At 45.7% G+C, this 115,343-nt stretch carries 88 protein-coding genes and 3 tRNA genes (2 of these 91 running past the window's edge); 42 read left to right on the top strand and 49 right to left on the bottom strand.

The features are described from left to right. Positions 1 to 469: the 3' portion of a PepSY-like domain-containing protein gene (locus JUB15_RS00980; RefSeq protein ID WP_207510371.1), read on the top strand. It extends 11 nt beyond the left edge of the window; 469 of the gene's 480 nt are visible here — the last part of the coding sequence; the start codon falls outside the window, past its left edge; its stop codon occupies positions 467 to 469. A gap of 78 nt (positions 470 to 547) precedes the next feature. On the opposite strand, the gene JUB15_RS00975 is transcribed toward JUB15_RS00980, so the two are convergent. The 7 genes from JUB15_RS00975 to JUB15_RS00945 form a co-directional block, all read right to left on the bottom strand. Beyond that, complete coding sequence (locus JUB15_RS00975; RefSeq protein WP_207510370.1) at positions 548 to 760, bottom strand: KTSC domain-containing protein; 213 nt, start codon at positions 758 to 760, stop codon at positions 548 to 550. Between the two features lie 5 nt (positions 761 to 765). Next, positions 766 to 2,676 carry an ATP-binding protein gene (locus tag JUB15_RS00970; protein ID WP_207510369.1) on the bottom strand — a complete coding sequence of 637 codons (1,911 nt, stop codon included), beginning with the start codon at positions 2,674 to 2,676 and terminating at the stop codon, positions 766 to 768. Continuing rightward, on the bottom strand, positions 2,660 to 3,907 hold the full coding sequence (locus JUB15_RS00965) for an SIR2 family NAD-dependent protein deacylase (protein ID WP_207510368.1): 1,248 nt from the start codon (positions 3,905 to 3,907) through the stop codon (positions 2,660 to 2,662). Before JUB15_RS00965 ends, JUB15_RS00970 begins: the two co-directional genes overlap by 17 nt. An 862-nt stretch (positions 3,908 to 4,769) precedes the next feature. Next, a tRNA-Leu gene (locus tag JUB15_RS00960) sits at positions 4,770 to 4,855 on the bottom strand. Between the two features lie 96 nt (positions 4,856 to 4,951). Next, positions 4,952 to 5,024, bottom strand: a tRNA-Gly gene (locus tag JUB15_RS00955). A gap of 424 nt (positions 5,025 to 5,448) precedes the next feature. After that, positions 5,449 to 5,652, bottom strand: coding sequence for a hypothetical protein (locus JUB15_RS00950; RefSeq protein ID WP_207510367.1), 204 nt, complete (start codon positions 5,650 to 5,652; stop codon positions 5,449 to 5,451). 45 nt (positions 5,653 to 5,697) lie between these two features. Further along, a complete protein-coding gene (locus JUB15_RS00945; RefSeq protein ID WP_207510366.1) occupies positions 5,698 to 6,726 on the bottom strand; it encodes a glycosyltransferase family 2 protein in 1,029 nt (342 codons plus the stop codon). Between the two features lie 64 nt (positions 6,727 to 6,790). Between JUB15_RS00945 and JUB15_RS00940 the strand changes: the two genes are divergently transcribed. Beyond that, positions 6,791 to 7,939, top strand: coding sequence for a sensor histidine kinase (locus JUB15_RS00940; RefSeq protein WP_207510365.1), 1,149 nt, complete (start codon positions 6,791 to 6,793; stop codon positions 7,937 to 7,939). Positions 7,940 to 8,335: 396 nt separating this feature from the next. Continuing rightward, positions 8,336 to 8,419, top strand: a tRNA-Leu gene (locus tag JUB15_RS00935). A gap of 128 nt (positions 8,420 to 8,547) precedes the next feature. Here the strand turns inward: JUB15_RS00935 and JUB15_RS00930 are convergent. The 4 genes from JUB15_RS00930 to JUB15_RS00915 form a co-directional block, all read right to left on the bottom strand. After that, the gene (locus JUB15_RS00930) at positions 8,548 to 9,198 is read right to left on the bottom strand and encodes an NAD(P)-dependent oxidoreductase (protein ID WP_207510364.1); all 651 of its coding nucleotides are present in this window, start codon (positions 9,196 to 9,198) and stop codon (positions 8,548 to 8,550) included. Positions 9,199 to 9,261: 63 nt separating this feature from the next. Then, on the bottom strand, positions 9,262 to 9,669 hold the full coding sequence (locus JUB15_RS00925) for an RrF2 family transcriptional regulator (RefSeq protein ID WP_207510363.1): 408 nt from the start codon (positions 9,667 to 9,669) through the stop codon (positions 9,262 to 9,264). A gap of 170 nt (positions 9,670 to 9,839) precedes the next feature. Continuing rightward, entirely contained in the window at positions 9,840 to 10,487 is a 648-nt protein-coding gene (locus JUB15_RS00920; RefSeq protein ID WP_207510362.1) for a hypothetical protein, read from the bottom strand. 105 nt (positions 10,488 to 10,592) lie between these two features. Beyond that, positions 10,593 to 11,408, bottom strand: coding sequence for a helix-turn-helix domain-containing protein (locus JUB15_RS00915; RefSeq protein ID WP_207510361.1), 816 nt, complete (start codon positions 11,406 to 11,408; stop codon positions 10,593 to 10,595). Between the two features lie 233 nt (positions 11,409 to 11,641). On the opposite strand from JUB15_RS00915, the gene JUB15_RS00910 reads away from it, so the two are divergent. Then, positions 11,642 to 12,160 carry a hypothetical protein gene (locus JUB15_RS00910; RefSeq protein ID WP_207510360.1) on the top strand — a complete coding sequence of 173 codons (519 nt, stop codon included), beginning with the start codon at positions 11,642 to 11,644 and terminating at the stop codon, positions 12,158 to 12,160. Positions 12,161 to 12,284: 124 nt separating this feature from the next. On the opposite strand, the gene JUB15_RS00905 is transcribed toward JUB15_RS00910, so the two are convergent. Both JUB15_RS00905 and JUB15_RS00900 read right to left on the bottom strand, forming a co-directional pair. Then, entirely contained in the window at positions 12,285 to 13,001 is a 717-nt protein-coding gene (locus JUB15_RS00905) for a Crp/Fnr family transcriptional regulator (protein ID WP_207510359.1), read from the bottom strand. Positions 13,002 to 13,349: 348 nt separating this feature from the next. Continuing rightward, a complete protein-coding gene (locus JUB15_RS00900) occupies positions 13,350 to 13,646 on the bottom strand; it encodes a hypothetical protein (protein WP_207510358.1) in 297 nt (98 codons plus the stop codon). A gap of 773 nt (positions 13,647 to 14,419) precedes the next feature. Here JUB15_RS00900 and JUB15_RS00895 point away from each other — a divergent pair. Next, positions 14,420 to 16,768 (top strand): YCF48-related protein, encoded by a 2,349-nt coding sequence (locus JUB15_RS00895; protein ID WP_207510357.1) that lies wholly within the window; start codon positions 14,420 to 14,422, stop codon positions 16,766 to 16,768. Between the two features lie 296 nt (positions 16,769 to 17,064). On the opposite strand, the gene JUB15_RS00890 is transcribed toward JUB15_RS00895, so the two are convergent. Both JUB15_RS00890 and JUB15_RS00885 read right to left on the bottom strand, forming a co-directional pair. Next, complete coding sequence (locus tag JUB15_RS00890) at positions 17,065 to 17,553, bottom strand: CAP domain-containing protein (protein WP_207510356.1); 489 nt, start codon at positions 17,551 to 17,553, stop codon at positions 17,065 to 17,067. Positions 17,554 to 17,572: 19 nt separating this feature from the next. Further along, complete coding sequence (locus JUB15_RS00885) at positions 17,573 to 18,337, bottom strand: GH12 family glycosyl hydrolase domain-containing protein (RefSeq protein ID WP_207510355.1); 765 nt, start codon at positions 18,335 to 18,337, stop codon at positions 17,573 to 17,575. Positions 18,338 to 18,679: 342 nt separating this feature from the next. Between JUB15_RS00885 and JUB15_RS00880 the strand changes: the two genes are divergently transcribed. Next, positions 18,680 to 19,432, top strand: coding sequence for a sulfite exporter TauE/SafE family protein (locus JUB15_RS00880; RefSeq protein WP_207510354.1), 753 nt, complete (start codon positions 18,680 to 18,682; stop codon positions 19,430 to 19,432). A 6-nt stretch (positions 19,433 to 19,438) separates the two neighbouring features. On the opposite strand, the gene JUB15_RS00875 is transcribed toward JUB15_RS00880, so the two are convergent. Then, entirely contained in the window at positions 19,439 to 19,822 is a 384-nt protein-coding gene (locus JUB15_RS00875; protein WP_207510353.1) for a response regulator, read from the bottom strand. Positions 19,823 to 20,345: 523 nt separating this feature from the next. After that, complete coding sequence (locus JUB15_RS00870) at positions 20,346 to 21,821, bottom strand: aminotransferase-like domain-containing protein (RefSeq protein WP_207510352.1); 1,476 nt, start codon at positions 21,819 to 21,821, stop codon at positions 20,346 to 20,348. 86 nt (positions 21,822 to 21,907) lie between these two features. Between JUB15_RS00870 and JUB15_RS00865 the strand changes: the two genes are divergently transcribed. Next, complete coding sequence (locus JUB15_RS00865) at positions 21,908 to 22,597, top strand: pyridoxamine 5'-phosphate oxidase family protein (protein WP_207510351.1); 690 nt, start codon at positions 21,908 to 21,910, stop codon at positions 22,595 to 22,597. 23 nt (positions 22,598 to 22,620) lie between these two features. On the opposite strand, the gene JUB15_RS00860 is transcribed toward JUB15_RS00865, so the two are convergent. The 11 genes from JUB15_RS00860 to JUB15_RS00810 form a co-directional block, all read right to left on the bottom strand. Beyond that, positions 22,621 to 25,032 carry an FtsX-like permease family protein gene (locus tag JUB15_RS00860; RefSeq protein ID WP_207510350.1) on the bottom strand — a complete coding sequence of 804 codons (2,412 nt, stop codon included), beginning with the start codon at positions 25,030 to 25,032 and terminating at the stop codon, positions 22,621 to 22,623. 164 nt (positions 25,033 to 25,196) lie between these two features. Continuing rightward, positions 25,197 to 26,267: a hypothetical protein gene (locus JUB15_RS00855; RefSeq protein WP_207510349.1), complete on the bottom strand. Its 1,071-nt coding sequence runs from the start codon at positions 26,265 to 26,267 to the stop codon at positions 25,197 to 25,199. Positions 26,268 to 26,429: 162 nt separating this feature from the next. After that, on the bottom strand, positions 26,430 to 27,815 hold the full coding sequence (locus tag JUB15_RS00850) for a T9SS type A sorting domain-containing protein (RefSeq protein ID WP_207510348.1): 1,386 nt from the start codon (positions 27,813 to 27,815) through the stop codon (positions 26,430 to 26,432). A gap of 25 nt (positions 27,816 to 27,840) precedes the next feature. Continuing rightward, positions 27,841 to 29,232, bottom strand: coding sequence for a T9SS type A sorting domain-containing protein (locus JUB15_RS00845; RefSeq protein ID WP_207510347.1), 1,392 nt, complete (start codon positions 29,230 to 29,232; stop codon positions 27,841 to 27,843). Positions 29,233 to 29,702: 470 nt separating this feature from the next. After that, complete coding sequence (preA, locus tag JUB15_RS00840) at positions 29,703 to 30,971, bottom strand: NAD-dependent dihydropyrimidine dehydrogenase subunit PreA (RefSeq protein ID WP_207510346.1); 1,269 nt, start codon at positions 30,969 to 30,971, stop codon at positions 29,703 to 29,705. Between the two features lie 144 nt (positions 30,972 to 31,115). Continuing rightward, entirely contained in the window at positions 31,116 to 32,456 is a 1,341-nt protein-coding gene (locus JUB15_RS00835; RefSeq protein ID WP_207510345.1) for an NAD(P)-dependent oxidoreductase, read from the bottom strand. 27 nt (positions 32,457 to 32,483) lie between these two features. Beyond that, positions 32,484 to 33,350, bottom strand: coding sequence for a nitrilase-related carbon-nitrogen hydrolase (locus tag JUB15_RS00830; protein ID WP_207510344.1), 867 nt, complete (start codon positions 33,348 to 33,350; stop codon positions 32,484 to 32,486). A gap of 91 nt (positions 33,351 to 33,441) precedes the next feature. Further along, the gene (hydA, locus tag JUB15_RS00825; protein ID WP_207510343.1) at positions 33,442 to 34,824 is read right to left on the bottom strand and encodes a dihydropyrimidinase; all 1,383 of its coding nucleotides are present in this window, start codon (positions 34,822 to 34,824) and stop codon (positions 33,442 to 33,444) included. Next, on the bottom strand, positions 34,808 to 36,292 hold the full coding sequence (locus JUB15_RS00820) for an NCS1 family nucleobase:cation symporter-1 (RefSeq protein WP_207510342.1): 1,485 nt from the start codon (positions 36,290 to 36,292) through the stop codon (positions 34,808 to 34,810). The genes hydA and JUB15_RS00820 overlap by 17 nt, the downstream gene beginning before the upstream one ends. Before the next feature lie 90 nt (positions 36,293 to 36,382). Then, entirely contained in the window at positions 36,383 to 37,735 is a 1,353-nt protein-coding gene (locus JUB15_RS00815; RefSeq protein ID WP_207510341.1) for an aminotransferase class III-fold pyridoxal phosphate-dependent enzyme, read from the bottom strand. A 175-nt stretch (positions 37,736 to 37,910) separates the two neighbouring features. Further along, entirely contained in the window at positions 37,911 to 39,368 is a 1,458-nt protein-coding gene (locus JUB15_RS00810) for a CoA-acylating methylmalonate-semialdehyde dehydrogenase (protein ID WP_207510340.1), read from the bottom strand. Between the two features lie 115 nt (positions 39,369 to 39,483). Between JUB15_RS00810 and JUB15_RS00805 the strand changes: the two genes are divergently transcribed. The 4 genes from JUB15_RS00805 to JUB15_RS00790 all read left to right on the top strand — a co-directional run bounded on the left by JUB15_RS00805 (position 39,484) and on the right by JUB15_RS00790 (position 45,065). After that, a complete protein-coding gene (locus JUB15_RS00805; protein ID WP_207510339.1) occupies positions 39,484 to 39,954 on the top strand; it encodes an Lrp/AsnC family transcriptional regulator in 471 nt (156 codons plus the stop codon). 189 nt (positions 39,955 to 40,143) lie between these two features. Further along, positions 40,144 to 41,538, top strand: a complete 1,395-nt coding sequence (locus JUB15_RS00800; RefSeq protein ID WP_207510338.1) for an FAD binding domain-containing protein — start codon at positions 40,144 to 40,146, stop codon at positions 41,536 to 41,538. 247 nt (positions 41,539 to 41,785) lie between these two features. Next, positions 41,786 to 44,095 carry a xanthine dehydrogenase molybdopterin binding subunit gene (locus JUB15_RS00795; protein ID WP_207510337.1) on the top strand — a complete coding sequence of 770 codons (2,310 nt, stop codon included), beginning with the start codon at positions 41,786 to 41,788 and terminating at the stop codon, positions 44,093 to 44,095. Next, positions 44,058 to 45,065 carry an XdhC family protein gene (locus tag JUB15_RS00790; protein ID WP_207510336.1) on the top strand — a complete coding sequence of 336 codons (1,008 nt, stop codon included), beginning with the start codon at positions 44,058 to 44,060 and terminating at the stop codon, positions 45,063 to 45,065. The genes JUB15_RS00795 and JUB15_RS00790 overlap by 38 nt, the downstream gene beginning before the upstream one ends. Positions 45,066 to 45,120: 55 nt before the next feature. Here the strand turns inward: JUB15_RS00790 and pucL are convergent, their stop codons facing one another. Next, positions 45,121 to 45,969 (bottom strand): factor-independent urate hydroxylase, encoded by an 849-nt coding sequence (gene pucL, locus JUB15_RS00785; protein ID WP_207510335.1) that lies wholly within the window; start codon positions 45,967 to 45,969, stop codon positions 45,121 to 45,123. 81 nt (positions 45,970 to 46,050) lie between these two features. Between pucL and allB the strand changes: the two genes are divergently transcribed. Genes allB through JUB15_RS00755 form a run of 6 tightly spaced genes read left to right on the top strand, consistent with a single transcriptional unit; the run spans position 46,051 to position 51,757 of the window. Further along, positions 46,051 to 47,388, top strand: a complete 1,338-nt coding sequence (gene allB / locus JUB15_RS00780) for an allantoinase AllB (protein ID WP_207510334.1) — start codon at positions 46,051 to 46,053, stop codon at positions 47,386 to 47,388. Beyond that, positions 47,385 to 48,638 (top strand): allantoate amidohydrolase, encoded by a 1,254-nt coding sequence (locus JUB15_RS00775; protein WP_207510333.1) that lies wholly within the window; start codon positions 47,385 to 47,387, stop codon positions 48,636 to 48,638. The genes allB and JUB15_RS00775 overlap by 4 nt, the downstream gene beginning before the upstream one ends. Before the next feature lies 1 nt (position 48,639). Beyond that, on the top strand, positions 48,640 to 49,386 hold the full coding sequence (allE, locus tag JUB15_RS00770) for a (S)-ureidoglycine aminohydrolase (protein ID WP_207510332.1): 747 nt from the start codon (positions 48,640 to 48,642) through the stop codon (positions 49,384 to 49,386). 10 nt (positions 49,387 to 49,396) lie between these two features. Continuing rightward, on the top strand, positions 49,397 to 49,918 hold the full coding sequence (gene uraD / locus JUB15_RS00765) for a 2-oxo-4-hydroxy-4-carboxy-5-ureidoimidazoline decarboxylase (protein WP_242696151.1): 522 nt from the start codon (positions 49,397 to 49,399) through the stop codon (positions 49,916 to 49,918). Positions 49,919 to 49,929: 11 nt separating this feature from the next. Then, positions 49,930 to 50,268, top strand: a complete 339-nt coding sequence (gene uraH / locus JUB15_RS00760) for a hydroxyisourate hydrolase (RefSeq protein ID WP_207510331.1) — start codon at positions 49,930 to 49,932, stop codon at positions 50,266 to 50,268. Positions 50,269 to 50,320: 52 nt separating this feature from the next. Beyond that, positions 50,321 to 51,757 (top strand): DUF6986 family protein, encoded by a 1,437-nt coding sequence (locus tag JUB15_RS00755; protein ID WP_207510330.1) that lies wholly within the window; start codon positions 50,321 to 50,323, stop codon positions 51,755 to 51,757. A gap of 28 nt (positions 51,758 to 51,785) precedes the next feature. Here JUB15_RS00755 and JUB15_RS00750 read toward each other — a convergent pair whose 3' ends face one another. Further along, on the bottom strand, positions 51,786 to 52,355 hold the full coding sequence (locus JUB15_RS00750; RefSeq protein ID WP_207510329.1) for an RNA polymerase sigma factor: 570 nt from the start codon (positions 52,353 to 52,355) through the stop codon (positions 51,786 to 51,788). A gap of 1,088 nt (positions 52,356 to 53,443) precedes the next feature. On the opposite strand from JUB15_RS00750, the gene JUB15_RS00745 reads away from it, so the two are divergent. Continuing rightward, on the top strand, positions 53,444 to 53,767 hold the full coding sequence (locus tag JUB15_RS00745) for a hypothetical protein (RefSeq protein WP_207510328.1): 324 nt from the start codon (positions 53,444 to 53,446) through the stop codon (positions 53,765 to 53,767). Between the two features lie 112 nt (positions 53,768 to 53,879). Here the strand turns inward: JUB15_RS00745 and JUB15_RS00740 are convergent, their stop codons facing one another. The 3 genes from JUB15_RS00740 to JUB15_RS00730 all read right to left on the bottom strand — a co-directional run bounded on the left by JUB15_RS00740 (position 53,880) and on the right by JUB15_RS00730 (position 59,958). Beyond that, positions 53,880 to 55,262, bottom strand: a complete 1,383-nt coding sequence (locus JUB15_RS00740) for a RagB/SusD family nutrient uptake outer membrane protein (protein ID WP_207510327.1) — start codon at positions 55,260 to 55,262, stop codon at positions 53,880 to 53,882. Positions 55,263 to 55,272: 10 nt separating this feature from the next. Continuing rightward, positions 55,273 to 58,542, bottom strand: coding sequence for a SusC/RagA family TonB-linked outer membrane protein (locus JUB15_RS00735; RefSeq protein WP_207510326.1), 3,270 nt, complete (start codon positions 58,540 to 58,542; stop codon positions 55,273 to 55,275). A gap of 132 nt (positions 58,543 to 58,674) precedes the next feature. Next, on the bottom strand, positions 58,675 to 59,958 hold the full coding sequence (locus JUB15_RS00730; RefSeq protein ID WP_207510325.1) for a FecR family protein: 1,284 nt from the start codon (positions 59,956 to 59,958) through the stop codon (positions 58,675 to 58,677). 628 nt (positions 59,959 to 60,586) lie between these two features. Between JUB15_RS00730 and JUB15_RS00725 the strand changes: the two genes are divergently transcribed. Next, a complete protein-coding gene (locus JUB15_RS00725; protein WP_207510324.1) occupies positions 60,587 to 61,840 on the top strand; it encodes a DUF2130 domain-containing protein in 1,254 nt (417 codons plus the stop codon). 105 nt (positions 61,841 to 61,945) lie between these two features. Here JUB15_RS00725 and JUB15_RS00720 read toward each other — a convergent pair whose 3' ends face one another. Continuing rightward, positions 61,946 to 62,590: a 4'-phosphopantetheinyl transferase family protein gene (locus tag JUB15_RS00720; RefSeq protein ID WP_207510323.1), complete on the bottom strand. Its 645-nt coding sequence runs from the start codon at positions 62,588 to 62,590 to the stop codon at positions 61,946 to 61,948. Positions 62,591 to 62,678: 88 nt separating this feature from the next. Here JUB15_RS00720 and dcd point away from each other — a divergent pair, with 88 nt between their 5' ends. After that, the gene (gene dcd, locus JUB15_RS00715) at positions 62,679 to 63,215 is read left to right on the top strand and encodes a dCTP deaminase (protein WP_207510322.1); all 537 of its coding nucleotides are present in this window, start codon (positions 62,679 to 62,681) and stop codon (positions 63,213 to 63,215) included. Positions 63,216 to 63,386: 171 nt separating this feature from the next. Here dcd and JUB15_RS00710 read toward each other — a convergent pair whose 3' ends face one another. Continuing rightward, entirely contained in the window at positions 63,387 to 64,466 is a 1,080-nt protein-coding gene (locus JUB15_RS00710) for a DUF3810 domain-containing protein (protein ID WP_207510321.1), read from the bottom strand. A gap of 180 nt (positions 64,467 to 64,646) precedes the next feature. Here JUB15_RS00710 and JUB15_RS00705 point away from each other — a divergent pair, with 180 nt between their 5' ends. From JUB15_RS00705 to JUB15_RS00685, 5 genes are all read left to right on the top strand, one after another. Beyond that, complete coding sequence (locus JUB15_RS00705) at positions 64,647 to 65,279, top strand: hypothetical protein (protein ID WP_207510320.1); 633 nt, start codon at positions 64,647 to 64,649, stop codon at positions 65,277 to 65,279. Continuing rightward, the gene (locus tag JUB15_RS00700; RefSeq protein WP_207510319.1) at positions 65,276 to 65,941 is read left to right on the top strand and encodes a catechol O-methyltransferase; all 666 of its coding nucleotides are present in this window, start codon (positions 65,276 to 65,278) and stop codon (positions 65,939 to 65,941) included. Before JUB15_RS00705 ends, JUB15_RS00700 begins: the two co-directional genes overlap by 4 nt. Positions 65,942 to 66,048: 107 nt before the next feature. Further along, positions 66,049 to 67,677 (top strand): acyl-CoA carboxylase subunit beta, encoded by a 1,629-nt coding sequence (locus tag JUB15_RS00695; protein WP_207510318.1) that lies wholly within the window; start codon positions 66,049 to 66,051, stop codon positions 67,675 to 67,677. A gap of 36 nt (positions 67,678 to 67,713) precedes the next feature. Next, on the top strand, positions 67,714 to 68,187 hold the full coding sequence (rnhA, locus tag JUB15_RS00690; RefSeq protein ID WP_207510317.1) for a ribonuclease HI: 474 nt from the start codon (positions 67,714 to 67,716) through the stop codon (positions 68,185 to 68,187). Between the two features lie 43 nt (positions 68,188 to 68,230). Continuing rightward, positions 68,231 to 71,128: a DEAD/DEAH box helicase gene (locus tag JUB15_RS00685; protein WP_207510316.1), complete on the top strand. Its 2,898-nt coding sequence runs from the start codon at positions 68,231 to 68,233 to the stop codon at positions 71,126 to 71,128. A gap of 169 nt (positions 71,129 to 71,297) precedes the next feature. On the opposite strand, the gene manA is transcribed toward JUB15_RS00685, so the two are convergent. Further along, the gene (gene manA / locus JUB15_RS00680) at positions 71,298 to 72,518 is read right to left on the bottom strand and encodes a mannose-6-phosphate isomerase, class I (protein WP_207510315.1); all 1,221 of its coding nucleotides are present in this window, start codon (positions 72,516 to 72,518) and stop codon (positions 71,298 to 71,300) included. Between the two features lie 35 nt (positions 72,519 to 72,553). Between manA and JUB15_RS00675 the strand changes: the two genes are divergently transcribed. Continuing rightward, a complete protein-coding gene (locus JUB15_RS00675) occupies positions 72,554 to 72,913 on the top strand; it encodes a YraN family protein (RefSeq protein WP_207510314.1) in 360 nt (119 codons plus the stop codon). On the opposite strand, the gene JUB15_RS00670 is transcribed toward JUB15_RS00675, so the two are convergent. After that, positions 72,904 to 73,461: a YkgJ family cysteine cluster protein gene (locus JUB15_RS00670; RefSeq protein WP_207510313.1), complete on the bottom strand. Its 558-nt coding sequence runs from the start codon at positions 73,459 to 73,461 to the stop codon at positions 72,904 to 72,906. The two genes, JUB15_RS00675 and JUB15_RS00670, sit on opposite strands and share 10 nt — an antisense overlap. Before the next feature lie 121 nt (positions 73,462 to 73,582). Here JUB15_RS00670 and xerD point away from each other — a divergent pair, with 121 nt between their 5' ends. After that, positions 73,583 to 74,485, top strand: coding sequence for a site-specific tyrosine recombinase XerD (gene xerD / locus JUB15_RS00665; protein WP_207510312.1), 903 nt, complete (start codon positions 73,583 to 73,585; stop codon positions 74,483 to 74,485). Positions 74,486 to 74,811: 326 nt separating this feature from the next. On the opposite strand, the gene JUB15_RS00660 is transcribed toward xerD, so the two are convergent. Together JUB15_RS00660 and JUB15_RS00655 are read right to left on the bottom strand one after the other, a co-directional pair. Beyond that, positions 74,812 to 75,063 (bottom strand): T9SS type A sorting domain-containing protein, encoded by a 252-nt coding sequence (locus JUB15_RS00660; protein WP_369411487.1) that lies wholly within the window; start codon positions 75,061 to 75,063, stop codon positions 74,812 to 74,814. Between the two features lie 17 nt (positions 75,064 to 75,080). Then, a complete protein-coding gene (locus JUB15_RS00655; RefSeq protein ID WP_207510311.1) occupies positions 75,081 to 75,869 on the bottom strand; it encodes a carboxypeptidase-like regulatory domain-containing protein in 789 nt (262 codons plus the stop codon). A 211-nt stretch (positions 75,870 to 76,080) separates the two neighbouring features. On the opposite strand from JUB15_RS00655, the gene JUB15_RS00650 reads away from it, so the two are divergent. The 4 genes from JUB15_RS00650 (at position 76,081) to JUB15_RS00635 (ending at position 80,533) form a co-directional block, all read left to right on the top strand. Then, positions 76,081 to 76,674 carry an RNA polymerase sigma factor gene (locus JUB15_RS00650; protein ID WP_207510310.1) on the top strand — a complete coding sequence of 198 codons (594 nt, stop codon included), beginning with the start codon at positions 76,081 to 76,083 and terminating at the stop codon, positions 76,672 to 76,674. Then, positions 76,661 to 78,100, top strand: coding sequence for a carboxypeptidase-like regulatory domain-containing protein (locus JUB15_RS00645; RefSeq protein ID WP_207510309.1), 1,440 nt, complete (start codon positions 76,661 to 76,663; stop codon positions 78,098 to 78,100). Before JUB15_RS00650 ends, JUB15_RS00645 begins: the two co-directional genes overlap by 14 nt. 69 nt (positions 78,101 to 78,169) lie before the next feature. Next, a complete protein-coding gene (locus tag JUB15_RS00640; protein ID WP_207510308.1) occupies positions 78,170 to 79,009 on the top strand; it encodes a DUF2911 domain-containing protein in 840 nt (279 codons plus the stop codon). 573 nt (positions 79,010 to 79,582) lie between these two features. After that, positions 79,583 to 80,533 (top strand): bifunctional helix-turn-helix transcriptional regulator/GNAT family N-acetyltransferase, encoded by a 951-nt coding sequence (locus JUB15_RS00635; protein ID WP_207510307.1) that lies wholly within the window; start codon positions 79,583 to 79,585, stop codon positions 80,531 to 80,533. Between the two features lie 41 nt (positions 80,534 to 80,574). Here JUB15_RS00635 and JUB15_RS00630 read toward each other — a convergent pair whose 3' ends face one another. The 4 genes from JUB15_RS00630 to JUB15_RS00615 form a co-directional block, all read right to left on the bottom strand. Then, positions 80,575 to 82,314, bottom strand: coding sequence for a sodium:solute symporter family protein (locus tag JUB15_RS00630; RefSeq protein ID WP_207510306.1), 1,740 nt, complete (start codon positions 82,312 to 82,314; stop codon positions 80,575 to 80,577). A gap of 140 nt (positions 82,315 to 82,454) precedes the next feature. Further along, positions 82,455 to 82,610 carry a hypothetical protein gene (locus tag JUB15_RS00625; protein ID WP_207510305.1) on the bottom strand — a complete coding sequence of 52 codons (156 nt, stop codon included), beginning with the start codon at positions 82,608 to 82,610 and terminating at the stop codon, positions 82,455 to 82,457. Beyond that, positions 82,611 to 85,127 carry a PIG-L family deacetylase gene (locus JUB15_RS00620; RefSeq protein WP_207510304.1) on the bottom strand — a complete coding sequence of 839 codons (2,517 nt, stop codon included), beginning with the start codon at positions 85,125 to 85,127 and terminating at the stop codon, positions 82,611 to 82,613. Between the two features lie 464 nt (positions 85,128 to 85,591). Beyond that, entirely contained in the window at positions 85,592 to 88,138 is a 2,547-nt protein-coding gene (locus JUB15_RS00615; protein ID WP_207510303.1) for a M14 metallopeptidase family protein, read from the bottom strand. 455 nt (positions 88,139 to 88,593) lie between these two features. Between JUB15_RS00615 and ggt the strand changes: the two genes are divergently transcribed. The 3 genes from ggt (at position 88,594) to JUB15_RS00600 (ending at position 96,290) form a co-directional block, all read left to right on the top strand. Next, entirely contained in the window at positions 88,594 to 90,306 is a 1,713-nt protein-coding gene (gene ggt / locus JUB15_RS00610; RefSeq protein ID WP_207510302.1) for a gamma-glutamyltransferase, read from the top strand. A 31-nt stretch (positions 90,307 to 90,337) separates the two neighbouring features. After that, entirely contained in the window at positions 90,338 to 90,889 is a 552-nt protein-coding gene (locus tag JUB15_RS00605) for a DUF1572 family protein (RefSeq protein ID WP_207510301.1), read from the top strand. A 619-nt stretch (positions 90,890 to 91,508) separates the two neighbouring features. Next, positions 91,509 to 96,290, top strand: coding sequence for a translocation/assembly module TamB domain-containing protein (locus JUB15_RS00600; RefSeq protein ID WP_207510300.1), 4,782 nt, complete (start codon positions 91,509 to 91,511; stop codon positions 96,288 to 96,290). A 208-nt stretch (positions 96,291 to 96,498) separates the two neighbouring features. On the opposite strand, the gene JUB15_RS00595 is transcribed toward JUB15_RS00600, so the two are convergent. After that, positions 96,499 to 97,701, bottom strand: a complete 1,203-nt coding sequence (locus tag JUB15_RS00595; protein WP_207510299.1) for a bifunctional 3,4-dihydroxy-2-butanone-4-phosphate synthase/GTP cyclohydrolase II — start codon at positions 97,699 to 97,701, stop codon at positions 96,499 to 96,501. Between the two features lie 650 nt (positions 97,702 to 98,351). Between JUB15_RS00595 and JUB15_RS00590 the strand changes: the two genes are divergently transcribed. Then, positions 98,352 to 101,612, top strand: coding sequence for a TonB-dependent receptor (locus JUB15_RS00590; protein ID WP_207510298.1), 3,261 nt, complete (start codon positions 98,352 to 98,354; stop codon positions 101,610 to 101,612). Between the two features lie 72 nt (positions 101,613 to 101,684). On the opposite strand, the gene JUB15_RS00585 is transcribed toward JUB15_RS00590, so the two are convergent. Next, positions 101,685 to 102,521, bottom strand: a complete 837-nt coding sequence (locus tag JUB15_RS00585) for an alpha/beta hydrolase (RefSeq protein ID WP_207510297.1) — start codon at positions 102,519 to 102,521, stop codon at positions 101,685 to 101,687. Between the two features lie 111 nt (positions 102,522 to 102,632). Between JUB15_RS00585 and JUB15_RS00580 the strand changes: the two genes are divergently transcribed. The 3 genes from JUB15_RS00580 to JUB15_RS00570 all read left to right on the top strand — a co-directional run bounded on the left by JUB15_RS00580 (position 102,633) and on the right by JUB15_RS00570 (position 105,590). Then, positions 102,633 to 103,619 (top strand): ATP-grasp domain-containing protein, encoded by a 987-nt coding sequence (locus JUB15_RS00580; RefSeq protein WP_207510296.1) that lies wholly within the window; start codon positions 102,633 to 102,635, stop codon positions 103,617 to 103,619. A 112-nt stretch (positions 103,620 to 103,731) separates the two neighbouring features. After that, the gene (locus tag JUB15_RS00575) at positions 103,732 to 104,844 is read left to right on the top strand and encodes a carboxylate-amine ligase (RefSeq protein ID WP_207510295.1); all 1,113 of its coding nucleotides are present in this window, start codon (positions 103,732 to 103,734) and stop codon (positions 104,842 to 104,844) included. 215 nt (positions 104,845 to 105,059) lie between these two features. After that, complete coding sequence (locus JUB15_RS00570) at positions 105,060 to 105,590, top strand: hypothetical protein (protein WP_207510294.1); 531 nt, start codon at positions 105,060 to 105,062, stop codon at positions 105,588 to 105,590. Positions 105,591 to 105,741: 151 nt separating this feature from the next. Here JUB15_RS00570 and JUB15_RS00565 read toward each other — a convergent pair whose 3' ends face one another. Together JUB15_RS00565 and eutB are read right to left on the bottom strand one after the other, a co-directional pair. Next, entirely contained in the window at positions 105,742 to 106,122 is a 381-nt protein-coding gene (locus JUB15_RS00565; protein ID WP_242696150.1) for an ethanolamine ammonia-lyase light chain EutC, read from the bottom strand. Further along, the gene (gene eutB / locus JUB15_RS00560; RefSeq protein WP_242696149.1) at positions 106,065 to 106,238 is read right to left on the bottom strand and encodes an ethanolamine ammonia-lyase subunit EutB; all 174 of its coding nucleotides are present in this window, start codon (positions 106,236 to 106,238) and stop codon (positions 106,065 to 106,067) included. The genes JUB15_RS00565 and eutB overlap by 58 nt, the downstream gene beginning before the upstream one ends. Positions 106,239 to 106,555: 317 nt before the next feature. On the opposite strand from eutB, the gene JUB15_RS00555 reads away from it, so the two are divergent. The 4 genes from JUB15_RS00555 to JUB15_RS00540 all read left to right on the top strand — a co-directional run bounded on the left by JUB15_RS00555 (position 106,556) and on the right by JUB15_RS00540 (position 109,792). Beyond that, entirely contained in the window at positions 106,556 to 107,227 is a 672-nt protein-coding gene (locus JUB15_RS00555) for an SGNH/GDSL hydrolase family protein (RefSeq protein WP_207510292.1), read from the top strand. A 124-nt stretch (positions 107,228 to 107,351) separates the two neighbouring features. Further along, on the top strand, positions 107,352 to 108,188 hold the full coding sequence (locus JUB15_RS00550; RefSeq protein WP_207510291.1) for a type 1 glutamine amidotransferase: 837 nt from the start codon (positions 107,352 to 107,354) through the stop codon (positions 108,186 to 108,188). Between the two features lie 63 nt (positions 108,189 to 108,251). Beyond that, positions 108,252 to 109,445 (top strand): hypothetical protein, encoded by a 1,194-nt coding sequence (locus JUB15_RS00545; RefSeq protein ID WP_207510290.1) that lies wholly within the window; start codon positions 108,252 to 108,254, stop codon positions 109,443 to 109,445. A 26-nt stretch (positions 109,446 to 109,471) separates the two neighbouring features. Beyond that, positions 109,472 to 109,792, top strand: coding sequence for a cupin domain-containing protein (locus JUB15_RS00540; RefSeq protein WP_207510289.1), 321 nt, complete (start codon positions 109,472 to 109,474; stop codon positions 109,790 to 109,792). A gap of 112 nt (positions 109,793 to 109,904) precedes the next feature. On the opposite strand, the gene JUB15_RS00535 is transcribed toward JUB15_RS00540, so the two are convergent. Both JUB15_RS00535 and JUB15_RS00530 read right to left on the bottom strand, forming a co-directional pair. Continuing rightward, the gene (locus tag JUB15_RS00535; RefSeq protein ID WP_207510288.1) at positions 109,905 to 111,044 is read right to left on the bottom strand and encodes an efflux RND transporter periplasmic adaptor subunit; all 1,140 of its coding nucleotides are present in this window, start codon (positions 111,042 to 111,044) and stop codon (positions 109,905 to 109,907) included. Positions 111,045 to 111,051: 7 nt separating this feature from the next. Further along, positions 111,052 to 115,343: the 3' portion of a CusA/CzcA family heavy metal efflux RND transporter gene (locus tag JUB15_RS00530; protein WP_207510287.1), read on the bottom strand. It continues 79 nt past the right edge of the window; 4,292 of the gene's 4,371 nt are visible here — the last part of the coding sequence; its start codon lies beyond the right edge, outside the window — the gene reads right to left on this strand; the stop codon is at positions 111,052 to 111,054.

Genomic DNA, 115,343 nt, shown 5'->3' with positions numbered 1-115,343 from the left:
ATTTTTTGCAACCCTGTTTGCGGCAGGCTTCGTGTTGGGTGCATCGGCACAGACAGAAACACAGACCCAACCGCAGTCGAAGGACATGCAGGAAGTAAAAGAAAGTGATGTGCCCGCTACAGTTAAAACCAGTTTTAAATCGGCATTCCCGAACGCCAAAGATGTGGAGTGGAAAATGAAGGAAGGCAAATACAAAGTAGAGTTTGAAGTAAATGGTACCGACCATATGGCATCATTTGGAACGGATGGCCGGTTGATGTCAAAGGGCATGAAGATCAGAACCTCCGAACTTCCGTCGGCAGTGTCAAATGCAGTTAAAGGTGCCTATGCCGACAGGAGTATTGATGAAGTTTACAGAGTGGATAAGGAAGGTACTGCTTATTATCTGGTAAAATTGAGTGGTGATCCGGAAACAAAGGTCAAGTATACAGCAGATGGACAGTTGGTGAAAGAGAAGAAGGATCAGTAAAGAAATAAGAAGCCATAAAAAAGCCGAAGGCCGCTCCGCTCCTGGAGCGGCTTTCATTTTTGTAAGGCACGGGTCCTGTTACACCCGGGAATACCTGAACTGCCCCTTAATAATGTCGTTTAAAAACTGACCTTTCGATGAAGAAGCTTTAAAGGCTTCCCAGATCTGTTCAGGAACATCGAAATACTGATACACAGTGCCATTATGAAATTCAACTTCAAGCGAAGCGTTTGAACGCTCATAGCCAATTTTCGCAACGGTTGCTGAGGTGAAATTTGCAAAATATTCCATACTACCTACTTCTTTTGGATGTGGGGTAAGGTAGGATTTTGTTGCCTCCATACCAGCATAAGCTCATCATAGTTGGGGTTGGGCTCCATGCCAATATTCCATCCGCCGGGATGCATTGATAACTCTCCTGTAACTTCGTCGCAAACTATTGGGTCCTGGCTATCGGGCCGTTTATTTTTAGGAGGTGGTTCAATGATTGTTCGCATCGGCAGTTTAACGGCTTCTCCAAGAATAAGCGCCTCCCCTGTTCTTAATACCGGCAGCATGCTGGTTAAACTTTCCAAATTATCCGAGATGACACCGGTTATGTGTGACCGATCGCTGTGGTTGCATAACCTTAGCGCGAAAAATGTTCCACATTGCGAAAGAATCGTGGAATTTATCTCAGCCGGCCTCTGGCTGACGATCATTGCGCCAATGCCATACTTACGTCCTTCTTTTACTATCCTTTGCACAATCGAAGATGCCCGGCCTTCAGCGTTATTGTTCAAATAACTGTGCGCTTCTTCCATCACTACTAACAATGGCCGTTCCTTACCTCCCTGTGATAATTTCCTGGCCCAAAACAACGCATCATAAAGGATCCTTAACAAAATGCCAATAATATCATTCATTATTGGCAGGGGTATGCCTGACAGATCAAGAATGGTTATACGCTTTTCTGAACCTATCCATGATCTCATAAGCGTTGAGAGATCTTCACGCGTATTTCCATCAAGGTCAGGCGTCCAGCTGCCGGGTTTAAAAAGGAAATCATATCGGGGATCTTTTAATTTGGCCGCCAGGCCCTCTAATGGTCTTCTTATGTTTAAATTGATAGCGCTGAGATAGATCTGTTTATCTTTTTGCACCTGGTAAACCGGTGGAATAATGTTTTCTGCATCTCCTGTCTGGAATGGAAGGTTAGTAGCTTCATTTATTAAAAAAGCCTCGGTGGTATTCGCTACATTGAAATCGTCTGTAATGTTGCAAAACTTTTGGCCTGTTCCAGGCACCGGATGCGTAGCATGTATAAGCCGATGTAAGTACAGCCATAACCTGCGAATACTAAAAGGAATAGGAGTATCTACAGTTAGATTTTGTTCTGAAATTCCGCTGAATTGATTTTTGCGAAATGTTTTCCGCTTCAGTTCCGTTATTTTTTCAAGAATAAAACCTTTATTCGTTTCATCAATATCACCAAATGTTATTGATAATAATTCATCAAAGCTCATTGCCCAAAATGGAATATGAAGATGCCGCTCGCTTTTGTTACGTGGGTCTGGATTTATTTTAAATATGTTTGCCTTATCCTTCAATGCATTTCCATATTCCCCGTGTACGTCTAATATTAACATCCTTGAAGAGGGAAAGCGCGTTTCATCAGACAATGAGGATAGTAAACCAGCCACCGTAGTTGATTTTCCTGAGCCAGTTGATCCTACGATCGCTGAATGCCGGGTTACCAGTTTATTGATATCAACAAGCGCGTCTATAGACTCAGCACCTGCAATATGTCCTATTCTGACCAAATGGTGCTGTTTTTGTTGTTCACCGTAGATGCCAGCCAAATCTTCTTCTGAAACTAAATGAACTTCATCATCAATGGTTGGATACTGGGAGATCCCTCTTTGAAAACTACCTTTTTTATAACTCTCGCCTATCAATTGAATGGTAAGCCACCGGTAGCCATACGGTTCTTTATCAGCAATGTTCTCTGGTACCGCACTTGCTCCTACCTGACTGATGATCCCGAACAGATCTAGATAGCCGATAGGTATCTTAACAAAACTTCCTACCTGTCCTACCCTGTACCCTTCACCCTCGACAAAAGTGAGTCCGGTTAACTGGTTATTGTTCAGCGTAACACTAACGGATGTGCCCTTAACATCCTGAACAGTGCCTAAAAGCGTGGGTCTGTTAAACAGGTTTTTCATTTTCTTCTGTATTTGTGACACTTAATTCCCGCAGCAAGGCGCCAAACCTGGCAAAATCCCCTAATCGTAAGTGAACTATTTTTACGTCTTCCTCCATTCCATTGCTATCTGTCTTCTGTTTAAAAAGAACAGCTGCGTTCCCGGGTATATCGTTGATCAACTCTTCATACTTTATGCTCCAAACACCTTCATTCCGTGCAATGATAGCTTTATCAAAAGCCATCAGGCTTAAATTGGGAACAGACTTCGCACAGTGCCTGGCTTTTTCATATTTCGGATCATCGAGCTCACCAAATAAAAAAGCAAATACCATGGCGGTTGGATTTGCTTTCAGGCTCTGCAGCATTACATCATTGATATGAAAATCATTAAATGAAAAACCCGTTACAAACAAGGCACAGGAAGGTGTTAACAAAAATTCCTTTAGCCTGTCTAACATGGCTAAATAAGGCATCTTTCTGCTTTGATCGTATTTCAGGTGGGAAGGATAGATGAGGTAACCTTTTTTATCGTCTCTTTTATCGCTTCTGATCACGTTGTTCTCCTTATTCAATTTCCAATTTATTGAACCATGTATTTTCCATAACCTTGTCCATCTTGCATCAAGTAATTGTTGATTTTCAACTGCCCCTAAATCAAAAAAAGCTTTTCTGGAACCTATAAAACCGTCGAAGTATGGACAACCTTCTTCTTCAAAAGCCTGTTCAATTAACAGATCGTAATTGGTTGTAAAAATGTGAACCGGCTTTTCCCGTTCAATTGATCTGGCCCAAATGGCAACGTCGTGATAGGGAGTATCAAGGTCGGGCAATTCCTTGTCAACTTTTTCTGAAATGATCTGGCAAATGGCGTTATCAAGTTCTACAAGATCCTGCGCTACGAAACCCCTCACCGTTCCTTTTCCTGCAACTTGTTTCAGGGAACGGATCCGGCTAAGCATATCTTCTACGTTTGGACTGGCGAATCCATCTTCAACCATTTGCTTTACCAGTTTATCGCAATTGCTGGGATTGTCGTTTGATCCGGCTAGTTGATGTATAATTATATCGGTCAGGCCCGCAACATCGGGAATCAAGGGGTCGGAAATCTTTTTTCCTTTTTCTTCTCTTTCGTTTACTCTTATGGAGAGCGGACAGCCGGCGGCAATAAAAACGCCTATGGCTTTTTTGTTTTGGGCAAGTACCTGTTGGATAAAACCAACTTGTTTGTATATATCGTGGGTTCGAACCATGTTGAATAGCAGGTTGCTATAAATTATAACAAACAAGGTGGCCAAATGAACTAATAATCCAATAGGTTTTTTTGTTATATATTTTGAAAAAAAGACCAGGATGGCGGACAGTTTACAGACAGTAAACCCGAAATAAAAAGCCCGGGCGTCCCCGGGTCAATGCGATTAATAGTAAATCCTGAGGAGTACTCTTAACCTTTTTCCAATAAGACTGATTCTTATTCTCATGATCATATAGCAATGCTCGCTGTTTCAATATGAGGTAGCGAGGTCTCTAACCTCTGTACAAATTGTATGTACAGTTTCTTTAAAACCCGGCAGCCGTCGCCACCGGGTTAATCGATTCTTTGCTATCGTTCGATTAACGGAAAAGGCAATTGTAAACCTGAGAATCGATTGAGACCTATATGGTCATGAGATCGGTAAGATAATTGAATTGCATATTGTTCAATGGCATTCATGATAAGCAGGTTAACTTCTTGACCATTTTCAAGAAATCGAATAATCAAGAACATGAAAAGATTATACACCTAGTCTTACTATTGATATCAACGGTCCGCTTCGGCCAATGTAACCAGGCAATGCCTGCGTATTTTAGGCGATAAAAACTGAGTTGAATGTTGCTGATGTGTAGATAGTGAAAGCTATCAGACCTTTTACTTACGCGGAGAATTGAATAAGTTGAACCTTCTGAAACACGGCCAGTTCAGAGAGTGGATGTTCCAGAGCTCTCTTAGCTATGAACGACGTCTATTGAACACTGTACCTGCACCGGTCTTTCGGGCATAACAGACTGCAATAAAAGAAAAGGGCTACCTGTTATAGTAGCCCCTGTCAAAAATCTGGGAGAAACTCCCCTTCGTACCCGGGACGGGAGTTGAACCCGTACAGCCATTGCTGGCCACAGGATTTTAAGTCCTGCGTGTCTACCAGTTCCACCACCCGGGTAAACCGTATCTTGAATCTACACCAAATACCTGATCCCGGCACAACACCTTAGGATCTTTGTGAAACAAAAAATTCCACCTTGTGGATGGAATTTAGAGCGGAAGACGAGGCTCGAACCCGCGACCTCAACCTTGGCAAGGTTGCGCTCTACCAACTGAGCTACTTCCGCATGTGACCGAAGTTAATCTGGTCTATTTTTAAAAGAACTTTATTTTTTATTTTTTATCAGCCACGACCTCAATCCGTCGGCTGGCGGATTGCGCTCTACCAACTGAGCTACTTCCGCATGTGACCGAAGTTAATCCGGTCTATTTTTAAAAGAACTTTATTTTTTATTTTTTGTCAACCGCGACCTCAATCCGCCGGCTGGCGGATTGCGCTCTACCAACTGAGCTACTTCCGCATGTGACCGAAGTTAATCCGGTCTATTTTTAAAAGAACTTTGATCTCCTATTTTATTTATCAACCTCGCCGGTTGAAAAATTTTCCCTTTTTGCTGCAACTTATCTCTTCGTGATTCGTTGCTTTCGTTATTGGGAGTGCAAAAATAGGAATTATTTAATACTCACCAAATTTTTCTCGCTAAAAATCATTTATTTATACTCGGGAGTGTATTTGGTATTAGCAGGCACTTCCACCTTGGGCTTACCTTTATACCGATGCGTGTACAGGCTGTAGCAGCCGCCCAGTACAAAAGCCAGAATACAAAATACTTGCAGGTAAAACAGGAATACGGATGAATTTACCCAACTTCTTTTAAAGTCTTTATCGCGTGGATCTTTTTCCAGATGTTCCATAACTCATTTGATTGCAGTGCAAAAATAATAGTTCAATCTAAAAATTCACCTTTTATTATCAACAATTTCTGTAAAAGTCTTTTTGCCTCGTATAAAATAACTCCATACAACACTTTTATGCAGGTAACCACACAGCTCTCCTTTCTTCTTTGGCGGAAATAATCCTTTCCGCCGCGTTACAAACAACCACTTCAAAAATGCGCCATGCGCTCTCATCACCGACCGGTAATAGGTCTTCTGTCCCGAAAGCAATGATTTAAAAGCAGAAATATAATCCAGCCAAAAACGATAACTTATCTTCCATATTGCCTCCCACCGGTGCAGATTCTTGGCCATCATCACCAGATTGTTCCTGAAATTCAAGAACACCTTGCGCGCATTACCCTTTGGCAAAGTGCCTCCACCAACATGGTACACCACCGACTGCGGACAGGCAAATACCCGGTAACCAGCCAGTTGCAACCGCCAGCAGAAGTCAATTTCTTCCTGATGGGCAAAAAAGTATTCGTCCAGTCCGCCCAGGGCATGATATAAATTAGCGCGCACGAACATGGCTGCTCCGCTGGCCCAGAAAATGGGTTCCGCCGTATCGTATTGTCCCTCATCTTTTTCACACACATCAAAGATCCGTCCGCGGGCAAACGGATAGCCCAGGTGATCGAGCCAGCCACCGGCAGCGCCGGCATATTCAAACAAACTTTTGTCAGCGTATTGCAGCAGCTTCGGCTGGCAGGCGCCAATGGTTCTGTCATTTTCAAGCAAGGCCACCATCGCATCGAGCCAGTTTGGCGTCACCTCTACATCAGAATTCAACAGCACATAATAATCTGCCTGCACCTGCTTCAACCCTTCATTATACCCTTGCGCAAAACCATAATTGGCTTTGTTTTGAACAATGCGCACCGTAGGCCAGTGTTGTCGTAAATAGGAAATGGAATCATCAGTAGATGCATTGTCTACCACCACCACTTCCTTATTAATATAGGTAGTCGCCAGCACCGACGGCAGGAACTGTTGCAGAAAGTTACGTCCGTTCCAGTTCAGGATCACTATGGACACGAGAGGTGTTGTCATGCTGGTGTAAAAATAATTCAACCAAATAAAGGATGCAAAGGAACGGTTTTTATAAATTAGTTACATGATTCAACCGCTTTTTAACTGGAGAACCGGATTAGCCCTCATTGCCATAGCAATTGTAAGCGGTACTATCTTTTACTCCCAATATCTGGCCCGCAAAATTGCCCGTGAAGAACGTCAAAAAGTAGAAGAATGGGTAGAAGCCACCAAATTGTTGTTGTACGACACTACTGGTTTGAGCGATAAACTGGTGAGCGTCATCATTGCCGAAAATAATACAGTACCCATCATTGTTACTGACGAAAAAGGCCATATCCTCGATCATGTGAACCTCGACTCTGTCAGCGTGGCGAATGACAGCAATTATGTACGAAAGCAATTAAATGAGTTCCGGTCGCAGAACCCCACCATTGAATGGGTTGATCCGCTGAACCCCGCAGAAAAAAACCTGTATTATTATGGTCATAGTTCTTTGTTAAACCAGGTGCGTTATTATCCGCTGGTACAGTTATTCATTGTGAGCATGTTCATTTTAATAACCATCCTGGCGCTGACCACCAGCTTCCGCTCTTCGCAGAACCAGGTTTGGGCCGGCATGGCCAAAGAAACGGCCCACCAGCTGGGAACGCCATTAACTTCGCTGCAGGGTTGGGTAGAAATGCTGAAGGAAACTTATCCCGCAGAAAAGATCGTGCATGAAATGGAAAAAGACGTGAACCGGTTAAAGCTGGTATCCGACCGCTTTGGAAAGATCGGCAGCACGCCGCACCTCGAAAAGCATAACATTGTTGCGCAGGTGGCAAGTATGGTCGAATACATTCGCAAACGGGCAACCGGCAAAGTGCAGTTTGTGCTGAACACCCGCGGTATCAATGAGATCTATTCCATGATCTCCCCGCCCCTGTTCGACTGGGTAATTGAAAATCTGCTCAAAAACGCCCTCGATGCCATGGAAGGGAAGGGCACAATCACGCTTACTATCTGGCAACAGGACAAACAAACCTATATAGATGTTACCGATACCGGCAAAGGCATTGCCAAACAGAATGTCAACAAGGTTTTCAAACCGGGGTTTACTACCAAAAAACGCGGCTGGGGGCTGGGACTGAGCCTGTCAAAGCGCATTATTGAACAATACCATAAGGGACAGCTATTTGTAAAAAGCTCCGAACCGGGTAAGGGAACCACCTTCAGGATCGTACTGAAATAGTTACCGGTTCCAACTGGTTACCGAACGGATTTTCTTTTTGCCCCATGCGCCTGCCTGCGGCAGGCAGGTTGGGCGTTCGGCGTTTAGCGGTTGTCGTACAGAATCGATGCCGGTTTCCGGCTTTCTGATCCTGTTTTTTGGGGACCAGCTTTTTGCTACTATCGCCACCTGTTGTGTCACTCACTTGTACGTTCGGTTCCTTATTCGGCAATTGGAAGCCGTTCGGGCTGTATGCGGTTCGGCCCGAATGGTCAGATTTTCAATCATATTAGCCAGTCAGCTTTCATGCTTAATCTTCTTAGGTTTCAAACAACTATTTTAGAGTTGATCTACAGTTTTTTAATTTTCTTTCCAATATATCAGTAAATCAATTAAATTTGCGACCCAATTCTAAGTGCCCAGGTGTTGAAACTGGTAGACAAGCCACTTTGAGGTGGTGGTGCTGGAAACGGCGTGCAAGTTCGAATCTTGTCCTGGGCACAAAGGCCCCGACGAAAGTCGGGGTCTTTTTATTTAGTGCGGGCCGGCACGCGAAGTGTGCAAAGGCCTCTGAGTAAGAGCAAGTAAAAAAGATCATTCAAAAATTCCTCTTAAGCACAAAGGTCTGCTTAATAAGCGACTGTAAACCGTTTGCGGATGTGCTTCGGTTGTTCTAATTCATCAACGATCGCAACCGCAACATCCTCTACAGAAATAAAGCTGCGCCCCTCTTCATTGTAAACAGGGGTGTCCAATCCGGTGCGGTACTGTCCCTTTCTTTCCCCTGAAGTTCCCCGATGCATTTCAAGGGCCGGACTTAAAAAGGTCCAATCCAATTCGGGTTCTTTTTTAACAATATTCAAATAGTCTCTAGCGGCTAAAGCACCTGCTTTCCATTCAGCCGGAAAGGCCGGCGTATCAACTTTCTGCACACCTTCGGCAACAAACAAACTACCTGCTCCACCAATCACCAATAATCTTTTCACACCAGCTTTTTTTACACCTTCCTGTATGGCTTGAGAGCCCTGCAAAAACTCATTATACAAATTCGGATTAGTCCATCCGGCATTATATGCACTGATTACGGCATCGTGTCCTTTCACAGCATCTGCCACTGCATCTGCATGTAACACGTTTACCTGTTTAGCCACTACATTGTCTTTTTGATGCATCGCCTTAAAATTACGCGCAATGGCTGTTACCCGGTGCCCTCTTTCAAGCAGTTCATTCAAAATTGCTGTACCCACAAAGCCAGTTGCTCCAATTAATGCTACTTTCATTGTTTGTGTTTTGTGTTTAAAATATACTGTAGTAATTATTGTTACAGTTTGTAACAAAAAAAATTAATTAAACTTTTTAGCGAAATCTTTTACCGTGGTCTTACCCAATTGATTTAAAAATGCTTTATCGGCTGAACTGAACAAATCATTTAAATGGCCATTAATTTGCTTACCAATTGGGCACTCAGGATTAGGGTCATTCGACCTGCCAAGCAATGGGCTTTCATTAAGGGATTTATATACTTCTGATAACCGAATGTGAGCTGCGGGTTTTCCCAGTGAATAACCACCGCCTTTGCCTTCTTTGCTTTCTATAAATCCATGTGCCCGAAGGTTACCAATCTCTTTACGAACCACAGCTGGGTTAACATTGATACTGTTTGCAATGAACTCGGAAGAAAGCAGCTCGCCCTTCTTTATTTCAAGAAGAGTAAGAATATGCAGTGCTGTAGCGAAACGTCCGTTGTTCATACTGTAACAATTCTTATTACAGTACAAAAGTATAATTTCTTTCCATGCCTTTTTCCGAAAAAACAATTTTTTAACAATAGTGAGGAATTGACTGTGAGCAAAAGGGAAAAAATCTTAAAAATCCACTGTGAACGTAATTCGTTTGTCTAAGGTAGCGCACGGCTATGAATTCAGGGAAACAAGCTCAAATCATCGCGGTAAACCAGCGTTTCCGAGGTCATGGAATGGATCGCTTTTGTTTTCATAGCCTGTTCTATTGAAGATAGGTCTTCCGCTAAGTTCGCAAACCGGCTAAATGCGGCAAAGCTGTTTAATCCGATCAACAGACAAAACTGGTTACAATCACCTCCGTCAATCAGCTTAAAAGTCATAAAGGATCCTATGCCGGCCGACTGATACATGGTCTTTAATTTTTCAAGCACCTTTTTGCCGGCTAACACATCTATACAACTTATCGTTATCAGGCGAATAAATTTTGATCGCAAGCTGTTGCTATCGGCAATACTCAGCGCTGGTAAATGTATCATTTTACGAGCCGCCATAAAATCGCCAAACGGGTATGTGTGCAGTCGGTTGTCCGCTGCATCGGCTGCCGGTTTTACCGGTGTATCAAAATCGCTCCAGGCATGATTAAAAGTAGCATCAACAAATTGACCACTCCTTTCGCCGGATATTATATACCAGCCATACCAGGCCCATGGATCTTTATTGTCTTTATGCCACTGCAGATGCTGCTTGTACCCATTTTCAAAATTCTTTTCCAGTCCGGCCCTCGGTTTCCAGAATGAAAAATGGGCCACCTGGTTTTCTTGCGCCATTAGATTAGCTGACGCCATGAACAGAACTACCATCAAGGCTTTCATGCTTTTTTTCAGCGAAGCTATTCAGCGCGGGCAGGAAAAAAATGTAAAAAAATGAACTGGTCACATTTCCGTGAAATAATCATTTATATGATTATAATTCTTAAAATACTCCTTTGGCAATTTTCCGGTAACCGATTTGAACAATTTTATAAAATGCGACTGGTCGAAGAAATTGGATTCATAACAGCATTCCGTGAGCTTTTTGTGCGGGTATTTATTTTTATAACTGATAAAGCTGTTAAGCTTTACAATATTACAAAATGATTTGGGATTGATCCCTACAGACTCTCTGAATACAGTGTCAAAATACCGTTGTGATATACCTGTTCTGTTAAGTAAATGACTGATCGAAATATCACCTTTGCTTTTTATTATTTCCTGCACTGCATAATCTATGTAATGAAACCTGTTAACTGACAGATCGGCCTTTTTACATAGTTGCAGCAATACCATTTCCAGCTTGCTGCAGGTTTCCTCAAAATGTTCGCTAATACAATTTTTCAATATATAAGCCGCAGGAATATCATGAAGCGGTAGCATATTGTTGGTTAATAAGTCGGCGGGAAACCCAAATAAAAAATGTAAGGTGTGCGGATGAAACCGGATCCCATACAGCAGGGAGTTGTTTTCCAGTTCCAGCGAGTAACTGCGCAGTGTTTGCCCCGCAAAAAACGCATCAGGTTCTTTGATCCAGCGGGCGCTCTCTGTGGTCCTTTTCGCATTTTCGCCTGTGACATGAAAGATGATCTCATGATGGCCATCCGGCAGGATATCTTCCCTGTAGGAAGCATCGTTCAGCCCAGTGACTTTGAGCTGCCAGAAAGATTTTACCAACCCTGTTAACGCTGATGGAATATATGTCTGAAGTGCTATCATGACGTTTGCGACCTATTCGAAGATAAACAAAATCCCCTGCAATGCCAGTTATGCGCGCAAGTTCGCTAATTGGTGGCGCTGTGCACAGATTACCAGGTATTTTTCACAGTTAAAAATCCTTGCAGATCAGCAGATCTACGAGTTTTTTTTCGTTCTGCGCAATTTCCGGGAAAAAGAAAAAAAATATATTTTAGCGCTTTGTTTGCACCGTATCTCTGAAAAAATCCGACATTATGACAAAACCTGCTATCCGTTCAGCAATCGCGCAAGATGCGGACGATAAACGTTCCATTCGCTGGATCATTCTCATCCCATTTATAATAGTACTCGGTGTATTGGCTGCCATTGTAAGACAGGGGGAGACAACTAATTCCAAACAGCGCCTTGAGGCTGTAAAGCCAGCTCAGCACGGCGCTCTTGCCGGTAGCGATGCAAGCATTAAAAAGATGGTCAGGAATAATATCTGGCTGTACGTAAAAGCGGAGAGTAATGATTATGATAAAAAGGGACTGGGTGGAATTTCCAATCTCGAGATCAGTGTAACCAATCCAACCGATTACACGCTCGACAAAGTGCGGGTAAAAATAATGTATGTAAAAGCCAACGGTAGCATCTTCGAAACCAAATACGAGGACTTCTTCTCTGTAAAGCCCAATTCAAAAGCAACCCATAAGATTTCCGATACCAAACGCGGCACCAGCGTTAAGTATGAGATCAGTTCAATACGGTCAAAAGCGTTGGGTTTAAGCTAACCTGAGATTTTAAATAAGAGTCCTCCCGATACATCGGGAGGACTGATGTGTCAGAAGCGGCTCCGCCAGCTTCTGTATATCCCGTTTTAATCTACCTTGCACGTTATGAGAGCTGATAGCAGCTCTAATTCAACATGGTTCTCAGCTTGGCTTCATTGAGGATCGTTATGTATCCTTCGCTTATCTCAATGAGTTTTTCCTGCCTGAATTCACCCAGTGTCCTGATCAATGATTCCGTAGCTGTTCCGGCAATGGCTGCGAGGTTATCTCGGCTGATCTTGATAGCGTCTTTGTATTTCCGGCTTAACAGGATCAACGCTTCCGCCACTTTTTTGCGAAGGGAATTATAAGCCAGCCCCAACAGCAGCTGCTCTTTGTCTGTTATATCTCTCGCGAGCAGGGTTATAAACTTGCGCGCAATCTGCCAGTCGGTCTCCATCAAAAGATCAAATTCATCTTTCGAGATAACCGCCAGTTCAGCATATTCAACCGCTACCGCTATATCTTTATACACCGTTTCTTCCAGCAAGGCAACATAGCCAAGATATTCCCCCTCGCCATAAATGCCGGTTATCAGTTCCTTACCTTCGGGGTTACACTTATATGTTTTTACAATTCCTTTCTTTATATAGAACAGCTGTACCGGGTGATTGCCTTCGCTGTAAATAACCTGTTTCTTTTTATACTTATTGATATTTGTATTTTGTTGGAACAACGCGGTTAACCGGTCGGCTTGCTTAATGCGTGCATAAGCGTTAGAACCATTTTCAAATAAAGGTGTAGTAGTTTCTATCATGTTATGGTTCTGTGTATTATTTTCAATTACAAGCAGTCTTTTCATTGTGTAATAAGTTTAAATGGTCATGGCGGTGTGTACCCGTGACGAACTATAATAAAATAATTTTAGTAGCAATTCAATTGAGCAATTGTTTTCAAACAATTTCAGGGTAGCAGCAAACGACGCTGCATAATTGGCCAGGGAATATTGATTAATGAGCGTTTTTCAGGAAAATCAGAGTATGCGCAATCCAGGAAGAAAATAAGCATCATGCATTAACGTTAGTCGACTCTTCAACACTGATAAACAAATATAACAATTATTTTAAATATTCAGTATAAGCGCAAAATCTAAAAAGTATTCTAGTTGGTACATTTAATAATTCCTAAAGGTCTACCATTAGCCGGCCGGCTAATTAATTATCCTTAGCGTATCTGTCAACATTTTAAATGCAGCTTTTTCCTCTATGGACGCGTTGCCAAATTGGGCCGGACAAAGAGATATGCCGGTTGATGGGTCATACTTCAAAACAACAATGCCTGCACCAAAACAAAATTGCCAGTAGATGATATTATCCTGCTTCTCTTTATTGCAAAACGAAATGCCTATCTCATGCCGCAGCCAATCTGCTGTAGTATAGAAATACGAAGTCTCACATTGAGAAGCCAGAACTACCTCTGGATAGCCGTTCTTAGTTTGCATTGTCATATAGCGTAAATTTGCGGGTTATCTCCAAATGGTAAATTTCGCAGGATATCTGGCAGGAAGGTATTATTATAGAGTAAGTTATGTTTTTTATACATGAAAAACTATGACCATGGTCATAGTTTGTATATAACTTTAGTAAGTTCTCTTTTTATTATCTCTGCTCAAGTTTGTGATAAGTACGGCAAGTTACTGCTGCAATAAAATCAATGGAATAGAAAGCTCCTTTCAGTTTAATCTGTCAATTGACATTAATCAAAATAATTTTACAAAGCTTCTGCGCCGGTACGCTTTGCACATCTTCTTCGTATATTAGTATCAGTTCGATCGGGCGTATTGGTTTCGTTTACGTCCGATGTTATTTGGTATTTCAAGTATATTGTTCTCTCCGGTTATACCATGAGCCGGTTTGATTTTATTAAGCATCATTTGAACACAAGAAACGTTCTTATCCTCTGTAGTTTTTTGTGTTGGCGATAGATCCGGCAGTTACTGTCCGGATCTATTTTTTTGTACCTCCGCTAACCTTCCCGGTATTAACTGCTACTTCATGATGGCAACATTGGTAACAGGTACCTGCCCATAAATGCGCCACCCGAAAATGGAAAAAATCTCGGAAATGGAATATTTTTAAAACTAATATTTGCCTATAACCTTGTAAAATAGACATTTATAAAATTTAACCAGGGTATTGCCTTAGGGAATTTGCTGAAAACATTTACTTTTACCTACTGGATCCTATTAAAAGCAACCGTAATCCCTAGTTCCAAACCGTTATGAAAACAGTTCTTTGCAAAAAAACCCGGGCATTCCTGTGCCTTTACGTCACCGCGTTTGTTTCCCTGGCCGCTTCGGCCCAATGGTCTGAACAAAACAGCGGGACTAACTTTACCCTGTACAGTGTACATTTTGAAGATGCGAATACCGGCTGGGCGGTAGGCAGCTCCGGCGCTATTCGCAAAACCTCCAATGGGGGCGCTAACTGGTTTAACCAGAACAGCCCCACTAACGAACGATTGAACAGTGTTTTCTTTGTCAACACAACTACCGGCTACATCGGCGGTAACAATGGCACCGTACTAAAGACCATCAATGGCGGCGCCGATTGGAATAACCGTGACATCAATACCGGTGAAGAGGTCAACAGCATCTTCTTCATAAATGCCAATACCGGCTGGGCTGTATGCGATGGTGGTGAAATTTATAGAACCATCGACGGCGGCACCAACTGGACTGCACAAAACAGCGGCACTAACCGTGACCTTCTTCATGTAATGTTTGTTGATGCCAATACCGGCTACGCTGTAGGCACCAACGGCACTGTTCGAAAAACCACTAATGGCGGCACGAATTGGGACAATGTGAATAGCGGCAATTCCACCCTGAATGCCGTTCACTTCGTGAGCGCCACTACCGGTTGGGTAGTTGGTGACAATGGCCTCATACGTATAACCACTAACGGCGGTAATGACTGGACCACCCAAACCAGTAATACCAATGTGAAACTGAACAACATTTATTTTGTAAGCGCTACTACCGGTTTTATAGCGGGTGATAATGGCGTTGTGCTGAAAACAAATAACGGTGGCGCCTCATGGGGATTACAAACTACCAATGTCGGGGATGATCTTGAAGGTATTCACTTCATTAATAGCAATACCGGCTGGGCATGCGGCGACAATGGCACCATAATAAAAACAATCAATTCAGGTAGTTTTACCTGGACAGAAGAAAACAGCGGTACTACCCGAAGCCTCTATGATATTTTCTTTGTGAACGCTACTACCGGCTGGGTAGTAGGCGACCAGGGCCACATTCGCAAAACGACCAATGGCGGGATTACCTGGAGCTACCAGGACAGCGACTTAAACGGTGACGAAGACCTGCACAGTGTTTTTTTTATTGATGCCAACACAGGCTGGGCCGTCGGAAATGGTGGCACCATCATTAAAACTTCCAATGGCGGCACTGAATGGGACAATAGGCACAGTGGCACTAACAACACCTTGCGGAGTGTTTTTTTCGTCAATGCCACCACCGGCTGGGTAGTTGGTTCTAACGGTACCATTCGCAAAACAACCAACGGCGGTACTAACTGGTTCTACCAGGACAGCGACCTGGACGATGATGAAACCCTCTATGATGTTCAGTTTGTTAATGCCAATACCGGCTGGGCAGTAGGCGATAACGGCGTCATACTTAAAACAACCGACGGCGGTACTAACTGGAACGAACAGAACAGTAATACGAACGAAAATCTGCGCGGTGTTCATTTCCTGGATGCCAATACCGGCTACGCCGTAGGTGATGAAGGCCGTATTCGTAAAACAACCAATGGCGGTACTACCTGGACATCGCTCACCAGCGGCACTAATGAGCAATTGAATGAAGTTGTTTTCGTAAACGCTACCACCGGCTGGATCGTTGGTGATAATGGCACCATCCTTTTCACCGTTGATGGCGGCACTACCTGGGTCGATCAAACCAGCAATTCAAACCAGGATATCAACGCCGCGTATTTCATTAACGGCACCACTGGGTGGTCGGTAGGTAATGCCGGCGAAATTCAATCCTACAATATGACCCCATTGCCAGCCAGCTTCTCGTACTTTGAAGCAAGCAGCACCGATTGTAATACTGCCCGCTTGCAATGGGCAACGGCCAGCGAAAACAATAACAGCCATTTCACTATTCACTGGTCAACCAATGGCAGCAACTGGCAATCTGTAGGCACTGTTAAAAGCCAGGGCCATTCGAATAGCACGCAATCTTATTCTTTTAATTATACAGGATTGAACCACGGAGCCAATCATTTCAGATTGGTACAGGTTGACCACGACGGCCGGGCCGCTTATTCAAGAACGATCACGGTAAACAAATCCTGCGAGTTAGCCCGTACAGACGTACAGGTGTACCCCAACCCCACCCGCGCATCAGTAACAGTAAGCTTAAGCAATACATCACTCATAGGTACAACAGCCCGCCTGGTTAACCAGCAGGGACATGTACTGCGCCAGTTTACCATCACGAATGTTAAAGCACCATTGCATTTAACCGGTTTGCCTGCGGGAATATATTTTGTGATCACGGCTGATAAACGATCTGTGAGAATTGTAAAAGAATAAACGCGGAACGCTAAACGCTTAACCTGCCTGCCGGCAGGCAGGCGCCGAACGCAAAATACAAACAAAACCTGCCTGCCTGCCTTGCTTCGCCGAAGCTTCGCGAAGGCGCAGCAAGGCAGGTGCGGAACGCGGAACGGTGAACGCTGAACGCTGAACGCAAAGCGCAGAACGCGAAAAGCAAAAGAAAAGGGTGAGTTTCTCATGACGGAGGAACTCACCTTTTTTGTGAAGTGGTAAATCATAATAGCGTCCGGGCTGCACCGGCTTCAGTGAGCGTCCTGAGAACCGTCACTGGATTAATAATAGCTGCCAAACTCCTGCACCCAATAGGTATTAACCTGGGCGGCACCCATTTCGGTATGTGCTGCATCCATCACAGCCCTGCAATGGCTGTCGCTTCTCAGCCAGGCTTCCATCACACTTTGCTGCGAGCTAAAACCTTTGGCGATATTTTCCGTTACATGATTTCCGGCATATCCAACTACAACAGCCCGCTGTATGGGTGAACTGCCATTGGGGGAAATATGGCTGAAGTAGTTGTTCGCTTCCATGTCCAGGGCATGCGCCAGCGCAGCAGCAGCCAGGGTATCGTTCCAGCTTAATGGTTTCACCGGCGGCATCCAGGTATCAGCACAATTACATCCCGTGCTTCTCAACATATTCACCGCCGCAAGCATTTCCTGCTGCACCATCATCGTTACAGGCCTCTCTTTGCGGCAGGCCGGCCATGCAATAATTGCCAGGATAAACCAGCACCAGGTACATTTTGTTATAACCGAATTCATAGAACCAGCCGGATTGTAATTAATTAAAACTGACAGAATAACTGTTGGTTGTCCATTGAAGGCCGGAGCCATTATTACCAAAGCTCGAAGTGATCTCATAACCGAACTGTACATCGCCAATGGTAATATTGCCGAACCAGCCCTGGTTCCTGATCCAGTTGGCAATGGCTCTGATATCCACAGACGTGTTATTGGTTTTGGACGTGCGCAGGAACGAATACACGTTATTACCGCCATTATGCCCACGGAATACATTCCAGGTAGTGCCGCCCACCGATAAATTGGTATACACCGGCACCGGGTTGCCCGATGCATTCCAGTTGTAGGAAATGGGTTTAATGTTTCCAGACCCATTGCTATTGCTGGTATAATTCATCCACAGCATAATTTCATGCTGGTGATTATTATCCCACACATCATAACAGGCCGTCCACGCGCCCCCTGATGGTGTGGCAATACTAATGCTGCTGGTTAATGCATTCAGCGAACCAAGCGCCCGGTTAACATTCCGGGTACTGTTGGGATATGATTTTACGCCCCCGGTGTTGGGATGGTTCGCCCATATACCCCAGTTGCTATAGCTGTTGGCCCAAATGGTTTGAGAGCCGGCGCCACTACCCCAGATATTATTATACAGGGTGTAGCCGCCGTTTGACCAGGTGCCCCATTGGGCGCTGGACGACCACGCAGCTTCCACTTCCTGTTCGGGTGTGCTGGTGTTCTTTTTACAATTGGCGAGGAAAATGGCAGTACAGGCCAAAGCAATCGTTAATTTTCGATTCATGGTGATAAAATTTAAGGTTAAAAAAAGCTCAATGCTTAATGCTGAAGGCTAAAAGCTCAAAGCTGAATGCTGAATGCTAAAACCCCTACCTGCAGGGTTCCTTCCGCCTTCGCTGACGCTACGGACCGGCAAGCGTTCACCATTTTTGCGTTTGGTTGTGCGTTCCGCGTTAAGCGTTCTGCGTTCTGCGTTAAGCGTTCTGCTTTTGCGTTTTGCGTTTTGCGTTAAGCGTTAAGCGTCTTATGAATTTACCCACCATGAACCAGAATGAGGGTAGTTGAATGTTTATAAAAAGGGGAGCGAATGTTATATTTGGCTTTTTTACAATTATACTGATCGCACATGGGTTTGTTTGCTGCGTACTCTACCTCCAGCCTGTTACTGATAGCGTTGTCAGCTTTTATTATCGGACTATCCAAAGCTGGTCTCAAGGGCATTGATATGCTGAATGTTACTATAATGACCATCGTATTTGGCGGAAAAGCCTCTACAGGCATTGTATTGCCCTTATTATGTGTAGCAGATATTATGGCGGTAAAATATTACCACCGGCATGCGCAGTGGTCGCATGTAATCAAGCTGATGCCCTGGATGATCGTTGGCATTTTAGTGGGCGTTTTTGTAGGCAGGGACCTGAACGAAGCTTTATTCAGAAAAGTAATGGCCACCATCATTGTACTTACGGTGGTGATCATGCTGGTGATCGAATTTCGCAAAAGCCTGGTAATACCCAGGAACAAATTGTTTGTATCTGGTATGGGACTGGTATCGGGATTTACTACCATGCTGGGCAACCTGGCAGGTGCTTTCTCGAATATCTACTTTCTTGCCATGCGTTTGCCCAAAAATGATTTTATTGGAACCGGCGCCTGGATCTTCCTGATCATTAATTTGTTCAAACTACCTTTCCAGGTCTTTTACTGGCATAATATCACCTTCACCTCACTGCTGACCGATCTGGCGCTGGTGCCCTTTCTGATCCTTGGCTTCTGGTGCGGCATAAAACTGGTGGCCAGGATCAAAGACGATCAGTATCGCCAGGTCGTGATCGTGTTAACACTCATTGGCGCCATTTTTATCTTTCTGAAAAGATAGAGTCCTTTATTTGTTCATCAGACCTTTTAAAGCCTGGCTCAACTCTTCGAAGGAAGCATCTTTCGACAGAAACCCATCGGCTCCGAGCTGCAACGCCTTATTGATGTAGGATGTGCTGTTATGCATAGAAAAGAACAGTATCTTAATGCCGGGCCAGTCTTTTTTCAAGGCCGTGGCCACTTCAAACCCGTCCATTACAGGCATATTTATATCAAGCAGGCAAATAGCGGGCGGAGCCTGCAACTGGGATAATTTATCGAGGAACTCTTTTCCATTTTCTGCCGTAAGCACCACATTAAATCCGAGCAAATTTAACCGTAAAGTAATAGCCTGTCGCAACATCGCATGATCATCCACTACCGCAATTGAAACGGGCTGTTCGTTTTCCATAGCAATTATTCAATAATATATTTTATTCATCAATACACCTGGCACCATTTGAGCATTTCAATGGCCTGTAAATGGAATCCATCACTTTAAAGAATTAACCTACAGGAGGGATTAAAGACCGGTTCCTGCATGTATGCTGTTACCTGCAGAAAACCTGGTAAGCTATAGCTTTCGAAGGGTGCGAAGAACCAGAACTGCCAAATACCTAAGGTGATTGGGTATTTATGCAGTAATCTTAAAGGTCCATGACAAAAATAATTTTAATAATGATGAGACTAGCAAATACGGGTGGGCGTAAGTGTAAAAAACTGACAGTTTTTTCGATTGCTAAATATTTTTATTTAGTGGCCCTATAATTCGTTTGTCTAAAGTCAATGAGATTTACAAACGCTTTCTTATCCTCACGGGCCAATATTAACCCTTCGCAACGAAATAATTCATGGCAGAGCTGCTGACGGCAGTCATTTATTCGGCTGTGGCAAATGAAGGATCATCATACTGTCGGGCATTGCCCGTTGACCATTCACGTTCCCTTTAACAACTTACGCATGATCGAAATACAAACCTCCAGTTCTTCAGGCGTGGAAGATGCAAATCCAAGCCTGGTAGCGTTAAGGATGGGAGATACTTCCTCATTCCTGAAACCAGGAGAAAAGAACAGCTCATGCTGAAGGGCCTTTTGAGCCAGCGTAGTTAAATTAATAGCCGGGTCAAAATGGGTCCATACAGCCATTCCGCCTACGGGCACCTGGAATTGCACATAGTCGCTCAACTGGTTTGACATTAGATCGCAAAAGAAATCGCGCCGTTGCCGGTAGGTGCGCATGGCTTTACGCAAATAGCGTTGAATGATACCATGCTGCAAGAGTTCCGCAATGGCGTTTTCCAACATATTGTCGCCCTGGCGGTCGATGATGCGGCGCAATTGCCCCAGGTGGCGGATCACGTTCTCTGAAGCCACCAGGTAGCCTACCCGAAAAGCCGGCGAAATGGATTTGGTAAAAGAACCGCAATACAACACCATCCCCGCTTTATCGGCGCTGGCCAGCGGCAACAGCGGTTTACTGAGGTAATGAAAGTCATAATCATAATCGTCTTCAAAAATGATAAAGCCGTATTGCTCCGCCAATCGCAATAGCTCTATGCGGCGGTCAGCCCGCAAGGCAGTAGTGGTAGGATAAAAATGATGGGATGTAACATATACAATACGTACCCGTTGTTTCCGGCAAATGGCTGCCAGTGCTTCAACTACAATTCCATGTTCATCAACCGGTATCTTCAACAGCTGGCTGCCTGCCTGTAAAAAATTCATATTGGCGCCGTTGTAGTTCAACTCGCCTACCACCGCAATATCACCTGGTTGCAAAAATGCTGTACAGGAAAGATACAATCCCATGACGGTGCCCCGGGTTATCAATATGTTTTCTGGTGTCACCTTTAATCCTCTCGTATCACTCAAATAGGAAGCAAGCACCTGCCGGAGCCATAATGACCCGAGCGTATCCCCATAGCCTAATCGAACATATGGATTTCCGGTAAGAAGCTGGCTTCTGTATGCCCTGGCCAGCTCTTCCAGGGGCGCCAGCCGCGAGTCGGGAAATCCATCATCCAGGTGATATTTGTGCTTCGATAACATGGTAGGCTTATCCAGGTGCGGAGCAGCTTCAAATTCAAAACCTGCGGTATGCGCCGGGTTAAATGATCTGGCCGATCCATTCAGTAAACTGCGTGGATGTATTTCCGGTAAATGTTTCGCCACATAGGTGCCGCTGCCCGTTCGGCTTTCAAGCCAGCCCTGGGCCAGTAACTCATCATATGCCTGGATCACTGTTTTGCGATGCACCTGCAACCAGTCGGCCATCTGCCGGGTGCTGGGCAGGCGGTGCCCTGCCTGAAGATTACCTTCCTTAATAAACAACATCAATTGATTCGCAATCTGCAGATATACAGGTTGCACGCTGTCTTTATCGACTGAAATAAGGGTTGAAAGTGCCTGCATGGTAAAAGTGGACTACTGACTTTATACAAACCGGATGATTACACCGATCCAATAAAGATACAATTTTGTAAAAAATTCAACCAAGCATGGCACCACAATCACATCTTATTCCCAGCCGGTCAGCCAAAAAAGCGCATTATGACAAGGAAACGATCTATTCTATTTTGGATGAGGCGCTTTTCTGTACGATCAGTTACGTGTTCGAGAACAAACCATTTTCCATTCCAACCGCTTTTGTACGCCATGAAAATAAATTGTATATCCATGGTTCAGTAGGCAGTCATTTCATCTGGGAACTGGAAAAAGGCATTCCGGTTTGTATTTCAGTGACCCTGCTCGATGCCCTGGTGGTGGCCAAATCGGCATTCTCCCATTCAGTGAATTACCGGTCGGTGATATTGTTTGCAAAAGGCGAGAAAATTGAGGAACCAGGTTTAAAATGGAGCGCCCTCGAATGGCTGACCAATAAAATTGTACCCGACAGCTGGAATTACCTGCGGCCGATGAAAGAAAATGAAGTGCGTAAAACAACGGTTTTGGCGTTTGACATTGATGAGGCTTCCGCCAAAATACGTACGGGGATGCCGAATGATGAAGAAGAAGACAAAGCGCTGCCAATCTGGTCGGGTATCATTCCTATTGAAACCAGCCGGCGCGATCCACAACCGGATGAGCTCAGCCGCGACATTCCCCTGCCCGCGCATTTAATGCCAAGGGCCGACCGCAATGAAAAGATCGACGGGTTGATAGATGTATGGTTCAACAACAATAGTTAATTAAAAATACCGCGCCTCTTTCATCATTCTGACTTTAAACTAAGCGCCGGATTCAACAGCGCTGCTTTAATAGCCTGGTAGCTGACAGTAGCCAATGCCCCCAGTAAGGATAACACGCCTGACAGTGTAAATACCCAGCCGTCAACCGGAACGCGATAGGCAAAACTATCGAGCCAGCGGTTCATGGCCCACCAGGCCAGTGGCCAGGAAAGCACTATACCGGCCAGCACTAAGACCATAAAATCTTTTAACAACAATACAGTGAGGTTCGACACAGAAGCGCCCAGCACTTTGCGAATGCCTACTTCACGCGTTCTTAATTGGGTGTTGTATGCTGAAAGACCAAACAAACCAAGGCAGGCAATAACGATCACGAAAACAGCAAAGGCTTTGAACACGCGGCTCAATTGATCTTCGGCCGCATAAAGCCGTTTCATTTTTTCATCGATGAATGTATAGGTGAATGTACTTTCGGGCGCTAACATTTTGATCTCCGACTGCAGGAATTGCAGGATTGCCGGCATTTGCCCTGCCTGTACTTTCACCAGCAGGTAATTGGCCTGAAATGGATCATATTTTATAACCAATGGCTCTATGGGAGAATGCAGGGATGCAAAATTGAAATCTTTGATCACCCCTACTATTTCGCCGGTGTCGCGGTTATCCATAATGAATTTCGTACCTACGGCATTCGACAGGCCATACGATCTCACAGCCGTTTCGTTCAGAATAAATTCATTGTTCTTTATTTCGGGAAACTGGTTGAAGAAATTGCGCCCTTCTTTCAGCCCAATATCCAAGGTTGGCAGGAACCTTTCATCGGCGCGCAGGATGCGGCAGGAAGGTCTGTTATCCTCGCTTGCATTGGCCAGGTAAAAAGGTTGCATACTGAGCCGGTCGCCCGGCAAAGCAGAAGTAACAGCATACCGGGTAATAGCCGGTTGCTTTTTGATATCATTGATCATTGTACCAAAATGCTTCCACATAGGGCCATACATGGTAATGGCTACTACCTGCTCTTTATCGAAACCAACATCCTTATTATGGAAGAAACGCATTTGTTTGTAAATGATAATGGTACTGAAGATCATAAACACCGAAACGGCAAATTGGAAAACGATCAGTCCTTTGCGCACAAAATTCAGGGAGAACCGGACATCCTTTTTTCCCTTCATGGAATCGATGGGGTTGAAATTCGCTACAAACCACGCTGGATAAAAACCTGCGAGAAGTCCGCACACAACGATCAGCAATAACAACAGACTGAAATTAGTTACAGTGAACAGCTCTTCAAACAGGAACTGTTGTTCCGTTAAATACCTGTATAACGGGAATGCAGCTTTAACGAACAACACAGCCACCGCTGCAGACAATAACGTAATTAAAAACGACTCACCGATGAACTGCCTGATCAGTTGTAGCTTCGTAGCACCAGCCACTTTTCGCAGGCCGATCTCCTTCATGCGGTTAAATGCCAGTGCTGTAGATATATTAATAAAGTTAACTGCCGCAACCAGCAGGATAAATACCGCCACAACAGAGAAAATGTATACATATTTGATATCGCTGTTAGGATACATCTCTTTCTCCAGTTTTGAATGCAGATGTATTTCAGTAACCGGTTGCAGATGCATTTTTGCCGCCGCCAGAATATCTTCCGGCTTTTCACCCGAGGAGCCGTAAAAGTTCACCATAAAATCGGCTAGCCTCGATTCAATCGTCGCTTTAGACGTTTTTTTGTTCAACAGCACATAGGTATAAAAAGCTGACCAGCCCCTGTTGTCCAGCGATTGCTGATCTATATACCGTTGAATGGTAGGCATGGAAAGCAGGTAATCGAATTTCAAATGCGTAGGAAATGAAAAAGAGCTCATGACGCCTGTAACGGTCAACGGCACTTTGTTCAGATCATCCTGAATGACCTTACCCAACGGGTCTTCCTCACCAAAATATTTTTTTGCCAGTTCTTCAGTAAGTATAATAGTATTAGGATTACTCAATGCAGATCGTGCATTTCCGCGCCTGAAAGGAATATCGAACAGCCTGATAGCAGCGGCATCGGCAAAAAAACCGCCTTTCTCTTCAAACCTGTTTACCTGGCCCTTCGCTGATGTGTAGCTGAACACCTGGGATGGATAAGGGCGGTAAAAGCGGGCGACCGATTCTATTTGCGGAAAGAACTGCTGCATTTCGACACCAACCGGGTACGCTACGGGCGCCCAATGCCGTTCTTTTGCACCCAGATTCTCGAGGGTGACCCTGAAGAGCCGGTCTGACCCGGAAAAACCTTTATCGTAATTGATCTCATTTTTTATATGCAACATAACGAGCAGCGCGCAGGCAATGCCCATGGATAATCCGGTAATATTAATGAAGGAAAACGTTTTGTTTTTCCAGATATGACGCCAGGCGATCTTGATATAATTCAGGAGCATACAGGTAAATTAAGCCGTGATCCAATAACTCATCGCTTTACTGCTTATAAACTACGTTGCTCTAATAAAATGCCGGTTTACGAGACTGTGCAAATCAACCGGTTATACGTTTGGGGTATTTCCAGTTGTCCGGTTTTGATACAATGACTGTTCAGTATTAACGGCTACTTTACTTTGTCAGCGATCTGTTTGGCAGTTTCGGCGCCGGCGTTGGTAGTAACGGGCACATCCTTTCTTTGCCGGTACAAAAGATACCCATAAACAAACATGGAAATCGCTACGATGGCAATGAGCACACCCCATTTTTTATTGCTGTTATCCAGCGAATGTTTGCTCTCATTATAGGTATCTACCGTCAATAACTGATCGCCGTTCAGGGTAAGACTGTAGGTATAAATTGTAGCCCACTGGAAATGCTTTTCAAAATAACCCGGTACTTCGGTCTTCAGGATCTTAACGCCGTATTCATGCTTTAGAATCGACAACTCTACCGGTGTTCCCCGGCCTGCGCCCTGCAGTTGTTTTACCGGAATGGAATTATACCCTACTCCATCTATATGAAAATTGATACCGGGGTATTCGAGCAAATACAATTGAATATACCCATATGCATTTCTGCCGGAAGGCGCTTTGATCTCGGGTGGCATACTAAGATGGCCACTCAACGTGATCAGTTTGCTGCCATCGATCGAGAACTCCGGCGAAATAACCGATTTGATGGTAAACCCCAACAAAAAGGCGCCGGTGATCATCAGCACTACACCGGTTCCCCTGTTCTCGAATCGCGAATGGCGGGTGATGGGCAGATCAAATTTGCGCCTGATCTTCCATTTTTGGAGTTGTATTATCAGTTCTTCATGGTTACTGATCAGCGGCTCGGGCAATACCATATCTTCACCGGATGTTTTGATGATAATATAGTTGATCTGTTTACGGGTAGTTACGCCAAAAGCGGTGATTGCAGATTTATTGATATAACGGGAAGTAAAACGCCATTTCACTTTCAGCTGATCTTCACATATGTCAACCGCTTTAAAACCCTGCATGGTCACCAGCAGTATAAAAAAGAAGAACAGGGTGAGACTGGTAGCGGCCACCAGCACATCAACCTGTACATACCGGTACGCAAAAGCGTGTTGAAAAATATAGAACGAAATAACCGACATCATGGCAAACAGGATCAGGATCAATAGCCATTGCCGGTTGTTGAACTTGCCTTTTGAGATTACCGCCATGGTTCTAATGTACTTTATCTCCCGCGTTTTTAATAAGAAACAGATAAAAATATTGGCACACTGGGGATAAAATACCAGCCAGTGGCAAGTAGTAAATGGCTAGAGGGAAGCACATTCCGCAATTCCCTACTCGCCACTAGCCACTTGCCACTCGCTCCTTCATTATTTTACAAACTTCCTCGTGATCTGGCGTCCATTCTGTGAATAAATCAATATATATACGCCGGGTGGCAACGCATTAATATTGATCCGGTTCGTGACCAGCCTTACCGTCATTACCGGGCGACCCATAACATCGTATATACGTACAGGACCATTATCAGCAACCGGCCCCAAAAATAACTTTATCTCCTGCTGCCCGGGTATGCTGGAAACGGTCGTTTCCGGCGTTATTGACGCGCGCGCCGTAATAGCTGCCGCTACTGTACTGATCACCAGGGAAGATACCTTGTCATTCCAGCCATCATCAACCAAACAGGCATCGCTGGCCGTTTTAACCAGGGTAGCGCCGCCAAAATTATCGTCCCAATACAGCGTAACCCGGTAACCGCTTTGCACCGTCAGCGAAGAGATATCATCATTAACAATACCCCTGGTCTGAAGGCTGCTCAGTGTATAACTCCCCGCCGGCAGCCCCACTGCACTGCCCCCATAATTGCAATCTTTATAAAAGGTAGCCGCCGTTGTACCGCTGCCTCCGCTAAATGCATTGTTGATGGCAGCAGCATAGGCTTCGGTGCCGGTGGTATTATCAAAATCATCATATAACCACATAAAGCCACCGTCAATACCACAATTGTTTTTCCACGTTGTCAACTGGCTTTGCACCTGGCTGGTTGTTTTCTCCTGGTCCCACAAACCGGCGTATACTGGTATGCTGCCAAAGTTCCAGTTGCAGGGATTATTACCTGCACCACCCGCATAACATTGCAGGTCGATGCGATCAACCGTACCCGGACGTTGATTATTCGTGTTGGTAGCAACACCTGTCCAGAAGGAAGCAGCCGTATAGGGCACCAGTGACACCTTAAAACCCAAACCTCCCAGCATAACCGCAAAAGCCGTGGCTGAGTTTACATCATAAGTGCTTTCATCATCAAAGCCGATGGCATCTACTGTAGGAAAAGTATTCTTTATAACCTGGAAATTACGATACAGGATGCTTGTAGGTCCGGTTCCCTGTGCATTGATCAGGTTTCTGATATTGGCAAATGTAGACGAGCCCCAGGCGCTTAAACAAAACTCCAACCGGTTAATAGTAGTAGGCGCTGTTTTCAACGATGCAATATCACTGGCAAAATTGGGATACGCAGCGCCGCCAATATATGTACCATTTTGTACCAGGGGGAATTCTGCATTGAAATTCAGGTTACCGCTGGCATCGATGTGAATGGTCCATACCACCAAACAGGTATACCCCGAACCTTTCAATTCACTGATAGCATAATTACGGTTCTTATATACGGGACCACCCGCATAAATTCCGGAATTCCCAAACGAACTCTGGATGATACCAATAAGTAAACAGGTATATAAAAACTTTTTCATAATTGGTTTTTTAGTTCGTTACTGATCACCTCTTGACAAATTTTCTTGTAAAGCGCTTATCATTGTTGATGATCATTAAAGTGTATACACCGGCAGGCAACTTCGACACATCCATTCTGTTTGAAGTGAACCTGGTTTCCATCACTTCGCGGCCCATTACATCGAGTATCCTGACGGTGGAACCCGCCAATGACCGAGGCATATTAAATCGCAGCTCATTGATAACCGGATTAGGATATATCGTCAATGGTTTAACAGCCAGGTCATCAGTTACAGTTCTTGCTGCCACACTGGTAGGGGCCACCCGAACCGAACTGGTCCTGTCATTAAAATTATTGGCGACCAGGCAGGTATTATCTGCTGTGATGGTTACTGAAGTGCCGCCGAAATTATCATCCCAGTATAATTGTACCTGGTAACCATTGGCTACTTTGAGTGAAGAAATATCATCGTTTAAAACGCCGAGGTTTTGCAACTGGCTCAAGGTATAATTGCCTACGCCAAGCGCTGTTACATAACCGCCATAATTACAATGTTTATATACATAAGCTACACCTGTTCCGTAGGCAAAGGGAAAATCAATGCGGGCCTGGTTGAATTGGGTTTCAAAGGCGGACGTCCAGCCGAAAGCCGAAGTAGCCAGTGGTTTCAGACTTACGCCGGCGGCCCCACTCCAGAAATGAATGAATTCGCCCCAGTTCATGCTGCGGGAATAGCTGTTGCCGCTTTTGGGAAAATGCTGCGCCAGCAGTTCAAAGAACCGGTTCAGCACCTGCGTGCCGCCATAGTTATTATAAATGGGATAGAACCAATCGCGGAACCAATGAGTACCGGCAACCGGGAAGTTGTCAGTGGTATTCTGCATCTGGTTATACCAGCGCGTAGCTTCGCTCGTTTTGCCCAGTTTCAGGTAGACATCGTAGATAAAGATCTCGGCCCATTTACTATCGCCCCAGATAGGAAAAGCAGGAGAACCTTTTATGCCTTTACTGGCGCCTTCAACTATATGCGCCACCTCATGCGTGGTGATATCCAGGTCACCACCCGTGCCGCTCGTCCAGGTATAAGGACCAACATCTATAACATTACGGTGATCATGGCTGGCATCGAAATAAGTGGAAGGATGACCGCCACTGTACTTGTTAGTATGAAAGATGGCAAACAGGTGCGGATCGCTGCCAAAGTTGCCATAAACGTTTTTTACATACCGCCAAACATCGCCCATATAAGTATAGGGCCAGGTAACCGAGCCCGGGACGTCGTTGTCGTAATACACCGCTACATCATTGTCATAAAACTTTCGGCTAAGCAGCTGGTTGTGCTCAAACCAATGTTCCTGCCAGGTGGCGGGAGGGGTTTGCGCTGTTATTGATTGTACAAGAAGGCATAGGAATAAAGTGTAAATGATCTGTTTCATAGTAATGATATTTGAATATGAATGGTCAATAAGAGATCAGCAATCGGCAATGCCGACAGCAAGGGCTAACGGGCACGTCATTGAAAAACACCAAAACGTGAAAATGTCTAATTCATGGCAATAGTTGCGGGCTACAAGTAACAAGGACTCGTATTAACCTAAGTGGCTATAACTAATGATGTACAACCTGCAGGAGTGTTAACAGTTGCTGCAAAACGCGGGGCCGCCTGCGAATGCTTCGTTTAGCTTTTGCGTTTAGCATTTCTTCTAATTTACCCTGTTTAGCAAGTTCGAGCCAATAGAAAACCAGGCGGGGTGGGAAATATTTTTATTCACATGAGTGTCTTCGTATATATCAATGGGCAACAGACAATAGACAATAGGCAATGGACAACAAAACAATAGACAATAGGCAATCGGCAATGGTAACAGGCAGCTTTTAGCCTGTCAGCATTTAGCGTTCAGCGTTCTTAATGATCATTCAATGGCATACCACGCAGCTGAAATTCTTTCCAGTTCACATATTCCGGGCCTTTGCGCTGTTCCACCATGGTAATGCAATTGTCAACCGGACAGATGAGCTTACATAAATTACAACCTACACAGTCCTCTTCCCGGATCGTATAAGTATTGTAAGGCTTGCCATACTGCTGGTTGATCGATTGATGCGAACCATCTTCACACGCAATGTAACAAAGCCCGCAGTGAATGCATTTTGTTTGATCGATATTGGCAACAATATGATAATTGATATCCAGTTCTTCCCATTGCGTAAGATGGGGAACCGATTTACCAATGAAATCATTGATCGTTTTGAATCCTTTTTCATCCATCCAGTTATTCAATCCTTCACACAGATCCTCGACAATGCGGAATCCATGTTTCATTGCGGCCGTGCACACCTGAACGGTGGTAGCGCCCAATAACATAAATTCAACCGCATCTTTCCAGGTACTAACGCCGCCGATACCTGACACCGGCACTTTGGATGTTACCGGGTCCTGGCTGATAGTAGCCAGCATTTTCAGCGCAATGGGCTTTACAGCCGGACCGCAATACCCACCGAATACCGATTTACCGGCAACATTCGGATTGGGTACAAATGTATCGAGATCAATACCTGTAACCGATTGAATGGTGTTTATCAATGACAGCGCATGAGAACCTGCTTCTACCGCTGCTCTTCCGGTTGGCACAACCGAATGCACATTGGGCGTGAGTTTAGTGATCACGGGAACGGTCGCTTTTTCCATCACCCATTCTACCACCAGTCGCGCGATCTCGGGGTCCTGCCCTACCACAGCGCCCATCCCACGTTCGGTCATTCCATGGGGACAACCAAAATTCAGTTCCAGTCCGTGGGCGCCCGTGTCTTCCACCTGCGCTATGAGCTCATGCCATTTCTCGCGGGTATTATCAGCCATCAGCGAAACGATCATTGCGCGGTCAGGAAATAATTTAATGCACTCTTTTATTTCACGCAGGTTAAGCTCCAGCGGCCGGTCACTGATCAGTTCAATATTATTGAATCCCATTACTTTGGTGCCGTTGTAATTGACAGCCGAATAACGGCTCGATACGTTTTTCACCTGGCTGCCCAGGGTTTTCCATACAACACCTCCCCAACCGGCTTCAAAAGCCCGCAGCACATTGATCTTTTTATCGGTAGGCGGCGCACTCGCTAACCAAAACGGGTTGGGCGATTTGATACCTAAAAAGTTTGCAGAGATATCAGTCATGTTTTTCGTTTGTGGTTTGTCGTTTGTGGTTTGTGGTTTATGGTTTGTGGTTTATGGTTTGTGTTTATGGTTTGGGCCTCGCGATTAATTGCTAACTCAATAACTCAATAACTCAATAACTCAATAACTCAATAACTCAATAACTTAGGAACTTAGGTAATCCAGCATTGCATTAGCCGCAAGCTTTCCGGCCTGTACAGCATCCACCACTTCCTTACCTCCATTCACACAATCACCACCGGCAAATACACCGGGTATATTGGTGGCGCCGTTCTTTTGCACAGTTATCTTCCCTTGCGCATGTTGCAACTGGTTACTGGTCACCAATTCTTCAAATGGAATTTGACCGGCGGCCTTTATCACCATATCCACTTCGAGGATGAACTTCTCGCCGGTCTCCACCGATGAACGTCGACCGCTGGCATCTGCTTCGCCCAATTGCATCAGGTTACAGACCAGTTGCGTTACTTTTCCCTGTTCACCTTTTATCATAGCCGGCGCTGCCAGCCAGATAATGCGGCAACCATCCAGTTTCGCAAGATCCAGTTCCGCTTCCGTACAGGGCATTTCCGCCTGCGTTCTGCGATACACCAGGGTTACCTCTTGTGCGCCCAGTCTCTTCGCTTGTGTGGCAGCATCGATGGCTGTCATACCCATGCCGATCACGGCCACTTTATCTCCTACCGGCACCCGGTCATATGCACCAGCCCGGATATTGTAAATAAAACGGATGGCATCTACCACGCCTTCCAGCTCTTCACCCGGAATATTCAGTTGCCGTGCCAGTCCAACCCCAAACCCCAGGAACACCGCATCGTATTGCGCTTTCAGTGCTGCAAGCGAAATATGTTTACCGAGTTCCTGGCCGTACTTGATTTGAATGCCGCCAAGAGCAGTGATGTAATTCACCTCCTGTTCACAGAACTGTGGCGTTACTTTGTAAGCGGCTATACCATAGGTCATCAATCCGCCGCCTTTATTTTCCTTTTCATAAATGGTTACATCAACACCTTCACGGCTCAATATATGTGCACAGCTCAATCCGGCCGGCCCTGCTCCTACAATGGCCACTTTCTTTCCGGTAGCCGGTTTCCGGGTAAAGAGCTGCCAGTTTTTTTCCATGGCCTGCTCGGTGGCATAGCGCTGCAAGCGCGCGATGGGTATTGGCGGTTCTTCCAGTAAATTGTATACGCAGGATCCTTCGCATAATTTTTCCACAGGGCAAACCCGCGAACAGCCTGCGCCCATGATATTAGCAGCAAATATGGTATGCGCAGAACCTTTTACATTGTCTGTACTGATCTGCTTTATGAATTTGGGAATGTTGATCTCGGTTGGACAACTCTTGGTGCAGGGCGCATCATAGCAGAATAAACAACGATTGGCTTCCACCAGCGCCGATTCCCTGCTGTCGAATGGCGGGTGAATATCGCTGAAGTTCTGCTGGTATTGTTCAGCCGTTAGTCGATTGTTTTTTATAGCCATGTTATAAATTCCGTTAACATTTTCGTTTTATAGTTCCACCAACTTGCCATACGTCTCCGGTCTTCTATCCCGGTAGAACTGCCAGATGCTTCTCACTTCTTCGATCATATCCAGGTCAAAATCAGCAACCAGCAACTCATCCTTATCTTCTGAAGCAATGGCAAATATTTGTCCGCGCGGATCAACAAAATAAGAGGAGCCATAGAACTTACCCAGATTCCAGGGCTTTTCCTGCCCTACCCGGTTGATGCACCCCATGAAATACCCATTGGCTGCCGCATGCGCTGGTTGTTCCAGCTTCCACAGATATTGCGACAAACCCGCTACGGTTGCGGACGGATTATACACGATCTCGGCCCCATTCAATCCCAATACCCGGGCGCCATCCGGAAAATGGCGATCATAACAGATATATACACCTATTTTTGCATAGCGGGTCTGAAAGACCGGATAGCCCAGGTTGCCCGGTTTAAAGAAAAACTTTTCCCAAAAACCGGAAGTGTGCGGAATATGATTCTTGCGGTATTTTCCCAAATAAGTACCATCTGCATCAATAACAGCTGCTGTGTTATACAGTACGCCGGCCTGTTCTTTCTCATACACCGGTACTATCATTACCATATTGTATTTCCTTGCATAGGCAGCCATGCGTTCAATGGTTGGTCCGGGAACCGTTTCAGCTGATTCATACCAGGCACGATCCTGGCCCGGACAGAAATATGGGGTATTGAATATCTCCTGCAGGCAGAGGATCTGTACACCTTGTTCTCCCGCCTTTTCAATATATGGAAGATGCTTTTGCACCATTGCTTCCTTGATCTCTTCAATAGTACCCTCCCCTTCCGTCTTCGGCAAACTCATTTGTATTAAACCCGATTTAATGATCCTGGCCATATATGAAGTTTTAAGTTCTAACTTTTAAATTTTAAGAGACTCGCTTTTGCTTGTTACCTACTGCCTATTGCGACTTCCTATTACCAATAGATTAAATGGTTTGTTTTACTTTGTTCCGTTTAATGAACTTCCCGTAGCCTTTCTCCACCAGACATTTTCCATTATCAATGGCAAGCTGTCCACGCAGGATCACCTTTTTCACTTTGCCTGTCACCGGCCACCCTTCATACGCCGAATAATCCACATTCATATGATGGGTGGCTGCCGACAACGTATGTTGTTCAGCAGGATCAAAGATCACGATGTCGGCATCACTGCCCGGCGCCAGCGTTCCTTTACGCGGGAACATGCCAAAGATCTTCGCCGGGTTCGTACAGGCCACTTCTACATACTTGTTCAAACTGATCCTGCCCTTGTGAACGCCTTCACTGTATAATAATTCCATGCGGTTCTCGATGGCGGGATGTCCGTTCGGGATCTTTGAAAAATCTTCCCTGCCTATTAGCTTCTGCTCCCATTTAAACGGACAATGATCCGTTGCCACTACCTGCACCAGTCCCTGGTTGATGCCTGCCCATAAAGTCTCCTGGTCCTTTTGCTGGCGCAGGGGCGGACTCATCACCCACCGGGCTCCTTCAAAATCTTTTTCGTACAAAGAGGCGTCCAGGAGCAAATATTGAATGCATGTTTCCACAAATACTTTTTGGTTTCTACGGGTGGCATTGCGCACGGCATTCAAAGCGCCTTCACAGGTGAGGTGAACAATATACCCCGGACAACCCGTATAATACGTCATATCAACAAACCGTTCCGAAGCCTCCGCTTCGGTAATCTCCGGCTGTGATAAATAATGATACAGCGGAGATAATTTCTTTTCAGCCCGGTGTTTGGCCACCAGGTAATCGATCATATCACCGTTAGTGGCGTGCACATTGATGAGACCGCCATACTTCTTCACTTCTTCCATGAGGCCGATCATTTGCCGGTCATCGATCATGAGCGCTCCTTTATACGCCATAAAAGTTTTGAAGGAAACAATACCTTCGCGTTCGATCATCTTCCGGATCTCTGGTCGGGTATTGTCATTAAAATCGGTCACCGCCATATGAAAGCTGTAATCACCCACACAATTATTATCTGATCGCGACCGCCATTCATCCAGGGCCGCCTGCAAACTGTTGCCTTGTTTTTGCAAAATAAAATCGATGACCATGGTAGTGCCCCCAAACAAAGCAGCCCGGGTACCTGTTTCGTAATTGTCGCTCGAGAAAGTTCCCATAAAGGGCATATCCAGGTGCACATGCGGATCGATACCACCGGGAAATACGAGTTGATCCGTTGCATCGATCTCCCTGTCGGCCGATACACCTAAGTGTTGACCTATGGCCTGAATAGTTTCATCCACCACAAAAATATCGGCAGTATAATCCGCATCAGCAGTAATGATCCGTCCGTTTTTAATCAATAGCGACATGCAATTTTTCCTCTTTAGTGGTGATTGAATCTGATACCAGGGGTTTATAATTTCGCATCATGAGCAGATAGGCCAGCCCGGAAATAAAAAAGCCCACAAACCAGGCATAGTTGTACAAATGTGATATCCATGCTGGTATACTGCTGGCTGGAATCACTTTAATAGTAATGAGAAAGCCCGGGATATTCGGTACTACGCCGGCCAGCAAAGCAATAATAGCACCGTAATTATAGCCATTCTTAAAAGTGTACAATCCATTTGTTTTATATAGATCAGCCGTTGACAACTGCTGTTTGCGAATGAAATAATAGTCAGCGATCATGATGCCGCCTACCGGACCTAGCAAACTTGAATAAGCGATCAGCCAGGTAAAAATATAGCCCGTCGGATCGGCGATCAGCTTCCATGGAAAGATCAGAATACCGAGTATACCGGTAATATAGCCACCCTTGCGAAAAGAGATCTTTGATGGCGCCAGGTTGGCAAAATCATTGGCCGGACTAACAATATTTGCTGCAATATTTGTGGCAAGCGTAGAAATGGCTACAGCGATCATGGCAACGCTTACCAGTATCTTGTTCTCAAATTTAGCGGCCAGCACAACTGGGTCCCAAATGGTATTGCCATAGATAATAACAGTGGCAGAGGTTACCACCACGCCAATAAAAGCAAACAAGGTCATGGAAGGTGGCAATCCAATGGCCTGTCCTTTTATCTGCGCCTGCTGGCTTTTGGCATAGCGGGTAAAATCAGGAATATTGAGTGACAGTGTTGCCCAGAACCCAACCATGCCCGTTAGTGCCGGGAAAAAGAAATTAAAAAATCCGGCCGTAGAAGAAAATTTTGAAGGCTGTTGTAAAATGGGTCCCAACCCGTTCGAAGCACTGATGGCCCAGAACAGCAATGCCAGCGCTGCCACCGGCAGAAAGATAGCTTTGAACACCAGCAGTTTGCGGATACTTTCAACACCCAGGTAAACGATGAACATATTGAGTGCCCAGAATGCTAAAAAACAAATGAAAGGTATTGCCTGTGGAAATAAAGCTGCCGAATCGATCTCGGGCAGTGAGGGACTCCATGCCCTGATCATTTGATAGATAGCAGCACCGCCGATCCATGTTTGAATGCCAAACCAACCGCATGCTACAATGGCGCGCAGGATGGCTGGAATATTCGCGCCCCGGACCCCAAAGCTGGCACGGGCAAACACAGGGAATGGAATTCCATATTTCGCACCAGCATGCCCGTTGAGGATCATAGGTATCAGTACAATGGTATTACCCAGAAATATGGTCAGGATCGCCTGCCACCAGTTCATACCGCCCCCTATTAGTGAACTGGCCAGCATGTAAGTAGGAATACACAGGCTCATGCTGATCCACAAGGCTGCGTAGTTCCAGGTATTCCATTTGCGGTTGGCTACCGGAACAGGGGCAAGGTCTTCACTATATAGTGATTCATTTTTCATATATGTAAGGTGGCAAAGAGCGAAAAAATCAAGATCTGTTTCAATAATCGATCGGGCGGTGTACGGCAGGAAAATTCACCAGAACTTACTTCAATTTACAAATTCATCCGCAATTGCAATGGCCTCGCTGATCATGTTTAGTCCTTCATCTATTTCTTCTTTTGTAATACATAAGGGAGGGGCTATAAAAATGTAATTCCAGCGAACGAAAGTGTACATACCCAGCTCTTTAAGTTTGGCAGCGACCTTATTCATGATCACCATTTCTTCCGGTTTGGCATTGAAGGGCGCCATTGGTTCTTTGGTCGTGCGGCTCTTCACCAGTTCTATGCATCCCAGTAAACCGGTATTTCTGAAATCGCCAATGCTGGGATGTTTCAATTTTAACAGTTCAACCCGGGTATCCAGATAATGCCCCATTTTAGCGGCATTCTCCAAGAGTTTATCTTCTTCATAGATCTTCAAAGTTTCCAGGGCCGCTGCACAACTCACCGGGTGGGCGGAGTAAGTGAGGCCAAGCCATAATACCCGGTCGTTAAAATGGGCCGCAATGGTATCGCTGACGATCAATGCACCCAGCGGCAAATAGCCGGCTGTTAACCCTTTTGCCGTAGCGATCATATCAGGTACTACTCCATAACAATCCATACCGAACCATTTGCCGGTGCGGCCAAATCCGCTCATCACTTCATCAGCGATCAGCAGGATATTGTGTTTATCGCAAAGGGCCCGTACTTTTTGTAAATAATCGGGTGGATACTTAATACAGCCGGAAGAACCGCTTTCTCCTTCCATAATAATTGCTGCAATATTCCCTGGGCCTTCAAATTCTATGACCCGTTCCAGATGACCCACACATTCGCGGCTGCACGAACTAATTTCCTTACCCCAGGGACAGCGATAACAATACGGATCCTCTATATGTACAATATTGGGTACCTGCTGTGCATCGGAAGCCAGTTTACGCGGATCGCCACCGGCCGTCATAGCACCGTAGGAAGCCCCATGAAATGCCCGGTAGCGGGCAATGATCTTGTGCCGGCCAGTATATAACCGGGCAAGCTTGATGGCATTTTCAATCGCAGAAGCCCCGCAAACAGTGAACAGTGTTTTTGTTAGTCCGGGTGGAGTTACCGATGCCAGCTTCTTACCCAGGTCGCCGCGTATTTTAGTAACGCAGCTGGGAGTTACATAACTTACCTGCTGCATTTGTTCCATAACGGCCTTAGTTATCCGCTGGTTACCATAACCAATATTCACATTCATAAGACCGGAGGAAAAATCGAGGTATCGCTTACCGTCATAATCATATAAGTACACGCCCTGTGCGTTTTTTACCGCAATAGGCGCAATGCCTTTTTGCTTGCTCCATGAAAAGAGCGTGTAATCCATATTATCCCGAATAATTTCCTGGGTTTCAGATATGGTGCTAACAGTTGACATGATTATTTAATTATGTTTCGTGAATTGGCGAACGAAAGCCAACAATCGACAATCGTCAATCGTCAATCGACAATCAACAATCGTCAATCGACAATCGTGAAACGACAAGCGCCAGCGGCAAACGGCCATTATCACATTATCACATTAGCATATTAGCATATTAGCCAATTGTGATTCAGCTCATCCAGTTCACGCCTGCCTCCGGGTTCCACTTTACCGTTGACTTTTTCAGTTTTGTCCAGAATTCGATGGAGCTTTTTCCGGTTATGTCGCCCACCCCAAATTTGCTTTCATTCCAACCGCCAAATGAGAAAGGCTCTCGGGGTACAGGTACGCCTACATTAACGCCGATCATGCCGGCACTGGCCCGGTCGATCACATATCGCGCCAGGCCGCCATTCTGGGTAAACACCGAAGCGGCATTACCATAAGGGTTGGCATTTTCAATAGCCAGCGCTTCATCTACCGTATCGGTGCGCATGATGCTTATAACCGGACCGAAGATCTCTTCCTTTGCTACCGCCATGTCAGGTTTCACATAATCAATAACGGTAGGCCCCACATACGTTCCCTGTTCTTTACCGGCAACAGTCGCATGCCGGCCATCCACCAGCACCCGCGCGCCCTGCGCTTCCGCCTCGGTTATATAATGTTCTATTCTTTCCTTAGATTCTTTACTGATCACAGCACCCAGGTTCTGGCCGGGCACGATCTTCTTCGCTTCTTCACAGATCTTTTGGATGATATGATCTACGTTCCCAACAGCCACCATGGCCGACGCAGCCATGCAGCGTTGACCGGCACAACCACTCATAGATGCAGCAACGTTCTGTGCGGTCATGTCGGCTTTGGCGTCGGGTAACACCAACAGATGGTTTTTGGCGCCACCCAATGCAAGGCATCTTTTATAATGGTGTGTAGCACGTTGATAAACAATTTTGGCCACTTTTGTACTGCCTACGAACGATACGGCCGAAATACCCGGGTGGTCACAAATGGCATTCACTATTACACAGTCACCATTGACTACATTGAATACGCCATCCGGTAAACCCGATTCCTTTAAAAACTGCGCCAGCCGCCCAACACTCAGGGGCACTTTTTCAGAAGGTTTTATGATCATACAATTGCCGAGGGCAAGAGCATTGGGGATTGTCCAGTTAGGTACCATACTGGGAAAATTAAAGGGTACGATAGAAGCAACGACGCCCAGCGGTACATGTTCTGTCCGGCATTCCACACCTTTGCTTACTTCCAGCACTTCGCCAGTGACGAGCTGGGGCAATGAAACGGCAAACTCGGTAAGCTCGATGCACTTTTCAACTTCAGCGATCGCTTCACTCATCGTTTTACCATTCTCTTCACTAACAAGTGCTGCCAGTTCCTGCAAATGCTTTTCCAGCAAATGCCTGTAACGGAATAACACCTGTACTCTTTCTTTAATGGGTGTATGGCTCCAGGCGGGAAAAGCAAGTTTGGCCGCTCGCACCGCAGCATCGAGATCTTTGGGGGCCGACAGAGGCACCTTAGATAAAAGTGTTCCATCAAGTGGAGAAATAACGGGCAATGTTTGGTCCGATGAGGCATCCACAAACTGTCCATTAATATAGTTCTGAACAGGGGCGTACTTCATGAGCGGCTGTTTTAGATACTACAAATTTTGCAGAAACATAACTGTTAATTTAAAAATAATTTAGTTCTGTACCAAAAAATAAACAGGATTTTTATTTTTATCGCATCTTTGCTATATGGATAAAAACGGTTTTCCACTCGATGAACTCGATTTTGCTATTCTGTCGTGCCTGCAAAAAGATGGCCGTATGTCATTTACCGTTATTGCAGAAAAACTGAATGTGTCCATTGGCACCATTCGCACCCGTGTAAATAAATTAATAGAAGAAGGCACCATTAATATTATTGGCCGCGTGAATCCCGCTAAAGTAGGTTTCGGAGCTTATGCCCAGATTGCTGTGTATGTACGGCCCGCAACGTTGAAAGACAAAGTAGCCCAGAAAATAGCTAAACTGCCTGAAGTAAGCTTTTTGGCAATGACCTCCGGTGATTATGACCTGGAAGTAGATGTAATGTGCCGCGACAACGACCACTTAGTACAATTTATCAATGAGATCTCCAGAATTGACGGTGTTTATCAAACCAAAACAACGCTGTATTTCAAAGTATATAAATACGCACAGCCTGATCTGAACTTGCTGAAATAGTTACAACCTATCATCCAATCCCGAAAGTGCGTTTGCTTTGCCCTGCATAAACCTTCCCTGACTTGCCGTTCTGCATTTTTCACGGAATCTTCCAGGCTGCGAATACAGGAAATCCGGACTTCCAAAGGCTCACTTACCTCATCCTGGTTTGGCCGGATTTCGTTAACTTTAGAGAAACCGGTGTTGCCCTTGATCAAATTCATTCTCAATAATAAAGACATTGCTACCAAGCTGCCGCCCGGTATGGTGCTGCTCGATTTTGTTCGTTATCACCAGCATTTGACCGGTACTAAAGTGGGCTGTAATGAAGGGGACTGTGGCGCCTGCACCCTGTTGGTAGGAGAATTGAAAAACAACGAAATGCAATACCGGTCGCTTACGAGTTGTTTAACCCCGCTGGGCAATGTGCATGGCAAACATGTGGTAACTATTGAAGGCCTGAACATGGAAGGCTTGAATCCCATCCAGCAGGCCATGTATGATGAGTCGGCCACCCAATGTGGATTCTGCACGCCTGGTTTTGTGGTATCGCTGGCAGGGTTTTGCTTAAGCGGTAAAAATGCTTCCACCCAAAACGCCATTGCCGCTATTGACGGAAACATCTGCCGTTGCACCGGTTACAAATCTATCGAACGCGCCGCTGCCAAAGTAGCTGCATTAATGCAAGCCCGGTCATCAACAGAACCGATCGTCTTTGTTACCGAAAATAACATCTTACCAGCGTGGTTTGCTACGATCAAACAACGGCTGTATTTCTTAAGTACCGAATTGAATGGACAACTGCAACCTACAACCGCAAAAGAATGGGTAGGCGGCGGTACCGATGTGTACGTGCAAAAGCACGATGTCATGAAGGATGCATCCATCAGGTTCTTATTCGATGAGGGCGGACTGAAAGGTATTACACAACAAGGCAACCGGTGTATCATCGGCGCATCGGCCACGGTGACAGATCTTTGTGAATCGCCCATCCTGCAGTTACATTTTCCGCGGTTGGCCGATCACATGAAACTGGTTTCATCTACCCCTATCCGGAACATCGCTACCGTGGGCGGCAACCTGATCAATGCATCGCCGATCGGCGACCTTACCATTTTCCTGCTGGCGCTGGACGCGACGCTTGTTTTTCGGCATGGAGAACAACAAAGAGAAATTCCGCTAAGACAATTGTACAAAGGGTATAAAACGCTTGACAAAGATCCCAAGGAACAGTTGGTCACTATATCATTTGATTTACCAGGCGCGTTTACCCTTTTCAATTTTGAAAAAGTAAGCAAACGTACCAATCTCGATATAGCCAGTGTGAACACGGCTATTTGTTTGACCATGGCGGACGATCGTATTCAGTGGGCACGGATTGCAGCAGGCGGTGTTGCTCCCATTCCAAAACTGCTTGAACAAACAAGTGCATTTTTGGGCGGACAGGTCATTACAGAAACGACTATTCAGGAGGCCATCGCCATTGCCCAAACCGAGATATCACCCATTAGTGATGCCCGGGGAACTGCTGATTATAAACGATTGTTGTTAGGCCAGTTGATGAAGGCGCATTTCCTGGAGCTCTTTGCGAAAGCAGCACATTGAGCGCATGACATTTTGCGCGTGTCCGCCTCAGGGCCGATTGAGCACCTGCCTGTAGGCAGGTTTTGCGTTGCGCATTAAGCGTTTTGCGTTGTGCGTAAGCGTTTTGCGTTGTGCGTAAGCGTTTTGCGTTGTGCGTAAGCGTTTTGTGCTTTGTGTATTGTGTTTTGCGTTGAGCGTTCTGCGTTGAGCGTTTCGCGTTCAGCGTTGAGCGTTTTGCGTTGAGCGTTTATTCTAAGCGTTAAGTGTTATGAAAAATATCGATGCATATACACACGTGCGGGGCGAATCCATTTACCTGGATGATATTCCACTCATCCAGGGCAGTTTGTTTGGTGCATCGTTTGGTTCGCCGGTGGCGCATGGTGTCATTACGAACCTCGACCTCAGAGATGCAATTACCCATCCCGGTGTTGTACGCATTTTCACCCATAAAGACATTCCCGGCGAAAACCAGATCGGTGGCATTGTACCCGATGAACCCTTGCTGGCCGGTCACGAAGTTCATTTCTGTGGCATGCCGGTAGCCTTTGTGGTAGCCGACTCCATGGAAGCTGCCCGGGCAGCAGTCAAAAAGATAAAACTAACCATTGACCCGTTACCTGTGATCACTGATCCACGCGAAGCCCAGGCACAGGGTGAATTGATCATTCCTCCACGCACCTTTCAACTGGGTGACACAGCCAGTAGCTGGTCGCAATGCGCCCATATATTTGAAGGCCGCGCAGATACCAACGGCCAGGAACACCTTTATATCGAAACACAAGGCGCCTACGCTGTTCCCCAGGAACATAACGCTATTAAAGTATATTCGTCTACGCAAGGGCCAACAGCTGTACAGCGCGCCGTTTCCCGTGTGCTGGGTTTGCCCATGCACCTGGTGGAAGTAGAAGTAAACAGGCTCGGTGGCGGTTTCGGCGGCAAGGAAGATCAGGCGAACACCTGGGCAGCCCTGTGTGCACTGGCAGCTCATCATTTAAAAAAGCCGGTTAAATATTCGTTGCACCGGATGGAAGATATGGCGATGACAGGTAAACGTCATCCTTATTCTGCCGACTTCAAAATTGGTTTGAATGAAGCGTTGAAGATCATTGCCTATGAAGTTACTTTCTATCAAAATGCAGGAGCCGCAGCCGATCTGTCACCTGCGGTATTGGAGCGCACGCTGTTTCATTGTACGAACTCCTATTATATCCCGAATGTAAAAGCAACGGCATACAGCTGCAGAACGCATTTACCGCCTAATACGGCTTTCCGTGGTTTTGGCGGTCCGCAGGGCATGTTCATGATCGAATCGGCCATTGCAAAAGCGGCAGAAGAGTTGGGAATAAATGCTGCAATCATCCAGGAGAAGAACCTGCTGCAGACCGGTGATGAATTTCCGTACGGACAAAAAGCCCAAAGCGAAGCACCCGAATGCTGGCACAAAGCAAAAACGTTGTATGATCTGGATGCGATGCTGCAACAAGTGCAGGCATTCAATGCAACCAACACTTTGTACAAAAAAGGATTGGCCTGCATGCCCATTTGCTTTGGTATTTCTTTTACCAAAACATTGATGAACCAGGCGCGGTCGCTGGTGCATGTTTATATGGATGGCAGCGTAGGCATCACTACCGGCGCTGTTGAAATGGGCCAGGGTGTAAATACCAAGATTGCACAGGTCGCTGCCCAGGTATTTTCCATTCAACCAGAGAAGATCAAAATCCATACGACCAATACATTCAAGATCGCCAACACCTCACCTTCTGCAGCCAGCGCCACCGCCGACCTGAACGGCAAAGCCACGATGCTCGCATGTACGGCTATTGCCGACAGATTAAAAAAAATGGCAGCCGAAGAACTGGGTGTGGATGTGCGATTGGTCGCATTGCAGAACGAATACGTATATGTGAACGGACAAAGAACCGATCGGGACTGGAAATCGCTGGTAATGGCTGGACACATAAAGCGAATAGGCTTATCGGAGCATGCCCATTATGCTACGCCGGAAATATATTTTGATGCCACCAAAGAAAAAGGTCATCCGTTTGCCTACCATGTGTATGGAACAGCTTTTGTTAGTATAACGGTCGATTGCATCCGCGGCATATATACTGTTGACGCCGTCAAAGTAGTTCATGATTTTGGCGCCAGTATGAATATCGCTGTTGATATGGGACAGCTGGAAGGCGGAATTGTGCAGGGTATTGGCTGGATGACCATGGAAGAGGTGGTGTATGACACCAATGGCAAATTGCGATCCAACGCATTGTCTACTTATAAGGTGCCTGACATTTATGCGGTACCGAAAGAGATTGCCGTTGAGTTTTTACAAACGCCGCACGAAAACCTGGCCATCTTCCGGTCGAAAGCAGTAGGCGAACCACCGCTGATGTATGGGATCGGTGCTTATTTTGCCTTGCGTAATGCGATCCGCGCCTATAATGAAAACGGTCATTTCCCTTTTGCAGCGCCCATGACGCCCGAAAGAGTACTGATGGCTTTATACCCAACACAAAAGAAAGGAATTACCGAATCTCATGAAGAAACAATTAATCATTTGGCAGTTGATAAATAAAAGCCTGCAACAAGAGATACCGGTTATGTTGTTGTATGTGGTGCAGAGTGACGGAAGCAGTCCTGGCCGGCAGGGCTTTTTCATGGCCGTAAACTCGGCCGGTGAAACAGCAGGTTCCATTGGTGGTGGTATTATGGAACATAAATTCGTGGAAATGGCAAAAGACCGGTTGAATGCGGGAATAACCCTGCGCTTTTCCGATTTACACAATGCGTACACAGATGAATCCAAAACGACCATTAAAAAACAATTTCATAATAAATCAGCAGCTACCGATCAAAGCGGCATGATCTGTTCAGGCGAACAAACCATTTTGTTATACCGGGTTGCCCCCGGTGATGCCAACGCAATAAATCAGTTAATAGACAGTTTGCAACATCAGCAGAACGGCACCTTGCAATTATCACCAGCCGGTTTACAATTTACAAGAGCAGTACCTGATACGGACCATTATTTTTCAATGACCTCCGAGGTGGAATGGCTGTATCAGGAAAAGACCGGTTATAAGAATCATCTGTACATTATCGGCGCCGGCCATTGCGCGCTGGCGCTTTGCCGGATGATGCACGATATGGAATTTTATATTCATTTATACGATGACCGGTCGAACCTGAAAACCTTTCAGGAAAATGATTATGTACATGAGAAAAAGATCGTTGCTGACTTTAATGAATTAACTGAATTGATTGCAGGAGGTAACAATCAGTATGTAGTAGTGATGACGGTAGGATATCGAACTGATGATATTGTACTTAGAGCATTATGGCAAAAGCAGTTTAAATATATCGGCTTGCTTGGCAGTAAGAGCAAAGTAGAAAAGATGTTCAATGATTACCGGTCGCAAGGCATTCCTGAGAATTTGTTGCAACCTATCCATGCGCCTGTTGGAATTGCCATTCATAGTCAAACGCCGGAAGAAATTGCCCTTAGTATAGCGGCGGAGATTGTCTCTGTAAAAAATCGCAGATAATGACGCTGGTTAACTATCAGATAGCTTAGGCAAGCTTTTCATTTTGTAAAGATTTTCATGATTCCCGCACCACCGTCCCGGTAATATATCCATACGGCTCATCCGTAGCAATAAAGATCTCATTCTTATTGTCCATACCGAACTGTTCCAGATTGAAGAGAATATGGTGTTTATTCGGCATTTTTAGGCTGACCTCATTAACTGCAGCAAACTTATTCAATACGGCTTCCCCCATTGCAAACAATGTATGTTGTACCGAAAGGCTTTGGTGATCAGCAAAAGTTTGCAACAGCGTAGTGCGAATGCCATTGAACAGCTCCGCAAAAAGCACATTGGAGGAATTGTAGGTCCAGCTAGCTTCACATTGAGTGGCCAATATCCGGTCACTGGTTTCCTTCAGAGTGGTATATTCATCTTTGATATAATTTTCAAAAGCAGAGTCGGTAGTTTTTAATATCAGCAGGTCACTAATGCCGGCCGTTACGGTAATACCTTCTTGGCTCTGCACAATGACAGCCGTATGTTTTTCTGCGCCACCGCTGCAATAAGCATGCGGATGGTCGGTTCCATTGAAACGCATCCGCTTCCAGTTGTGCTCGGTCATCTCAATGCGGGCCTGTGAAAGCTGGGGATTGTTGTTCATAAAGTAATTGGCCAGGTATAAGCCAAAAGACTCTATTGAAGAAACGAAATGTTCCTTGGCCAATGCATACACGGTATTCTTTTGGGTATCGGTGGGCAGGATCCTGGAATTGTCGCCTAACGTATGGGCCGTAATAAAATCACCTTCCAGTACTACATTCACTGAGATCTGCCTGAACTCATGGTATTCCGGGTGACGAATGATCTTGGATAGGTTGACAGCATTTTTTCCATAGGTGTTCTTACCCAGTTTAATTGGCATAGCAGCGTATTTTGGTGGAATGTGTTCTCAATTTAAACAATTAATTGTCTATTTTTAAGTAGAGACGTTAAATATTCGAGCATGTTCGACCTGGCGATCATCGGCAACCATATTTGTACGCCCGAAGGCATACGGGCGGGTGTGGTACTCATCAAAGATGGTATCATCGCCGATGTGGTAACCAGTCTGTCGGGCAAAGTCAGTAAAACGGAGATCGATATTGGCGAAAAGCTGCTGATACCCGGCATTATCGATCCGCATGTACACCTTAACGAACCCGGCCGTACCCACTGGGAAGGTTTCGACACCGGCACCCGCTCTGCTGCCGCAGGCGGCATCACCACGCTGGTTGACATGCCGCTAAATTGCTCACCCGTTACGACTACCGTCTCTGCCTTTGATAAGAAGCTTACTTCGGCACAGGGACAATTACATGTGGATTGCGGCTTTTGGGGTGGCATTATTCCAGGTAACAGGGCTGATATTGAGAACCTGATCCAAAAAGGCGTGCTTGGTTTTAAAGCATTTCTAACGCATAGCGGCATTGATGAATTTCCTAATGTTACTGAAAGCGATCTGCGCGCCGTTGTGCCAGTTATTGCCAGGCATAATTTACCGCTGCTGGTACATTGTGAACTAAGTAGCAACATACAGGGACAATCGACGAATAACGATCGTTCTTATCAACAGTACCTTTCCTCGCGGCCAAAGGCATGGGAAAATGATGCCATTGCACTCATGATAAAACTTTGTGAGCAGTACCGTTGCCACGTACATATCGTACACCTGTCATCGGCTGAATCAATAGAACCAATAAAACAGGCACGGGAAAAAGGATTGCCCATAACCGTTGAAACGGCACCGCATTATCTACATTTCAACGCAGAAGACATTCCCGATGGACAACCCGTATTCAAATGCGCCCCGCCGATTCGTGAAAAAGCAAATAATCAACAATTATGGCAGGCGTTACAGGAAGGCGTTATTGATTTTGTGGCTACCGATCATTCCCCCGCGCCGCCAGGGATAAAGGAAATGGGATCAGGCAATTTAATGAAAGCCTGGGGTGGTATAGCATCCCTGCAACTGGCATTACCCGTATTATGGACTGGCGCCCGCAAACGGAATATACCGCTTACGAACATAGTAAGATGGCTTTGTGAAAAGCCGGCTATATTGCCAGGTTTGCAGGAAACAAAAGGCAAAATAGCCAAAGGCTTTGATGCCGACCTGGTAGTGTGGGACCCGAACAGGTCATTCACGGTTACAGCAGAACAACTGTTTCATAAACACAAAATGACACCATACCTGAACGAGGAATTATTCGGCGTGGTAGAACAAACCTGGCTGAACGGTGAATTAATATTTGAGCAGGGCCAATTTCCTGCATTGAACAAAGGAAAACTAATTATTAATTGACACCCGATTACCAACAGCAGGCAAGCAATATCCTGCAACGGATCAACGAACTGGCTTCTATTAGTGAAGAACCGGGTGTTATTACGCGTACCTTCGGAACAGATGCTTTTGTAAAGGGAAGTAAGCTGATGGCCCGATGGATGCAACAGGCCGGTTTACATACCCGCATTGATAATATCGGCAATGTCAGGGGCAGACTCGAATGCGCTGATCCAAACGCCAGGACCTGGGTGATCGCCTCTCATATAGATACCGTCATCAATGCCGGGAAATTTGATGGCCCGTTGGGCGTGCTCGTGGCACTTAACCTGCTTGAGCAGCTCATTCAGCAACAGGTATCCCTTCCCTTTCCTATAGAACTGATCGCATTCTGTGATGAAGAAGGCTGTCGCTTTCATACAACCTATCTGGGCAGTAAAGTAGTGGCAGGGCAATTCGATAACCACCTGCTCGCCCAAAAAGATGCTGCCGGCAAAACGTTGCAGGAAGCGATCGTGGGTATGGGCGGCAACATTATGCAGCTGCAACAGGATGTTATACCTGCAAATAACTGGCTGGGGTACTTTGAGATCCATATCGAACAGGGACCTGTTCTGTATGAAAAAAATATTCCGGTTGGAATTGTTACCGCCATTGCCGGCCAAAAAAGAATTACCATTACGTTCATTGGAGAATCGGGGCATGCAGGTACGGTACCAATGCCTATGCGGAACGATGCCTTATGTGCCGCAGCTGAATTTATTTTGGAAGTGGAACGGTTTGCCAATACGCATCTGCAGCAGATACTGGCTACCGTTGGAACTGTACAAATTAGCCATGCAGCCAGTAATGTGATCCCCGGTGAAGTAACAGTTACTCTTGACCTGCGTAGCGCCGATGCGGCTATACTATCAGACTGTTACAAACAATTACAACAACTCGGCCTATCCATTTGCCGGCGACGTAATATAAAAATGAACTGGCAACCGGTGCTGGAAACCGATCCTGTAACCTGCGATGGTACATTCAATCAGTTACTGGCTGATGCCATTCAGCAATCAGGTTATGAAGTAGTGAAGTTGGTGAGCGGCGCAGGACATGATGCCGTGGCAGTGGCCCAGGTATCACCGGTAGCCATGTTATTTGTACGTTGTTTTAAAGGCATCAGCCATCATCCGATGGAAAATGTTGAACTAAAAGACCTGGCCGCTGCCATTGAGGTATCGGCTGCCTTTATACATTCGCTCATTAAAAAATATAACCCCGGTTAATATGGAAATATCAGCGCTAACAAGATCGGTCGTAAAAAGTAATCATGCAGTGATCAGTCCGGATGGCTATGTGAACAGTAATGTGCCGGGCTGGACGAACTGTACTATCAATGTGATCATCAATGAACAAATGGGCGCCCGGCTTTGCCAGACATTGGTAACTATGCAAAAAGACGGAAGCCTGGCAGGAAGTACGCTGGAATCGCAGATCTTTTTTTACGTCATAGAAGGTCAGTGCAGGGCAACGGTGAGCGGTGAATCGAAAGCATTAGCCAGTGGCCATTTTGTATATGTACCTGTTCAGAAAGAATATGTGTTTGATGAAGTATCACCAGGCACAAAGATCCTCACCTTCCATAAAATATATGAGCCATTGCAGGAAGCCACGTTGCCACCAGCGCTTTTCGGTGATGCTTCCAAAGTACCGGCTCCCAGCTACCTTAATGATCCCGCCCTGCGATTACAGGTATTATTACCGGATAACCTGTCGTTTGATATGGCGGTGAATATCTTCACTTATGATCCGGGCGGACATTTACCTTTTGTAGAGACCCATATCATGGAACATGGTTTGCTGTACTTACAGGGGCAGGGGGTGTATATGCTGGATAATCAATGGTATCCTGTCAAAAAAGGAGACGCGATCTGGATGGCGCCCTACTGCCAGCAATGGTTCACCGCTATGGGCAAGGAACCGGCTGTATATATTTATTACAAGAATGTGAATCGATTTCCCACTGTAGTATAAACGAAAATCTATGACAATGACAATTGCCGAATTCGATCACCTCGATGTAGAAGAAAAAAAAGCACTGCTGTATAACTGTTGTGGAAGTACCACCTGGGTGAACAAAATGCTGCCAGCGTTGCCAGCTGAAGACCTGGTTGACCTGTTGGAAATAGCCGAAGAACAATGGTATGCCTGCCACGAATCAGATTGGCGGGAAGCATTTGCCCAGCATCCAAAGATCGGAGACATCAATTCCCTGAAGGAAAAACAGGCTACTGCAACAGCCTGGGCAGAAAGCGAGCAGGCATCTGTTAAGCAGGCTTCTGAAGAAACAATTCAACAACTGGCAGCAGGTAATGAAGCATATGAAAAACGGTTTGGCTACATTTTTATCGTTTGCGCTACAGGTAAATCAGCCGATGAAATGTTGCAGATACTTAACCAGCGCTTATACAACAGCCCGGAAGTTGAAATACAAATTGCCATGGAAGAACAACTTAAAATCACCAAACTTAGATTGGAAAAATTGTTTGGCATTAACGAACTTTAACAGCTACTACCATGAGCCAGTTAACCACGCATATTCTGGATACTACCCAGGGCAAACCTGCTGCCGGTGTGCAGATCGTTTTATACCAATGGCAAACTACCGACTGGAAAGAGATCGTGCGCGGATTTACGAACAACGATGGCAGGATCAATGACTGGTTGCCGAAGGACGAGCTGTTACCGGGCGGGCAATACAAATTGAAATTTGAAACAGGCGATTATTATAAACAGCTGCTGATCCCCTCCTTCTATCCCTATGTGGAAGTTGCCTTTTCAATTACTGATAGTTCGCATTACCATGTGCCGCTGTTATTAAATCCGTTTGGTTACTCGACCTACCGGGGTTCTTGATATCCTGACCAGTCCGGCACCTATCATTGTATTCATTGTATAAAGAATAAATATGAAATTTTCCATACCGGAAAAAGACAAATCAGACCTGTTGGCGCAATTGCAAATAGCTAATCTTAAATTCCAGCAAACCTATCCCGGTGATAAGCCGGACCGCCAACCTGTGCATACAGTATATGGAGGCGCCAACCTGTTCAAGGCCGATACATGTGTGAAAATGGGTGACATTGCCCTAAAGAACCTGCAGACCTATGCACCCAATTTTGTAGTGCTGGCGAATGTGTTGCAATTAACCGGCTATGATTATTTGCCACGGCGACAAAACGACATTGAAGCGCTAACTAAAAAGCTACACGACATGCCGGAAGCGTTGCGAAAGCAGGAACCAGCATGGCTTGCTTACACCATATACAACAAGATCGTTCAAAAACTGCAAAAGGAAGCAGTTGAGGATTTCCGGATAGATTTCGAAGACGGCTTTGGTAACCGGCCCGATGAGGAAGAGGATGCTACCGCTGTGCACGCGGCCCTTGAGCTGGCCACCGGCATGAAGAATAAGACCATTTCTCCTTTTATAGGCATCCGCATAAAACCATTTACTGAAGACCTGAAACAACGCGGTGTACGTACCCTGGACCTCTTTCTTTCTACCCTGCTTGATAATACCAATGGCATTTTGCCAGAGAACTTCGTGGTTATGTTACCCAAGGTAACCATTCCTGAGCAGGTAGTGACCCTCGTGCGCCTGTTTGAACTCTTTGAAAAAGCGCATCAATTAGCGCCGGGTTCGTTGAAGATGGAAACAATGGTTGAAGCCACGCAGATCATTATGGATGAAGAAGGGCGCAACCCCTTGCTACGCATTATAAAGGCCAGCGAAGGAAGATGTATAGCTGCGCATTTTGGCACTTACGATTATACGGCATCCTGTGGCATTACAGCGAAATACCAGACCATGGCGCACCCCGTGTGTGATTTTGCCCATCATATGACGAAAGTAGCGCTGGCAGGTACGGGCATCTTTCTGTCAGATGGAGCGACCAATGTGATGCCCATTGGTCCGCATCGGGCAGACCAACTTAGTTATGAACAAATGACTGAGAACAGGGAGTCGGTACACCAGGCCTGGCGTACCGGATTTCAGCATACCATGCATTCCCTCATCAATGGTTTCTACCAGGGGTGGGATCTTAACCCAGCCCAACTGCCGATGCGTTATGCGGCCACCTACAATTTCTTTTTAAACAGTTACGATGATGCCGTGTTCCGGTTAAAAACCTTTGTAGAAAGGGCTGCTGTCTCTACGCTTACCAAAGACATATTCGACGATGCAGCCACTGGTCAGGGCTTACTTAATTTCTTTTTAAAGGCCATGAATTGTGGAGCGATCACTGAAGAAGAAGCTACCGCTACAGGCCTTAGCATTGATGAAATCCGCAGCCGGTCGTTTTACCGCATTCTGGAAGGCAGAAGAAAGGGCAGCCGCTAAAGCAGACAAACATTATCCACCCGGATAATTACAAAATAGGCACCAATTCTTCGGAAAAGCGGAAGCGGTTCTTGATCAGATGCACCCCTCTGTTCTTCTGGTTGCGGACGGTATGCACAGAAAGCCGCATGCGGCGGGCAATTTCATGGCAATCGAGGCCTTTGGTATAACTTAGCAACATCACTTCTTTGCATTTCTCTGGCAGATCATTTACAATAGTATATACCTGCCGCAATACCTCGGCATGGATCGCCTCGTTCATCCCACCAGGTTCTACCTCATTCGATTGCTGGCGGATGTTTTCCCGAACACGAGCCTGGTATTGCGCCTGATGGTTATGATTAAGACAGGCATTGCGGGTGCTGATGTATAAAAACGCCTTTGCCGCATAAACCGTTTTGAAATCGGACCGTTTTTGCCAGAGTTTCACAAATACATCGGTTACGATATCCTGAGCGATGGCAGCATCATTCACCATCCGGCGGGCAAAAAAACAAAGTGAAGGATTGAATAAATGAAATACTTCTTCGAATTCGGGGATCTTTTGCTGTTTAAGTCGTTTACTTTTCTCATTCGTTAAATTTTCTGTATTCCTCATGATCATGTAGTTTTTGAAATGTCGCAACACATTGATGGTATCTTTCTAATTCATGGCATCTTCGGTACAACGGATATATGGAGGTTGATACAGGTTTTCCTAAAAACCGGCTGCAGCCCAATGGCAGAACAGCCGGGCGTTCTTCCATGTGATAAATCGGCAGTTTCTATAGACCATAAAACTATTTACCCTATAATTTCTGCTGCACAGATCTGCTCTCAATTCCCATCATGATACAAATTCCCCTTTTAGCACCGGGAACCGCCTCTTACTAATGGTTTTCAAATACACATCCTATAAATAAAAACACCAATTCTGCCACTTTTTACTAAATAACCTTAAAATAATTTCAGATATAATAGTTGCATTGATAACTACTTGAGTATCGCGCGATTACTGCTAATGGAATCAGTTATGATTTACCAATGTTCTGCTTTCAGCGGCAAGCACTGCACCTGCCTGGTTATAGGATAAAATCAAAATTGTTGCAGCTGTTATAGGAAAGGTGGTGATCCTTTGATTGGTCTTCGGCGGATATGCCCTTAGGTAATTAATGATTGTTGACAATTAGCTTAAGCCAGCCTGTGAAAATTTTGAGAGTAGACATTATAAGTTTTTTCAAGCCATATTTAACAACCCGTCAGCAGCTATCTGTTGACGAAATATTTTTACAAAATATATTTTCTTTCTCCTAACTTTACCCGCATTAAAAGAGAATTAAGATTTTTCTCCCTTCAGTACTAACCATACTTCTATCCTGATGAACAGTATCTATCCTTAAGAACATACTTCTATCCTGTTGAATTGACAACTAACCTAGCGTCCTTAGTTCTATCCTTACATCCTTTTTTTTCCTTACGTCCTTGCTTACCTGCGATTACCACGTTATTCATTAGGTAGGTTTTCAGTTATTATTATCGTTTATTGTTCCGTCCCTAAAAACTTTAACCAATTGCGTTACTACCACTTGACTTTTCCGGTGTAAACCATCGGACAGGAAAACTTATGCCCCTAAACGAACGGGTTTAATCATCATTCATTCACCCAATGTTTTTACTGCTTTTTACAGAATAAAAGCAGCCAACATTATGAAACAAGCGAAATTAGCCTTGTTCCTGTCAGCATTTGTCATTACGTTGACAGCCCTTGCCACCGTAAAACCAGATTTCAAATCACCTAAACCAGCAGCCGTACAAGTGAACTATTATTGGTTTGATGTCACGAACACCTGGCTTGGCCGGCAAAACACGGTTGCCGCTGAAATGTCTCTTACGGGTCTTGATGAAAGCACTGCCAATCCAAAAACCTTACACGAAAAAGGCTGGGCGCCTGGTAACTGTTCTATAGATGGGCTCGGCGTACCTACGCCTATAACATCTCATCCTGACAAACAACTTTATTCTCACCCTTAGCAGCTAAGTTTAAAAAAAGGCGTATCACGTATTATTTCGTTTAATACATCGCTATCCGGCTAAAAGTTAGGAAACCGCGAGCGCGTATTCACTAAAACGTGATACGTCTTTTTTAATATCCTGAATTTTGCTCCAGGTTAGGCGCATTTTCCAGCTCAGTAAACGGAATAGGATATAATTGATCATGGGCTTGCCAGCGACCGCCTTTTGCGACGCCTAATATAGCATCAGCTTGCTGCGTGCGCTTCAGATCGAACCAGCGATGTCCCCATTCGGCAAACAATTCAACCCGCCTTTGCTTTTGCAGCTGCTGCAAACATTGGTCATTGCTGATATTCTTAGCAATCGCTGGTAGACCTGCGCGCGTACGTATAACATTTATATCATCCACCGCCTCTTCCGTTCTCAGTTGCCGGGCCCGGGCTTCTGCCCGGATCAAATACTGTTCCGCCAGTCGTAATACCACATTGTATTCTTCGGCAACGGGTGATCTGAAAACTTTGTATTTGTGTGGATGATCATATTTGATACCATTAATCATTACCGTTCTTACCCAGTTATGCCTCCGTAGATCATTGGCTTCAAATGCGGCTAAAAGACCGGTATCAATCGTATAATTTGGCCTTACAGCGGCGGAAGAAGGCACAAAAATAAATCCCTCCCCTGAATTTGAATTTGCAGTTACAGGCGCCCATTGAAAAATGGTTTCAGGACTCTTGGTTTTAAAGACAGCATTCAGGTCGTTGGCTAGTGTAAATTGCCCAGCAGTTATGACCGCATTTGCCATCTCCTCGGCCCTGCTCCAATATTGCATGTGCAGGTATACTCTCGCCAGCAAGGCCATAGCCGCATATTGGGTTGGCCTGGTATTAATGTTTGTACCTGCCAATGCATCCGTGGCCGCCAGCAGATCGCTTTCCATCTGTATATACACCTTGTCGGACGCAGCTCGTGCAAGCATGGCATTTACTTCCGCATTGGTGCCTAATACCAGCGGTACATCGCCATATAAATTAACCAGGTAATAATAACATAAAGCACGTACAAATAGGACTTCTCCTGTCAATCGCTTTCTTATTTCGGCAGTTACTCCAGTTGACTTATGTAAACCCTCCATACAAATATTGCAATGATATATATAGGAATACGCAGCTTTCCATAGATTTGAATTTACCAAAAGATTATTGGGATTAATCGCATTTTGAAAAAACTGTTCTTCATTGTTCATAGTACTGGTGCGCAGCAGTTCATCGGCCGACAAACCAGGAAATAAGCTCATACCCCCATTTAACAGAAATTTAGTATTGGTCATTATTTTTATATACAGACCATTGACGGCAACTTGCGCCAATGAATCGTTGGAAAAAACAGTTGAAGTTGTCAGGGAATCATCCGGCTCGTCTACCTGTACCAGCTTTTTGCAACTGGCAATGGTTAGTGAACTTAGAAGAACCCAAAGGCAAATAAATTTAATAGGACAACTATTCGGTTTCATAACCAGTTTTTTAAAAATTCAGTTCAAATCCCGCTGCAATGGTCCGCAGTGGCGGTAAGGTAAATATGTTGCGGGTTTCAGGGTCGGTACCGTCATAGCGGGTGATGGTGAACAGGTTTTGCGCCTGCAGATATAACCGGAAATTTTTTAATGAAATTCTTTTTAGCAATTTGGCTGGGAAACGGTAGGACAATTCAATATTCCTTAACCGGCAATAAGAAGCGTCATGAAAAACGCCGTTTGATTCCTTAAATCTTTCCGTGGCCTTGTTGGCAGCTTCCTGAGCGCCTGTGGTATATTGCTGTAATATTCCATGACCGGAAAGTCCCTGCCAGCGGTTTAAGGCTAGTACCGGTTGATTGATCAGCATTGTACCTGGAGAACTTCCATCGTACATAGAATACAGGTGATTGTAAGCCCTTTGATTCCTTATTTCGAAAAAAACATCCAGTTGCCAGCCTTTGTATTGCCAGTTGCTTTGGATGGAACCATACCAGGCGGGATCGAAATGGCCAACGATCCGGTAATCGTCCGGGAAGCTGATCTCACCATCTCCATCCAGGTCATTAAAATCAAATAATCCGGTTACAGGATTTACGCCCGCATAGGAATACCCATTAAAGGTGGAAAGTGATTGGCCGATCGTTAATTTGTGCGCATAAGAGGAGGTTGCCAGGTTAGGGAATGCAATCAGTTTATTACGCGGTATCGTCAATAAGAGATTACCATTCCACTGCCAGTGTTTATTGAACCGGTTCTTTGTTTGCAACTGTATTTCCCAGCCGCTGTTTTGTACCAGTGCATTTGAATTCTTGGCCGCATAACTGGTGAAACCGGTAAGTGATGGCAAAGTATATGAGATCAATTGATTGCCGGTGCGGTTCCGGTACCAGGCCACGGAGATCATCAACCGGTCGTTGAATAACCCCAGGTCAAGGGCGGCTTCCAGCTTCCGGCTCACTTCCCAGCTGTAATTACTATCTGCCAGTTGAACAGGATCAATACCCCTGCTACCCAGGTAAGCCCCCGATACATCCTGCCATTTATCGAGGTATTTGTAATCACCAATTTGATCATTGCCGGTAACCCCATAACTTGAGCGCAACTTTCCAAAGCTGATCACCGACTTCTTATTCTTCATAAAGGGTTCGTTAGAAAAGATCCAGCCCAAACCCGCCGACCAGAAATTGCCCACCTGTTTACCCGGCCCAAACCGGCTGCTGCCATCCGTACGGCCTGTAAGGTTGACCAGGTATTTGTCAAACAGGATGCTAGTCAGCCTGGCAAAAACCCCACCATACCGGTATTCTGTATTAAGGTCCTTATTAATTAAACTGCCTGCTTCATGTATATTACGTAACAACGCGTCACTGGCAAAATCGGTAGCTTCAATAGTTTCAACAGAGTGAGTTTGTAACTGCATGGTGGCCCCTAACAAACCGGAGATCTTACCTATACCGATATACCGGTTATATTCCAATTGCGGTTCAGCAATCCAACTGTTATAGATTAGTTTACCAAAATAAGATAAGCCTTTAGCATTGGGGGAAGTGTACGGGTTAAAACTGCTGCCCGGCTGTAAACTGATATCCTCCATTCTTAAGCGGTTATAACCAAGGCTTGTTTTAAATAACAGGTTATCAAGAATCCGGTAGCTGATCTCAAGATTACCTAACAGATTACTGGTCTTAGACTCGTATTCCTTCAGCAATAGCGACATGGGATTAGTGAAAGAAAGATCACCTTCCCTCCAATTTAACTTTCCTGTTGAATCATAAAGCACAGGCGAATGGGGCGCCACGTTTACAAGGTTAGTAATGTCAGTAATTAAAGACCTATTCTTGTCACCTGTGGCGATCACGTTTAAAGTAGCATTTAGATTAGAATCCTTGCTTTGGTAATGAAGATTTGCATGACCTGACAAACGCTCGTTCCTGAGATCTGCAGGAAAAACGGTTGTCTCCCGATGATAACCCGCCCCCACGTAATATTGTAACCTGTTCGATCCACCGGATAACGCCAATTGCGCATTGCTGTAAACGGCCGTACCGCCGATCAACATCTTTTTAAAGTCGGTATAACGGGTGGTATCCCAAACCGTCAAATCTGGCGCCGTGCTTTTGTCTAGGGACAGCCCATCGTTAGCCAATGCTTCCCGGCGCATTTGTATATACTGGGCAGTATTCATCATATCAGGATAGCGGGTGATCTGGCTATAACCGCTTCTGATATTTGCAGTAAATGACTGTGGTCCTGGTTTTCCTTTTTTGGTGGTGATGAGAATTACGCCGTTGGAGCCGCGGCTTCCATAAATAGCCGTAGCATCGGCATCTTTTAATACTTCAATATGATCTATATCACCGATATTAATAAAAGATAAGGGACTTCTTCCAAATTCTCCCAGCGCAGACCCTGATGTAACACCTTGAATAGGATTGTTGTTAGGAGCATACGGAACGCCATTGATTATGAACAGCGGATCATTTGGCGGTAATGCGCCGGGCACAATTCCAATGGAGCTTTGGCCGCGTAACTGTATTTTATAAGGTGCGCCGGGTAAACCGTTGCTTTGGGTGATCAGCAAACCCGGTATACGGCCCTGCAGGGTGGCCAACGGATCAGATACCGGCTGGCGGGCAATGTCTAACTGGTTAACTTTATAAATAGAACCCGTGTTATACCGTTTAGATGTTTTTCCATACCCGGTAATAACCGTTTCATCGAGATCAATTACATGTTTCTTTAATCGAACAATTAAGAAGGTTTCCTCTTTTATTAACCTTTGCGCAGGTTCAAACCCTACACTGCTGAAGCTTACTACCGCATTAGGCTTTACAGCAATCTTAAATTGTCCCTCAAAATTTGTAGTGGTACCGTTGTGAGAACCGGTTTCCTGTATAGACACCTGGTCTAACGGCTCTCCCGCTTCATTGAGGATCTGGCCGTCAACGGTCAACAGTGCAGGCTTTGGCTTCCGGATAGCAGAAGAATCAGGACGTACTGTAATCACACCATCGCCTATCATCACCATCTCTAATTCCAGGCCTTTGAGCGCCTGTTCCATTACTTCTTGAACAGTACCATTTTTTACGTGTACTGATACCCGGCGAACATGTTGCAGGTATTCGGTCCTGTAAGCAAACTTATATTCTCCGTAATCCTCAATTAACTTAATAACTTTCTTAAGCGGAACATTTTCCACCGAAATGGTCATCTTTTGCGTTTGTGCAATCCCCGGAAAATACGCCACCAAACAAAGCATTAACAAAATTCTATTCATTTCCAACACTTTGTGATTAGCTTTTCGCTAATATTACACTAATTAAAATACCATTGAACCAGCCCCTACCGGTTCTTTTCACCATGCCCTAAAACAGGCTTCCCCATACCTCATGCAATCACACTTTCCTGGCTATTCTGAAACACTGATCAACCGCCCATCCAATTCGAAATGAACACCACCCGACATTTCAAGCGCTCTCAATACCTGGTGGAGCGGTGTTTGCCGTGTTATGGTCAATGTATAATGACCACCAACAGGCTCCTTGAAAAAAAACTCATAATCATATTGCCGGGCAATCTGTTGCATGATCAGTTTAATATCCAGGTCATTAAAAATAAAAAGATCTTTATGCCAGGCCATTACTTCCTGGATGTCTGCATACTGTACAAGTTCCAGCTGTCCATCACCGTTAACCTGCGCCTGTTGCCCTGGCGTTAAAAAAACCGATTGAACAGCCTGTTGGGCCGTATTCGTTTGTTCGGGATCCATGGCAACGCCAGTTTCAAACACGGGATAAAATTGAGTGCTCACTTTTACTTTTCCCTCCAGCAACGTTGTTCTTATAATAGGATCGTCTCCATATGCATTTACATTGAAATGTGTTCCCATTACTTCCACTGCGGCACCGGTTCCATTGCTATTAGGAGACTTTGCATATACTATAAACGGCTTTTTTTCGCTTTCCGAGCCCAACATAGCCGGCCGGGGATTCACTTCGAAATACGCTTCACCGGTGAGCTGTACGATCCGCTCCTTATGTATAAAGGCAGTTGGAAACGTAATACTCGATGAAGCATTCAGCCACACCTTGCTGCCATCAGGTAACTCCAGCGTAAACTTTTTGGTCTTTGGTGTCGTGATCGTATTATACCCCAGTTCCTGCTGCGCATTACCGGTTGACCATTCATACCGCACCAGGTCACCACGTTTATTGATCACTGACCGGTATTGCAATGCAATATGACCGTTAACATTGCTGTCGAGATATACAAGGCTTTCATCTGCCAGCTTCAGTACGACCCGGTGTTCAATGGGTGCCTGATCCTTGCTCGCATTTTTAATTGAATCAACAGATACAATTTTTATTTCTCCCTTTTTATGCCGTACGGTATACATGCTGATGCCAACGAATAAAAGACCGGTTACTATAGCCGTATATATAAGAACATTTTTTAAACGCTTTTTTCGCTGGTCAGGAAACAGCTGTCTTACCATTCCGCCTTCATCAATAGCAGTACTATAGAGATGAAGCAAATGTCCGGTAACTGCATCCTGTTTGTTCAGTCGCTCGAAAAGCAAACGGTTCTCCTCACAAAGATTACACCATGCTTCCAGCTCCTGCTGTTCCTGCTCATTTAATACATTTCTACGATGCCTGAGAATGAGCCCGGCAATATGTTTATGGGTAGCCACGGCGAAGGGTTTAATTCACAAATATGATTAACCGTTAGATATAACCTATTGCCACGCGATTAATTACAAATCTTCTCCTGTTTACATCCATGGGTAAAATCGGGAAACAACCTTCATGTTTGAGCTGCCTGATCAGTAATAGAGCCACCTTTCAGAAATATCCTTGAAGTTTAAACCAGTGGTATTATAAGCCACAACATTCAGTAAACATATGTACGGTACTGTAATGACTTAAAATACGTTCAGGATAAGGCCGATTGCATTTGATCTGATGGGAAAAATAATATTGGGCAATCTCTGATTCGCTATTGGTTGGGGACCTGCACGGGGAACGGGGCAGGTTTATACGAAAGTAGGAAAATTCCTGAATGGTAAAAAAAATATGATGTCTCCGATAAAGGTTACGTGTTTTACGGTAGAGGTTTTCGGGTATATAACCCTCCGCACCGCTTACATAAGACAGTTGCGTCTGCCGGCGCCAATACCGGCATCGGGTCAGGAAGCAATTCCGGCTATCTATTCATGTTTCTACACACTAATTTCATTTTGAAACATGCGTTAGTTGTTATGCAGTAAGCCGTAAGCCGCTCACTTTCCCCCTTTTCCTTAAATTGCGCAAAATTCGTACATGGCTACAGAAATCAAATGCCCCGGATGCGGACACAAGTTTGCCATTGAAGACGCTGTTTCTGAAGATATTAAGAAAGAACTGAGGGAGAAGATGCAGACTTTCTTAAAACAGAAAGAAGAGGACTTTGCCAAACGTGAAAAAGAACTGATCCAACTGGCCCAACATAAAGAAGCTGAGTTTGCAAAAAAGTTGCAGGAAGAAACTACCCGGCTTCAACAATCGATCGAAGTGAATATGCGCAAATCCATCGCAGCCGACTTCGAAAACAAATTGCATTTATTACAGCAAACGAACAAAGAGCAGGAAAACAAACTGGCGCAGGCCAGACAAAAAGAACTGGAATTCCTGCAAAAAGAACAAGCATTAAAAAATAAAGAGGCCGAACTGGAACTTTCTGTTCAACGGAAACTGCAGGAAGAACGGGCGAAATTATCAGAGGAGCTTCGCAAACTCGAAGAACAAAAAACAGCGGCCAGGGAAACTGAATACCAGTTACGCCTGCGTGAGCTGGAAAAACAATTAGACGATCAGAAAAAACTGGCGGAAGAAATGCGCCGCAAGGCTGAACAGGGTTCTATGCAACTACAGGGCGAAGTACAGGAGCTCATTTTGGAAGAAATGTTGAAATCGGCTTTTCCTTTTGACCTGGTTTGCGAAGTAGGCAAAGGCGTACGCGGAGCCGACTGTATCCTGACCATCCGCAACAACCTTGGACAGGAATGCGGTAAGATCATTTTTGAAAGCAAACGCACCAAACATTTTGATAAAAACTGGATCGAAAAGCTGAAGGCGGATATGCGCAGTACATCGGCCGATGTGGGGGTTATAGTAACCCAGGCACTCCCCGAGCAGATACCCGGTTTTGGCCAGCTCGATGGCATCTGGATCTGTTCGTTCAACGACGCGCTCGCGCTGGTACATGTACTGCGCGATGGCATCCTGAAGATATTTAGCGCCGCCAAAACGCATGAGAATAAAGGCGATAAAATGCAAATGCTGTACGGCTATCTCACCAGCAACGAATTCAGCGAACAATGGAAGGCCATCCGCGAGGGATTCCAGGCCATGAAACAATCTATTCAGAAAGAACGCGATGCCATGGAAAAGCTCTGGAAAATGCGTGAAAAGCAATTAGAGAAAGTATTGCTGAACGCGTCCCACATCAAAGGGTCCATCGAAGGTATCGCCGGCAGCGACAATATTCAACTTGACCTCATCGACGATACCGATCCGTTGTTGCTGAGCGAGTAAGTTGTTCGAGGTTTACGGCGGGAATTGCGTTTTTTGCCGATTGCCCATTGCCTGCCTTGTTCGCCGCAGCCCGGCGAAGGCGAATTGCCCAATTGCCCATTGAACTCAGCCCTCGGTAAGTACCCAGGCCAGCGCCAGCTGGTCAAATATTCTTGCCTCCACGGTGAGGGCAACTGGTTCCCGTTTCTTGAACACAAAGGGAAGCACAATGGTTTCATCTGCCTTGAAGGTGATGGCGCCGTTCAGCTGCATATGCTGTCTGAAATCGAGCTCGCCATGGCCATACCATTTATAAATGGCCTCCTTGGCGCTCCAAAGTACGGTGGTGAGCTCCAGGTGCATTTTGGTCAGGTGGATCCAGTCATTCAGGAACACCTTTTCATCGTGATGCAGGAACTTATGGGAGATGGCGATGATGCGGGGAGAAACAAGTTCAATATCCACGCCTACCCGGCTTTTGCTGCTCACAATGGCCGCGGCGAAATTACCGCCATGGGAGATGGAAAAATGGTACTGCTCACTTTCCAGAAAGGGCTTGCGGGTGTCGGCCACCAGGATCTCTTCCAACGGAAAATCCTCATACAAAGTGGGCAGCAGAAACCGGCCCGCCAGGTGCTGTAACCGTTTATAAGGGTGGGATACACCTTTTTTCAGCGGTACTTTTTCGAGGTAAAACGCTTCCGGCTCTTCTATACGCCAGATGCCCAATTTTGTATTTTCGTTAATATTATGTTGATAAAACAATGCCACAGTAGCGTTTTAGATTTTACATTGCACCAATTTTCAAGGGCAGCAAATGTCTGTTAAACAACAATCAAATATAAACTAATCACATCACATGATCTTGTCGGATAAACGCATACTGGAAGAAATTGAGAAAGGCAGCATCCGCATTGAACCCTATAAAAGAGAATGCCTGGGCAGTAATTCGTACGATGTACACCTGGGGAAATACCTGGCTACCTACCGGGAGCATATCCTGGACGCCAAGAAACACAATGAAATCGAGTATTTCGAGATCCCCGACGATGGTTTCGTGCTTTATCCGCACATATTTTACCTCGGGGTCACGGAAGAATATACCGAAACCCATGCGCACGTGCCCTTCCTGGAGGGAAAATCTTCCACAGGCCGGCTGGGGATCGATATTCATGCCACCGCCGGTAAGGGCGACGTGGGTTTTTGCGGCAACTGGACCCTCGAGATCTCGGTAAAACAGCCCGTGAAAGTGTACAAAGGCATGCCTATCGGGCAATTGATCTATTTCCCCGTGGACGGAGACATTGCCATAAAATACAATCAGAAAAAAGACGCCAAATACAGCGGTCAGCCCGACAAACCGGTTGAAAGTATGATGTGGAAGAACAAATTTTAATGTGCTGATGTGATAATTTGCTAATGTGCTAATAAAAAATACAGGCTACAAGGCTGCTTCACCTGAGTTTCGCTTTTATAGGGGCGGCCGGCATTTGAAGAATTAGCACATTAGCAAATTAGCTAATTGGCCGCACCACATTACCATGTATCACTTCACCCCTAGGCAAGCCTATATAGCTTCCGCTCCAAACTTTTTGTAGTACGCCACCAGCCAGGCGACCACCTCGTTGTAACTTAACTTTCCGCCTGGCTGCTCATTGGCTTTCAGGTATTGCCCGTACAGGTGGTCGATGATCAGCTCTACAGGGTTGCGATGTTTCTTTACGAATTCTCTTAATTCCTTATAATCTGCTTTAATGCCCGGCGGCAATTGCGCATCCAGCTGTTTGGCAGCCACTGAATCCTGTGCATATAGATAATACCTCGAATAACTGTACAGATCAAAATAAACCGAATACCGGAACAGGGGATCCTGCGATGATTTGGCGGAAAGATACCCTGCAAAATTGGCTTCATTCTCTTTGGCATACCCCAGCTGATGCCCTATTTCATGACAGGTGGTAAATGGCTGCACAAATAAAGGTACTGTGGTATTTACCTGCGCCTCACCGCTGAACGGATTATAATAACCGGTATAACCGAGATAATTGCCCAGGTAACTGTATAGAGAAGGTTTTACCGATTTAAAAGAATACGTGAAATGCGCATCTTTTTGCGCCAGTTGCTCATACGCCGATGTGGCGCCGTTAAACAGGTTCTGCTTGCGTTGCAGCATTTTCCGGTTAACCCGGGCCACCGTATCGAGGCTGTTCAGCCGTACAACCAGCTGCTGCATCAGGTGTACCAGGTCGTCTTTTGAATACCGCTCCACTTTCAGGTCTAACTGGTAAGCTACCCCGCGCCGGTTATAATTCAAACCCCATAATGCATTAAACGAGACGTAAACCACTACTACGGCAAACGCTATTTGCAGCAGGGCATGCAGCCAGTACTTTTTATTCGTTTGCTTTTTTACGATCTTGCGCGTAGTCTGATACACTTTATTTAATAGCCAGATAATGATCAGCCCGTAGAAGATATCGCCCACGCTAAAAGGCAGCCAGCCGAACAATAAACGCTGGAGCTTCGAAATGACAGGATATATCCCCGTAGCATAATAGGTTTCCACAGCATTGGGGAATAAAGAAAAGATTTTAATAATTATTGCCAATCCTAATAAGATCAACCAGGCAGTTTTTTTCCTCCACATAAATGTTATTTTGCCAATGTGATAATTAGCTAATGTGCTAATTCCCCAAATGAGGGCAGTTTCAGAGCCTCACAACGTTCACGAGAAGCATACACCTTAGCCTGTATTCATTAGCCTTAGCCCATTAGCAAATTAGCACATTATCACATTATTCTTTATATTCACAATAATAATACTACTATGAAAAGTTTAATTTTTATTGTGAGTATATTCATTACCTGGTCTGTACGCGCTCAAAATTATCCCTTTGCCAAACAATTCGTTCCAGGTACGATCGTATTAAAAGATGCTACGCAAAAAAAGGGATTGATCAGGTGGTTTCCCTCCCCTAATGAAAAGCTGCGGTTCAAAATAACAGAAGAACAGGAAGAAAGATACGGGGTTAATGATCTTCAGGGATTTTCAACAGATAGTTTGCAATTCAAGACGCTGACGAACCTCGAAGTGTATGGAGAAGACTATGCCTTGCTAAACAAAATGTCGAAATTAAAACACACTTTTGCCCAGGTAGTTTATTCAGGGAAGATCAATATTTATTATGTGTTGTATTATGGGTATGATGCGCTGCAAGGTGGTTTTGTAACCTATCCCAATCTGATCTTCGAAAAGACCAGGGAAGAAAATCCGGAATACGCTGCCTTTCCGCTCTACATCAGAATGAGGGAAAAGAAATATGAGCAGGCAAAACAAAAACTGTTAACTTTCTTTTCAGATTATCCGGCTATTCAGGAAAAATTAAAGCAATACCACCTTGAGAACAATATATTCACTTTGGTAGAATTCATAAAAACAAATACCGGAAATTCACAATGAATAATCAATTGTTTGAATCTGTTGATCATTATATCAGCGATCTGCTTGCCCATGAAGATGAAGCCCTGGTGGCTGCTACGCAATCGTTAAAAGAAGCCGGTATGCCTGCCATCAGCATATCACCCAACCAGGGTAAATTCCTGCAAATAATGGCCTTGTTATGTAATGCCAGGAACATTCTTGAACTTGGAACACTGGCAGGCTACAGCACTATCTGGATGGCCAGGGCGCTTCCCAAAGATGGCCGGCTCATCACACTCGAAGCAGACCCCAAACATGCTGCGGTGGCTCAGAAGAACATAGAGCGGGCGGGATTGGCATCACAGGTGCAGATCAGAACCGGCAAGGCACTATCTATACTGCCGGAGCTGGTACAGGAAGGAGCCGGTCCGTTTGATATGATCTTTATTGATGCCGATAAACCACCGTATGCCGATTACTTTCAATGGGCGCTTCGGTTATCGAGGTCCGGTACACTAATTGTTGCGGACAATGTGATCCGCGAAGGCAAGGTGCTGGATGCAGCACCGGCCAATGAAGCAGTAGCCGGTGCGCAACGTTTCAATGCCATGCTCGGCGCGAACACGCAGGTCACCGCCACTATTCTGCAAATGGTAGGTGTAAAAGAATACGATGGAATGGCGCTCGCCGTTGTAAAATAATTAGCTAATTTGCTAATGTGATATTATGCTAATGAAATGCAGATAAGGATCCTTGAGCATTAGCACATAAGCCGATTAGCATATTAGCACATTAACATTAGCAAACTATGAATTTGGAATTTAACAAGAACGAAGATGTAATGAAGCGGGCGCTCAGCGAAATGAAGCAACGTTTTGCACAGGTAGCTCTGGGTGGTGGTAAAAAAGCGATTGCCAGGCAGAAAGAAAAGAACAAATTAACAGCACGCGAACGTATCAGTTACCTGCTCGATGCAAATACACCGTTTGTCGAAATTGGCGCTTTTGCCGGTTGGGATATGTATGAAGAACAAGGGGGCTGTCCGGCCGCAGGCACAGTTGCCGGCGTAGGTTATGTGAGCGGACGCCAATGCATCATCCTGGCCAATGATCAAACTGTAAAGGCTGGCGCGTGGTTTCCCATCACTGGTAAAAAGAACCTTCGCCTGCAGGAGATCGCCATGGAAAATCATTTGCCGGTCATTTATCTGGTCGACAGCGCCGGCGTGTTCCTACCCATGCAGGACGAGATCTTTCCCGATAAAGAACATTTTGGAAGAATATTCAGGAACAATGCGCGCATGAGCGCTATGGGCATTACACAAATTGCAGCAGTGATGGGCGCCTGCGTGGCAGGTGGCGCCTACCTGCCTATCATGAGCGATGAAACTTTGATGGTAGAAGGTAATGGTTCCATCTTCCTGGCCGGACCTTACCTTGTAAAAGCAGCTATTGGCGAAAGCATTGAAGCCGAAGCATTGGGCGGCGCCGTAACACATAACGCCATCAGTGGAATTGCTGATTATAAATTCAAGACCGAGGAAGAATGCCTCGACCAGGTCAAGAAGATCATGTCAAAACTGGGACAAACGCCCAAAGCCGGTTTTGATCGCAGCAAACCCAAACCGCCAAAAAAGAATTCCGGGGATATTTATGGCATTATTCCGGCCGACCCTACCCGCCCCTATGATATGCTTCAGATCATTGAGCATCTCACCGATGACTCGGTATTTGAGCAGTTCAAACAGGATTATGGCAAAACCATTCTCTGCGGGTATGCCCGCATCGATGGATGGGCTGTGGGTATTGTAGCCAATCAACGTACGATGGTCAAAAGCGCCAAAGGCGAAATGCAGATGGGCGGCGTCATTTACAACGACAGCGCCGACAAAGCAGCGCGTTTTATCATGAACTGTAACCAGAAAAAAATTCCGCTGGTATTTTTGCAGGATGTAACCGGTTTTATGGTGGGTTCGCGAAGTGAACATGCGGGTATCATAAAAGATGGTGCCAAAATGGTGAATGCAGTAGCCAATTCGGTAGTGCCAAAGATCACGGTCATTGTAGGCAATTCTTATGGCGCAGGAAATTATGCCATGTGTGGTAAGGCCTATGACCCACGATTCATCTATGCCTGGCCCAGTGCAAAGATCGCCGTAATGGGCGGCGAACAGGCTGCCAAAACCCTGTTACAGATACAGGTAAGCGCCATGAAAGCCAAAGGCAGCACTGTTTCCCCCGAAGAAGAACAAAAGCTGTTGAACGACATCAAGGGCCGGTACGAAAAACAAACCACCCCTTATTATGCCGCTGCCCGGTTATGGGTAGATGCCATTATTGATCCGGCGCAAACAAGGCAAATTATCTCGGAAAGCCTGGCGGCCGCCAATCACAATCCGGATATACCAGCTTTTAATACGGGAGTCATTCAGGTATAGTATCTTGCCGGTCCAAATCACTAATTTGTATTCAATTTGGCAACTTCTGCAAATAAAGAACTGGTAATTTATACTGATGGCGCGTCCCGTGGAAATCCAGGCCCTGGCGGTTATGGCGCCATATTACAATGGGGCAGCAGCCGCAAGGAACTATCAGCCGGTTACCGCCGCACTACCAATAACCGGATGGAATTGATGGCGGTGATCGCCGCGCTGGAAGCCCTGAACCGGGAGGGATTGAAGATCACCATTTATTCCGATAGTCAGTATGTGGTAAAAGCGGTGATGGAAGGCTGGCTGAAGAACTGGATCGCCACCGATTTCAAAGGGGGCAAAAAGAATAAAGACCTGTGGACCCGCTTCTATAAATTGATGCAAAAACACCAGATCCGGTTTGTATGGGTGAAAGGCCATGCCGATAATCCATTTAACAATCGCTGCGATCAATTAGCCACCGCTGCAGCCGATGGCGGCAATTTGTTGGATGATGTGGGATTTGAAAATTCGTGAAAAGGAAAACGTGAAACAACAAAAATTCCGGAGCTAACCTCCTATGGCTACATCAGCATTCATGAGCGATTTTCAGCAGTTATTGCCGAAAGAAGAACCTTTCCTGGCGGTAAACTTCGCTGACAACAACACCCAATTGTTTATCGTACTCAAGCTGTATAAATACCATAAACTATTAAACATCGAGTTATACCAGGCAGAAACTACCCAGGCGGGAAAAATTAAAAATCCATTGACCCTCGTTAATCCGTTAGACCTAATGCTGAAAACGGAAAATATCAATGAGGCGAAATTCTTTTCGGCCATCACCCGGTTTCAAAACAATCCTACCGGAACGCGGTCTTCCACCGATATAAACGCGTTAAAAGCGATCATTAAGAATCCATTACAACTTCCCTTTTATTACCATAATCCCGTATTCTCGGAAAAAGTTGTCGCCGGTTCCATTGAGCCGGTAAATATGGGCAGCGTGGTAAGGGAGCTGTCATTATGGGTAAACAGGAAAGAAGCTTTCTATGAAATAACGCTGCAGGTAACCGTCGATGGTAAACCATTTGAATGGAACGATCTGCAGGTGAAATACGATTATTTCTTTCAGAACAGGGATACACTGCATGCCATCGGTAATTTCCACTTCCTGAACGTGGTGCGCTTCTTTAAACAAACCAACGGCCTCATTCGCATCCATGAATCGAAATTCAAAAGCTTCCAGCAAACCATATTAACGCCGCTCGCTGATCATATCCAGATCTTTTATTCGAACGCAGCCTCCCCGACCGCCGAACAAACGCTGCCATCCGGCGGGGAACAGCCTGTTGAAAAACTGATCTACCTGAGTGAACTGGGAAATTATGTAATGATCGATCCCGTAATAAAATACGGCAACGTTGAAATTCCTGTTCGTACAAAAAGACAATTATATTATACCGATGCCGAAGGCAAAGTACAGATCATGTACCGGGATGAAGCAGCCGAAAGCCGGCTCATAGCCTTACTAATACAACAACATCCTGATTTCCTTGAACAGCTGGATAATGATTTGCGCTATTTCTACCTGCATAAAGATCGTTTCTTACAGGAAGAATGGTTCTTCAATGCTTTTGAAGCCTGGGAAAATGAAGGCATCACCATTTTTGGGTTCAACAAAATAAAGGGCAACAAACTAAACAGCCACCGGGCCAAAATAGCTATTCATGTAACCAGCGGGCTCAACTGGTTCAATACAGAAATAAAAGCCGCTTTTGGCAAACAGGTAGCCACCCTTACACAGTTACAGCATGCGGTTCGCAATAAAAACAAATTTGTGCAACTGGGCGATGGAACCCTGGGCATTCTGCCGTCAGCATGGATCGAAAAGCTGTCGGCTTATTTCGCTGCAGGCGACATTATCGACAAAACACTCGTCACCCCTAAAATAAATTTTTCTGGCGTAAAGGAGTTGTACGATGCGGATATGCTTGATGAAGGCGTACAGGAAGAACTGGATCTGTACACGGCAAAGATTGCTAATATATCCTCGGTAAAAGAGGTGGCTGTTCCCGAGGGCTTGCATGGTTCCTTACGGCATTATCAGCGTAAAGGTTTAAACTGGTTGAATTTTATTGACGAACATAATTTTGGCGGCATCCTGGCCGATGACATGGGTTTAGGAAAATCAGTGCAGATCATTGCATTTATTCTATTACAAAGAACCAGGGTAAAACAAAACACCAATCTGCTGGTTGTGCCTACATCACTGCTGTTCAACTGGAAGGAAGAAGTGAGCAAATTTGCGCCCTCAATAAAAGTACTGACTCTATACAACGCTGACAGACAAAAAAACACCGATGGCTTCGATCAATATGAAATTATCCTAACCACTTATGGCACGCTGATCTCCGATATTACATTCCTAAAGAACTATATGTTCAACTATATCTTTCTCGACGAATCACAAAACATCAAAAACATTGAATCGCAGCGTTACCAGGCCGCACGGTTATTGAGATCGAGGAACAAAATAGCTATTACCGGCACGCCGATCGAAAACAACACATTTGACCTGTATGCACAGCTGTCATTCGCCTGTCCCGGGTTATTAGGCAGCAAACAACATTTTAAAAGTATATACTCTACACCCATCGACACGTTTAAGGAAAAACGGCGGGCAGTTGAATTGCAACATAAAGTTGCCCCCTTTATTTTAAGAAGAACCAAAAAACAAGTAGCTACTGAATTACCTGAAAAAACAGAGATGATCGTTTATTGCCCCATGGGCGAAGAACAACGGGCCGTATACGATGCCTGTGAAAAGGAGTTGCGCGATTATCTCTCGGGTCTTGACACCGAAGATCTGCCGAAAAACGCTATGCATGTATTGCGCGGACTTACCCGCTTACGGCAGATCTGTAACTCACCCCGGTTACTGCAAGACGAAAAGCTGCAGGGCGATGGTTCTGCAAAAATCGAGATCCTGCTTGAACAAATTGAAAGCAAAAGCAGACAGCATAAAATCCTCATCTTTTCACAGTTTGTAAGTATGCTTGCGCTCATTCAAAAAGAACTGGAGGCGAGGAACATCCCTTTCGAATACCTGGCCGGCCACACGAAGAACAGGGAATCGGCCGTACGCAATTTTCAGCAGGAAGCTTCGGTGAGGGTATTTCTCATTAGTTTAAAAGCAGGTGGCACGGGATTGAATTTAACGGAAGCCGACTATGTGTATATCGTTGATCCCTGGTGGAACCCTGCTGTAGAAAACCAGGCCATTGACCGCAGCTACCGCATCGGTCAGCAAAAACATGTAATGGCTGTTCGGTTAATTACTCCAGATACGGTAGAAGAGAAAATAGTGAAGCTGCAAAACACCAAGAAAGAGTTGTCTGATAAACTGATCAAAACTGAAAATTCAATATTGAGCGCTATTACCAAATCAGAGCTGCTTTCGTTGCTGAACAAGTGAGTTTCTAAGCATCACGACACAGGTCACAGGATGATGAAGTAGGATGCAAGAAGTAAGAAGAGTCTGATATTCTTACCTCCTGCTTCATACTTCTTGCTTCATATTAATAATTCAGGAATGTTGACCTATAGATCAAGCCGCCAATGGGAGATCGGCGCTCACTTTTACATTACAACGGAACCGTTGCCCTGAACACGATCGCATCAGCCGACGCCTGCAGCTCAAACCCGGCTCCCGCTACAGCCAATAAGGTTTCTCCCTTGACCAACGAAAGCTCTTTTTGACCGTCAGAAGCTTTGATCGCCCCTTCATACACAAAAAGTATTTCAGCGGTAGAAGCGGTCAGGGTTACAGGAACGCCGGTTCTCAGCTTCAGCCTGCGCAATTCAAAATCTGCAGCAGGTGTAGGGAATATTGTTTCACCGATCACAGCGCCATCCGTACCTTTTAAAATGTCGGGAATTACAGCCTCAAACCGGGTGTGGTGCATAAGCTCCGGAACGTCGATATATTTATTGGTGAGCCCGCCCCTTAAAACGTTGTCAGAGTTAGCCATGAGCTCCATATTCTGCCCTTCGAGGTAGGCATGCGGAATACCGGCATCCTGGAAAATGGCTTCACCTGGTTTCAGGTTCACCAGGTTAAACAGGTAAATGGAAAAAATGCCCCGGTCAAGTTTATTGGGCTCGCAAAAAGTTTTTGCCGCCCGTGCTGCCCAAAAATCTTCCTGGGTTCTGTTTAAGAATCCTTTTTCATACAGGGGAACTATGCGATCTAGCAGGGGTTGTAAATGTTCGTCCACCTCGTGCTGATCCATGGTCATTACCCGTTCGTACAAAGCATGGTAGTTCTTTCCCTCAAAAATAGGTACCAGGAATTGCAGTTCAGGTGTTTGCATGAGAATGGTCACCAATGCCTGGGGCGATTTAAAGCCATGCAGCAGCCAGAAATCGCTCAGCGCCAGCATCAGCTCCGGCTTATGGTTATCGTCTTTATAATTGCGATTAGGTGCGTTCATCGGTGTGCCTTTCATGTTCTCGGCAGCAAAAGCCGATTCTGCTGCTTTCTTGTTAGGGTGCACCTGTATCGACAACATATCTTTTACATCCAGTACTTTAAACAGGTACGGCAGGCGGCCGAACCGTTGATGTACCGGCTGCCCCAGGGCAGTAACTGCATCCTGTTTAATAAATGCATTCAGCGGTTGCCGGGTACCGTCAGGCAATATGACCTCAGCCGGAACATTATCATGCGCTCCCATCCAGTATTCAGCAAAAGGCTTCTTGTCAACATTAGGCAGGTGCAACAAAGCAGGAATAAAGTCCGTTCCACCCCATGTATAATGTTGAACCTTGCCTTGCAGTTTGAATATTTTAGTATTGTACGACATAGAACTTCAGTAATTTGCAATGTTACAAAAATGCTATGAGCTATCAGCATCATGATACCGGTAAAAAAGGCGAAGACATGGCTGTTACTTATCTGCAGCAGCTGAACTTTACCATTTTACACCGCAACTGGCGGCATGCCCGGTATGAGATCGATGTGATTGCGGCCAGGGATAATATACTTCACATCATTGAAGTAAAAACCAGGACTAACCTGTTGTTTGGCCACCCCGAGGAAAGTATTTCAAAGAAGAAAATAAACTACATGCTTAAATGCGCCCGGGCATACATGTACCTTAATCCGCAATGGCGGGAGGTGCAGTATAACATACTCTCAATTACCCTGCTGCCCAATCAACCGCCGGATTATTTCTTTATAGAAGACGTTTATTTATGATCGGCCTTCTTACCTGTTTCCTTCAATTTGATGCCCACCACCTCTGCCTTCCCGGTGGCAGATCGCTCCATCATTCGCTCCACTAACCTGAAAGTAGCCGGACAATACTCGATGTTCTGCTTGAACACGTGCATATAATCGATCATGCGGCGGCGCGTATGGTGCGGAAAACCGGAGCAATCTTTCGGCCGCACTTCATAAATAGAGCACTTATTATCCTTGAGGTTTAGGAACTGACATGGCTGGCGGGTGTTCACCCAATCACCGGCGCGGTCTTTCTTCAGCCATTTCTTTCGAAAAGCTTCTTCCGTCATATTTAAATGCGCCGAGATCCGTTTTATATCGGTATTTGTGAAAGTGGGCGTCATGGTCTTGCAGCAATTGGCACAGGCCAGGCAATCAGTTTCTGCCCAAACGAGCTTATCGGTTTGCACCGCCAGGGTATCGAGCCCACGGGGAGGATCCTTTTCCAGTTTGGTCAGGAACCTTTTGAATGCAGACCGATTCAGCATCATTTTCTTTTTCATCATGCGAAGACTCAATAGCATGTGGACAGTGTTTTAAGTGGGCAATAATATGGAACCCTTATTTTTGAGCAACGAATATAGGAAATTTTGTTACGGATAACAGTATTGTTCGCGGAACGGAGTTATCTTTCAACCAGACACTATGTGGGACCCTTACAAAAAAGGATTTAAGGCTTTCTTGCAACTGGAGAAATCACTGTCTGATAATTCAGTGGAAGCGTACCTGCGGGATATAGACAAGCTGACCCAGTTCCTGCAGGAGAAGAACAATGTGTTAAGTCCGGCCCACGTAACCCTGCCCGATCTACAGCAATTTATCCGCTGGATAGGAGAACTGGGCATGACACCCACGTCCCAGGCACGCATTATTTCAGGCATTCGCTCGTTTTATAAATACTGTTTAATTGAGAACATTGTAACCAGCGACCCCACCACCCTGCTGGAAGCACCTAAACTGAAAAGGGCGCTACCTGATGTGCTCACCTTTGATGAAATTGAAGCCATCATCGGCCAGATAGACCTGAGCAAACCCGAAGGGGGCCGTAATAAAGCCATTCTGGAAACCATGTACAGCTGCGGCCTGCGGGTAAGTGAGGTGGTAAATTTGAAGTTATCTGCCCTGTACCTCGATGTAGGCTTTATTCGCGTAACCGGTAAAGGTGATAAAGAACGACTGGTGCCTATTGGTGAATCAGCAGTCAAATACATTACGATCTATAAGAGAGACATTCGCGTGCATATGCCGGTGAAAAAGGGACATGAAGATATTTTGTTCCTGAACCGCCGCGGCGCCAAGCTTACCCGTGTAATGATCTTTTTAATGTTAAAGGAACTGGTGAAAAAAGCAGGCATCACCAAGAACATTTCGCCACATACTTTCCGTCACTCCTTTGCTACCCACCTGGTAGAGGGCGGCGCCGACCTGCGCGCTGTACAGGAAATGCTGGGCCATGAAAGTATAACTACCACTGAAATATATACGCATTTAGACCGCGAGTTCCTCCGTGACACCTTGCAGCAGTTTCATCCGGCGTTTAAGGGATAAAACAAAATACCGGCCTGACGGCCGGTATAGGAACCATGAAATGGAAAATAAACACTACTCATAGAATCCTGAATGAACCCCGTATAACTAGAAAAGCGTTTATTGTATTGCTACTTTACATTGATACACATTCTTTTCGCCGGGCGCAGCGATACGCATGACTTCTCTGACATGATCCGCAAAAACGGCCTGCTCCTGGTGAGTCATATCATGCCTGCTCTCATGACAAGGTTCGGGTATTCGAATGTGTAAAGTTTTTGACATACAGTGTCTAATTATGAGATGTTGAATGTTCTAAAATTCCATAAAGCGGTTTTTTATGCCGCTTACTTCAACAGCACTTTGTTCTGGAAGATCTTTTTTGAGCCGGGGGATGAGATACGCACCCAGTACATACCGGCACTCCAGTGAGACTGTGTGTACAGATCAATCAGTTGTTCCTTTGTTTGCATGAACAGGGGCTGGATCAGCATTACCTGTCCCGCAGTATTGAGTAATTCCAATTTGTAATCACCAGCTTGTGGAAGGACTAGTTTTACCTGGATACTGTTGCCCCGCGCAACCGGGTTTGGATAAATTTTAACATCCTTCTTCGCTACAGCAGGCGCCCAGTCATTGATGAATCTTTTATTGTATCTATTCTTGTTATACGTATGCCGCCGATCGCACCGCCCATGACATACCGGCCTGTCTTACTACCGTTTCCAATTACACTCACTTCTTCTAACGTTACAGCCTGTGGCTTCAGCAATACCTGTATATTCTTCCAGCTGGTGGTATTTTCGATCATGAGCGTTTGCGTTTCATAACCAATGGCACTGATCACGATTTTCATGTTATGTTTGTTTTCAACAGATAATCTGAAATGCCCTGTTGAATCGGCCATCGTTCCGTTTTCAGTGCCCTCGACAGTGATACTGGCTGCCACGACCGGCTTACCATTTTGTGCATCCACAATTGTTCCATTCATTACAATGGGTATCACTGCCTTTACAGGCTCATCGGGCACGAGGGCAACCTCTCCCAACGTACGATTTGGGCGAACACTTTCCGTGGCCGGTTTTTTCATCCTCGGTTTGCCCTGAGCATATGATTTGGTAATGATAAAAGAGGCCAGCATTACACTCCACAAATACACGAGCTTAAATCGTTTCTTCTTTTCCGTTGGTTTTATTTCCTTATTCAACTGGTCGTTCGAAAAGCGGCCACATACATGCTCACTGGCTTTTGAAAAATAATTCAGCATCTCCTGGTCGCTCATTACACTGAAGTCAACCACCACTTTTTGACAGGAACCGCAAAAACGGCCCTGCTCGCGGGGCGTCATATTGTTCCAGTTCTCATGACAGGGCTCGGGGATATTCAAATGTATAGATGCAGGCATACGGTTGTTTTTTGAAAGATGTAACCATCGAAAAAATTACATATGCGTCCGATAAAAATAATTTTAACCGCCAAACCCGTCATTTCAGCAGTAACACGCCCTTGCAACTTCAACATCGGATAATCGTCTTATTAATTAAATACCCTATACAGCCTGGTTAAAGCTGTATTCATTAAATACATACGCCAGTTTTTGTTAATTTTAGCCGTCGGTGGCATTTTTAAAGAACATACCCGCTAATGAGTTGCCCGATAAAGAATTGGTCAACCTGTATCGTACCTCCCGGAACATGGAGGTGCTGGCAGTTCTTTTTCAACGGTATATGGATCTTTTATACGGCGTTTGCCTGAAATACCTGAAGCAGCCGGAAACCGCCAAGGATGCAGTGATGCAGATCTTTGAGGAACTGGTGGCCAAATTGCCCAAACATGAGGTAGAAAACTTTAAGAGCTGGCTGTACACCCTGGCTAAGAACTACTGCCTCATGCAGTTGCGTACGCCCAAAAACCTGAAAACAACAGAATTTAATGCAGACAGTATGCAATTGGAGGAAGAAATGCATCTGAATGGCATACAGTTGAAGGAAGAGAACCTGCAAAAGCTGGAACGTTGTTTGGAAACCTTATCGTTGGAGCAAAAGAAAACAGTGGAGCTGTTCTATTTGCAAAACAAATGTTATAAAGAAATTGCAGAAGTAACCGGCATTGAATGGAATAAAGTGCGCAGCTTTATCCAGAACGGCCGGCGAAATCTAAAAATATGTATGGAAAAGGGGTCAGCCCTGCCGATTCATGAGCGATCATAAGGAACATATCAATCAATATACGGCAGCAGATATCCAGCGATATGTGCAGGGGAAATTATCTGCCCGTGAAATGCACGCTATGGAAAAGGCGGCACTGGATGATCCGTTCCTGGCCGACGCCATTGAAGGAATGCAGGAAGCTTATGCCGCCCATTCCGAAAACCTGGTTACCGGTCAGTTACAACAGTTGCAGCAGCAGTTGCAAACCCGCACCGCCGCTTCGGCTAAAGTGGCGGCGTTTAAGCCGTTCCGGTACTGGCAGGCAGCGGCCGCTGCTGTGGTAATCATTATCACCGGTGTATGGATATACAGCCTTGTTTCCGAAAAAGAAGTAAGCAGCAACGGTTCCATCATTGCCAAAACAGAGGAAAAACAACCTCAGCAAGAACAACCCCCGGCGCCGGCCACCGTTTCGGCAGATACCATGAACACTCCGGTAATTACCAACCAGCAACCGGCTGCAAAAGCTGTTGAAAGGCCTCCCCTGCCTGCTGTTGCCGAAAACAAACGTCTTGAAGATAAAGCCACCCAAACGGAAGCTGCTACGGAGTCACTGGCATTTGCGAATGAAAATCGCCGGCAAAAGGACAGTTTCCCACCGTTGCGGGACGAGATAGCAGCAGCCGGTTCGTACCCCAGAGAGGAAGCCATGGCAAAGCGGGAAGTGGCCCCTTCCGCATCACCGGCAGCAGTTCCCGAGCTCAATAAAGCCAAAGCTTTAAAACCGAATAATAACATTTACAACCAAAACAGAGAACGGGAAACAGAGCTGATAACGATCCAGCCATCCGACAACCATCCCAAAAAGACGTATGGTGCTTATAAAAACAACCTGTCGGGCGTGATAAAAGGCCAGGTTACCGATTTCAATAGTAACCCGATTGCCAACGCCTATGTACAGATAAACAAGAACAACAACAATTTTATCACCGATAAAGCCGGCTTCTTCAAAATACCGGTAACAGATTCTGTAGTAGATGTAAATGTGAATGTAACCGGCTATGGCACCCAGAACTTTACCCTACAGAACAATGCCACATTGAGCCAGCTGCAGCTGCAACCGGCCAATGCAACGCCGGAGGATGTAGTTGTTACACCACCTGCCAATAACAAAATACTTACACCATCCGGTAACAGCCAGCTGCCCAATACTGTTGTGTTCGATGCAGAGCCGGTATTTGGCTGGCTTGCGTTTGAACAATACCTTGAGAAGAACAAAAAAATACCTGCCGGCGCTTCTTCTACAAGCGGCAAGGTGGTAGTATCCTTTGAAGTAAATAAAAAAGGGACTTTATCAGGCTTCAGGATCGTACAATCCCTCTCTAAACCATTTGATGATGAGGCTATCAGGCTCATTATGCAGGGTCCCAGCTGGAAGTTGCTTAAAGGACGCAAAGCCCGCATAACAGTTATGGTAAGATTTTAATATTCCGTTCATCCAGGATTTCTATAAAACAATTCGTTTATATCTTACTTTCGCGCAAATTCGTTCGTCATGAGAAAGACCATTTTGATTGGATGCATGCTTGCATTTGCATTTACCACTCAGGCGCAATTAAAAACACCTGCGCCTTCGACCACACAAACCATTAAACAGGATTTTGGATTGGGTTCTATTGAATTAGCATATTCCCGTCCGGGTATCAAAGGCCGCAAAGTATTTGGCGACCTGGTGCCTTTCGGCAAAGTATGGCGTACCGGTGCCAACCAGGCGACCACGCTTACATTTGCTGACGAAGTAACTATTGGCGGAAAGAAAATACCTGCCGGTAAATATGGTTTGCTCACCATTCCTGATAAGAGTTCCTGGACGATCATCCTTACCAAACAACTGGATGTTACCTCGCCAGCAGCTTACAAACAGGAAAATGATGTAGTGCGTGTGCAGGCAAAACCTGAAAGCATTAAAAACAAGGTAGAAACCTTTACTATGCAATTCGCCAATGTAAAACCAACCAGCATTGAATTGCATATGATGTGGGATCAAACCAATGTAGTTCTTCCCATCACTACAGAGATCGACGGCAAAGTAATGGCCCAGATCGATGAGTTGATGAAAAAAGAAGATCCCAAGAGCCATCCTTATTTCGGCGCCGCCATGTATTACATGGAGACAGGGAAAGACCTGAACAAAGCACTGGAATGGTTTAACAAGGCTGCTGAGGCTAATCCGAAAGCTTTCTGGGTTATACATCAGAGAGCCAATTGCCTGGCCAAACTGGGCAAAAAGCAGGAAGCCATTGAATCAGCTAACAAATCGATCGAGCTGGCCAAAGAAGCCAAGAACGATGATTATGTAGCCCTGAACCAAAAGTTGCTGGCTACCCTGAAATAATTGTCAATAGTATATTCTTTACAAAGTGGGTCCGCTTTCCGCTGGGACCCACTTTTTTTATGTGCGTCCGCTTGAGGGCCCGGCTACTTTTTGTAAGGTCGCGCTTGGCGGCGTACCGGCTTTTTTATTTGGCGCTTCCCGGCGTGGTCCGCTTTTTTGTGTGCGTCTTTGGCGACGCTAAATATCTGTTGTTTGGTATCGCTTCCGGCGCTGCTTTTTGTTTTGTCCAGCTTCGCGTCGGGCATGCCGCTTTGTTTCCTGATATCGCCCCAGCGCAACCCGCTCTTTTTGTTTGGGACCGCTTGCCGAGCTGTTTTTTTATTTGACCTGCTTCGCGTCGCGCATACTGCTTTATCCTTGATATCGCCCCGGCATGATTTACCTTTTTGGGTGGTTCGCTTGGAGGCAAAACGCCGTTTTTTTTCGGCGCTTTCCCGTGTGATCCTTTTTTTGTCCCGCTTGCAGGCGCGGCCTTACATTTCGGAACTCCATCCCTGAAAATTTTAAAGATTACTTCGTGTAATTCCAACAAAGGTCGTAAATTACGTAATTAATTACATAATTGATTAAATAATGGACTTCTACAATAATGCCGGTAAAATGGCGCTGGGAAGCCGGTTGCGCCGGTTAAGTGAACAGATAACGGAAGACGCGGGCCAGGTATATAAAATGTACAATGTATCACTGCAGCCTAAATGGTTTCCGGTCTTCCATGCGCTATCGCTGGGACAGGACAAAACCATCACAGCCATTGCCGAAGAGATCGGCCACTCGCACCCGTCGGTAAGCACCATCATCAGGGAAATGGTTAAACACGGCATTGTCACTGAAAAAAAAGACAAGCTGGACGGCCGTAAAAATGTTGTAGGTCTCTCAAAAAAAGGCAAAGAGATCATGCAGAACATTGCTCCCCAGTACCTCGATGTTACCAATGCTATAGAAGAAGCTTTATCGCAAACAAGGCATGATCTGTGGAAAGCGATCGAAGAATGGGAGTTCCTTTTACAACAGAAATCATTGTTACGCCGTGTGCAGGAACAAAAGAAATTACGCGAAAGCCGTGAAGTGCAGATCGTCGATTACAAACCGGCCCACGAGGAGGCTTTCAAGCGATTAAATGAAGAATGGATCTCGAAATATTTCAAAATGGAAGCTGCCGATCATAAGGCGCTGGACAATCCACAAAAGAACATTATCGCCAAAGGCGGACATATTCTGGTTGCCCTGTACAACAATGAAGCTGTTGGTGTTTGTGCGCTGCTCAAAATGGATGACCCGGTATATGAATATGAACTCGCTAAAATGGCCGTATCACCCGCAGCCCAGGGCAAAAGCATCGGGTGGCTCCTGGGCAAAGCGGCTGTTGACAAAGCGAGATCACTGGGTGCTAAAAAACTGTATCTTGAAAGCAACACCATCCTGCAACCTGCCATTAACCTGTATCATAAATTAGGATTTAAGAAAGTGGTCGGGCATGCTACTCCGTATGAAAGATGTAACATACAAATGGAGTTAATTTTTTAAAGAGGGGTAGGGTGAATTGTCAATGGTGAGTGGTGAGCCTTTTATTTTTTAGACGGTATTATCTTCGCGCTGTCTTTACGAAAGAACGCTGCCTGTAGCAATCCCGAAAACAAGACTACGGCAGCAGCTCCCACCAAATTCAGCCAGAGAAATGAGATCAGATCAAGCGAATATACGCTGATAACAACCGCTTCGGCTATGATAGCACCAAAGAAGACGGCATTTCCGCCAACCCTTTTCATAAATATGGCTACCAGGAAAACACCCAATATCGTTCCATAGAACCAGGAACCCAGGATATTCACAGCTTCTACCAGACTATTGCCAAGATTATAACTGAATTGTGCCACTACCACACAAAATAAACCCCAGATCAGTGCATAAGCTTGTGACCAGCGATATTCCTGTAAAGGTGTGGCAGTTCGCTTCGACAACCGTTTATGAAAGTCGATCATGGTGCAGGAAGCCAATGCATGCAATGCCGCGGCTATACTGCTCCAGGACGCCAGGAAGATAATTGCAATGATCAAACCCACTAATCCATTGGGTAAAAAATCTCCTACGAAGCGAAGAAAGATATAATTGGTATCATTCCCATCACTGCCGGGAATTGTTTTCTTTACAATATTCTTTATTGAATCCCGCACCTGGCCGGCCTGTTGCTGATCCTGTTGTAACTGCGTTCGCAACTGATTTACCATAACCTGGTCATTTTGCTGCAGCGCATTTCCTAACGCCATAGCCGTTTTTCTTTTTTCGTCCTGTACCTGCTGGTATCTTTTTTCAGCAGCAGCAAATTCACCAGCATGCGCACTTTGCCGTAAGGTTCTCTCCTGTGCCAGATTAAAGTATGCCGGCTCTTTGGTAAACTGGTAAAATGCAAATATAAAAATACCAATAAGCAGGATGCCGAATTGCAAAGGCACTTTGGCAAGTCCGTTCATCAATAGGCCCAATTTGCTTTCCTGTTCACTACGGGCGGTGAGGTAACGGCCAACCTGGCTTTGGTCGGTGCCGAAATAACTCAGGGCCAAAAAGAAACCGCCAATGACGCCGCTCCAGATATTATACCGGTCCTTCCAGTCGAAACCATTCTCAGTTATACCTGAAGTAATTACATTGAGCTTGCCCGATTTGCCCCCTACATGCAAAGCTTCACTGATCCCGATGCCTGCCGGTAACATTTTAATCGCCCACCACGCAGCAGTGAACATAGCTCCGTAAATTATTATGATCTGTAACTGCTGCGTGTAGGCTACCGCTTTGGCGCCACCGCTCACGGTGTAAATGATCAGCAGTCCGCCCATGAATAAAGTCGTAAACGTCATATCCCAGCCAAGCATACTATGTAATACCAGGGAAGGCGCAATGATGCTGATACCGGTCGACAGGCCCCGTGAGAGCAGGAACAGGAATGAGGTGAGCAGGCGGGTCTTTACATCAAATCGTTGTTCCAGATATTCATACGCTGTAAACACTTTTAACCGGTGAAAGACAGGCACAAAGATGATACATATCACCACCATGGCAAATGGCAATCCGAAATAGTATTGCACAAACCGCATCCCTTCACTATACGCCTGGCCGGGAACCGTTAAAAATGTAATGGCGCTGGCCTGCGTGCCCATGATGCTCAGCAATACCACCCACCAGGGCAATTGCCGGTCGCTTAATAAATATCCTTCCAGGTTTTTGGATGTACGGCTGCGGTATACCCCATACACAATTATGAGTAACAGGGTGAACACTAATACCGTCCAGTCTAACCGGGAAAAATTCATGCAAAGTGTTTAGTGAAGAGATAAAATAAGACGATCAGGAATAACAGAAAACCGATCACCAGCCAGTACCAGTACCGCCACTTTTTAAATACAGGTATACGTTCTTTTTCCACCGGTGACATATAAATGAATCTGACGTGTTATTTCTTTTTGTTCGAAAAGATCATGACGGCCATAAATGCCAGTAATACGCCCAGCACCAGTCCAATCGTTAATTTTTTTAACAGCTTGCCCAGGATCAGTCCCACAATAATAGCAATTATGAAAAACCACTCGCGCTTTGTTAATGAGCCCATCTAAAAACCTTTCTTTTTATTTAGTGCAATAATATTGGCCAGTAACCGGTAGGCGCCGGGTACGCCGGCAGGTAATTCCCGGAAGAATACCAGTCCGGTATATACAAATTTGCCTTTGCCATAACTTCCAATGATCAGGCTGCCTTTTTGTTCTTTTTCGTTCGGATCAGCCATCGACAACGGGGCTTCATAGGCGTTGTCGATCTGGTCGGCAAAGTAAATGCCTCTTTCCTGCACCCAATTGTCAAAATCTTTTGCAGTGATCTTATTAGGATAATTTAATACAGGATGATTGGGCAACAGAAAATTCACGGTTGCTTTTTCATCAGTTACACGGTTGCGCGAGATCGCAAATGGATAGGGTCCTATTTTATCTGTTACCGAGCTGATGAAGTTACTGGTATTGTACTGAACGATCAGATTGCCACCTTCTTTTACATAATCCATCAGTACAGCATGTTTTCCTTCCAGGTAATTATGTACATTGTATGCACGTACGCCGGTAATAACTGCATCGAATTGCTTCAGATTAAATGGCGTAATATCCTTTTCCTTCAAAACAGTTACCTCATACCCCATTTGCTGCAGGGCGATGGTCACTTTATCGCCAGCGCCTTCAATATAGCCGATCTTCCTGCCTACAGTTTTAATATCAATATTCAATACCTTGATGGCATCCTGGTAAAAATAATGAATGTGAGGTATATGGTCGTACCTGATGTTGCTCATGTTCAAATAAGCCGGCTGCTCTTCAGTCCCATTTTTCAATTCAACAAATGCCTGCACAAAATCCTGTTCCTTATCTTTCAGCATGCCATTGTCGATGGTAAAAATATATTGCCGTTGACTGCCTGGCAGTACCGTGAAGTTGCTGTCTGTTTTGGTACTATTGTCGTAAGTAAGTCTTTTTGAAATACGGGCTTTATATCCGGTGAACTTTTTATTTGCCGTTACCGTTACCGCTATGTCAGCGCGTTGTTTTTCTCCTTTGCGGAAAATGACGATGCTCGGTTCGGTAGTAACGGTTGAAGAAGGCACTACTACCAGTGGCTGATACAGTTCTCCTTTCACCGGATCGGTATGTTTGTATTGTACCGGTTTGTAGTAGGTGAATGGTTGCCCGGCAATGACCACATCGAAGCGCGCCTGGTAGGCCGGTTCATTCTGGGGTTTACCAATCATCGACTGATCGTTAACGGTAAAAGAACCATCGCTCATCTTTTGTTCCAGCCAATAAGGCTGTGAGATGGGCTTGGTAGCAAATACGTAAAATGTTTTCTGCAGGGATACATTCCGGTTCTTTTCCAGGTTCAGCGATAGGGTGGTATCCAGCACATCGAGTTGTATCTTACTCAATTGCACTGGAGCCCCTAACCGGTTATTGATAACCATATTTATTTTTACAGAATCGCCTTCCACAGCCTGTTCATTGCCGGTACTGGCTTCCATAAATAAACCACTGCACTGTTCTACCAGGCGCTGTACTTCTTCCAGCTTCTGCTTTTTCCAATATCCGTCTTTCAATGCCTGTATTGACTTATATAAATTCACCAGCGCAGGAACAGTGTTCTCGGGATTTGCAATGGAGTAACTTTTCAGTATCTCATCGATCTGGGCTTCTATGGCGGCACCGCCCTCCAGTTTTGCCCAGCTGGTATTGATGCCATCCATGAGGTCGTTCTGTGCGGGTTCACCATCGGTAAAAGAAAAATATTCCAGTTGTGCGCCACGGCTCCCCGGTACGCCAAATCCCTGGCTTTTATGCTGGCTGCGGCTTTCAGCAGCTATTTCGCCATAACTTTTACCCACCAGGGCATTGTAACCGCCTACATCTATTTTCAGCTGATCGTTGCTGGTAGTATTGGTAGTACCGAAGTTGAAGGTATTCCAGAATATGCGTTTCACCTTCCACGGTTGTACCCCTAATTTAAATTGTTCGGGAAAGCGATTGGGATCTGCAGCGGCTTTAAAAGCCTCATGGGCTACCACGGCAGAAGCGGAGTGATGTCCATGCCCGGCGCGGCTGTCTTCGGGAAAACGCGTGATTATAATATCTGGCTGAAATTTGCGAATGATCCAGACGGCATCGCTAAGCACTTTTTCCTTACCCCATTTTTCCATGGCCTCATCGGTGCTTTTGCTGAATCCGAAATCGAAGGCGCGGCTAAAGAATTGTTCGGCGCCATCGGTACGGCGGGCTGCCAGCAATTCCTGGGTACGGATCAAACCCAGATCAATACCCTGTTCGTCGCCGATCAGGTTCTGGCCCCCATCGCCACGGGTCAATGATAAATAACCTGTACGATATAACCGTTCCCGGGCCAGCCATGCCAGCAAACGGGTATTTTCGTCATCGGGATGGGCGGCTATATATAATACGGAACCTAAAACCTTAAGCTTTTTAATTTGCAGGAAAATATCGGCAGACGTATAAGCAGCGGGCGTTTGTCCTGACACTGGCAGTACATACAGCAGAACAATCAACAATAGTAATCGCCCGGGGTAAAATTCATTCATCTGAAAATCATTATTTTTCTTTAGCCAAATGGAACTATGCGAAATTTCCATGCCTTAAATGTCATAACGGAAATCTGGGCATGGACGTTTCATTCTAATGGTTTTGATCTTAATCCGGGGGCAAAATAACACAATACGAGGCAGTGTGCCAATCCGCCGGTAAATTTTAACATGGTCAATGGTCAATAGTCAATGGTGAATGGCTCTTACTTGCCCCGGCACCCACAATCCCCTTGATTATCGGAACTGCATTCCATTAGCACATTAGCAAATTATCACATCAGCACATAAACTACTTGCCCCGGCACCCACAATCCCCTTGATTATCGGAACTGCATTCCATTAGCACATTAGCAAATTATCACATTAGCACATAAACTACTTGCCCCGGCACCCACAATCCCCTTGATTATCGGAACTGCATTCCATTATCACATTAGCTAATTATCACATTATCACATTAACTACTGTCCCACCATAAATACCGCATTACTGAACAACAGCTTGCCATTTTCCCAGAAGCTTCTGAACAGCGGATCATCGGCCAGGTAAACAACCGCACCCTGCCCCATTTCCTGTACGCCGAAGATCAATCCATCCTTTAATTTATCTTTCAACTTTGAGCCTACGAAACCCGCTACCTGGTTGTCTTTTTTTATGACGCCCACATTCCAGCCAAATTCCTTGAAGAATTCGTAAATGGTATTATCCTGCTTGATTGTAAAATAAGTATCGTCGTAACCAAAGGCCAGCGGATGCGAATTGTCCAGTTCCACTTTATAAATGGAACCGGGATTATATCCTGGTATAAAATCCCGCTCCCGGTTCTCATAGCGACGCAACATACTGTAATCATCTTTTTTGTCTTCCCTATCCTCTTTATCGCCTTTATCATCATCCCCTTTTTTGACCTTGATGCCCCAGTCTGCAGAAGCCAGTTGCGCCACAGCACCTTCCAGCGCAATCACCCTGCCGCCGGTTGTGACCCAGTCTTTCAGCGCTTCGTTCATTGACCGGTCCGAAAGGAAACGATAATTGCCATCCGGCAAGATCAGCACATCGAGGTCGCGCAACACATTTTTGGTAAGATCGCTTGCCCAGATAACATTTACCGGGTAACCGATCTGCACATCGAAGAAATGCCATACCTCCCCCATACTTAAGGAAGAAATGCCATCGCCCGCCAGCAGCCCGATCCTGGGCGCCTGCATGGTATGCACTTTTTCTGAACCAAAATCAAATCCTTTGTCAACAAAAGAAGAAGCGACAGCTGTATAGCCAATGCCTGCTTTGTCGGCAGCTTTATTGATAATGCTGCTTAAGGAAGTACCTAACGATTGGTTGCTGGTGCGGGTGATTATAAGTGTTCCCTTATCAAAATCTTCATTGCCGGCCTTGAACGGCTGCTCAGCATACCTCACTTTTACTTTCTGTTGCAATACGCTGCTTAAGAATTGTACGCTGTTCAATCCGTTCCAGCGTATCAGCCACGCTACGCTGTTCTCACCATTGATGGTTTTGGTTTTCGCTTTATCAGGTACTGCCGATTTCGGCAAACCGGTAATATAGCTGCTCAATCCATAGGTTGTAAGTCCGTAAACATAGGGAATTGACCAGGCGGTAATGTCATAAGTTACCGTATCACTCAACAGGGAGTTCCTTTCAAAAAGTACTTTTACCAGGTTGGCATTGGGTTGATTGGCATTGACCACTATATCCTGGCTGTCGGTTTTTAACGGCGCCATTTTGCCCGTGAAATAATTGAGGCCATTGTAGCTGCCAATGCCGGTATGGCGCCATTCAATATTGTTTCGCGTTAGCAGTTGCTTCAACCGGGTGATTTTATCTCCTTCATCGGCCTTTATGACGTAAGCCTTAAATTCTCCCGGAGGTGAAGTACGTGCTTTATCGTAATACTTTTTAAACTCCTGCACCACTTTTGGCGCATTTTGCGCAGTGGCTTCAATCGTGCTCATGCCCGTAGTGAAATGGTGGTACAGCCGGTCCCACAACGTGAGCGTATCGCCATCGCGGTTGATGACAGCAGCACCGCCCCGGCTATGCCCGCCCTGCTCATACGTCATTCCGATGGCGCCTTTATATAATGGATACGTATCTCCATAGCTGGGATAAAAAAGATCGAACCGCTCTTTGGTGAAGAATAACCAGCCCTGCTGATCGAAATATTTGGCATTGTTTCGGCCAATGATGGTTTGAAAATCGCGTTGCCAGGGGGTGATCACTTCATGGTATGGTTCGGCCGCGGGGGCAAAATAATAGGGGTTATTATAGTATTGTTCGTGGTAATCGACATGTATTTGAGGCAACCACTGGTTGTATTTTATTATGCGCTGCTGGGTTTCAATCTGGGTTTGCCAGGCCCAGTCGCGGTTCAGGTCGAAATAATAGTGATTGGGCCGTCCACCGGGCCAGGGCTCAGCATGCTCGCGGGTAAAAGGCTGCGGATTGGGTTGTATACCTACCACCGAATTGAACCAGTTCACGTACCGGTCGCGGCCGTCGGGATTGATACAGGGATCGATAATGATAACCGTATGCTGTAACCAGTCTTTGGTTCTTGTATTGGAAGGGTTCACCAGTTCATATAGCGTAAGCATGGCAGCTTCTGACGAAGAGGTTTCATTACCATGCACATTATAGCTTAACCAAATAATGGCCGGCGCCTTTTCATCGGGGGCCATTTTATCGGGCGTTAATCCGGCCAGCCGCAGGTTATTTTGCCTTATGGCTTCCAGGCGCGCCAGGTTGCCAGGTGAGGTCACATACAATAATAGTAAAGGCCGTCCTTCATGGGTAGTTCCATACTGTTCCAATTTTACCATATCGGGCACCGCTTCCGCCACCTGCCTGCAATAATTGACAATATTAAAATGAGGGGTGTACCGGCTACCTAACTTATACCCCAGGAACTGATCGGGCGATTTAACCTGAGCCAAAGCCAAACTGGAAATGAATAATAACAGGACTATACCAGCGGGGACTTTCTTCATAATAAAAAAATGTACCGTGAAAGTACTTAAAACGGTGAAAATGAAAAAAGCACCTCACGAAAGTGAAATGCTTTTTATTTTCTCATGTGACCACTAAGTTTTTATTAGAACGCAAATGTCTTGCGTCAGTGATCTATATAAACCGAAGCAGCGGCCGCTATTTGACCTGACTGCTGTTTATGACAATGCCTGCGTTAATATTTGGGTAGATAATATATCTAAACCGTATGAACAATAAGGAGAAAGCAAAAACCCGCAAAATAACCAGTGACTTATATGAAAGGAAGGTTGCTAAATGCCGTGTACATTGGCTCTTTCTCATAAGCTCATGTGGTTTGATCCCCCGTAAACAGTTTTTGTTAGTGCTCTAAAATTAAAACATTTAACGTAATTATAAAAAAAACCAGTAGCTAATTTTGGTTTGTTAATTTTAGCTACTCAACGTTTACTTTAATATGAAAGGCTTTATTTTATATACGTTCCCGTTAGTACTGCTTTTTGCAGCCTGTTCCGCCCCGCGTAATGCAACGAACTCACCGGTTAACCCATATAGTTATTCCATTCAAAAAAAGGTAACAGGTTCAAATGGTGCCGTCGTTTCTGCCCACCCGCTGGCCAGCGAAACCGGGATTGCCATTATGAAACAGGGTGGGAACGCCATAGACGCCGCTATTGCTACCCAGCTGGCACTGGCAGTAGTATATCCCGGAGCAGGAAATATCGGTGGTGGTGGTTTTACGGTTATCCGGCTGGCTAACGGTGTAAATATTACTATAGACTACCGCGAGAAAGCCCCGGCTACGGCACACCGTGATATGTACCTCGATCAACAGGGCAATGCACAAACGGAATTAAGCCAAAACGGACACCTGGCAGCAGGTGTTCCCGGCACCATTGCGGGTTTATTCGGGTGCATGAAATACGCCAGCCTGCCCTTTAAACAATTAATTCAACCCGCTATTGACCTGGCCGAAAAAGGTTTTGTAATAACGGAATCAGAAGCCCGCAGCCTCAATCATGCACGGGACGCTTTTATAAAATATAATACGGTTACACCTGTTTTTGTAAAACCCGGCGGCTGGAAGACCGGCGACACCCTGGTGCAGCAGGACCTGGCCAACACCTTAAAACGGGTTCGTGACAATGGCTTACCGGGTTTTTACGAAGGAGAAACCGCCCGGCTGATCGTAGATGAAATGAAACGGGCCCATGGCATCATCAATTACGACGATCTGAAAAACTATACTGCCAAAGAACGCGAACCGGTTGTATTTGATTACAAAAATTATAAGATACTCACCATGCCGTTGCCAAGCAGCGGTGGCGTTCTGCTGCCGCAAATGATGCATATGATCGAAGATAAACCGGTGAAAGAATATGGTTTTCAGTCGGCACAGGCAGTGCAGCTGATGACAGAGATCGAACGCCGGGCATATGCCGACCGCGCCAAATACCTGGGGGACGTTGATTTTTACAAAGTGCCGGTGGAAAAATTAATGAGCAAGGCCTACGCGGCAGAAAGAATGAAAGATTACGATCCACAAACTGCCGGCAGCAGCCAGGCCGTTCAGGCCGGTGTAATAACGGAAAGTGAAGAAACAACCCATTTCAGCGTTTACGACAAAAGCGGCAATGCGGTATCAGTGACCACTACCCTGAATGGACATTACGGAAGTAAAACAGTGGTTGGAGGCGCCGGTTTCCTGTTGAACAACGAAATGGACGATTTCAGTATAAAACCAGGTGTGCCCAATATGTATGGAGCCATTGGCGCCGATGCCAATGCCATAGCGCCTGGTAAACGTATGCTCAGTTCCATGACCCCCACTATCGTTTTAAAAGACAACAAGCCTTTCATTGTGGTAGGCACCCCGGGCGGCACCACCATTACGACCTCGGTGTTTCAAACTTTGATCAACATCCTTGAATTTGACATGAGCACTGAAGACGCCGTGAACAAACCCAAATTCCATCATCAATGGTTGCCCGATGAAATTTTTGTGGAAGCAGATTTTTCCCAGGCCGTCAGGCAGCAGTTGCAGCAGATGGGCTATAAGGTAACGCAGCGCGGCTCCATTGGCCGAACTGAGGTCATACGCATTGAACCCAATGGAAGATTTGAGGCGGTCGCAGATAAACGCGGCGATGACTCGGTGGCGGGATATTGACGATTCGTAACTTGCTTAAAACTTTTATACTATGTCCATTTCATTAGGCACAGAATTCCTGCAAACAGCGATCAAACGCTTACGCTATTATAAAAGTCTGGGTGAAAAGACGTTCGACCAGCTAACAGATGCCGACTTTCATTTTGCGCCCAACGAAGCATCTAACAGTATTGCGGTGATCATTCAACACCTGAGCGGGAATATGCTAAGCCGCTGGACCAACTTCCTTACCGAAGATGGGGAAAAGGCCTGGCGGCAGCGGGATGAAGAATTTGAAGTGCATAATTATTCGCGCCAGCAATTACTCGATCTGTGGGAAAAGGGCTGGAACTGCTTTCTGCAGGCACTTACGGCACTCACAGAAGATGACCTGCTAAAAACCATCTATATACGGGAAGAACCGCTGTCTGTCATCGATGCCATCAACCGGCAACTGGCGCATTATCCCTATCATGTTGGACAGATCCTGTACATTGGCAAGCTACTCAAAAATACCGGCTGGCAAAGCCTGTCGATCGAAAAGGGAAAGTCGGAACTTTACAATAAAAGCGAGGGCATAAAGGACCCGGCAAAGAATCAATAAGCAATTGACAATAGGCAATATACAAGTTATGCACAATGCGCAACCCGCCAAAGTCACGAATTTGTTTCTCTTGAAACAGGCCGGTATGTAACAGACTTAAATCCATTGAATTCGAGTAGTTTAAAACTACCGGATGCCTCGCATCAATCCCCCCAACTGGAGGAATTAATATAACAATTAAATCAGTTATTTCCGGAAATGCCGCATTCCATCTAACCTTTGCCGTCTTTTTACGTCGGGCTCTGTAAAGGCGGTTTGAACATTGTCTATTGTCCATTGACAATCTACTCACTCCCCCCTTTGACTAACCAGGTCTTTTGTCTATCTTACCCCTGTCTTACCATTACCGCTAGTGCCGATTTACCCCGTTTACCTGTTTTGAACCATTTACCCAAATTGTTCGTTAAAAACCATTGAAATAACCAACCTTCATATCCATTTTACGTATGTTCCATACAGCTATCGGCGCGGTACACCCTGCAGGGTATGTTAAAGGCACTGAAAAGTTGCTCAAAAACAACTCATTGGTATTGATTTTGCGCCATATAGACAACTCTTTTATTACTTTTACATTTAATACGCTCCAACCCTGAGAAAGTTTTGGAAAATATCCCGGACCGTGCTGCTGGCGCTGATCGGTTTGATCATTTTAGCCTGGCTGGCTATCCAAACCTCCTTTGTCCAAAACTGGTTAGTAAAACAGATCACCGGTAAACTTTCCAAAAACCTCCATGCTACCGTTCGCATTAAACACGTCGATTTCGCATTGTTCAATAAAATGGTGCTCGAAGGCACCCTGGTAAACGACCAGCACAAGGATACCCTCCTTTATGCCGGCGCCGTAAAAGTGAATATCACCGACTGGTTCTTCCTGAAGGACCGGGTGGTGCTCAACTATATCGGCCTCGAAGATGCGCTCATTCATTTGCAACGCAGCGACAGCACCTGGAACTACCGCTTCCTGGCAGACTATTTCAGCAGTCCCCAAAAAAAGGAAGTAAAAAAGAAGGACGACATCGACCTCGACCTCGAAAAAATAGAATTCCGGAATGTCAAACTCGTGCAAACCGATGGATGGCGGGGAGAAGATATGACCCTACTGCTGGGCTCCATGGATGTTGATGCCGATGAAATAAACCTGAAAAAACGAACAGCCCACATCAACAGCATCACCATCAATAAACCGGAATTTTCCATTTACAACTACGACGGCAACCGGCCCGACTCTTTACGGCCCAGGCCCGATACCGCCGCGATCATCAACGATCCCAATAACCTGCGCTGGAATCCCGGCAACTGGGATGTGGCCGTTGATCGCCTCACCCTCGATAAAGGCATTTTCCGCAACGATGTGCAAACCGGCAGGCCGCCTTACAAATACTTCGATGGCAATCATATCCTTTTCTCCGATATCAATGCCGTTTTTAATAAAGTAAACTTTAAACAGGATACCCTCACGGCCGGTTTACTGCTTTCTACCAAAGAACGCAGCGGCCTGGTGGTTAAAAAACTAAACGCCCGGGTTACCTGGCATCCCGAGGCGATGGAATTTGCCCGGCTCGATATTCAAACCAATCGCAGCCACCTGCAGAATTTCTTCGCCATGCGGTATGCTACCTTCGACGACATGAGCGACTTTGAAGATAAAGTACGCATGGAAGGCGATTTTACGAACGCCGTACTGAACAGCGACGACATTGCTTTTTTTGCCCCGGAACTGCAGGCATGGAAAAAAGAGATCCGTGTTACCGGCAAGGTCAGAGGTACTGTAGAGAACCTGAGCGCCCGTAAACTGGTGATCGAAGCCGGCAAAGACACCTATCTCAACGGAAACATCCGGCTCAACAGCCTTACCAACCTCGATAAAACGTATATCGACTTTGAGGCGAACGAGTTCAGGACCACTTACCGGGATGCTATCACTATTATTCCCGACCTGAAAGACATCCATCAACCGCGGCTCGATAAGCTCGAATACCTGCGTTTCCGCGGTAACTTTACCGGCTTCATAAAAGACTTTGTTACCTACGGCACCATCGAAACCAAACTGGGCGTAGTGGTAAGCGACGTGAATATGAAGTTTCCCGACAATGCCCCTACCGTGTACACCGGTAGCATTGAAACCAGGTCTTTCTCCCTGGGTGAATTTGTAGGCGCGCCGCAGGTAGGCAAGATCAATTTCATGGGTTCAGTGAATGGCCGCGGCCTTAGAGCCAGCACCCTGAACGCCAAACTCGACGGCAATATCCGCTCGCTCGACGTAAACAACTACAATTATCAGAACATAGTGGTAAAGGGTACCGTTGCCAAACGCCTGTTCAATGGTGAAGTTATCAGCAATGACCCTAATTTAACAGCCCGGTTGAACGGGTTGATCGACTTCAGCCAGAAAGTGCCTACGTTTAATTTCGATGCCGAAGTGAGCAAAGCCGATCTGCGGAATGTCAAAATCACCAAAGACAGCATTGAAGTAAAAGGAAAGTTCAGGATGAACTTTACGGGCAGCAATATCGACAACTTCCTGGGTACCGCCCGCATTTACGAAGCCTCCATCCTGAAAGACAGCAAACCCATTTCCTTCGATTCACTAAGCATTGAATCAAAAGCCATGGGCACCAACAAGGTGATCACGGTGGTAAGTAATGAATTCGACGGGGCGTTGGTCGGCGAGTTTTCCATCAGGGACCTGCCCGATGCCGTTCGCTCCTTCCTGAATAAATATTATCCCAGTTATATTAAACCGTCGCGCCGGGAACTCAAGAACGAGAACTTCAGCTTTGTGTTCACCACCAAAAAAGTGGATGAATACATGAGCTTCATTGATAAGAACCTGGGCGGCTTTAATTACAGCACCATTACAGGCCGCATCAACAGCAAGGAGAACGTGTTGGACCTGAACGCGGAAGTACCGCAGTTCAACTATAAAAATATCTTCTTTTATAACCTTAACCTGAAGGGCGCCGGTAATTACGATTCGCTGTCACTCACCAGCACGATAGCCGATGTGTACCTGAACGACAGCCTGCATTTCCCTGGTACGGATCTTCGGGTACGGTCAGCGAAAGATATGTCGCTGGTACAGTTAAAAACAACCGCCAACCAAACGCTCAACTCGGCCGACCTGTTTGCCCGCGTGCAAACAATGCCTGGCGGTGTGCACATTACCTTCAATGAATCGAAATTCGACCTCAATGGTAAGAACTGGACGATTGAAAAGAACGGTGAGCTCGTGTTAAGTAAAGAACTGGTATCAGCAGACGGAGTAAAGATCTACAATGGGCAGCAGGAGATCCTGGTGACCACCCATCCTTCCGACATAGGCAATACCAACGACATAAAAGTTGAACTGAAAAAAGTAAATATCGGTGACTTCGCGCCTTACGTAACTACCGACAACCGGCTGGAAGGTTTGCTTACGGCTACTGCGGATATCATCGATCCCTTTGGCAAATTACAGGTTGACCTGGCCGGTGAGGCCGAAATGTTCCGGCTCGATAACGATTCCATTGGCAAACTGCAACTGAATGCCAATTACAGCCAGGTGACCAACAAAGTGAATTTTAAAACCATTTCAGACAACGACAAATACGTATTTGACCTGAACGGTTTGTATGATCTGTCTGATACCGCCAATACCGCCCCCCTTGATATAACCGGTAATTTCAGGGATACAAAGATCAACCTGCTCGATAAATACCTCAATGACGTGTTCACCGACCTGAGCGGTTATGCTACGGGACAGTTGCGCATTGTGGGTCCGCCGAACGACCTCAAATACCTGGGCAGGATGCAACTGCGCGATGGCGAACTGCGCGTCATTTATACCAATGTACTGTACAAAATACCATCGGCTGTTTTTGATTTCCAGCAAGATCAGATCGATTTTGGCGCCTTTAAATTCCGGGACGAACGCGGCAACAGCGGACAAATTACCAAGGGTATTTTAAAACACAGGGGCTTTGACGACCTGTATTTCGACTTTGCTTTCAACACCAATAAGCTGATGGTATTGAATACCGGCAGCTCCAGCAAAGACCCATTCTTCGGTACACTCATCGCTAAAGCAAATGCCACTTTTAAAGGCCCGCTCGAAGACATGCGGCTCGATGTGCGCGGCGAACCTGCTGATAGCTCCAAATTAAACATCCGTTCACAAACCGGCCGCGAAAGCGGACAGGCTAGCTTCGTCGTATGGAAACAATACGGTAGCGAAATGAAAGCGGTGCGCAGTACCGATGCCAGCAACCTGCATGTGTCGCTCGACGTAACGGCAAACAACTATGCCAACATGTATGTCATCCTCGATGAATTGACCGGGGACGTAATACAGGCTAACGGCCATGGCAATCTTAAAATGTACACCGGTACCGATGGCAACTTCAGCATTACGGGCCGGTATGAAATAGACCGCGGAAATTACAATTTCAATTTCCAGTCGCTGCTGCGCAAGCCGTTTAAACTGAAAGAGAATACCGGTAATTATATTCAATGGCGCGGCGATCCGTATGACGCCACCATCAAGATCGATGCCGAGTATGAAGCAGACGATGTGCGGTTCAGCGATCTGGCAACCGAAGCGGTCACCAACGCCAACTCCAACGTGCGCAAATACCGCGGTAAAGTAATTGTGGTAGCCTCGTTAACGAAAAGCCTCATGAAGCCGGATATCGCTTTCCAGATAGAGCTGCCCACCAACAGCCCGTTGAAAGATGATCCGGATGCGTTGCGCATTCTGCAATTGATCCAACGCGACCAGAACGAGTTGAATAAACAGGTGGCCTTCCTCATCGTGTTCAACAGCTTCGGCCCGGTATCTTCATCGAGCCAGAACAACATCGGCAGCCTCGCATTCAGCGGTGTTGTCGTGAACAGTATTTCCGGCGTATTATCAGGCGCCCTCAGTAAACAGTTCTCCAGTATTTTCCAGAAACTATTCAACGATAAAAGCATCAAGGTCAACTTCAATGCCCAGCTGTACAATGGTAGCAATCTTGTTGACAATATCGACCGCAGCAAGCTGAATATCGACCGCACCAATCTTAATTTCAATATTGGTAAAAGCTTTATGAACGAACGGCTCACGTTTACATTCGGTAGTGCCGTTGACTTCGGGTTATCGCCCCAACAGGTGCAGGCCACCAAGAACCTGCAATTCCTGCCCGATATTTCTGCCGACTGGAAAATACGCCAGGACGGTAAACTCGTGCTCACCTTCTTCTATCGCGATTCATACAATTACCTGGCAGGTACCGGTGCGCGGCAAAACCGCTCCGGCGCCAGTATCAGCTACCGCCGCGACTTCGAACGCCTCAGCGATCTGTGGCGCGCCGACCGCAAGAAAAAATTAAAACCACCCGTTGTTGCAAACGATACCTCACGAAATGATACCGGCAGTAATTAGCCATTAAGGAAATCCATTAGGGGACCAACCTCGGAATATCTATTGATCTATAGTTGCGTCGCACACTTCAACGTTCTTATCGCTATTCGACAAAATAAAAATGCCATCCCGGATTACCGGAATGGCACGTATAAAACTTGGCGCATAAAAATTAAAATGGAATAATCTGGCAAGGCTCAGGAAACTTCGGAACCCTTTCCGTTAGGGACTACTTCTTCAATATCTCATGCCCTAATTTATCACGCTTGGTGGTCAGGTATTTTTCATTGTGGGGGTTAGGCTCCACCTCAATAGGCACAGCTTCCACTATTTCAAGCCCATAACCCAGCAGCCCGGCGCGTTTTTTCGGATTGTTGCTCAGCAGGCGCAATTTGGTTATACCCAGGTAACGCAGGATCTGCGCCCCGATACCATAATCGCGTTTGTCCATCGGAAAACCCAGGTGCAGGTTGGCTTCTACTGTATCGAAACCGCTTTCCTGCAGTTTGTAGGCTTTTAATTTATTTACCAAACCAATGCCTCTGCCTTCCTGGTTCATATACAGGATCACGCCCTTACCTTCTTGTTCAACATGTTGCATAGCTGCGTGCAATTGTTCGCCACAGTCGCACCGCATTGAACCGAGAATATCACCGGTAAAGCAGGAAGAGTGCACCCGAACCAGCACTGGTTCATCTTTCTGCCACTCCCCTTTTATCAGGGCCAGGTGCTCGTTGGGTGTGCCCTTTTCATTAAATGCGATCAGTTTAAAATTGCCCCATTTGGTAGGCATATCCACCCGCACCACTTCTTCTATCAGCGAATCTGTTTTCAGGCGGTATTCAATGAGGTCTTTTATGGAGATCAGTTTCAGGTCGAATCTTTTGGCAATTTCTTCCAGCTGGGGTAAGCGCGCCATGGAACCATCGTCGTTCATGATCTCTACCAGTACGCTGGCAGGCTCAAAACCGGCCAAACGAGCCAGGTCATTACCCGCTTCAGTATGTCCGGCCCGGCGTAAAACACCCCCTCTTTTAGCGCGGAGTGGGAAAATATGTCCGGGGCGGCCAAGGTCTTCGGGTTTTGTATTGGGATCAATCAGCGCCTGGATGGTCTTTGCCCGGTCATGGGCTGAAATACCGGAGGTACAGCCATGGCCCAGCAGGTCTACCGACACGGTGAAAGCCGTTTCGTGCAGGGCGGTATTATTATTGACCATCAGGTCCAGCTTCAGTTCAGCGCAACGGTCCTCTTCAAGTGGAGCGCAGATGAGCCCACGCCCGTATTTACTCATAAAATTCACTACCTCGGGGGTCACATTTTGTGCTGCGGTCAAAAAATCACCCTCATTCTCACGATCCTCATCGTCCACTACAATTACCAGTTTACCATTTTTTATGTCTTCAATGGCACTTTCTATAGAATCCAGCATGTTTTGAAATTTCGGCAAAGTTAAAACAAAAGAGGGAAGCAAACAGCCCGTAACAATGATCCTGAAAAGGGAGCATAATTGCCTGAGTATTTGCTTTCTATGACAGATATACAACATGGGTTGAACCAAATTGTTCGCCCTTTCTGGCAAACCGGCAAAAAATGCCTCATACCTCTTACTTTTTACTTCGTAAGCCGCCCTGTCCGGGTTGCCTGCCAGCCTGATAAATAATTTAGATGAGTTCCCTGTTACATGACTTACATCACCATGCAGCCTTTTCAGTGTTCAACTTGCCTCTATAGCAGAACCCCCCGGATTGCTTCTCCCCATGAAACATAGCCAGGGCTATACAGGTATTTGGGTAAAATTCAGTGTAATGGTGAGCGTTAACAAACTGTGAACTCCTTTTAATATAGAGATAATGTGTTTAATTCTATTTTCAGCTACATTTGCGGCATCATTAAGCAACTGCTCCTCAACAGCATGATACTCAAACCATGCCATGGTTTTGCCTGATAGGCCATGAAAACAATTTTCCATGCGTTGCAGCACCGGTAACATCGGATCTGCTGTAATATCTCAACGATCCCTTGCTCTACGTTTGCCAACAGTACCCTTTACTAATTGTTTGCAAAATTAAACACGCATATATGAGAAATTTAAAGGCTTATTTACTAACCCTCTTATTACTTTGTGCCGGAATGCTGAATGGGTATTCGCAGGTTACAACCAGTAGTATGACGGGTGTTGTTAAATCAGGCAAAGGAGAACCCCTGGTAGGAGCTACTGTGGTAGCCCGCCATGAACCAACCGGTTCAGCTTTTACCACCCTCACAAGGAACGGCGGCGTATTTGACCTCACGAACATGCCGCCCGGCGGGCCGTATACAGTTACCATTACCTATGTTGGCTATAGTGCTTATAAAAGAAGCGATATAAATATTCCGCTGGGCGAAAAATTCGACCTGCAGGCAGAGGTGGCTGATAAAGAAATGCAGCAGGTGGTGGTTACCGCAGCAGGCCGGAGAGCAGCTACCGAAAAGACCGGCGCCTCCACCAACATCAGCAACCGGCTGGTGCAGAATATGCCGAATATCGCCCGCAGCCTTACCAACCTGACGCGCGTTACCCCACAAAGTAACGGTAACAGTTTCGCAGGTATGAACAACCGCTTTAACAATATCATGATCGACGGTTCATTGTTCAACAACAACTTTGGCCGCAGCGGTGATGGTATGGTGCCCGGTGGCGCAACTTCTGCCATTTCAGTGGATGCGATAGACCAGGTGCAGGTAAATATTGCGCCTTACGATGTACGTCAGGCAGGTTTTGTGGGCAGTGGTATCAATGCCGTAACAAGAAGAGGAACCAACAACTGGTATGGAACGGCTTACGGTTATTACAGGAACCAGAACTTCACTGGTGAAAAAGTAAAAGAAACCGATGTGGCAAACGCCAAACGTTCAACCAAAATTTGGGGCGGAAGCATAGGCGGTCCCATCATTAAAGACAAGTTGTTCTTCTTCTTCAACGTTGAATCGGAAAAAAGAACACAACCCGGCCAAACCTGGGTAGCTAAAACAAGCCCTACAGACGCCAACCCGAATGCAACGGCCGTTTTGGCCAGTGACCTGGAGACCTTAAGATCATACCTTATCAATAACCCTAAATACCAATACAACCCGGGCGCTTATGAAGGCTATGATTTTGAAACCGACAACACCAAATTCCTGGGCCGCGTTGACTGGAATATTACCAACCAGCATCGGTTAACACTTCGCTACACCAACTCAGAAACGAACGACGATGATATGGTCAACGCTTCGAGCATGACCGGCATCGGTGGTGTAAGTGGCCTCAACAACAGCCGTCGTGGCGGCCGTACCGGAGGCATGGCCTTTGAAGGCACCAATTTCAAGAACAATGTGAAAGTATGGTCAGGAGTTGTAGAATTGAACTCTACCTTCAATAACAAATGGAGCAACCAGCTCATAGCTTCCTATACCAGTAATCAGTTAATACGTATCCCAAACAGTAATGTTCCATTTGTAGATATCATGCGCGGCGGCAATGACGTATACATCTCTTTTGGAACCGATCTGTTCTCATACAGGAACGAGATCCGCGATAAAGCCCTGAATCTGGCCAACAATGTGACCTATATTATGGGCAGGCATACCTTTACCGGTGGCGTTAGCTTCGACGCCATGCGCTTTGAGAACTCTTTCACCAGTGCCGGCGGACCAGGTTACTACCGATATAGTTCATTGGCTTCCTTTTTAAATGACGAGGCGCCGATAATATATGCAATTGCCTATGACCCCACGAATCCGTCGGGCATCAAAGTACCAGAAGCCAGATTTTCGCAGCTGGGTTTTTATGTACAGGACATCTTTACAGTTACCAATAAACTTAAAGTAACAGCTGGTCTTCGTATGGATATTCCAATGTATCCTTACGATCCTCCACGTAACCCGGCCCTGGAACAGGTGGTGTTCAAGGATGAAAACCTCATAGACGAACAATTCGATGTTAGTAAATGGCCTGACGCAAAACCTTTATGGTCGCCGCGCCTGGGTTTCACGTATGACGTACTGGGGAATAAATCGCTTGTTGTACGCGGTGGTACCGGCATCTTCACCGGTCGTATTCCATTCATCTGGCTGGTGAACCAGGTGGGTGACAATGGAGTGATCCGCGCAATATACCAACCTACCGGTGCAGCACTGTCAGCTATCCGTTATAACACCAACAGGTCGACCTATCTTCCCGAGAATCCGCCTGCCGTGGGTACTACCATTCCCAACAATTCTTCATACAGCGCTGCGGCCAAGGATTTCAGAATGCCGCAGGTATGGCGCTCGAACCTGGCTGTTGACAAACGTTTTGCGAACAACTACACCGCAACGTTCGAGGCTATCTACACCAAGATGATCAATAACGTTTATTTCCGCAATGCCAACCAGGGCCCGCAAACCGGCAACCTGGGTGGCGTGGCAGACAAACGTCCTGTTTACCAGACAAGGCTTAATCCTGGAATTAACCAGATGATCGTTATGGACAACACCAGCAAGGGATACAGCCTGGCATTGACAGCCCAGTTACAAAAATCATTCTCTGATAAATGGGAGGCAGGATTGGCCTATACATACACCCTGGCCAAAGAAGTGGCTATTGGTAGCTCCGACCAAAGCGGTAGCGGATTCAATACCAATAACATCATCTTCAACCCCAATCAACCGGACCTTGGTCATTCCAACTATGCTGTGCCACACCGCATAGTAGCCAATGTATCATACCGCCTCGAGTACCTGAACAAGAATATGGCCACTACCTTCAGCCTGTTCTACCAGGCACAGCCCCAGGAACGGTATACATTCCGGTATGCGAACGATATCAACGGTGATGGTCAAAGGAACGATGCTATTTATATACCCAGAGACCCATCAGAAATTACCTTTGCACCAACATTTACATCGAACGGGGTAACGTACACTGCCCAACAGCAAAGCGACGCCTTCTTTAACTTCATCGAGAATGACAAATACCTGCGAGAGCACAAAGGCGAATACATGGAAAAATACGGCGCTACCCTTCCGTGGACGCATACACTTGACCTGCGTGTGTTACAGGATTTCATTTACAGAAGGGGTTCAAATAAACACACCTTACAATTCAGCGTAGACGTAATTAACCTGTTGAACCTGCTAAACAGTGAATGGGGCTACCGCTATGCTTATTCCTTCGGAACATTCCAGGATATGGGCATAATAGGCACGCCATCATCTTTCAACCCGGCGGCACCAACGTTCACATTCGATCCTGCGAATCCCACAAAAGCCTATCAGCCGAACTATTCAACCACCAGTACCTGGGGTATTCAGCTTGGCTTGCGATATATCTTTAATTAATAAGATAAACGATCCGATAAAAAAAACGTCCCGCTTGGCGGGACGTTTTTTTTATGTAATACTATTTCATTTTTAAGCATCCGGCGTTGCACGTTGCGGCTTCCGCCACCCCCACTTTAAAAACACCGGCAGGCCCTTGGCCCAGGAACGGATATCATGCTTCCCATCGGGCAATTGCAGGTAGCGCATATCTTTTCCTTCTTTCCAGCCTTTGGCCAGCAGCTCGCGCATGAGGTCGATCGTATCATCAATGGAATCAATTACGTTATTACCATTTCGGTCTTCGGTTTCATCCAGCTCACCAGCCTCAAAAAAGAACTTCAACCGGGGGTTATAACTGCCCTGCCTGATCTGCCGGTGCATCAGCCGGTCGGTAGCCTCGTTAAAATCTTTCTCTTTCCTGTCTTTCGACCGCCACCAAAGGGAACCCGAGAATACCCCCACCTTTGAAAAAACGTCCTGGTGGTTCCATACAATGTCCAGTGCGCTTAAGCCTCCCAATGAAAAACCGGCAAAGGCCGTTTCATTAAAAGTAAACTCGTGGTAACGCGTATGTATAAATGGTAATAATTCTTCCAGTATAAACTGCCGGTACAATCCTGCTTTGGCGCCCCTGCCTTTAAAATCGGGACTGCTGATCATGCCATACTCAAGCGACCTTTCTTCCCCACTATGAATGCCCACACATAACATGGGTTTAATGGTTTCTGTTTGCAGCAGATATCCGATCATTTTATCGAAGCCCATGGCTTCAACATCCTGACCATCGTTGAGTAAGAGTAAACCAAGTGTATTATCAGCAGGAAGCTGCGCAGGTCCGTAAAAGTTTATTGTAATGGTCCGTTGTAGCGCTTCAGATGGCAAATCAACCGTTTCTACCATAATTCCGGTACTAACTTCTGTGTGCATAGCCGCCAAAATTAGGTAAATATGGATTAGCCGGAACGTTAAATGTGCAGGAATTGTAAATTTGGTAGGAAGGATTGTGAGGCTGGACCTGATTCACCAAAAAGTGCTTGTATGAAAAAAATCGGTATTCTTTTCGGCCGTGAAAGAAGTTTTCCCATGGCGTTCATTGAATGCGTCAACCGCAGGAACACATATGATATCACAGCAGAACCTGTTCATATAGATAAAGTAATACAGGGCGCCGCAGTTGAATATGATGTGATCATAGACCGCATTTCACACGACGTTCCTTTCTATCGTTCTTTTCTAAAAAATGCAGCTGTTTGCGGCACAGCCGTCATTAACAATCCCTTTTGGGAAAGTGCAGACGAGAAGTTTTTTAACAACTGTTTAGCGGTACAGATCGGCGTGCCGGTGCCGAAAACAGCTATTCTTCCATCGTACGAACTGCCCGCCGATACCAGTGCCGAGTCGTTTGCCAACCTGGCCTACCCGCTCGACTGGGAAAAGATCTTTGACTACGTTGGTTTCCCTGCCTATATGAAACCCTTTGCCGGTGGCGGCTGGAAGAATGTTTATAAACTGCATAATAGCAGCGACTTCTTTCATCTTCACAAAGAGACCGGTCAGCTGGTGATGCTATTGCAGGAAGAAATTGTGTATGATGCCTATTACCGGTGCTACTGCGTTGGCGGTAAATATGTGCACATCATGCCCTATGAACCACGTAACCCGCATCACCTTCGTTATAAATGTAATTACAACCCTTCTCTTGATCTGCGGCACCAGATGGAAGGCATCGTCCGCCGCCTCAACCAATACCTGGGATACGATATTAACAGTGTTGAACTGGCTATCCGGGATGGTGTCCCTTATGCAATAGATTTCTGCAACCCGGTTCCCGATGCCGACCGGCAGAGCATCGGCGATGATAATTTTGACTGGATAGTTGAAACGGCTGCTACCTATGCCATTGAAAGGGCGATCGTTCATGAGCCCGGGCATGATAATCTTACCTGGGGAACGTTCACCCGGCGCAGCGTTAACCGCGAACCACTGGGAGAAATGATCAATGAAAAAATAGAACAGGGAGAATGAAGAAGAGTTAATAAGTTTGTATGTTACTCAGCCTGCCACCGGCAGGCAAGTTCGTAAGTTATCAGGTTATGGCTGGCCAGACGGTATAACTAATGAACTAAAGCATTAAGAAATGGCAAATATCAATTTAACGCATTTTACGATTGGCATTGAAGAAGAATATATGGTGCTTGACCCGGTTAACCGCGAGTTAAAAAGCCATGAGCAACGGATAGTTACGGAAGGACAGAAAGTGATAAGAGATAAAGTAAAAGCCGAAATGCACCAGGCGGTGGTGGAAGTGGGCACCGATGTTTGCCGCAATGTTGATGAAGCTTTTAAAGACGTTAGTCACTTACGCCGCACAATTTCACATATTGCCGGTGATCTCGGCTTCTGGGTCGGGGCCGCAGGCACACACCCGTTCAGTCATTGGGAAAGCCAGCTGATCACTGATCATGTACGATATAAAGAAATACTGGATGTGCTGCAGGATGCCGCACGCAGTAATCTTATTTTCGGTTTACATGTGCATATAGGCATGGAAAGCAGGGAAATGGCCAATCATATTGCCAATTCAACCAGATATTTCTTACCCCATATATACGCACTGAGCACAAATTCACCTTTCTGGGAAGGAAGAAATACCGGCTATAAATCATACCGCACCAAGATATTTGATAAGTTTCCCCGCACCGGTATCCCCGAAACATTCGACACCATAGAGGATTATGATAACTTTATCAAACTGCTGGTAAAAACCAATTGCATTGACAATGCTAAAAAAATATGGTGGGACCTGCGGGTACATCCTTTTTACAATACCGTTGAATTCAGGATCTGCGATGTGCCTTTGACCATCCAGGAAACCATTGCCATCGCCGCCCTGTTTCAGGGCGTATGTGCAAAGATCTACAAGTTGCGGTTGCAAAACCTCAACTTTATTCAGTACTCACGCGCGCTCATCAACGAAAATAAATGGCGGGCCAGCCGCTACGGCATCGACGGCTTGCTGATCGACTTTGGCAAGGAAGAAGAGATCAATACACGTGTATTGATATATGAACTGCTCGATTTTGTTGACGATGTAGTGGATGAACTGGGCAGCCGTCATGCCATCAACTTCATAGCCAAACTCATGGAAGAGGGCACCGGCGCCGACCGGCAGCTGAAGGTATTTCAACAAACGAACAGCCTGGTGAGTGTGGTGGATTATATTCATAGCCAGTTCCTGGCGGGTGTATAGCCTATGGAAATAAAGGTTACAGTTATAGGTTACAAGTTTTAGATTAAAGGGGCTGTGCTTGGCGTTTAGGGTTTAGCGTTTCTACCCAACACATTACAAATAAACCTAATGATGCAATAATTATTCACATTAAAGCGTTTAATACGCCAATCCCGTCCCCTGCATCCACCCGGTATTCCCGAAATAAAATATCTTTGGTTAAAATCTGTTCCGGTATGAAACAATTCCTGGTTAATTGCTGGCCTGTTTTGTTATTGGCCGTATTGTTAGCGTCTTGTGGTAAAGAAGTGAGTAATAATGATGACATTTCGCAATACTATATCAAATGCAAGATCGGCAGTACCGACAAAACGTTTAATTTTTCTCCGGCCGCTGTTAAGCAAGACCTTGGCGGCGGCGTTATGAACTATTCAATTTTTGGTAAGGCTTCTAATGATCCTGCAGATCTTGAAAGCATGGATTTTACCATTCAGTTGGCGATACCTATTGCCCGGGGCACCTACAAGGAAACGGATCCTACCAGCGATTATTTCCTGATGGGCACTTACAATCCAAACACTACAATATCTGACAATATTTTTGTCAACCAGGGCGATGAACACAATCCATTCGAGATCACTTTTACCGAAATTTCCAGCACTACGTTGAGCGGTACTTTCAAAGGAAAACTGTACTTGAATAACACCAGTGCAAAACCTGACTCTGCCGTTATTTCCAATGGACAATTTAAAGTGAAGATCCAGTAAACAAGGTCTAACAGCCGGCTACCTGTAAAGCAGACATTCCGAAAAAAAGAAATGCAATTTAAGAACCCCACCTGCACCTATACTGAAAAAGAGCTATCGATCAATTAATGGCCAGGTAGCAACCGTATTTTTTATCTCTTAAGTTCAACATTTATATTTCGTTAAGCTGGCTGGCAGCATCATCTTTCAAACCTATGCCCGACAACTGAAGCCGCAGCGACTCCCTGATCAGAAAGAAGAGCTTTTCTGCAGCAGCAGGATACCTCAATCCTTCGGGCCTGATATTGGAAATACAATTGCGCGATTCGTCTGATAAACCAGGTGCCGGCCGATAAGTAAGATAAACTCCTAAGCTATCGGGCGAACTCAGTCCCGCCCGCTCACCGATTAACACAGCTACCAGTTTTACCTTCAACAGGCAGCCACATTCATCACCTATGGCAACCCTTCCCTCCTGCACAATACAAATAGGCGCTACTGATAAACCGGCTTTTTGAAGATATGGCAATAATAACTGCAGTGCTGCAAACAAACCGATAACCGGCCTTTTAATCCCAACGTGTTGCGAAAACGGGTAATTACTTCGCATTTGCTGGCCACACTGATCAGGTCCTGGTTGCGCATCAGCTTTGAAACGGCCGCCACCATCTCAGGCGTTAATCCCGGCGCCAGTTGCCGCAGGGTAGGTGAGCTGAACTGTTGAAGCCTGTTTTATCACGCTGCAGCAACCGTTGAAACTTTATTGAACTTAAGTTATTAAAAACTACTTAAATCTGCCAATTGGCGTATAAAAGAATTTATCCCAAACACGGTTGGGCCGGGTTGCAAGGCTGGCGGCTACACGAAACCGTCTATTTGTGCAAAAAATGCCCGCCATCAAATGAATATCAAAATTTGTGATTAGATTCGCTGTCATTGAAATGGCTTTATCGGGCCTTTTTTATTTCTTTCTAAACCTATTAGTTATGAGATTGCTTCTGTACGTTTTTTCATTCATTGCAATTGCTTTAGTAAGCTTTACCGGTATGCAACAAAAACAACGGATCGTTTTCTTTGGAGATTCCATTACCCAGGCAGGCGTTGGGCCTAACGGTTATATTACCCAGCTAGGCAACCTGATCAATAAAAAAGGATTAAAGGATCAATATGAACTGGTAGGCGCCGGTATCAGCGGTAATAAAGTAACCGATCTGTATTTAAGAATGGAAGATGATGTACTGGCTAAAAATCCAACAACCGTAGTGATCTGGATCGGCGTAAACGACGTGTGGCATAAAAAAACCGGTGGCACAGGCACCGATGCCAATAAATTTGAACAATTCTACAATGCCATTCTGAAGAAACTGCAGGCTAAAAATATAAAAGTGATCATGTGCACACCGGCTGCTATTGGCGAAAAGACCGATTTCTCAAATGAACTGGACGGCGATCTGAACAAGTACGCCAACATGATCCGCGACATTGCCGCCAAACATAACTGCCAGCTGGTTGATCTTCGCAAAGCCTTCCTGGCTTATAACCTGGCCAATAATGCCGAGAACAAAGACCGCGGTATACTGACTACAGATGGCGTACACCTGAACGAAAAAGGCAACCTGTTTGTGGCGGAAGAAATGATGAAGGTGCTGGTAAAATAACAGGTTAAGTATAACCTTTTCGCCATTTCATTGTTTTATAGCAGTAGTGACATTCAAATTTTTTAGGGATTAACTTATATACAGTAGTCAAATACTGTATATAAGTTATTTTTGTAGCTATACTATGAATAAACCACAAACCATACGGGTGGCGCTCCTGGATCTGTATGAAGGCCAGGTTAATGAAGGCATGCGGTGCATTCGGGATATTCTGCAGCAGTATGGTAAAACACACGACATAAACCTGGCATGCAAGGAATTTGATGTGCGGCTTAAAGGTCAGTTACCTGATTTACATTACGATATATATATTTCTTCGGGCGGCCCCGGCTCGCCGGTCATAAGCGGTCATGAATGGGAACGCTGGTACTTTGAATGGGTATATGAACTTGAGCAATACAACAAAAGCACGCAGGGCCCCAAAAAACATGTGTACTTCATCTGTCACTCTTTTCAGTTGGCTGTTCAGTATTTTAAAGTGGCCAGGGTAACCAAACGTAAATCCACCGCTTTTGGCGTTTTCCCTGTACATATGCTTCCCGACGGTAAACAGGAACCGGTGTTCACCGGCCTGCAGGATCCGTTTTATGCGGTGGACAGCCGCAATTACCAGGTAGTGGAACCCAATCACGATCGATTGCAACAGATCGGCGCTTCCATTTTAGCGATCGAGAAAGAACGGCCGCATGTGCCATTGGAACGGGCTATCATGGGAATACGATTCAATGAGTATATGGTAGGCACTCAATTTCATCCCGAAGCCGACGCCCCCGGCATGAGCCGTTACCTGCAACGGGAAGACAAAAAACAAATGGTGATCAAAAATCATGGGTTCGATAAATGGCAATCCATGATAGAACAATTGAATGATCCGGATAAGATACTTTATACCTACTCACATATACTTCCTAATTTTCTGGATATGGCGATAAATGCAAAACGCTTAACGCTTAACGCCTGACGCTAATGCCGTAAACGTTAACCGGCCACTAATTCGTACCTTCAATGCCAAAACAGATAAAGCATGGTTCCCGGCTTACGGAAAGCATTTAATAAATCTTTTACCGATCAGCAATACCAGGCATTTTTAAAAGACCTGCACAGTAAATATCCCGGCGCTATTGAATTCCGGCTTTGCGAAACCCCGGTTTTTGTAGATAAACAATTTACCGCCCAAATGATCGAAGCGTGTGAGCACATCATTGATGTAGTAACAGATCCGTCTTTTAAGCAAATGACCGAAGCATCCATTCCCGCCAACGAACGTGTGCCTCATGAGAATGACCGATGCGCCATGTTTGCCTTCGACTTTGGTATCTGCCTGAATGACCAGCAGCAACCAGAACCCCGCCTTATTGAAATGCAGGGCTTTCCTACCCTGTTTGGCTTCCAGGTATTTTATCCTGATCTCTTCAGAAAATATTTTCTCATTCCGGACAATTACAGCCAGTTCCTGAACGGCCATACCCGCGAAAGCTATCTGAAGCTATTGAAAGAAGTGATCCTGGAAGATGTGCCGGTTGAAAATACCATTCTGCTTGAAATAAAACCCCATGAACAAAAGACCCGCATCGATTTTTACAATACCCAGGAATACCTGGGCATACAACCTGTTTGTATCACCGAACTGATACAGGAAGGAAAAGATCTGTATTACAAACGCGCCGGGAAAAAAACGGCGGTAAAGCGCATCTACAACCGCGTTATATTCGATGAACTGCAGGCCAGAAAAAATTCATTAGGTAATTATGTGGATATCACCCAGGACCTGAACGTACAATGGGTGCCTCATCCGAACTGGTTTTACCGCATCAGTAAATACACCCTGCCCTTTTTGCATCATCCCTATGTGCCTCCTACTTATTTTTTACATGAAATAAAACAGTTACCGGCCGACCTGGAAAATTATGTGTTGAAGCCATTGTTCTCGTTTGCCGGACAAGGCGTAGTGATAGATGTAACACCGGCGGATGTAGAAAAGATCGATGATCCGTATAACTGGATCTTACAGCGTAAAGTGCAATATGCCGATATCATAGAAACACCCGACATACCCGCCAAAGCGGAGATCAGGATCATGTATGTATGGAAAAAAGGCTGGGACCGTCCGCAGCCCGTCATTAACCTCGCGCGTTTGAGCAAAGGAAAAATGATCGGCGTGGCTTACAACAAGGATAAAACCTGGGTAGGCGGCAGCGTTTGTTTTATGGAACGATAGATAAATCTGATTATAAAATTGTAGCTATGCAACACCTTGATGACGTTAAAGGCAAAGAGATCGTACCGGGACTATATGGCCGTTTTGTACATGGCGACAGCATAACGCTGTCGTTTGTAGATATTCAACAAGGCGCACGATTACCCGAACACAGCCATCCGCATGAACAGATAACCTATATCATGGAAGGTGAACTGGAAATGGTCATCGGCGGTGAAAAAATGCTGCTGACGCCCGGCATGGTGCATGTGATTCCCGGCAACGTACCACACAGCGCCTATGCACGTACGGCCGTTAAAGTGCTCGATGCCTTTTCACCTGTTCGCGAAGATTATATGATCCATTAAATACATTTCAAGTTCGTAAGTTATTAGGTTCCTAAGCTCATGAGTCTGGCTTATCGCGAGATTAATAGCCGAATAACTTACGAACTGAATAACTTACGAACTTGTATTTGATCTACTCTTCCTCCGCGGTATTTTTCATTTTTCCCAATACGGCATAGGCGTTTTTAGTTACCACCTGCATACCTGCCAACTCAGTTTCCTTCGAACGGACAGCAACGCGGCCATTTTCCCTGATCCCTGTTTCTACTGTCACCAGTTGAAAATTATTCCTGCCATTTACCTGCACAATGTACTGCTGGTTGCCATAGCGTACTACAGCGTCTTCCGGCACGGTAAGTGATGGCATATTTTTGATCATTATAGAGGCATTCAAAAACATGCCGGGCAACAGGTTTTTGGGTCTTGTCTTGAAATGGCAATGAATGATGCCGCTGCGGTTCATATCAACATTACGGGTAACCAGTATCACTTCGCAGTCGTATTCCTTGCCGGGTTCATCCACAAATGATACTTTCACCAGCTGGTCGACCTTTATTTTTGGCATATCCTTCTCAAAAACTGTTAACGCCGCATGAATGTCATCGGGATTTATCAGTTCAAACAGCACATCTGTAGCATTCACAAATTTGCCAATGTTGACATTCACCTTCGATACAAAGCCGTTGATGGGCGAATACACGGGTACGCTGCGCGAAATGGTATTTTCATTTAATGAGCCGGGATTGATATTGATGAGCCGCAGTTTTTCAGCAAGCGCTTTTACCTGTACTTTCTGGGCAGCAAAATCGGCATTCACCTGTTGAAAAGTTTTGGCAGCGGCTACCTGCTCTTCACTTAATTCTTTTTGCCGGTCATATTCCTGTTGCAAATAGCGCAGGCGGGCCTGTGCCACCAGGTAATCCTGTTGCAATTGCACCAGTCCCTGGTCTTCGATAATACCTATCACCTGGCCTTTGTTCACATGCATGCCGGGTAACAAAGTCGTATTTTTAAGATACCCACCCAGGGGAAAACTTACAGAGACAATATTCTGAGGTGGCACATCCACTACGCCATTTACTTTAAGCACATCGTTCAGGTTCTCCGATCTTACCGCGCCGGTCTGAATGCCGGCATTTTTAATCTGGGCATCGGTTAATCCCACGGTATTCACTTCTACTTCTTTTTCAGCCTCTGTGGCTTTTTCATTGGAAGAAGAAGAAGAACAGGCTACTGATAAAAACAAGACAGCTAAATATATTAGATTCTTCATGTCGCGATCATTTTCCGGTTAAATACTCCAGTTCAATTATGGTGTTGTTAAGGGCATGCACTGCCTGCAGGTAACCCAGTTCAATGTTAACGGCGTTGTTCATTTGTAGGGTCCACTCTACATAACTTACGTCGCCTTTTTCAAAACCCAGCCGGGCATTGCGGGTGATCAGTGCCGCTTGTTGCAGTCCGCTGGTCTCATAGTACTTTACCTGCCCCGCATATTTCCTGTAAGCTTCATTCAGCTGTTGCCATTGATTGTTGAGGTACTCACTGGTAGCGGCTGCTTCCATGCGGGCCGTTTCTACCTGCACCTGCTCTGCTTTTATGCGCGCCTTCACGGCTTTATTGAATATGGGTAATGCCACTGACAACTGGTAAATATTAAAGCGATCACCGGCGTCGTAATATTGTTGACTAACCCCATCTTTTGACTGATAGCCTACTATCGATTGATTGCTGTAGCCCAGCGTGAACCCCGGTGTCAGCTTCGCTTTTTCAATATTGGTTTCAGCCGCGTTCACTTTTACCTGCTGCTGTTGTACCTGTACAGCAGGATGACCGGTCAGGGCGGTGGTATCGCTTAAACCCGTATATTCTTTTTTAACGGCCCTGTATTCAGGTAAAAGAAGCTCCTTCGTATTCAGCAGCCACTGTAATTGTTGCTGGGCTATATGCAAGTCGGCTTTTACCTGGTCCTGCTGCAGTTTCAATTGTTGTATCTGCGCTTCGGCATTGCTTTTCTCGAGCATGGTGCTTTCACCGGTTTTTAACCGCAGTGTAGCAGCGTTCAAAAAACGGCTGTAAATGGAGTCGAGCCGCAGCAGCAGCTGTTGCCGTTCCATCAGATCAACCATATTATAGAAAACGGTCTTAACGGCTTTGTGTAATTCCTGTTGTTTTAACGCCACCTGGCTGGCCACAGCCTGCTCCTGCGCCTGGTACAGCTCTTTTTGCCGCCGGTAAACCGCCGGCAATTCAAATGACTGGTTAATATAAAAACGGGTATCGTTTTGAAAGCTGTTGATGTTGCCGTATTCAGCGCCTAATTGTGTACGCGGCAGCTCTGCGGTCGCAGTTTGCAATTGCTTATAATAATTAATGCCGGTTCTGGTTACCTTTAATGACAGGTTGCTGGTATCGGCCTGTTGCAGCATCTGTTCCAGGGCCACCGGCCGGCCGGTTGTTGTTTGCGAAAATACCGGTTCACCTATTCCCAACAGCAAAATGATACCTGCTACTGTTGGTGCAGCCGGTTTCACTTTTACCCGTTTTTCAAACCACATATATAATACCGGTAAAACCACCAGCGTAAGAATGGTAGCGGTGATCAATCCGCCAATAACGACAGTGGCCAGCGGCCTTTGCACTTCCGCCCCGGCTCCCTGGCTCAATGCCATCGGTAAAAAGCCAAGCGATGCCACAGAGGCTGTCATTAACACCGGCCGTAAGCGAATGCGTGTTCCTTCCATAATGATCTGTTTAATATCATGTATGCCATGATGTTTCAGGCGGTTGAATTCAGCGATCAGTACAATGCCATTTAATACGGCCACACCAAACAGCGCAATAAACCCAATGCCTGCTGAAATGCTGAACGGCATGCCCCGCATCCATAAGAAGAGGATGCCTCCTATTGCCGATAAGGGAATGGCTGAGAAAATAAGCAACCCGTACTTTACCTTACCGAAGGCGAAATACAACATCACTAAAATGAGCAGCAACACAACAGGTACGGCAACGGATAGCCGTTGACGCGCTTCTGTAAGGTTCTGGAACTGCCCGCCATAATCAATGTAATACCCCGCCGGCAGCTGTACCTGTTGCTTTATTTTTTTATCCAGCTCCTGCACAATGCTTTCCACATCGCGGCCCCGTACATTGAAACCGGTAATGATCCTGCGTTTGGCATCTTCGCGTTGTATTTGATTCGGGCCGTCTTTTATTGTTACAGTAGCTACCTGGCTCAGAGGCACCTGTGCTCCATTGGGCGTGGGAATTAGCAGGTTCTGTACATCGGTTATGTCCTGCCGCTGGGTATTCTCCAGTCGCACGACCAGGTCAAAACGCCTTTCGCCTTCATATACCAGGCCGGCGCTTTGGCCGGCAAAAGCCGTATTAAGCACGCGATTAATATCTTCAATATTCAATCCGTAATGCGCAATGGCCGTTCGGTTGTAACTCACCAGTATTTGCGGTGTGCCGGTCACCGTTTCTATATACAGATCGGTAGCTCCCTCTATGTTATTGACGATCGCTCCTATCCTGTTGGCATATTGCGCCAGCGTATCCAGGTCTTCGCCAAATATTTTACATACCACATCCTGCCGGGCGCCACTGATCAATTCATTGAACCGCATTTGCACCGGGTACATAAAACCGAAAGTAGCACCCGGGATCTCCTGTAAGGCGGCCTGCATTTTTTCCGCCAGCTCATCGAAGCTGCCGGCGCTGGTCCATTCTTTTTTTGCTTTCAGTATCACCATGAGGTCGCTGGCTTCCATGGGCATTGGATCGGTTGGGATTTCACTGTTACCATTCTTACCAACTACTTTCACCACTTCAGGAAAACGGCTTTTTAAAATATGTGACGCCTGTAGTAAGGTATTTACAGAGGAGCTGATATTACTGCCAGTAAGCATCCGCGTTTCTACGGCAAAATCACCTTCTTCCAGTTCAGGAATAAATTCGCCACCCAGGCGGGTGAACACAAAAATGCTGACAGCAAATAATATGATACTCGAGGCGACAATTGTTTTCGGGAAACGCAGCATGGTCTCGAGCACCCGCCGGTAGATTTTTTCCAACTGCTCCATCATGCGGTCACTGAAGGTCTTTTTGTGCGACAGCTTTTTGCTAAGGAAAAGAGCGGTCATCATGGGCACATACGTAAACGATAACAGGAAAGCGCCCAGCAAAGCAAAGGTGACCGTTTGCGCCATGGGCTTAAACATTTTACCTTCAATGCCCTGTAAAGAATAAATAGGCAGATAAACCACGAGGATGATGATCTGGCCGAAGATGGCCGCATTCATCATTTTGGAGGCGCTGTGCTGCACTTCTTCATCCATAGCGTTTTGGCTAAGCCGCTTCACCGGTGAGAAATGTTTGGAATGATGTAACCGGTGCATCACCGCTTCTACAATGATCACGGCGCCATCTACTATCAATCCAAAGTCGATAGCGCCAAGGCTCATTAGGTTGCCGCTCACGCCGAATACATTCATCAATATAATGGCAAACAGCATCGATAAAGGAATAACCGAAGCCACTACAAGCCCGGCCCGCAGGTTACCGAGGAAGATCACCAGCACAAACACGACAATGAGGGCGCCTTCGATCAAATTGGTTTGCACAGTACCAATGGCATTGTTCACCATCTTGGTACGGTCGAGAAAAGGTTCCACTACCACGCCTTCCGGTAATGTTTCCTGGATCTTCGCTACTTTTTCTTTCACCCGCCTGATAACTGCAGAGGAATTCTCACCTTTCAGCATCATGACCACCGCACCGGCAACTTCGCCTTTATCGTTATACGTCATGGCGCCGTACCGGGTAGCACTGCCCATGCGGATGTTGGCTACATCCCGCATCAGGACGGGAATGCCCGCCTCGGTCATTTTCACCACAATATTGCCAATATCCTGTTCATTGGCTATAAGGCCCTCGCTCCGGATGAACAGCACCGTAGGCCCTTTTTCAATATAGGCGCCGCCCGTGTTCTGGTTATTTTTTTCCAGTGCAGTGAATACATCATCTATAGTAAGGTTATACGATTTCAACCGCGACGTATTCACTGCGATCTCGTATTGTTTCAGCAAGCCGCCAAAACTGGCCACATCTGCTACGCCCGGCGTGCCTAACAGCTGGCGCCGAATGATCCAGTCCTGGATCGTTCGCAATTGCATGGCGTCATACTTTTGCTCATACCCTTTTTTTGCCCGCACAACGTACTGGTAAATTTCGCCCAGCCCTGTTGTTATAGGTCCCATTTCGGGTTTACCCAAATTAACAGGTATCTGGCTTTGCACCTGCTGCAACCGTTCTGCGATCTGCTGACGGGCCCAGTAAACATCTACATCCTCTTCAAATACAATGGTCACAACAGATAATCCAAAACGCGAAAAACTCCTGATCTTTTTGAGGCCGGGAATAGTGCTGTTGGCCTGTTCAATGGGAAAGGTGATCAACCGCTCTACATCGGGCGCGCCCAATGAGGGTGAGGTTGTGATCACCTGCACCTGGTTATCGGTGATATCAGGCACGGCATCCACGGGCAGCCGGGTTACCGAATAACTAC

The organism is Longitalea luteola (assembly GCF_017356035.1).
In the GTDB taxonomy this organism is placed as follows: Bacteria; Bacteroidota; Bacteroidia; order Chitinophagales; family Chitinophagaceae; genus Niastella; species Niastella luteola.
The sequence above is the reverse complement of the archived record's forward strand: the minus strand, read 5'-3'. Positions and strand labels throughout refer to the sequence as shown.

Excerpts from the sequence above, each read along its gene's own strand:
- JUB15_RS00975 (WP_207510370.1), bottom strand. The coding sequence starts at position 760 with ATGGAATATTTTGCAAATTTCACCTCAGCAACCGTTGCGAAAATTGGC.
- JUB15_RS00970 (WP_207510369.1), bottom strand. The coding sequence starts at position 2,676 with ATGAAAAACCTGTTTAACAGACCCACGCTTTTAGGCACTGTTCAGGAT.
- JUB15_RS00965 (WP_207510368.1), bottom strand. The coding sequence starts at position 3,907 with ATGGTTCGAACCCACGATATATACAAACAAGTTGGTTTTATCCAACAG.
- JUB15_RS00950 (WP_207510367.1), bottom strand. The coding sequence starts at position 5,652 with ATGGAACATCTGGAAAAAGATCCACGCGATAAAGACTTTAAAAGAAGT.
- JUB15_RS00945 (WP_207510366.1), bottom strand. The coding sequence starts at position 6,726 with ATGACAACACCTCTCGTGTCCATAGTGATCCTGAACTGGAACGGACGT.
- JUB15_RS00940 (WP_207510365.1), top strand. The coding sequence starts at position 6,791 with ATGATTCAACCGCTTTTTAACTGGAGAACCGGATTAGCCCTCATTGCC.
- JUB15_RS00930 (WP_207510364.1), bottom strand. The coding sequence starts at position 9,198 with ATGAAAGTAGCATTAATTGGAGCAACTGGCTTTGTGGGTACAGCAATT.
- JUB15_RS00925 (WP_207510363.1), bottom strand. The coding sequence starts at position 9,669 with ATGAACAACGGACGTTTCGCTACAGCACTGCATATTCTTACTCTTCTT.
- JUB15_RS00920 (WP_207510362.1), bottom strand. The coding sequence starts at position 10,487 with ATGGCGCAAGAAAACCAGGTGGCCCATTTTTCATTCTGGAAACCGAGG.
- JUB15_RS00915 (WP_207510361.1), bottom strand. The coding sequence starts at position 11,408 with ATGATAGCACTTCAGACATATATTCCATCAGCGTTAACAGGGTTGGTA.
- JUB15_RS00910 (WP_207510360.1), top strand. The coding sequence starts at position 11,642 with ATGACAAAACCTGCTATCCGTTCAGCAATCGCGCAAGATGCGGACGAT.
- JUB15_RS00905 (WP_207510359.1), bottom strand. The coding sequence starts at position 13,001 with ATGAAAAGACTGCTTGTAATTGAAAATAATACACAGAACCATAACATG.
- JUB15_RS00900 (WP_207510358.1), bottom strand. The coding sequence starts at position 13,646 with ATGACAATGCAAACTAAGAACGGCTATCCAGAGGTAGTTCTGGCTTCT.
- JUB15_RS00895 (WP_207510357.1), top strand. The coding sequence starts at position 14,420 with ATGAAAACAGTTCTTTGCAAAAAAACCCGGGCATTCCTGTGCCTTTAC.
- JUB15_RS00890 (WP_207510356.1), bottom strand. The coding sequence starts at position 17,553 with ATGAATTCGGTTATAACAAAATGTACCTGGTGCTGGTTTATCCTGGCA.
- JUB15_RS00885 (WP_207510355.1), bottom strand. The coding sequence starts at position 18,337 with ATGAATCGAAAATTAACGATTGCTTTGGCCTGTACTGCCATTTTCCTC.
- JUB15_RS00880 (WP_207510354.1), top strand. The coding sequence starts at position 18,680 with ATGGGTTTGTTTGCTGCGTACTCTACCTCCAGCCTGTTACTGATAGCG.
- JUB15_RS00875 (WP_207510353.1), bottom strand. The coding sequence starts at position 19,822 with ATGGAAAACGAACAGCCCGTTTCAATTGCGGTAGTGGATGATCATGCG.
- JUB15_RS00870 (WP_207510352.1), bottom strand. The coding sequence starts at position 21,821 with ATGCAGGCACTTTCAACCCTTATTTCAGTCGATAAAGACAGCGTGCAA.
- JUB15_RS00865 (WP_207510351.1), top strand. The coding sequence starts at position 21,908 with ATGGCACCACAATCACATCTTATTCCCAGCCGGTCAGCCAAAAAAGCG.
- JUB15_RS00860 (WP_207510350.1), bottom strand. The coding sequence starts at position 25,032 with ATGCTCCTGAATTATATCAAGATCGCCTGGCGTCATATCTGGAAAAAC.
- JUB15_RS00855 (WP_207510349.1), bottom strand. The coding sequence starts at position 26,267 with ATGGCGGTAATCTCAAAAGGCAAGTTCAACAACCGGCAATGGCTATTG.
- JUB15_RS00850 (WP_207510348.1), bottom strand. The coding sequence starts at position 27,815 with ATGAAAAAGTTTTTATATACCTGTTTACTTATTGGTATCATCCAGAGT.
- JUB15_RS00845 (WP_207510347.1), bottom strand. The coding sequence starts at position 29,232 with ATGAAACAGATCATTTACACTTTATTCCTATGCCTTCTTGTACAATCA.
- preA (WP_207510346.1), bottom strand. The coding sequence starts at position 30,971 with ATGACTGATATCTCTGCAAACTTTTTAGGTATCAAATCGCCCAACCCG.
- JUB15_RS00835 (WP_207510345.1), bottom strand. The coding sequence starts at position 32,456 with ATGGCTATAAAAAACAATCGACTAACGGCTGAACAATACCAGCAGAAC.
- JUB15_RS00830 (WP_207510344.1), bottom strand. The coding sequence starts at position 33,350 with ATGGCCAGGATCATTAAATCGGGTTTAATACAAATGAGTTTGCCGAAG.
- hydA (WP_207510343.1), bottom strand. The coding sequence starts at position 34,824 with ATGTCGCTATTGATTAAAAACGGACGGATCATTACTGCTGATGCGGAT.
- JUB15_RS00820 (WP_207510342.1), bottom strand. The coding sequence starts at position 36,292 with ATGAAAAATGAATCACTATATAGTGAAGACCTTGCCCCTGTTCCGGTA.
- JUB15_RS00815 (WP_207510341.1), bottom strand. The coding sequence starts at position 37,735 with ATGTCAACTGTTAGCACCATATCTGAAACCCAGGAAATTATTCGGGAT.
- JUB15_RS00810 (WP_207510340.1), bottom strand. The coding sequence starts at position 39,368 with ATGAAGTACGCCCCTGTTCAGAACTATATTAATGGACAGTTTGTGGAT.
- JUB15_RS00805 (WP_207510339.1), top strand. The coding sequence starts at position 39,484 with ATGGATAAAAACGGTTTTCCACTCGATGAACTCGATTTTGCTATTCTG.
- JUB15_RS00795 (WP_207510337.1), top strand. The coding sequence starts at position 41,786 with ATGAAAAATATCGATGCATATACACACGTGCGGGGCGAATCCATTTAC.
- JUB15_RS00790 (WP_207510336.1), top strand. The coding sequence starts at position 44,058 with ATGAAGAAACAATTAATCATTTGGCAGTTGATAAATAAAAGCCTGCAA.
- pucL (WP_207510335.1), bottom strand. The coding sequence starts at position 45,969 with ATGCCAATTAAACTGGGTAAGAACACCTATGGAAAAAATGCTGTCAAC.
- allB (WP_207510334.1), top strand. The coding sequence starts at position 46,051 with ATGTTCGACCTGGCGATCATCGGCAACCATATTTGTACGCCCGAAGGC.
- allE (WP_207510332.1), top strand. The coding sequence starts at position 48,640 with ATGGAAATATCAGCGCTAACAAGATCGGTCGTAAAAAGTAATCATGCA.
- uraD (WP_242696151.1), top strand. The coding sequence starts at position 49,397 with ATGACAATGACAATTGCCGAATTCGATCACCTCGATGTAGAAGAAAAA.
- uraH (WP_207510331.1), top strand. The coding sequence starts at position 49,930 with ATGAGCCAGTTAACCACGCATATTCTGGATACTACCCAGGGCAAACCT.
- JUB15_RS00755 (WP_207510330.1), top strand. The coding sequence starts at position 50,321 with ATGAAATTTTCCATACCGGAAAAAGACAAATCAGACCTGTTGGCGCAA.
- JUB15_RS00750 (WP_207510329.1), bottom strand. The coding sequence starts at position 52,355 with ATGAGGAATACAGAAAATTTAACGAATGAGAAAAGTAAACGACTTAAA.
- JUB15_RS00745 (WP_207510328.1), top strand. The coding sequence starts at position 53,444 with ATGAAACAAGCGAAATTAGCCTTGTTCCTGTCAGCATTTGTCATTACG.
- JUB15_RS00740 (WP_207510327.1), bottom strand. The coding sequence starts at position 55,262 with ATGAAACCGAATAGTTGTCCTATTAAATTTATTTGCCTTTGGGTTCTT.
- JUB15_RS00735 (WP_207510326.1), bottom strand. The coding sequence starts at position 58,542 with ATGAATAGAATTTTGTTAATGCTTTGTTTGGTGGCGTATTTTCCGGGG.
- JUB15_RS00725 (WP_207510324.1), top strand. The coding sequence starts at position 60,587 with ATGGCTACAGAAATCAAATGCCCCGGATGCGGACACAAGTTTGCCATT.
- dcd (WP_207510322.1), top strand. The coding sequence starts at position 62,679 with ATGATCTTGTCGGATAAACGCATACTGGAAGAAATTGAGAAAGGCAGC.
- JUB15_RS00710 (WP_207510321.1), bottom strand. The coding sequence starts at position 64,466 with ATGTGGAGGAAAAAAACTGCCTGGTTGATCTTATTAGGATTGGCAATA.
- JUB15_RS00705 (WP_207510320.1), top strand. The coding sequence starts at position 64,647 with ATGAAAAGTTTAATTTTTATTGTGAGTATATTCATTACCTGGTCTGTA.
- JUB15_RS00700 (WP_207510319.1), top strand. The coding sequence starts at position 65,276 with ATGAATAATCAATTGTTTGAATCTGTTGATCATTATATCAGCGATCTG.
- JUB15_RS00695 (WP_207510318.1), top strand. The coding sequence starts at position 66,049 with ATGAATTTGGAATTTAACAAGAACGAAGATGTAATGAAGCGGGCGCTC.
- JUB15_RS00685 (WP_207510316.1), top strand. The coding sequence starts at position 68,231 with ATGGCTACATCAGCATTCATGAGCGATTTTCAGCAGTTATTGCCGAAA.
- manA (WP_207510315.1), bottom strand. The coding sequence starts at position 72,518 with ATGTCGTACAATACTAAAATATTCAAACTGCAAGGCAAGGTTCAACAT.
- JUB15_RS00675 (WP_207510314.1), top strand. The coding sequence starts at position 72,554 with ATGAGCTATCAGCATCATGATACCGGTAAAAAAGGCGAAGACATGGCT.
- JUB15_RS00670 (WP_207510313.1), bottom strand. The coding sequence starts at position 73,461 with ATGCTATTGAGTCTTCGCATGATGAAAAAGAAAATGATGCTGAATCGG.
- xerD (WP_207510312.1), top strand. The coding sequence starts at position 73,583 with ATGTGGGACCCTTACAAAAAAGGATTTAAGGCTTTCTTGCAACTGGAG.
- JUB15_RS00655 (WP_207510311.1), bottom strand. The coding sequence starts at position 75,869 with ATGCCTGCATCTATACATTTGAATATCCCCGAGCCCTGTCATGAGAAC.
- JUB15_RS00645 (WP_207510309.1), top strand. The coding sequence starts at position 76,661 with ATGAGCGATCATAAGGAACATATCAATCAATATACGGCAGCAGATATC.
- JUB15_RS00640 (WP_207510308.1), top strand. The coding sequence starts at position 78,170 with ATGAGAAAGACCATTTTGATTGGATGCATGCTTGCATTTGCATTTACC.
- JUB15_RS00635 (WP_207510307.1), top strand. The coding sequence starts at position 79,583 with ATGGACTTCTACAATAATGCCGGTAAAATGGCGCTGGGAAGCCGGTTG.
- JUB15_RS00630 (WP_207510306.1), bottom strand. The coding sequence starts at position 82,314 with ATGAATTTTTCCCGGTTAGACTGGACGGTATTAGTGTTCACCCTGTTA.
- JUB15_RS00625 (WP_207510305.1), bottom strand. The coding sequence starts at position 82,610 with ATGGGCTCATTAACAAAGCGCGAGTGGTTTTTCATAATTGCTATTATT.
- JUB15_RS00620 (WP_207510304.1), bottom strand. The coding sequence starts at position 85,127 with ATGAATGAATTTTACCCCGGGCGATTACTATTGTTGATTGTTCTGCTG.
- JUB15_RS00615 (WP_207510303.1), bottom strand. The coding sequence starts at position 88,138 with ATGAAGAAAGTCCCCGCTGGTATAGTCCTGTTATTATTCATTTCCAGT.
- ggt (WP_207510302.1), top strand. The coding sequence starts at position 88,594 with ATGAAAGGCTTTATTTTATATACGTTCCCGTTAGTACTGCTTTTTGCA.
- JUB15_RS00605 (WP_207510301.1), top strand. The coding sequence starts at position 90,338 with ATGTCCATTTCATTAGGCACAGAATTCCTGCAAACAGCGATCAAACGC.
- JUB15_RS00595 (WP_207510299.1), bottom strand. The coding sequence starts at position 97,701 with ATGCTGGATTCTATAGAAAGTGCCATTGAAGACATAAAAAATGGTAAA.
- JUB15_RS00590 (WP_207510298.1), top strand. The coding sequence starts at position 98,352 with ATGAGAAATTTAAAGGCTTATTTACTAACCCTCTTATTACTTTGTGCC.
- JUB15_RS00585 (WP_207510297.1), bottom strand. The coding sequence starts at position 102,521 with ATGCACACAGAAGTTAGTACCGGAATTATGGTAGAAACGGTTGATTTG.
- JUB15_RS00580 (WP_207510296.1), top strand. The coding sequence starts at position 102,633 with ATGAAAAAAATCGGTATTCTTTTCGGCCGTGAAAGAAGTTTTCCCATG.
- JUB15_RS00575 (WP_207510295.1), top strand. The coding sequence starts at position 103,732 with ATGGCAAATATCAATTTAACGCATTTTACGATTGGCATTGAAGAAGAA.
- JUB15_RS00570 (WP_207510294.1), top strand. The coding sequence starts at position 105,060 with ATGAAACAATTCCTGGTTAATTGCTGGCCTGTTTTGTTATTGGCCGTA.
- eutB (WP_242696149.1), bottom strand. The coding sequence starts at position 106,238 with ATGGTGGCGGCCGTTTCAAAGCTGATGCGCAACCAGGACCTGATCAGT.
- JUB15_RS00555 (WP_207510292.1), top strand. The coding sequence starts at position 106,556 with ATGAGATTGCTTCTGTACGTTTTTTCATTCATTGCAATTGCTTTAGTA.
- JUB15_RS00550 (WP_207510291.1), top strand. The coding sequence starts at position 107,352 with ATGAATAAACCACAAACCATACGGGTGGCGCTCCTGGATCTGTATGAA.
- JUB15_RS00545 (WP_207510290.1), top strand. The coding sequence starts at position 108,252 with ATGGTTCCCGGCTTACGGAAAGCATTTAATAAATCTTTTACCGATCAG.
- JUB15_RS00540 (WP_207510289.1), top strand. The coding sequence starts at position 109,472 with ATGCAACACCTTGATGACGTTAAAGGCAAAGAGATCGTACCGGGACTA.
- JUB15_RS00535 (WP_207510288.1), bottom strand. The coding sequence starts at position 111,044 with ATGAAGAATCTAATATATTTAGCTGTCTTGTTTTTATCAGTAGCCTGT.